The sequence below is a fragment of the Planococcus maritimus genome (genome assembly GCF_001592825.1).
GTDB classification, from domain to species: Bacteria; Bacillota; Bacilli; order Bacillales_A; family Planococcaceae; genus Planococcus; species Planococcus maritimus_C.
Genome location: NZ_LTZG01000032.1, coordinates 57672 through 173014, shown reverse-complemented (window position 1 = coordinate 173014; position 115343 = coordinate 57672). Strand labels below are relative to the sequence as shown.

Below are 115343 nucleotides of genomic sequence, written 5' to 3'. Positions count from 1 at the left end.
AGCAGGCTATTTGTCAGCCCCAAATCCAGCATGAGCGAATACAGCGGCACCATAATGACTTGTGCTGGCACCATCATGCCAAGCGTAAACACGCCGAACAAGACATTGCCAACCCAATTGTTCATGCGTGTAATGCCGAATGCGACCATGGCGGCGAGCAATAAGGTCAGCGAAACCGAAAACAAAGTGACGATGGTGCTATTGAGGAAATAGCCTGCCATGGTTTGTTCCTGAAAGATCGCAACGTAATTATCAAATTTAAAGCCGCCGTCCGGTAAGCCGAGCGGGTCGCGGAACGTTTCCTGAAGTGTTTTTACGGACGTCAACAAGACGACCACTAACGGAATCAGGATCAGCAGCGCATAAATGAGCAGTGAAAATTTCCTGAACAGCAAAGTTGCCGCCCCCTTTTTAATAAGATACGCGGTCTGAACGCAAGGCCTTGAATTGCAGATAGGTAATCAAGGCGATAATGACCATGAAAATGACGGAAATTGACGAAGCGTAACCGAATTGATAGCTCTTGAACGCGACATCGTAAATATAAGTCGCGATGATTTCAGTAGAGTTGTTCGGCCCGCCGCCGGTCATCGCAAACACCAAGTCGAATGCTTTAAATGATTGGATGGTCGTATAGGCGACGACGATGGTCGCAGAGGGTGCAAGCAACGGCCACGTAACGCTTCTAAACGCCTGCCATTTGCTGGCGCCTTCAATTTTTGCCACTTCGTATAATTCTTCGGGTATGGCTTGAAGCCCCGCAACGAAGATAATCAGCATTTGGCCTGCGTGGAACCAGATTTGCGTAATGGCGAGCGAGTAAATCGCGATATTGGCATTGCCGAGCCAGTTCTGTGCCAGGAAATCAAGACCAACGAGTTGGAGCACTTGATTCAAGATGCCCATCGACGGATCGTAGATGAACGCCCAGATAAACGCCACCGATACCGAAGACAAAATGGTTGGGAAAAAATAAAGCGCACGGAGAAACACATTCGTTTTCGTGTTCTTGATGACGATCAGCGCAAATGCAAGCGCCACGAGTGTCTGGAATACAACGACTGTCAGCATGAACTTCAAGTTATTGCCGATCGTTTTTTGGAAAATCGAATCGCCCGTAAACGCGCGGGTGTAGTTATCGATGCCGACAAATTGAAAGGCCGTGCTGAGGCCATCCCAGTCAGTAAATGAATAAAACAGGGCACTGAAGGTTGGATACAAAAAGAACAAGCTGTAAAGGACAAGCCCCGGAAGAAAGAACCAGTAAATGGATTTGGAGATTTTCATAAACTGGTTATTCCCTGTTTTCTTCTACGATTTGTTGGGCTGCTTCAGCCGCTGCCATTGGATCTTCGCCACCGAGAACGTTTTCAATGGAACTGAGGACCGCATCTTCAATTTGGGCGTTGGTGATCAAAAAGCGCGGCTGGAAGCGCGTATTGCGTTCGTCGATCCAATACGATGTGTTCTGCAGGGCTTCAGATTCGTATTCGACATCGTTGACAGTCAAGTGCTGCCCGGTTTCATTAGCGTATTTAGAAGCCACTTCCGGCTGGCTCAAATAGTCAATGAATGCTTTTGCTTGGTCTTTTTTCTCGGAATTGCTGTTGACGGCCAACATGAACGTAGCCGTATTGATGCCTTCGTAAGTGGCTTCGCTTTCTTCCACTGTAATCGGCGCAAGCAAATCGAGTTCAAGATCCGGGTTTAGGCTGAGCAAGGAATTCATATGGTAAGAACCGGTCGCAAGCATGGCGGCTTCTTCATTCGCGACCATCGCCATGGCGGAGTCCTGATTGGTGCCGAGCGCATCGTCTTGGATATAGCCTTTGTCCGCCAAAAGCTTAAAGTCTTCGAGTGTTTTGACCCACCATTCATTGGTCAGGGATTCCTCGCCGTTTTGGAGTTTCGCAAAAACCTCTTCATCCGGTGCATTGTTCATCATCATGCTGTTCATGAATTGGTTTGGCCCGATGTCAGCGCCGGGGAAGGCGATCGGCGTGATGTCATTTTCAAGCAAAGTATCGGCCATTTCCTGGAACTCAGTCCAGCTCTTCGGCACTTCAAGCCCCAGTTCATCGAACATGCCTTTGTTATAGACGGGCATATTGAAGACCAATTGATACGGAAGCGCGAACTGCGTACCGTCTTTTTGGCCGACAGAGATCAGGCTTTCGTCAAAATTTGAGACGAATTCTTCTCCGCTCAAGTCTTCAAAAAAGCCGGCGCTTTCGATGGATTCAAATTGCGCACCCGGGAATGACGTGAAGACATCTCCCGTCGATCCTTCCTGCAGCATGCGTTGTGCTGTCGCTTGGTACTGGTCGGATGGATAGATGTTCTGTTCTACGCGAATATCAGGATTCGCTTCTTCAAAATCCGCAATGATGTCATCGAGCACGGCTTTGTCTTCACCGCGCCAGTGCATAAAGCTGATTTGCGTCGCATCGCCGCTGTCAGAAGAAGAGTCGCTGCCGCTTTCGCCTGCACATGCGCCAAGTACGAAGCCGAGCCCTATTGTTCCTGTTGCCAGCCAAAGTTTGTTTTTCATGTTCTGATACCCCCTTCGATTTTAGAAACATCCTACTACTATTATTTATAACCCAAATCTCCAAATAAATACAGAATTATCTAAATTGAGCGTTTGCTTTCAGTTGACAGATGGGCTTGAATTCCATAAGATGGTCACAAGCTTTTAATTGCGCGGGACCATACAAGACTGCGGCAACAAAGCGCCACATAAAAAATCGTTGAATAAGAAAAGTAGTGCATGGATCGCTTCTGAAGAGAGCCGGTGGTAGCTGAGAACCGGTGTGGCACGTGCATGAATGGACTTATGAGTGGCCTGTCATAACCAGGCTCGTTCGCCCCGCGTTACTGGGGTCTAAGTGGAAGCTGAGAGCTTCAAGATGAGGTGGCACCGCGGTCGATCCGTCCTCTGTACGAAATGGTCTTATTTCGTGCAGGGGGCTTTTTGTATTGAATCGGCGGTGCCTAGAAAGAAGAGGAGTTGAGCCGAGATGAGAAAAGATGTACAGATCAAGAAAGTAGAAGGCGATAGCTTGACGCCAATCATGGTGTTCAATCGTTTAGAAGGCCCTTATAAATGCTTATTGGAAAGCTCGTTGAAAACAAGCGCAAGCGGCCGTTATTCATTTATTGCGGCAGATCCGTCGAAAGCATTTATCGGGCTGCAAGATCAATTGGAAGTGATCGATTATCGGAGTGGTGAGCGTTCGGTGGAACAAGGTCGCCCGCTCGAACGCATTAAAGAGTTGATGCCCAAAGACGACCGGGATATTGAAGGCTTGCCGTTTACTGGCGGTGCGATTGGCTATATCGGCTACGATGCGATTGCCGCTTATGAGCCGGTCGAGAGTGCCCGGAAAGACAGCTTGAACATGCCGGATATCCACTTGCAGCTGTACGAAACGATTGTCGTGTTTGATCACGTGCGCCATGAGGTCACGGTGATTTCATTTGAAGGCCGTGCAGACGCTGTTGTGGATCAGCTAGAGCGGGCAGTAAACATAGAGCCGGTTGATCAGCCGCAAACTTTGGATTTTCATTCCGGCACGACAGCTGAACGGTTCCGTGAGCAAGTAGAGCTGGCCAAACAGGAAATCCGCAAAGGCGAAGTGTTCCAACTGGTGTTGTCGCAGCGCTTGTCTGCCGATTACCGGGGGGATGCGTTCATTTTATATCGCAAACTCCGTAAACAAAACCCATCGCCTTATCAATTTTTCATCGATTTCGGAGACTATGCTGTTGTCGGAGCCTCGCCGGAGAGCCTATTGACGATCCGTGGCGGGGAAATGGTGACCAACCCGATCGCCGGCACGAGAAAGCGTGGCAAGACCGAAGCGGAAGATTTGGCGCTTGAGAATGAGTTGCTTGGAGATGAAAAAGAGCGGGCAGAGCACCAGATGCTCGTTGACCTGAGCCGCAACGATGTTGGCCGTGTCGCAAAAGTCGGCACGGTCGCGATTCCCAAATACATGGTTATTGAGAAATACCAGCACGTTATGCACATCGTTTCAGAAGTGACAGGTGAGCTAGAAGGGGCGATGCATCCGCTTGATGCGCTCGTTTCTTGCCTGCCAGCAGGGACAGTGTCCGGCGCCCCTAAAGTGCGTGCCTTGCAGCTGATCCAGCAGTTTGAAGAAGAGCGCCGCGGTGTTTACGGAGGCGCCGTCGGTTACCTTGGCTTTAATGGCAATTTGGACGTGGCGCTCGCTATCCGGACGTTCGTTGTCAAAGATGACACAGTCCACGTCCAAGCGGGAGCGGGCATCGTCTTTGATTCGGTACCGCAGGCAGAATATGAGGAAACGCTCCATAAAGCACGTTCGTTGACGGAGGTGTTCGGATGATTCTCTTAATCGATCACTACGATTCCTTCACTTACAATATCTATCAAGCGGTGGCGGCTCTCGGCGAAGAGGTGGAAGTTGTGCGTTATGGCCAATTGAGCTTGGATGACATCCGCAGTAAACAGCCTGAAGCAATTATTTTGTCTCCTGGCCCAGGTCATCCGAGAGACGTGCCTGAATCGCTCGAGTTGATCCGTGAGCTTTACCACGATGTGCCAATCCTTGGAATTTGCCTGGGTCAGCAATTGCTCGGGGAAGCATTTGGCGGCCGCGTGACAGAAGCGCCTGCTATTCGCCACGGCAAAGTCTCGGACGTTTCACATAGCGCAACGGACTTGTTCACTGGCATGGATGAACGGGTGCTTGTCATGCGCTATCATTCGCTGGCGATCGAAAAGGCATCCTTGCCTGAATGTTTTACCATACAGGCGGAAGCGTTGGATGATGGCACGATGATGGCGATTAAACATAAAGACTATCCGGTCTACGGCCTGCAGTTCCACCCGGAATCCATCGGCACGCCAGAAGGCACCAATATGATGGCGAGGTTCGTCGAATTGGCACGTGCGAGCCGCTTGCATACGCAGCAAGCCGACCATGAGTGAGACGATCAATACCATAAAAAAAGAAGCTGCCCGCTGATGCGGACAGCTTCTTTTCATTTATCCCCGAGCTATGGGCATCGTGCAGCAGCGGAAAGCGCCGCCGGATTTGATGATTTCCGAAAAGTCGGTTTCAATGACACGGAAACCACGATCGCGCAGCTGTTGATTGACCTTGGTGTTTTGCGGCTGGCTAACGATGCGGCGGTCTCCGATTGACAACACATTTGTGCCGAGCTTGAATTGCTCGTCAGATTCGACAGAGATCAGCGTATAGCGCTCACTCAGCATGTCGATGGATGCTTGTTCCAAGGCTTCCGGGAAAATGAGCGCTTCGGTCGGCGACAAAATATTGAAGACACAATCCAAGTGCAAATATTTCTCGTTGAGCTGGAGAGGGACGACACGGAAGCCGGGCATCTGCCGCTGGAATTCCTCGATCGCTTTTTCAGAGGTCCGGCTGCTAATGCCGATATACACCGTATCGCGGTCGACAAGCACATCACCGCCTTCGATGCGGTGTCCGGGCATATGCTTAAAGCGAATGCCTTGTTCCTCAAGCCATTGTTGCAGCACCTGTTCTTCACCTTGTCGGACATCGGCTGCCATTTCACTGATGAAGACCGTGTCGCCAATCGTAAAGCCAATGTCCCGGGTGAACACTTGCTCCGGGTATTCTTCGGAAGCCTCTAGAAAAGTCGTCTCAACACCTTCTTCAGCCAGCGCCTCCACAAAATTATCGTGTTGGCGAAGGGCTTTCGTAACGTCAATGTTTTCATCTTTATATTGCTTTTGCACATCATTAATAACATCTCTAATTTCCATGAAACGCGGCGGGCATAGGAGCACGTGGCGCAATGTATCGTATTCGCTGCGGCAATCGGCCGCTGGGACTGGCTTGGCGTGTGTAGACATAATAAGTTCCTCCAAAGAACGTGATTTTACACTACTATTCCTTTTTCACGGTCTCATAAAACCTGGGAAAAGATTTATTTGAGTCCGGTTAGTCGAAAATCTGAGCGCCAGTATAGGGGAGGGGAAGCCAGAAATAAAAAAACGGACGCTCTATTCGGAGCGCCCGTTTGTCTTAGTCGCGATAAAATACTTTATCGACGTTGTATTTCGCTTTTCCTGTATTGATCAGGTAAGTCTCATAAATTTCACGTTCCATTGGGTCTTCCACAATGGAAACCGCAATGCGATGAACTTCATCGCGATGGTTTTTCAATGGCGAGACATTGTCTTCGAAATGCTTTTTCACGCGCTGGCGCAGTTTACGGGCTTTGCCGACAAACAACAACTCGCCGCTGTGATTGAAGAACTGGATGATGCCGCCTTTATCGCGCGGGATTTCATGCAAATCAATAAACCCAAAAAGTGGTTTGATGACTGCTTCATCGCCTTGGATTTCTTGTTTGCGCTGAGTAATCGTAATGTCAGCTTTCGGTGCTTGAATATTAATCATGTTATCACGTCCTCTATTATCGTAAAGCTAGTCTACCATAGAAATGCCATGAACGCCATCTGCCCAAAGCTTACAGGCGGTCGAGTTCCTGAGCGATCTCAGCTTCGCCCTGTAGGATTTCGAAGACTTTTCCATAAGTATTTTTACGATCGACCACTTCAGCGAGTGTGCGTGCTACATCTGCACGTGGAATCGAACGGTTTTCGAAAGACTCAAAGTGTGCGACTGCTTCGATTTGGCCAGTTTTTTCATCGTCCGATAATGGCCCTGGGCGTACGATTGTATAATCGAGGCCGCTTTGTAAAAGAAGATCATCCGCTGTGCGCTTCGCCACGAGGTAAGGCTTCATTTCCTCGCCGCCTGCTTCCGGATTGTCGGAACCGACCGACCCGAGCTGGACAAAGCGTTTGACGCCTTTTTGCTTCGCGTAATCCGCTGCTTTGACAGAACCCCATAGGTCGATCGTCAAGGTTTTGTCAGCGCCTGTGTTCGGGCCTGATCCTGCTGCGAAAATGACTGCGTCGACATCGTCGAATGCATGGCTGAAATCTTTTTCCAAGTCACCAAGGACAATTTTTTTCGCGCCGCGTTTTTCCATCTCTTCGCGCTGCTCTTCTTTGCGGATCATCGCTACCGCGTCATGGCCTTTTTCGGTTAATTCTTCTACAAGATTGCGGCCTACTTGGCCATTTGCTCCTAGAACTAATACTTTCATCAAAATCCACTCCTAATTTTTTATGTCTGCTTGTTGTTTTCCCGTATCGACTGCATTTAAACGCCCAAGCTTTCCGCTATGCTATTCAAATGGCCGGATGAAAGCTAAAATAGAGCAATGGAGGTGCAATAATGGAAATCATTAATTACGAAGTCGAAAAATTGCAAGACCCAACCGGCATCCTGACAGGGGAGCGCTTTGAGTATACGATGGCGATCAAGGTAGACGAAGAAGACGAGCTGTACCGTTCGGGCGGTCTTGACCTGCGCTTGATCTTGGCTGTGGAAGATGGCATCGCGCGAATTGCCGATTATCATTTTATCGACAGCGAAAGTGAAAAACCGCTGGATTTTGCGTTAGACGAAGAAGAAGAACAGGAAGTGTTGGCGTTTTGTAAAGAGCGTCTCGCTGAATAAGTTCTAAGTATAAGAGCCCGAAAAAACCCCTCGCCCATTAAGGCGAGGGGTTTTGAGTTTACAGTTTCACTTCAATTTCAGCATCTTCACGCAGTTCCTCGACGCGTGCAAATGTAGCTTCCTGATCGTTTTGTTCTTGCAACGACTGTCGGATGGTCGGTTCCATCTCCTCAAAAGCCGGAGCCTCTTCTTCTGAGCTTTCAGCGAATTGGTCGTAAGCTGCCTGGACTTCTTCATCGGTCACTTCAGGTGCATCGATTTCGTTTTCCATATAGCTTTCGTAGACGAGCTGTTCACGCAATTGTTCTTCCATTTCTTCAAGAGTGAAGCCGGTCTCAGCAAGCGCTTCGTTCATGGCGTCTTCGTCTTCAAAATTGGCTTTCAATTCTTCCATGCGCTCCTCGACGACAGCTTCATCTGCTTCATGGCCTTTTTCTTTGGCATCTTGCAAGAGAACCGCGTTGCCGATGACGACAGACATTGCTTCATCTTCGATCAATTGAAGGTTCTCTTCAGTTGATGGGTCCTGTCCTTGGGAAAGCAAGGTGGATTCAAACTGACGAGCCACGCTATTGTAAACTTTTCCTTGAATTTCTTCGCCGTTGACAACGGCTACGACGGCATCTTCTTCAGGAAGTTCAAGTGCCGATTCAGCCGGTGCTGCGTCTTCGGTGCCTTCTTCAGTTTCTTCAGTCTGTTCGGTTTCTGGAGCCGCTGCTTCTTCGTTAGCGGCAGGTTCTTCATTATCAGAACATGCGCCGAGCACTATGGCGAGGGCGAATGGGGCAAAAACAAATGTCATTTTTTTAATCATGTGAAAACTCCTCTTTCGTCAGTCTCGTTAAAGTAAACCACATTTAGGTAAGGGTTTCAAATTGTAGGCCGTGCGCCTTTCAGGAAAGAGATTTTTCTGTAATAATAGAGACTATTATTTTTCTTTCACTAGAGTGGATATGCAGCAAATCGAGCTTTAATGGTATCATTATCGGTGGCAGTACATATTCATTCAGCATGATTAAAATTAGATGACGGAGGCGTACATAATGGCGAATTTGGAGAACATCAAAGCACGTAAAACCTTGGATCACATCCAGCCTTACTCACCAGGGAAGCCGATTTGGGAAGTACAGCAAGAATTAGGTTTGGAGCGCGTCATTAAATTGGCATCGAATGAAAATCCGCTTGGCCCGTCGAAACAGGCTGTCAAAGCCATCGAACAAGGCGTACTCGGCTTGAACCGCTACCCGGATGCTGATGCCAGTGACCTAAAAGCGGCGATCGCCAAAGAGCATGGTGTTGAAAAAACGCAAGTGATTCCGACAAATGGCGCGGATGAACTGATCACGCTCATCTCGGAAGCCTTCCTAGAACCAGGCGATGAAATCATCGTGCCGGATCCATCTTTCAGCGAATATGATTTTGGTGCGCATATTATGGGTGCCAAGGTCGTGAAAGTGCCATTTGCACAAGGCTTCGCATTTGATGTCGACGCCATGATCGCAGCAGTGACCGACAAAACGAAAATCATCTACATTTGCTCGCCCAACAACCCAACTGGGACTTATATGAAGAAACAGGATGTCCAAAAATTATTGGATGCTGTAGGCGATACATTGGTAGTCTTTGATGCTGCATATAGCCATTATGCAGACGCGGAAGATTACACAGATGGTACCGAATTCATCCGCCAAGGCTACCCGCTATTGACCTTGAAAACCTTCTCGAAAATCTACGGCATTGCCGGGGTGCGCGTTGGGTTCGGAATCGCGGCTGATTCAATCATCACGTCGATTCTGAAAGTGAAAGAGCCATTTAACGTTAATACCTTAGCGCAGCTCGCTGCGACAGCCGCAGTGTCAGACCATGAGCACGTGGCGCAATCGCGTGAAACTAATACCCGCGGGCTCGAGTATCTTTATGGAGCCTTTGAAGAACTGGGCCTCCCGTACACGAAGAGCATGGCGAACTTCGTATTGGTCAAATTAGGCGATGAAGGCGAAACACTATACCAAGACTTAATGAAAAAAGGCGTGATCGTCCGCCACGGCAAGGGTTGGGGCCTTCCGGAATACGTGAGAGTCTCAATCGGCACACAGGAAGAAAACGAATTTTTCGTACAGGCTTTACGTGAATTAATTCAAAAATAAATCGAGCGTCAGAAAGAATGAAATCAGAAACTGGTTGTCTGGGAGAGTCCCTGGCAATCGGTTTTTTTTAGCAGATATCTTGTTTAGCAAAAAAGTGAAGCGGGAAGAGGGAGGAAACGACAGTAGAAAAGGATGAACGCTATGCGATACGATTGTGCCATTATTGGCGGAGGACCTGCAGGCTTGAATGCCGCGTTGGTGCTCGGCCGTTCGAGAAAGAAAACCGTGTTATTTGATGACGATAATGGGCGCAATTTGGTAACCCGTGAAGCGCATGGCTTTATTACGAGGGACGGGGTTTGTCCGGAGGAACTCAAGCGGCTTGGACGCGAAGAAATCCGCAAATACGGAAGCGTCCAAACAGAAAACGAGCGTGTCGTCCAAATTAACCGAATTTCGGAAACGCATTATGAATTAACGACCGCTAGTGGAAAGGTTTTTCATAGCATTAAAATCATCATTGCGGCCGGTTTGAAAGAAGAGCTGCCGAACGTGCCGGATATTGAGAAGTTCTATGGCACGAGCCTATTCAGCTGCCCTTATTGCGATGGCTGGGAAATGCGCGACCAGCCGCTCGCCGTTATCGCCGATAAAAAAGTCTTCACGCTGGCGAAGGAAGTGTATACGTGGAGCCGTGATTTGGCGGTTTTCACGAACGGGGAAGGACGTCTGGAAGAAGAGCAGAAGCAAAAGCTGCTCGCCAAAGGCATCAAAGTTTACGAAGATCCGATTTCTGGTCTTGAAGGAGAGAACGGCCAGCTGCAAAGCGTCCGGCTCGAAGACGGCACCTTGATCGACCGCAGTGCCGGGTTCGTGACACCTTTATGGAGCCACGCCACGAATTTTGCCAAAGAGCTCGGCTGCAAGCAAACCGAGCATGGCGGCATTTTGACCGATGATTACGGGCGCACCAATGTCTGGAATGTCTATGCGGCAGGGGACGCTTCGCTGATCGTCCCGTCACAACTCGTTATTGCTGCGGGTGAAGGCAGCGCCGCAGCCATTGGGGTATGCGGGGATTTGATAAACGAATATTTCGATGAAATGTAGGCGGCGTATCAGTTGCATAGTCCGGCGCGGGTGCAGTAGACTTTAGAAAAACAGCCGGGAGGCGAACCGAATGGATCCGAAAAGCTCGCTGTCTTCCATTACGTACGTTGACACGGAACGCTCGATTGTAGCCGGCCAGATGAAAATCATCCACACCGAATACGAAATTCATTTATACGAAGATAAATTGATTGCCTCGACGAAAGAATTCAATTTGATGCACGTTTGGGACATTTCTTATAAAACGTTTTCTGATAATGCCAATCTATTGTATTTGCATACGCATCGCGGCGTCTTGACCTACAAAGTACCAAGAGACCCTGATCGTTTTGTGAGGACTTTCAAAAAACTCAAAAACGCTGATTATTGAGAAGCCGGAAGTTCGGGCTTCTTTTTTTTGAGTAGAATGGCAGGGAAGGGGAAATGGATACGGGAAACGAATCCGCTGACTAATGTAGCCTGAACACATAGTTTGAGAGAGATGCCGTGGAAGCCCCGTATGGAATTTGCGGGAAAGGTTTGTGTCTTTAATGATAATAATTATCGTTTGAAAATCGCCTGAAAACGCCTTAATTGATATGTATTCTCATTTAAAAATAGTTATTCTCAATTACTTGGTTCGGCTAAAAAGTTGTGCTATGATAGCTACATTATAATAATTATAAATAAGATAATGAAGATTTAGGAGGTGTGGGCATGAGCACCCAGTACAAACCAGCGCTCCATTTTCAGCATGTGGATTACCGCATCGGAGACACAGAAATTTTAAGCGATATTACCGGTTCATTTCCGCAAGGCCGCATCACGACTTTGGTAGGTCCTTCAGGGGCCGGGAAGTCGACTTTACTTAAATTGTGCAATAGCCTGATTTCCCCGGAAAATGGCGAAATTTTTGTCAAAGACAAAGCAATTGGCGATTACGATCCCGTGGAATTGCGCCGAATGGTGGGCATGGCACTGCAGAGCGCGCCGATGATCAACGGAACGGTCTATGAAAACTTGAATTTGCCTTTGGACTTGCAAGGGCAGCAATTAGCGAAAGAAGATGCCCTCGAGTTGCTTGAAGACGTGGGCTTAAAAGGTGACTTGCTGGACCGTAAAGTAAAAGAATTGTCAGGCGGGCAGCGCCAGAAAGTATCCATCGCAAGAACGCTTGTCAATAAGCCGGAGATTTTGTTGATGGATGAAATCACATCGTCGCTCGACCGCGCTTCTAAGCTTGAAGTGGAAGAGCTAATCAGCAAAATCAACCGTAAATACGGCACGACGATCATTTGGATCACCCACAACCTTCAGCAAGCGCTTGAAATCGGCGACTATACATGGGTCATGATGGATGGCCAGGTAGTGGAAACGGGCGAGAGCTCACTGCTTGAAGACCCTAAAAATGACCGTGTTGAAGAGTTCGTGAAAGGAGTGGTGTCATGAGTTATTGGACTTTATCACTAACACTCATTTTCGTCCTGATTCCGCTGCTTTTATCAAAAACCTTGAATTTAGGACTAGGTCGCGATATGACCGTTGCGACACTACGTTCCATCGTCCAGTTACTCGCTGTTGGATATGTCCTGAAGTTCGTCTTCGACTCTGAGAGCTTGCTCTACATCTTCCTGATGGTCGCGCTGATGATTGTGGCGGCAACCCATAACGCGCAGAAAAAAGGGGCGGCCATCCAAGGAATCATCTGGAAAATTGCGGTCACGCTGATTTTTGTGGAAGTATTGACGCAAGGCATTTTGATCGGCTTCAATATTACACCAGCTACGGCCCAATACATTATTCCAATCAGCGGTATGGTGATCGGTAACTCGATGGTGCTGTCGATTCTGTTCTTGAACCGTTTCACAGCGGAAGTCGAAGACCACCAAGACCAGACCGAATTGATCCTATCGCTTGGCGGAACGCCGAAACAAGCCATTCACCGCCAGTTGATCAATTCAATCAAGGCAAGCATGATCCCAACGATCGAAAGCCAAAAAACTGTTGGCCTCGTCCAGCTGCCCGGCATGATGAGCGGGCAGATCATCGCGGGAGCTGACCCGATTCAAGCGGTGCAGTTCCAGTTGCTGATCATGTTCCTATTGTTGACGACAGCATCTGTAACGAGTGTATTCCTCGGATATTTGTCTTACCCAACCTTATTCAACAAACGCATGCAATTATTAAAAGGCTGACGCATAGTCAGCCTTTTAATTTTGCCTCAATTTAGTTGGCGTTGCCAGGGTAGAAGCTGTCGATTTCAAAGCGGCCGGATCCTGGCAGGCTTTCGAGCAGGTCCGGACCAAACAAGGCAGCAGGCGTCCAGCTGCCACTTGCATAATCACCTGATAATAAGCGCTGTGTCACTTCGAGCGCTCCATATACGGTCAGGTCATAAACATTCGCAGTGCGGATCCGGCACGTTTTCACAACGCCATCTGCATTTTTGGCTTGCCCCCAAATATACGCGGCACTGCCGGCGCGTTCTTCTTTGTTTGGACCTTCTACACCTTGTTCGACCCATCTCAATAAAGGCTGCTTCACTTTTTCGGAAGACAGCAAAGGACTCGCCACGTTCATGAGACGTGCTGCATAAATAGCTGGTCTGGGTGTGGGAATCCATGCTGAGATATTTGGGATCCCTGTTGTGTAATAAGCGGTGGCTACGTCTCCCCAAGGAATCGCCATGGCGGATTTCTTTCCGCGCCCGAAATCGATCAGTCGCTGATGTTTACCAATCGCAGTATCCGTCAATTGGCCATCTTTACGGACGGTATTGCCGCCGCCCAGCCCTTCGACCATCGTTTTCATGGTGCCGGGGGAGATGCCAGAATCCGAATCAAAGCCAAGTGCAAGCTCGGTGGCGTCAGGCAAAGCCTGCTTTAGCTTTAAAGCGGTGCAGTCGGTCGGAATAACGTCGAAGCCTACGCCGGAGCATAAAATAATATTCTTTTGCAGCGCTTCTTCGTGCAAGGAATGGGTATGTTCGAACACGCTAATTTCCCCCGTGATATCGAGGTAATGAGCGCCGGCTTTTAGGCAAGCGCGAATCATCGGTTTGCTGGTCTTCTCAAAAGGCCCTGCGCAATGAAGCACAAGGTCGATCCCTGACAACTGCTCGGCTGTTTGGTCATTTAATTCAAAAATCCGGAATTCCAAGTCGAGTTCTTCGGCGAGCGGCTGTACTTTCTCCTTACTGCGCCCAGCCAATACGGGCCGCATTCCACGCCCAACAGCCTCTTGTGCAATTAATTTTCCTGTATAGCCTGTCGCTCCGTACAATAGCCAAGTTGTCATCATTTTAGGTCTCCTTGTCATTTGGCGTCTTTCTTGTGTTCTTCAATAAGCAGGAAATTCCTGTCTCTTTCTTGAAATTAATAAGAACAACTTACCAAATAAAAATAAGAACATACGTTTGATTTTGGCTGTGATTATCAGGTAGAATGAAAAAAACGAGCTGAAGGAGGAATTTTCAATGAAAAATATTCATTTGATTCCATACCGTGTTGAACAAGTGACGGCTGCGCCGCCGCGCATTCCGGAAGGCGTACAGATGATCCAAGCCCCTGAGGCGTGGGAAAGTGCCGAATATGGGGAAGGCAATGTGGTGGCCGTCTTGGATACCGGTTGCCAGAGCGACCACCCCGATCTGTCAACGCGGATTGTGGGCGGCCGTAATTTCACGCACGATGACGCTGGAGACCCTGAACAGTTCGAGGATTACAACGGACATGGCACCCATGTAGCCGGGACGATCGCCGCTTCGCTTGAAGACCAAGTGGGAGTGGTCGGTGTCGCACCGCTCGCCAATTTACTCGTCGTCAAAGTGCTCGATAAACAAGGTAGCGGCAGTTATGAAGGCATTATTGCGGGCATTCATTACGCCATCGATTGGCGCGGCCCGAACGGGGAAAAGACCACGATTATTTCGATGTCACTTGGTGGCCCGGAAGACCATCCGGAGTTATACGAAGCGGTCAAGCGGGCAGTGGATGCCGGGATCCCGGTTATTTGCGCAGCCGGCAATGAAGGCGACGATGCATACGATACGGATGAATTCGCTTATCCAGGGGCTTACGGCGAGGTCATTCAAGTGGGCGCTGTCGATTTCGACCGCCGCATCGCCCCGTTCAGCAATACCAATAACGAAATCGATCTGGTGGCGCCGGGCATCAACATCTATTCGACGTATCTGGAAGGGAAATACGCCAGCTTATCCGGTACTTCGATGGCGACGCCGCATGTGTCGGGAGCTTTGGCATTGATCCGCAATATTTCCGAGCGTGAGTTTGACCGGGAGCTGACCGAGGCAGAATTGTATGCCCAGCTTGTTCGGCGCACGATTCCTCTTGGCTACCCGAAGACGGCGGAAGGCAATGGCCTGCTGGCGCTCGATATTCTGAATAAATTCGAGCAATTGTTCAAGATTCTCAGCAATTCCTATGGCAATGGCTCTGGCCGTTAACAGCAAATATTCAAAAACCCTCAGACACAAAGTCTGAGGGTTTCTTGCATTTAATCCGTCACTAATTTATCCGTTTTCCGCTGCTCTTCAATCCACCATTCAATATGGTTTGTATCGAACAGGATCATGTCGCCATAAGGCCGCGCATGCGGAATGGTTCGTTCCGACAGGAGTTGCTGAATCTGCTCCTCTGTCATGGGGTAACTTCGCTGCTCTAAGTATTCAAGCAATTTCGGTATTCCCTGGATTTTCCCCATTTAATCACCTCCCACAAAATCTTCCTTGCAAAAGCAAAGAAAATTCAGTCCGAGTTATTAAATAGGCTGCTGAAAATACTATTCCCGTATTTTGAGTGTTCAATCCTAAAAAGCGAAAATTCACAGACGGGCGAAGTGGAACTGGGCAAACTCCTCCCGCTTATAGCGCGAATATGTTAGAATTTCCCCATATGTTAAAAACTATTGTAAGGCAGTAAAAGTGCTTTTAAGAAGAGAAGGTGCAAATAGATGAAGGTCGGAATAGATGCGGGCGGGACACTGATCAAAGTGGCCTATACCAATGAGGGCGAGGTCCAGTTTGCGAAACATCCAATTGCTGACATCGGTTTAGTAGCAGAGTGGATCAATGGGCTGCCGGTTAGTGAAGTGTGTGTGACTGGCGGAAAGTCAGGTGTGCTAGCGTCTTTGCTGGAACATCCGGTCCAAGAAATGGTGGAATTTGAAGCGACTCACTTAGGTGTTCAAGTCTTGCTCGAACGCATGGGACTTCCCCATGAAGCTTATTTAGTCACCAATGTCGGAACGGGCACGTCGATTCATTGCGTGCAGGACAATTCACAGGAACGTCTAGGCGGCACAGGCATTGGAGGCGGAACATTGATTGGCCTTAGCCATTTGTTGACAGGCATCACCAGCTTTGATGAAATCGTTGAACACGCCAAGCGTGGATCGCGCGAACGCATCGATTTGAAAGTGAAGCATATCTATGAAGGCAAAGAGCCGCCCATTTCAGGTGAGTTGACGGCCAGTAATTTTGGCCAGGACTTGTTTGCCATTTCCCATGAATTGTCGAAAGAGGAGTTGCTAGCGACAGTCATTGGCCTGGTCGGCGAAACAGTCAGTACGGTCAGTGTTCATGCAGCGCGCCAATGCCGCAGTTCGACGATTGTCTATATTGGCTCTTCCTTCAGCGACAATGTTTTGTTGAAAGAAGTCGTTACTAGCTACACCATACTGCGCGGCTCAACGCCGCTATTCCCGGACAATGGCGAATATTCCGGTGCTGTCGGGGCTTTATCAGTCTTAGAACAGAAAAAAGAGCATCAAAGCTGATGCTCTTTTTCTTGATTATTGATCGATGATTTCGAGCTTTTCGCGAACATCGGTACGTGCTTGTTTTTCCGGTACGTGTGCAGGATAGCCCATCATCATGGTCGCAACGATTTTCTCGCCGGGTTCGACTCCGATTGCCTCACGGAAGACGGGGTTGTAAATCCAGTCATTTGAGCGCCAAATCATGCCGATACCGCGCTGCCAAGCAGCCAATTGGAAGTTCTGGAGCATGGAACTCAGTGCTCCGTAGTCTTCGTCGAAACGTCGTTGGCGAGGGTCGACTGGCATAATGGCGACGAGGTGAAGCGGGATGTCACGGAAGTATTGAGCTTTCGTGAGCGCTTTTTGCGGGATATCGCCGTCCGGTGTTTTCATCGACTCGAGAAATGCCTGGACGAATTTTTCTTTTCCGGCACCGGCGTACAGCTGAAAGCGCCAAGGCTCGTTTACTTTATGATTAGGTGCCCATTTGGCGACATTGAGCAGTTCGATGATTTCTTCGACATCGACAGCGTCGGGTTTGAATTTTTTTATCGATCTTCTTTCCATGATCAATTGGTCAATTGGATTCAGCAAATTGAACCTCTCCTATCCTTTAAATGCCTTCGGTTAAATCCTACCATGAATGGCTAAAATCGTGTTGAAAATGACATATTGATGGGTGGGGGATAGTGCGGCTTCTTGATAAAATATATATAGACGATAAGCTGGATAAATTAATTTGAACATTTTCCTATCGAGGAAATGTGGAATTATATATACAAGCAAGGAGTGATTCGGATGAAGAAAGCCGTGGTCATCGGTGGAGGAATTACAGGCCTTTCCGCCATGCATTATTTGGAGCGGATGAAACAGCAGCACGGGCTCGAATTGGAACTCGAATTGATTGAAAAGGAAGAACAACTGGGCGGGAAGATCCGCACGGTGAAAAAAGACGGCTTTGCGATGGAAGTGGGGGCGGATTCGATCGTCGCACGCCACGCCAGTGTACTGCCGCTTATTGAAGAGCTCGGTCTCGAAGAACAGATGGTTTACAACGGCACCGGCATTTCTTATCTGTATACCGATAACCAATTGCACGCCATTCCCAAAAACACCGTATTCGGCATCCCGATGGACCGCGAAGCATTATTTAGCTCCACACTCGTGTCGCAACAAGGGAAAGAACGGGCGATGCAAGACTTTGAAACTGTCAACGACCGTTTTACCAAAGACAGTTCAATTGGGGAATTCCTAGAGACATTCCTCGGAAAAGAATTGTTGGACCAACAAATTGCGCCTGTCTTATCCGGCGTTTACTCAGGTTCATTGCGCGATCTCACCTTAGCATCGACTTTGCCTTATTTGATTGATTACAAAAATGACTACGGCAGTATCATCAAAGGATTCGAAGCGCATAAAGAGACGTTCCAAGGGGCGGCGAATAAAAAATTCATTTCCTTCGATGGCGGCATGGTAGCTTTGATCGACCGTCTCGAACAGCAAATGGAAACAGCGGTGATTCGCAAAGGAGTCGCGACAAATTCGCTGGACAAACAAGATGGCCGTTACAAAATAGGCTTTTCAGACGGGACATCGAGCGAGGCGGATTTTGTTATTTTGGCGATTCCCCACCAGCACGCCCAAGCCTTGGTGAAAGATGAGACGCTTGATGAGGAATTTGATCAATTGTTTAATTCGTCTTTGATCAGCGTTTATTTGGGTTATGATTTGCCAGATGATCAATTGCCGGCAGATGGTACCGGCTTTATCGTGTCAGAAGGCAGTGATTTAGCGTGTAATGCCTGCACATGGACGAGCCGTAAATGGCCGCATACCTCGGCACAGCATAAATTATTGGTACGCTTGTTTTATAAGAGCATCAATCCGGTATTCGCTGAATTGCAAAACGCGACGGATGAACAAATTGCCGAAAAAGCCAAGGCAGATATCCAGAAAAGTCTGGGCATCGAACAAACGCCTTCGGTCGTTGAAGTAACGCCGTGGAACGAGCTTATGCCAAATTACCATATGGGCCATAAAACGGCAGTCATGTCGCTTGAAGCGCGACTTTCCGGCGCTTACCCTGGCGTCTATCTGGCAGGCTCCTCCTATTACGGGGTCGGCATCGGCGCATGCATCCAAAACGGCAAAGACTTGGCCCAGCAAATCGTAACAGCGATCGAAGAGAAATAGACAAATAGGGATTTTTCTTCCCGAAACGCCAAAAAAGCTCCGGAAAAAATTCCGGAGCTTTTTTCATATTCATTATTATTTCATGGCGTTTAGGCGTTTGTAGCTGTCGAAATGCTTGCCCCAATAGCTGTCGTTGAGGCTCGTGATTTGGACGCGATCTCCGCCGGCATGGATAAAGCTATTGTTGCCGACATAAATGCCGACATGGGAAATTCCTGGACGGTACGTATTTTTAAAGAATACCAGATCTCCTGGCTGAGGAGAGCTGACCGTAAAGGAACTTGCGTAATAGCCGATTGTGTTCGTCCGCGGGATCGTGACTCCTGCACGGTTGTAGACATAGTATAAATACCCGCTGCAATCGAAGCCGCTCGAGGTTGCGCCGCCCCATGCATAAGGCACGCCAAGTTGTGTACGTGCGATAGAAAGGACTTGGTCTACTTTCGAAGAAGCCGGATTGGAAACTTGCACAGGTGAAGGAGCAGTAGTCGTGCCTCCTTGGATTTTCAATGTTTGGCCGACATGAATCGTCGAGTTACTCAAATTATTCCAGCTCATCAATTGGGTTACGGAGACGTTATAGTTTCTGGAAATTTTGCTGAGCGTGTCGCCTGAGACAACCCGGTATGTAGTCGTGTTAGTTTGTGCGGGTGGTGCGGCCGGAGCAGGTGTAGGCGATGCGACAACAACGGATGCTGTGCCGCTGACTTTGAGCTTCTGGCCGATATGGATCGTCGTGGTACTCAAATTGTTCAATTGCTGGATCTTTGACACGGATGTGGAATGCGCATTGGCAACTTTATAAAGAGTATCACCAGCTTTGACGGTGTAAGTGCTCGTCGAGGTGGCGGCTGGTGCAGCTGGCGCCGGAGTGCTGGCTGTGGATGGTGAAGTCAAGCGCAGGACCTGATTTGGATAGATAGAATCTGTGCTTAGGCGATTCCAAGTTTTTAAGTTGCTTACAGAAACGTGGTTGCTTGAAGCCACTTTCCACAAAGTATCACCCGGTTTGATTGTGTATGAACTTGCTTCTGTATCAGCAGCCCCTAGTGCCAAGGATAGGACTCCTGCCGTGATTGCCATGCCGATCAGCTTCTTCATGCTCATTCCCCTTTTAATGTTCGCAACGTAATTTGCGTACGCAATTTTCTTTAAGTGTATTCAGTTTCATAAGTATAGGCAATAAGTTTTATATTACATTTGTGTTACAAAACTCTAAAGTCTTAATTTAGAGTTTTATTTTGACTATAAAAATAATAATGGTAAAAATTTCTTTTAGTCTATTAGATGTGGCTCAAAACAAAATTGTACCTAAAACAATTGTTGAAATATTTATGCAAATCTGACATTATGAAAGTAGTTTGTTTGTGAATCACTATTCAGTAGAGGGAGGAAAAAATAATGTATGCGACACTCGGCAGTATATTTGATCATACGGTTTCCTTGCACCCGGAACGTGAAGCGTTTGTCGACTTAAGAAGAAATCGGCGCTGGACTTATGCTCAGTGGCAAGAGGATGTCTATCGCTTGGCGAATGCGCTGACGGCAGCTGGCGTTGCTAAAGGAGATCGTGTTTCTACGTATCTTTTCAATAACCAAGAGTTGGCGACTACATTATTTGCCTGCGCCAAAATCGGCGCGATTTTCAACCCGATTAATTTCCGGCTTAAGGCCGAAGAACTGGCCTTTATCCTAGAAGACGCCAAGCCTGAAGTGGTGTTGTTCGAAGAAGTGCTTGAGGGGGTTGTAGAAACGATTGCGCCGCAGTTTCCAGCCGTCCAGTTCTGGACGATCGATGGCAACACGCCATCCTTTGCCAAGAATTATCATGAACAAGTCGCGGAGGCCCCGGCAGAAGACCCAAGTGTTGAAGTAGATGAATCGGATACCTACGCCATTATGTATACGAGCGGAACGACAGGGCGGCCAAAAGGCGTTATTCACCGGCACCGGAGCATGGCCGAACAGAGTATGACGTGCATTGCGATGCTTAAGACGACAAAGAACGATATTGGTTTGGTCGCGGCGCCGATGTTTCATTGTGCGGAATTGCATTGCAATATCATCCCGCGTGTCCAGGCGGGGGCATCGAGTATCATCATGCACCAATTCGATCCGTTCCTGGCACTGGATACCATTGAACAAGAACAGGTTACGGTGATGTTTGCAGTGCCAACGATGTGGAGCATGATCGCTGAAATCGATGGTGCCCAGCAAAAAGTGAAGACACTAACGCGTGGTTTGTACGGCGCTGCTCCAATGGCACCGGTGCTCGTTAAACGCGTCAAGGCAGTTCTTGGCATAGAGTTGATTCAAGCTTATGGGCAGACAGAAATGGGCCCGGCCATCACCTTTTTGGCGGAAGAAGACCAATTGAAAAAAGCAGGATCTGCTGGGCAGCCTGCCTATAATCATGAAATCCGAGTCGTCCGGCCGAATGAAGACGGACCGTCGGAACCTGATGAAGTGCTTGCGCCGTTTGAAGTCGGTGAAATCATCGTACGCGGCCCGAGCATGATGGCGGGGTATTTCCAGCGGGAAGATGCGACAGAAAAAGCGCTTTATAAAGGCTGGTATCACTCGAGTGACCTTGGCTATTTAGATGAACAAGGCTATCTGTACGTGGCCGACCGCGTCGATGATATGATTATCAGTGGCGGGGAAAATATTTACCCGCGCGAAGTGGAAGATGCGCTCCATGGGCACGACAAAGTCCAGGATGTGGCAGTGCTTGGCATACCGGATGAGAAATGGGGCGAATCTGTACTTGCTTTTGTCGTCTCAAAAGATCACTCGCTCACGGAGCAGGAACTGGAAGCATACTGCGTCAATCACGAAAATCTCGCGCGCTACAAACGGCCGCGTTCGTACCGTTTCGTCGACGAATTGCCACGTAACGCAAGCGGCAAGATCCAGAAATTTTTATTGCGCGAACAATACAAACAATTGTCGTCTTAACAAGGCGGCAAGAAAAGAGGGCAAACATGGTAAAGATGAAGCCGGTGGAAGAGACCATCATGGGAGTGCTCGGGATCGAACTGACCGAGCAATCCGGGGAACGGATCGTCGCGACGATGCCTGTGCATGCGGCGACGCACCAGCCGTTCGGTTTACTGCATGGCGGGGCATCGGTCGTACTCGCGGAAACAGTGGCCAGTTTTGGCACCTGGCACGCGATTGACCAGGCCCGCGAAATCGCGGTCGGATTGGAGATCAATGCCAACCACATTCGCGGAAAACAAGACGGCGTTGTAACAGCGATTGGCACGCCGCTCCACAAAGGGCGCACGACGATGATTTGGGATATTAAAATCGTCGACGAAGAAGAACGCCTGATTTGCGTGTCGCGCTGCACGGTGGCGATTGTTAAAAAACCAAGCGAATGACGTGGAGGAGATTACTTGTTTGAGTTCTCAAAGAACGGGAATACGAGGGATAAGACATAAGGAGGGATCTACATGGCAAGAGACAAAAACAAAGAAAGACTGGAAGAAGAGCGCCGCGAGCAAGAGTTGCGTGAAGAACAACAGGCTTTTGCAGATAATGCCAGAAACCTCGACGAACAGAATCAACAAAAATAAGCCATACGCCAATCATAGCCTGCGCACCGATAAAACCGGTGGGCAGGCTTTTTTCACTATACGGCCAGGCGTGTTAATATGGTACATAATACTTTTTCAGAAAAGAGTGGTTTTCATGTTTGATAGCCTAGAGCAATTGATGGAAGAAAAAGGGATAGAGAGCAAACGTTCAATCGCATGGAAAAAAATCAGTGAAGCAGAACCCTTAGCGGAACAATTTCTGGCTGACCAGGCACGCAATGTCTATTGGCAGGAAGTCTCCAAGCACCAGCAATTGTCCGAAGGGTTTATCCGTCAATATAGCGGCTTTCTTTACTGGGATGAAGTCCTTATTCATCAGCAATTATCGGAGCGCTTTTTGGAAGAGTTTTCTACTTCGGAAAAATGGCAGGTTCAAGAAAATCAGTTGTCCGCTAAACAGCTGAAAGCTTTGAAAACGCATGGCCGTCCTTTTGATGAGCGGGAATATTGGCGGCTTGTCTCTACGAAACGCCTATCGCCGATGTTCATTGAGAAGCATCAGGACCGGTTGGATTGGCAACTGCTCAGCGATCGTCAGAAGTTGCCAATGAGCTTGATTGACCGCCATGCGGATAAAGTTGATTGGCTTGCAGTGACTCGCGGACAAAAGCTAACAGAACGGTTTATTGAAAAGCATCGAGGCCAAGTGGAGTGGGAGACGCTAACGTTCCACCAAGACCTATCGGAGCGGTTTATCAACCGGCATAGCGATAAGATGGCGGCCATTTCAGCGGAACAAACGCGTTCGGAAGCTTTTCTTTATATGCATCTCGATAAGATGGATCCGGAAACAGTATTGGCGTGCCAAGAGATTGGCCAAGCGGTGGAATACGAAAGCTTTAAAGTCTACAGCATTGCCCGAAACAGCCGGAAAAAATACATTGTGGAGTTTTTCCATTACGACGAACCGGAGACCCCGCGGTTTTTAAAGCTGGAAGATGAAGGACTTTATGATTTGTTGGAAGAGTATGAACTGCAAGACCGCATCGAAGCAGATTTTCCAGAACTCTTGGTCATTGAAGAAATGCGCTTTTGATGAAAACGCACCTGATTTTGGGTGCGTTTTTTTAGTTGGCGGCGCAATTCTCTTGCGGAGGGCTGGCTTGTGTTTTCCGGCATCCCGTTTATAATGGGAAGAAAAATTGAAAGTTGGGACTATGCATGGCGATGACCGATTTGACGATTGCAAAACAAGCGGCTATCCGGCCGATCCAAGAAATTGCACAGCGCGCTGGGATTGCGGAAGACGCTTTGGAATTATACGGGAAATACAAGGCGAAAATCGATGTGGATAAACTGCCGAAAACCAATGCTGACGGGAAAGTGGTGCTGGTAACAGCGATTAGCCCGACACCGGCAGGCGAAGGGAAATCAACGGTTACCGTCGGCTTGGCGGATGCATTGAAACAAAGCGGCGAGTCGGTCATGGTGGCGCTTCGCGAACCTTCTCTCGGGCCGGTCATGGGTGTCAAAGGCGGCGCGACAGGCGGCGGCTTTGCACAAGTGTTGCCGATGGAAGACATCAATCTTCATTTCACAGGCGATATTCACGCCATTACGACAGCGAACAACGCGCTCGCCGCATTGATCGACAACCATTTGCATCAGGGCAACACGCTCAAAATCGATCCGCGGCGCATCACTTGGAAGCGTGCGTTGGACATGAACGACCGGGCGCTGCGCCACGTGACGATCGGCCTCGGCGGCCCGGCGCAAGGCGTGCCGCGAGAAGACGGCTTTGATATCACAGTCGCATCAGAAATCATGGCGGTGCTATGCCTCGCTACGTCACGAGAAGATTTAAAGGAACGCTTGGCGCGCATGGTCATCGGCTATACCTATGACCGCGAGCCGGTAACGGTCAGGGATCTGGAAGCACAAGGCGCGCTTGCCTTATTATTGAAAGAAGCATTCAAACCGAATCTTGTACAGACAATTGAAGGGACGCCAGCGATCATTCACGGCGGCCCGTTTGCGAACATTGCCCATGGCTGCAATTCCTTGATGGCGACGAATACGGCTAGGAATCTGGCGGATGTTGTCGTCACGGAAGCAGGATTCGGAGCAGACCTCGGCGCTGAGAAATTCATGCACATCAAATCACGCAAAGGCGGCTTTCATCCGGATGCGGTCGTTATCGTTGCGACAGTGCGGGCGTTGAAAATGCACGGCGGCGTCGACAAAAAAGAGCTTGGCGCAGAAGATGCGGATGCGGTGCGCCGCGGCATCGTCAATTTAGCGAAGCATGTAGAGACGATCCGTCAATTTGGCATAGAGCCGGTCGTAGCGCTCAACCGTTTCAATGGCGATAGCGATACGGAACTCGCGCAAGTGATGGACTGGGCAAAAGCGGAACAAGTCGCGATTGCGCTGACGGAAGTATGGGCGAATGGCGGTGCCGGTGGGCTCGAACTTGCACAACTCGTTAAACGACAACTCGATACAGGCGCTGATTTCAAATACCTGTACACAGAAGAAGATGCCGTCGAAGAAAAACTGCGGACAATCGTGCAAAAAGTATACGGCGGCGCGGATGTCCAGTTGACGGATAAAGCACAGAAGCAATTGGCCGAACTGAAGAAATACGGCTGGGATGCGTTGCCGATCTGCATGGCGAAAACACAGTATTCCTTATCTGACCAGCCGAAACTGCTCGGGCGCCCTGAAGGCTTCACGGTGACGATCCGCGAACTGATCCCGAAGCTCGGGGCAGGATTCATCGTCTGCCTGACTGGAGATATCATGACCATGCCAGGCCTGCCAAAATCGCCTGCTGCACTCAATATGGATGTGGCGGAAGACGGCCAAGCGCTTGGTTTGTTCTAATGACAGTCAGAGTGCAAATTATTGATTACGTAGAGCAAGGCCAATCACTCTACATCCAATTGAAAGTGGCCGATGCGGAAACTGGAACGGCAGTGGAAGGTGAGGTCCGCTTTCTGGGGGAGTTGCTCTACGGAGAATTGGTCCACGAAAAGAAATCGCCGCTAACAGACGCGGCGCGCTTGCAAACCATTGCGTATTTAAAAACCCATTTCGGAAGATGAATTCCGGAGTGGGTTTTTCTTGTGAAATAATGACTGATTATTCAGTTAAATTATAGTCGGTTGCCACTCAGATGTGCTAAGGTGAGAGAAAGGCCTGGCCAGGGTGAATAATCGATTCAACAAGGAGCGTGTGCCATGAAACTGCAGTCTACACGAAATGGACGAAAAAGTTTATCGGTTGCGGCATATAACGGAGGGTTTGCGCTTGTGCGAGAGAGCCGTCTTGTAACATCAGATGGCCTGACAGAGGAAGTTCAATTTCTGGATGTTGCGGAACGTGTAGAGACGGACTCCATCGTCGTAAAAGGGCTTGAAATCCTTGAGCAGAATTATGACTATGATTTAGTCAGTAAAGGCAAGTTGTTGGAACGTTATATCGATCGCAACGTCCATGTGCGAAACAGCGAGACCGGGGAAGAACTGGAGATGCGGCTGCTCAGCGTGTCGGAATGCATCATCGGCGAGCGGACCGATACGAAAGAAATTGTCATCGACCCAGTCGGTGAGCTAATCCTTCCTGCTCTCTCTGAAGGCTTGTTGTTGAAGCCGGCGCTCGTCTGGAAAATAGCGCCAGTCGTCCTGGATCAAGAAATTCAAGTGTCGTATTTAACGAAGAGCCTGGAATGGCATGCCCACTACACGATGGAAATCAAAGAGCATGAATTTCGGTTTGATGGCTGGGTGAAAATCCTGAATCGCAGCGGTGCACATTATGAAAAAGCGAAACTCACGTTAGTGGCGGGGGAGGTCCAACGGGAAGAAGAGGTGAATAACGGCGATTCAATGATCGTCTATTCGCGCATGCATGAACCGAATAAGCCGGCGCAAGCTTTAACCGATCGCTTCGTTTATGCCGTGAGTCGCCCAGTCACCGTCATGAATGAACAACTTAAGCAATTGTCGCTGTTCTCGGCGCATGGAGCGGAGTTTAAAAGAATGTATCAAGTGTGTTCAGGCGATACGCATGCCGACATCAAACTGGAATTTTCCAATACCGTTGAAAACGGGTTAGGCATTCCTCTTCCTGCAGGACTCGTTAAAGTATATGAAACCGGAGAGTCGGAAGAAGCGCTTTTTGCAGGAGAAGACCGAATCGCGCATACGGCCCCTGGGAAAAACTTCTGCATCCATATTGGAAAAGCAGTGGACATCACGAGCAATAGTTATGAAAAATTGCGCGAAAAACAGGGTGTTCATGAGTACATCACTTATGTTTACAGAATCGAAAATGAAAAGAAGGAAAGCATCCGTTTACTGGTCGAACACGTTATTTTCGAGCCTATTTGGGAAATGGAATCGTCCAGCCACGATTATGAACGGAAAAACAGTTCAAAAGTGGAATTTGTCATCCGACTCCAGCCCGAGACCACGGTTGAATTGGAGTTCACATACAAAGTCGACAAAAGGCGAGAAGAGCGAGGCTATTAGAAAAAGGAGGAGACCTCATGGAAGTTGTATCAGTCAATGAGCGCATAAAGATAAGGAATCTTTCGGCAAGCATACTCGTGCCGGTCGTTGGCGGCTCAATTGTCGGGGCGCTTGCCAATAGAAGTACCCGCGAACAATACGATCGGCTAAAAAGGCCTTCATTCGCGCCGCCGGGGTGGGTGTTTCCGGTCGTCTGGACGGCGCTTTACAAAATGATGGGCCTCGCGAAATACCGTGCCCAGGAAATAGCCAAACCACAGGGCCGGGAGCGACAAGTGATGAACCCCTACGAACTTCAACTCGGCTTGAATTTCCTGTGGTCGTTTTTGTTCTTCAAGTGGGGGCTGCGCGGCACTGCGCTCATTGAAATGGCGGCGCTTCTCGGCACGATCATCTGGACAGCTTATGAATTTTACCAAATCGACAAATTGGCTGGTCGTTTGATGGTGCCTTATATCGTATGGGTGGCGTTTGCACTCGGCTTGAATTATTCTTTTTGGCAATTGAATAAATGAAGTTGTGAGTGCCGAAATCCCCAGCGATTCCGGCACTTTTGTCTATATTTTGACTTGGTTTTAAAAAAGTATTTCAAACACTGCAAACTGTTAAAAAATTATGATGCATAGTGGTAGAAAAACGACTACAATGAAGGAAGTTGACAACGTTCGAGGCATGGCCTTTTTGGGACTGTTGAAATCAACGCAGTTGAATGGTATCAGGAGGGAAATCAATGTTAAAAGATGTGTTTATCGGCTTGTCTCAAAACCGTCTCCTTACGGCTGCGGCCAAAAAGTACGGCTTGAAATTGGGTGCCCAAACCGTAGTGGCAGGAACCAATATCGAAGAGACCATTAAAAGTATCCGTAGTTTGAACGCGCAAGGCATTAGCGCGACAGTCGACAATTTGGGTGAATTCGTATTCGAGAAAGAAGCCGCGCTCGAAGCGAAAGAGAACATCATGGATATGATCGAAGCGATCCATAAGAATAAAGTCGATGCCCATATTTCCTTAAAACCGACACAGCTCGGCTTGGATATCGATTATGATTTCTGCCTGGAAAACTTAAAAGACATTGTCGCACTTGCCCATAATTATCATATGCACATCAATATCGATATGGAAGATTTCGGTCATGTCCAGCCTTCCTACGATCTTTTGAATACGCTTTCGAAAGACTACGATAATGTTGGGACCGTCATCCAAGCCTATTTTTTCCGTGCCATGGACGATTTACAGGAACATAAAGACTTCCGTCTGCGCATCGTCAAAGGCGCTTACAAAGAGCCCGCGGATGTAGCTTACCAGACACGTGAGGAAATCGATGAGAACTTCATCAAGCTGATTGAATATCATTTGCTGAACGGCAAATTCACGTCGATCGCAACACATGACCATCACATCATCAATCATGTCGAGGCTTTCATCAAAGAACATGATATTTCATACGATAAATTTGAATTCCAGATGCTTTACGGATTCCGCAAAGAACTGCAGCGGGAACTTGCCAATAAAGGCTATAACTTCTGCACATACGTGCCATTCGGCGATGACTGGTATGCCTATTTCATGAGACGCCTAGCAGAGCGCCCGCAAAACTTGAATTTGGTAGTCAAACAAGTTTTCACCAAAAAGAACAATATCGCTATTGGAGCTTTGGCAGGGGCATTTATCCTCGGCCGCGCGACCAAAAAACGCAAGTAAGAAAAAAGCGTCTCTTTAGGAGACGCTTTTTTTCAATCCCTCAAACCTGAAGGAGTGTAGGCATGTACAAAACCATCATTACCCCTCGTGTATCGGAAACAGATGCGGTCGGCCATATCAATAATACAACTTTACCGGTCTGGTTCGAGGCGGGGCGCAATCCGCTATTTGAACTGTTCACGCCGGACCATGATTTCGCCAAGTGGAAAATGGTCATCGTCAAAACAACACTCGAATTCACGGGCCAAGCGTTTTTCGGCAAAGACGCCGAAGTCCATACTTGGGTCGAACGTATGGGCAATAGCAGCCTCGAGTTGTATGAAGAATTGTATCAAGAAGGCCGCCTGTGCGCTAGGAACCGTGCCGTCTATGTAAACTTTAATTTGTCGCAGCAGCAAAGCGAACCGATTCCGGACCGGATCCGCGCCGAACTGAACAAGCATATGCGTGAGGTGGGCAAAAGCGACAACTGATTCTGAATAGTTTTTTAATTGATGCGACTCTTGAATGGCCATATGGGCATGCTATAATAAATGCATTCAAAAGAATATTCACTCATATAATAGCGGGAATATGGCCCGCAAGTTTCTACCGGTCCGCCGTAAACGGACTGACTATGGGAAGCAATGGAACGAAAAGAAACCGCCTATTTTTAGCGCGGCTTCCTTTTGCGTTTCCTTTCGGGAAAGCCCGGAGGACCTTGCTCCACTCATGGTTATGATTGGATGCGCGTCCTCCGGGCTTTTTTTCGGGGGATGCGGGAAAAGGAGCGGAAAACATGAAGCAATTAGAAGAGAAAATTTTAACGGACGGCCGGGTATTATCCGAAGCGGTCCTGAAAGTCGATTCATTTTTAAACCATCAGATTGACCCGGCCTTGATGAAGGCGATTGGGGAAGAATTTGCTTCCCGCTTTAAGGCGGCGGGCATTACAAAAATTTTGACGATCGAATCGTCTGGCATCGCGCCGGCGGTCATGGCGGGACTTTCGCTCGGCGTGCCGGTAGTATTTGCGAGAAAGCGCAAATCGCTGACCTTGATAGATGGATTATATACAGCCCCCGTCCACTCTTTTACCAAAAATGAAACGAACGATATCTCTGTGTCTCGTGATTTTCTAGGGAAAGACGATGTCGTGATGATCATTGACGATTTCCTAGCGAATGGACAAGCAGCACTGGGCTTGCTCGATATCGTCGAACAGGCTGGCGCTGAATGTGCAGGCATCGGCATCGTCATCGAAAAAGGCTTCCAGCCAGGGGGGAAATTACTGCGTGACAAAGGCATACGGGTTGAGACCTTGGCGAACATCAAATGGATGGAACCGGGCCACGTAGAATTTTACGGGGAGGTGCCGAACTGATGAAAAAAGCTTTCGGGGAAGCGGCACTCGGGCTGCAACACGTGTTGGCGATGTACGCGGGAGCGATTCTCGTGCCGTTGATTGTCGGGGCAGCACTTGGATTGACGTCTGAACAATTGACTTATCTAGTGTCGATCGATATTTTATTATGCGGGGTCGCAACGCTGCTGCAAGTATTCAACTCGCGTTATTTCGGCATCGGCTTGCCGGTAGTGCTCGGTTGTACCTTTACGGCAGTGGGTCCAATGATTGCCATTGGCGGCCAATATGGCATCTCGGCAATTTACGGGTCGATCCTCGTTTCGGGCTTGTTTGTCATTGCCGTTTCCGGCTTTTTCGGCAGCCTCGTACGCTTTTTCCCGCCAGTCGTCACGGGTTCAGTGGTCACCATTATCGGCATAACGCTCATCCCAGTCGCTATCAATAATATGGGTGGCGGGCAAGGCGCTGAGGATTTTGGTTCACTCTCGAATATTGCTTTGTCCTTCGGCACTTTGGCCTTCATCATTTTCATTTATAAGTTTTCGCGCGGCTTTATGCGTGCCGTATCGATTCTTCTTGGCTTGATTGGCGGAACAGTAGCAGCTTGGTTCATGGGGAAAGTTGATTTCAGCCCAATTGCAGAAGCATCTTACTTCCATATGGTGCAACCTTTTTATTTCGGCATGCCGACCTTTGAATGGTCTGCGATTCTTACGATGATTCTCGTAGCGCTCGTGTCGCTGGTGGAATCGACGGGAGTCTATTTCGCACTAAGCGATATTACGAAAAAAGAAATCAAAGAGAAAGACTTGGCGAAGGGCTACCGGTCAGAAGGTTTGGCCATTTTCCTTGGTGGGATATTCAATGCCTTTCCCTACACGGCTTACTCGCAAAATGTCGGCTTGATTCAAATGTCTGGTGTGAAATCGCGCAAAATTATCTTTATCGCGGCGATCATGTTAATTGTGCTCGGATTCGTTCCGAAAATCGGCGCTATGACTACAATCATTCCGACGCCCGTCCTTGGTGGTGCGATGATCGCGATGTTCGGCATGGTCATCGCGCAAGGCATCAAAATGCTGAGCGGCGTCATCTCGGAGTCGCAGGAAAATTCCATGATCGTCGCTTGTTCTGTTGGCCTCGGCCTGGGCGTAACCGTCGTTCCGGAATTGTTCGCGTTATTGCCGGCCGGTGTTCAGATCCTGACCAGCAACGGCATCGTTGCCGGAAGTTTGACGGCGATCGGATTGAATGTGGTCTTCCATATGCTGCCGTCACGCAAAAGAAAGCGCGAGGCGCAAGCTGTCCAATCCAGCCAAACGGTCACGCCCCATTAAGCAATAGAAAAGCTGTCCCACTGCTTTATGCGGTAGGACAGCTTTTATTTTTGCACTTGGCTTTCTTCAAGCAGGAACTCTAAGGTTTTCTGGAGAGTTTCCTGGCCATCGTTCGTATCCAAGGCGTATTGATATTCGTGCTTCAGGTTTTTATCAGTGCCACGGAAAAAGACCTCAGTGACATCGACACCTTTGAGGCGCAGACTGCCGGCCAGTGCTACCGATTGTGGCTCAAGCGGATCGGCGTCACCGGCTGATATGAAAACGTCCGGATAAGCAGATGTCACGTGCTGAATGGTAGACAGCTCGTGGATGCTGCCAAAAGTCTCGAAACTTTCGGCTCCCGTATAGGCGTTCAAGAAAAAGTCGATATTCGGGAAGCCCGACTCGCGGACGGTGGCCATATCGTATAATCCACAGAACAATAAGGCCCCGCGCAATTGCTCGGCAGTGACAGCCGGCGCCAAATCCATTGTCTCTGCAAGAGCTGGATTGGATTGCAGGGCTGCCAGCTGACTGGCAATTTGTGCGCCAGCAGAATCCCCGCCGATAAAGATCCTTTCCATATCCCCGCCATATTGTGCGGCAGTCCCGTTCAAGAAACTCAAAGCTTCATTCGCTTGGATAACGGGGCCTGGATACAATTGGGTTGGTGCCAAGGCGTAGTCGATATTGGCGACCAAATAGCCGGCGTTCGCGAGCGTCATGCCATAATCTTGCCGGCTGTCTTTCGATCCGCCGATAAAACCGCCGCCGTGAATCCATAGGATAACAGGTAAGGGGCCAGTGGCGTCTTTTGGATAATAGAAATCCAAAAAAGCATTATCGGATGCGTGGTAACGAACGTCTTTAACCACTTCCACGTGGGCAGCGATTTCCGCAATGTTTGGGGGCGGACTGTAAATAGCCGACCCGATGACCGGCGCCGCTGTCTCATCTTCTTTTAAATGGCTGGCGAGGACAAACCCCGCGCAGGCAAGAAAGGCCACTGTAAGAAGGGCGATTAGTTTCTTGGGAACTGGCTGTTTGCGTTTCATGGCGTTCATCCTCTGCACGGTAGAATACACCGAAATTTCAATCAAGCTTATTGCCATCCTACCATGTGCCGGGTGGCTCCTCAAAAGATTCACTGTCATGAAATTGAAATGGTTCTGTAAGGTTTTGGGGGTTCAGTGGTAGTCAAATCGGGTATCTAAGTGAGAGGCCGATAGGTCATTTTGGAATTGAAGGAGGGGATTTCATGTTCGGATTGAGCGATTTGATCGCATTGGTCATATCTGCATTCATCATCTTACCGGTCGTTGTTTTTATCCGGGAAGCAGGATATTTAATCGTCAGTGCCTTGCTTGGCGCAAAGAATCCGCGTTTAACAATCGGTTCAGGTCCTCGTGCCTTCAAAATTGGTATGTTTGACGTGAGGAAGTATTATCACTTATATAGTTGGTTTGCCTATGATGATTTAAAAAGGCAAAGTAAATTCGCATATATAATCCTCTACGCTGGCCCAATTTTGGCGAATGTCATTGTGGCGATTGTTGTCAATGCACTGGTCGCTAACGGCGTTTTGGATCAATACGAGACATTCTGGAACCGGTTTGTGTTCTACGGTTTCTATTTTGTGCTGTTTGATGCCGTTCCGATGAAAACGGCAAATGGCATGCCAAACAACGGCATGATCATCTACGAAATGCTGCGCTACGGCAAACGGACGGATTTCAACGACGAGCCGTTCTTGCCATCCACCTCGGAAGTGGAAGAGCAGTACGAGGAAGAGATGGAGAAAGTAGAAGAGCTGAAGGAGAACCAAAAAGACATCGTGGAAGATGACGAAGATTTCTCAGCAGAGCAGCAAGAAAAAGAACGCCGCGAGAAAGCAGACATTGAAGAAAGTAAGGAACAGGATATAGAAGATTTGAAAGAGGCTGAGAAGCTCACCAAAAAACAACAGCGAGAACGAAAAAACCAGATGCCGGATTGAACTTGAACGCATAGCATCCGCTTGATAGGATAAGGGTATCAAAAAGGAGAGAAGACAAATGGGCGAAAGAACAAAAGGCATTCATCATATTACAGCGATTGTTGGAGAAGCGCAGGAGAACACCGATTTTTACGCGGGAGTGCTCGGCATGCGTCTCGTCAAGAAGACGGTGAATTTCGACGACCCGGGTACTTACCATTTGTATTTCGGAAACGATCAGGGAGCACCTGGCACCATCATGACCTTTTTCCCGTGGGGCAAAGCTTATCAGGGGAAAGTCGGTGATGGCCAAGTCGGTGTCACGGCTTTTGCAGTCCCAGAAGGCGCATTGTCTTTCTGGCGCAATCGGCTTGAAAGTCATCGTGTAAGCTTTGAAGAACATGTCCGCTTTGGTGAGACTTATTTGAAATTTGCAGATCCCCATGGCCTTCAGCTGGAGTTGGTTGAACGTGAAATGGGCCAAACAAGTGGATGGACCGGCGGCGGGATTACCAAAGACAATGCGATCAAAGGGGTGGCCGGAGCTGTCTTATTCACCGCCAATGCAGCCAAAACCGAAGAGCTATTAGACAACGTAATTGGCTTTTCCCGTCAAGAAGAGCAAGGCGATTACGTTCGCTTAGTATCGGAGGGGACGCTTGGCAATACATTGGACATCAAGCAGACGCGAGTTGGTGCGGGTCAAATGGGTGTCGGCACGGTCCATCACATCGCCTTCCGGGCGGATGATGACGTGGATCAATTGGAATGGAAAAACCGCATCGAAGCATATGGACTTGGTGTCACGCCAGTACAGGACCGTAATTACTTCCGTTCCATTTATTTCCGTGAATATGGCGACCTGTTATTTGAAATGGCCACTGACCCACCCGGCTTTACGATTGACGAAAGCCCGGATGCACTCGGCACTGAGTTAAAATTGCCTGAGCAATACGAACAGTACCGGAAGCGCTTGTTGGCGGAATTGCCGCCAGTTTACGCGCGCCCGCTTAAATAATAAAAGCAGCCCGGGCATAGCCCCCGGGCTGCTTTTCGGTTTCAAGATGTTTTGGGAAGGGCGCCTTTTAAAACCAATTGAATGTTCTGTGGCCTTTCAGCAAGGCGTCTCATGAAATAGCCATACCAGTCTTGGCCGAACGGCACGTAAGATGTTACTTGGTAATCTTCCGACAGCTCTTTTAATAAATCCGTCCGGAAGCCGTAGAGCATCTGGAATTCGAAGCGGTCTTTTGGAATGTCTTGTTCGTTAATATAGTCAATTGCTGCGTTAATAATGTGATGATCATGTGTGGCGATCGATGTGAACACCGGTTGGTCGAGCCGCAGTTTGATCAGCTTGAGAAAATTGGCGTCGACTTCCTCTGCAGATTGGAACGCCACTTGTTCACTTTCCTGATAAGCGCCTTTGACCAGTCGCAGTCTGGTGTTTTGGAGTGCGTCCAAGTCTTGCTCGGAACGGAATAGATAGGCTTGTATAACCGTTCCTACGCTGTCGAACTCCTTTTTTAAAGTATGCAATATATCGAGTGTGGGTTGAAGATGTTCGTAGTTTTCCATATCCAAGTTCACGTAAATTCCGCGCTTCTCTGCTTCGGCCGCTATTTCACGGATGTTTTCTAAACAGAACTGGTTGTCGATATCGAGCCCAATCTGGGTCAATTTAACGGACAAATGTGCATCCACTCCAGCTGCTGTGATCGCTTCAGCTGTTTGAATAATTTCCTCTTTAGCCTGCGTGGCTTCTTTGCGGCTGGTGACAAATTCCCCGAGCCGGTCAATCGTGGCAGAGATCCCATCCTCGTTCAATGCGCGGACGGACGCCATCATATTCGGAATATCGGTTCCAGCAACGACCTTTGCGGCACCCAGCTGAAATCCCCATTTTTTGGCTCCGCTATTCAATAGCCGATTATTGGACAATGCGATAAAAAAACTCCTTGTGATTCCCATTACTAGCCCTCCAGTAAAATAAAATATCAATGGCAATCCAGCCTGGTGGAAACAGCGGATCTAAGCGTCAAATACCCCGGAAAATCAGCGAATGCTGAGTCTTTGTAAAAGGGGGTGTTCTTCGTGTGGCTAGAGCATATCATACAAATGACTGAAAATAAAAACAACTTTTAAAATTATTTTTTCTTATTCTTTGTCTTCCACTTATTGGCTATTGTAAACAAATTAGTTGAGAAAAATTTCAGAACAATGAAAATGTGGCCTTTCTCGGAAAAAGCAAGCCTCTATTCCCGCAGCGACAAAGCAAAACGTGTAAAATGGTCGGTATGTGTTTTAAACAATTTACCAACTACGGAAGGAGGGCTTGCAGATGAAGGCATTAGCGAAACAAGGATTTACTTTATCTGTACTGATATACGCCGTTCTTCATTTTCTTCATTATTTTCTTGCTGATCCGTGGACGGAGATCTTGTTGCCGATTGCTGGATTTTTCAGTTTGGCGTTTGCTTTCGGCGTACTTCCGCTTCGCAAACTGCAGCTTCAAACGTTTCTGACCATTACAGCGCTCGCGGTGTTGTGGTCGACGAGCGATGATTTTTGGCGAAATTTCCAGTTGGCGCTTGTCCAGATGGAAAGTCTCATTGCGCTTTTGTTGATCGTTCCGATGATCAGCTGGGTGCTCCGGGAAGAGCCATATATCGAGGAGATTATGAGCTTCGGCAATAAATGGCTGAACAAAAGCCAGACCTTTTATGGCGGGTTGATGGGCATGACGCAAATTATCTCGCATTTCCTATTGTTCGGGGTTGTGCCGATGATGTACAAGTTCATCGATTCTTTCCTAAAAGACCATAAAGACGAAGCGTGGGAAAATTATAAAGGCACGGCCATCCTTCGCGGCTTCGCGTTGTCGACGATGTGGGTCATCAGCATTCCAAGTTTTATCTTCGCGGTCGGCGCGATGGATGCGGTGTTGTGGAAGTCGATGCTGCTCGGGCTCGGCGCAGCCATTGCCGGCACTTTGCTGTCGGTTGCCTTTGCAACGGCCGATGAGAAACGCTACGGCAAAGACTTCTCGGCCGTGCTGACGAATGAAATCGATAAGGCGGTGGCGAACTCTCGCAACGCTGGCAAGTGGAACAAAGACGTCGCCGAATTTTGTTTTCTATTCATCTCGTTGTTCGGCACGATTTTCATCATTCACGAATGGACAGGTGCTGATTTTCTCGTCGTCATTCCGCTAGTTATTCTTGTCTGGACTTTCCTGTACTTCCTGATCAAAAAACGACCAGGGAATTATGCACGTGAAGCAGCGATTTATTATCGGGAAGGCGTCTCGAGGCAAGCCCAGCAGTTCAGTATCTTGCTTGCTGCCGGCTTGCTTATCTATGCGCTCAATCAATCTGCAGTCGGTGACTATGTCATCGGTGCGATGAATTATTTGACTGGCCATGTGCCATTTTTGAACTTGCTATTTCTGATTCCGTTTATCGTCATCTTCTTGGGATTCATCGGGCTTGGGCCGTTGCCGGTCATCGTTCTCGTAACAGGGGTATTGGAATCGGCCGTGCTGCCGTTTCCGCCTGAATTGGTCGTACTGGCAGTGACCTCGGGCAGTGTTATTTCGATCATCTTGTCACCCTTTGTTATGCCCGTGATCATCTTGAGCAGCGTGAACGGCTTGAGCGGCATCCGCAATGGCTTGCGCTTTAATTTAAAATTCGCGATTGCTTTCTATGTGATGATGCAAGTGTTCGTACAGGCCTTATTGTATTTCTGGAGTTGAAGAAATGCCCGAAGAACTTATTTGTTCTTCGGGCATTTTTGAATCTTCATTGAATATAAAGTCCTTTTGTCATATAATTTAGAAAATATAGAAAAGGGAGGCTGTCGAATGTCTGAGAATGCTGTCGATACTTTATTGGTCAACCGTTATGTCAACGGGGTGCTCGACCCTGATAAAGAAATGCTTGGCCCGGTGAAAGACGGCGGGCATATTATTGCCCATACGGCACCGGGATGCTGGGGCCCGATGATCACGCCGTGCATCCGGGGCGGCCATGAAGTGACGCAGCCGGTTCAAGTTGAAGGGGCAGAACCGGGAGATGCGATCGTCATCCGCATCAAGTCGGTGGAAGTGACATCGCTTGCGACGGCTTCTGGCAATGACAAGCCAATCGAAGGACGCTTCCTAGGCGATCCGTTTGTAGCTGTGAAGTGCCCGGGATGTGGAACCTTGTATCCCGAAACGATTATCCAAGGCGTCGGCAGCGGGGCAATTCGCTGTGCCAATTGCGGAGAAGATGTCAGCCCGTTCGAATTTACGCACGGTTACACCATGACGTTCAGCGACAAAGGCGATGTGGGCATTACGGTGTCGAAACAAGCGGCCGAAACCATTGCACAAGACGGCAAGGAATATATGAAAACGCCCGAGCATTCGGTGCAAAATCCCGTGGTCACCTTTGCGCCGCATGATTTGGTCGGCACGATCGCACGCATGCGCCCGTTTCTTGGCCAGCTAGGTACGACGCCTTCCCGACCAACACCCGATTCACATAATGCGGGCGATTTCGGCTCGTTTCTTGTTGGGGCACCCCATGAATACACGAGCACGCAAGAAGAACTTGAAACGCACCGGACAGATGGCCATATGGATATCAGTCGCGTGCGGGCTGGGGCAGTACTTGTATGCCCCGTCAAAGTGAAAGGTGGGGGTGTCTATTTGGGGGATATGCACGCTATGCAAGGCGACGGCGAAATTGCGGGGCATACTTCCGATGTATCGGGTATCAGCCATTTGCAAGTGCATGTGTTGAAAGGACTCGGAAATGCTGGGCCGATTCTGTTCCCGAATGTCGAGGATTTGCCTTATACCGCAAAACCATTCACGGAAGCTGAAAAAGCCTCCGCCCAAGAACTGGCTGAACGTTTTGGCGTGGAAAAACTGGAAGATTCATGGCCGATTTCCTTTGTCGGTTCGGGGCCGACTTTAAACGATGCGACAGAAAATGGCCTGCAACGCGCTGCAGATTTATTTGGCGTTACGGTGCCAGAAATCATGAACCGCGCCACGGTAACAGGATCAATCGAAATCGGCCGCCATCCAGGCGTCGTCACCGTGACGTTTTTGGCACCGGAAAGTTATTTGAAAGAAGCGGGATTATTCGACCTTGCGAAAGCGCAATATGGATAATAAAAAACCCGCCATTCAACTGTTGAATGGCGGGTTTTTGCACACCTATCACGGCTGGGGCGCGTGAATATCCCATGACATTTTTAATGAGTCAGCCAAATAATCAGCAGCGTCCATCGCTTCAAAATTATCGACTCGGAATTCGGAGTGGTTGGCTGCATAAATCGATTGACGCTCACGGAAAAGCTGTTCCATCTCCTGAAGGGTCTTATCTTTCAACAGCGGCCGTGTTTCAGTCAGGATGTGAATACGTTCTTTCCAGGAATCCCAGGAAATATCGAAGTACAAGACGGTGCAATTAGCTAGGCAATTACGGCGGTTTTCTTCTTGAAGAAACGCGCCTCCCCCAACAGAAATCACAAGCAGAGGTTGGCTGCCAAAAGCTTTGATCAATTCCCGTTCTTTGTCGCGAAATGCCTGTTCACCGTAAACGTTAAAAATTTCCGGGATCGGCATGCCGAATGCCTTTTCAATTTCTTCATCGATGTCGATGAAATCGCGGTAAAGGCGGCGGGCCAAAAGCTTGCCGACTGTCGTTTTTCCAGCTCCCATAAACCCTGTGCAGACGATGCTTTTCTCGCGGACGGACAAAGGAAAATTCAACGCAACCACTCTCTTTCTAATTAAAATATCTCATTCATTCCACCACTTTACCGCACTGAATGGATGAATTGAAGAGGAAAGTGAAAAATCTAGCGAAACTTTACATTGCAGGCAGATGAATGATTGGTGCGAGAGCGACGGCAAAACCAAAAGGAGGGATAGGATGAGCAGTACATACATAGTTAGTGGGTCTTATGCATCTGCCGAACAGGCAGGCATCACGCTTTGGGAATTAGAGCCTGTTACGGGGAAGTTGGCGAAAAAAGCTGAAATTCCTGGAGTGGAACGCCCTTCATTTCTCGCGGTTCATCCGAACGGCACGAGTTTTACAGCCGTCAGCGAAACTGGAGACGGGGAGGTCGTAGCCTATTGGCTAAACCCTCAAAAAGGCCTGATCCAAGAGCTGAATCGCCAGCCTGCTGGGGGCGACCATCCTGCCCACATTACGATCGATGAAGATGGGCAATGGGTGGTTTCCGTCACGTATTCCGGAGCGAATGTCACCGTTCATCCCTTACGGTCAGATGGCTCGATCGGTGAAATGGCCGATTCGAAACACCATGAAGGGAGCGGGGCAGATGCAGACCGGCAAGATGCCGCCCATCCGCATTCGGCGCTTCAACTGCCAGGGACGAATCGCTTTTTTGTTTCCGATCTCGGAACGGATGCAATTGTCCGCTACCGTCTCGATTTGCATTCCGGAAAACTGGAACAAGAAGCAGTGACCAAGACAGCACCCGGTGCAGGGCCGAGGCATCTAGCGGTTCATCCGTCCGAAGCCTATGTATACGGGGTCAATGAACTCAATTCGACGGTTTCGGTATATGCACTCGAAGGCCGTGACTTGAAAGAAAGGCAGAATATCTCGGCGTTGCCAAAACAGTTCACAGGAGACAATACGGCTGCTGAAATCGCTGTATCGACAGACGGACGATTCGTCTATGTGTCTAACCGGGGCCAAGACAGCATAGCGGTGTTCCGGGTCGCACAAGGCTTACTCGAAGCGGTAGGCCATGCGGATGCCGGCGGAGCGGGGCCAAGGCATTTTACGCTGGTGCCAAATAGCCCATGGATCGTCATCGCCCATGAAGGCTCGGGGACGATCGCCGTCAAGCGCATCGGCGAAGACGGCATGCCAGGCGAAACAGTCGATAGGGTCGAGACGGTTACGCCTGTCTGCGTGCGCTTGCTGAAATAGCAAAAGGCAGAGCCGCAGCCCTGCCGTGTCACCAATCGGTTTGTGTTTTTTCCATCAGCCCTAGCTCTTTCAATAGCCGGATGGCCGGGCTGTCCTGATTGCTTTGGAATGCTTTTTCTGTACATTCAGAATGCGGGGGGTAATTCAATTCCTGTGCTTGGCCGAGCGTCGATTCTTCCAGGAAATTCGTTGGGTCGGATTGTTCAAAACAAGACGGCGCAATAAACGTACGATGCGTATGTTCAAGCACAATACGGCTTTGTGCGGAAGGCTCATTTTCCTGAGGCATGAAAAACCAGACAGCCGCAGCAGCCAAGAGCACAAGTACGGCAGCTATGACCAGCGGCTTGCGTTTCATCCTTCCGCCTCCTCGACGAGGATCTCCGCATCGCGCACGATGTCTTCAACCGGCGGGTTCAGTCCATCATAGTCTTTCATAATGACGCCTTCGTGATTCACCAAGTAAAAAGAAGTGCCGTGGATTACTTGCGTATCATCTTGAGGCTTCTGGGCAATGGCTTTGAAGTTCTCGAGTGCAAAGTCAGCAATTTCCTCTTGGGAATAGCCGGTCAGTAAATGCCAGCTGGTCAAATCGACATCGTAGTTTTCCGCATATGATTTCAAGATTTCCGGTGTGTCGACAGTCGGGTCTACGCTGAATGACACGATCTCGACATCAAGTCCTTGCGCCTGAAGTTCTTCCTGGACGCCTTTCATATTCGCCATCATCGGTAGGCAGACCGTTGTGCAACTAGTGAAGACAAAATCGGCCAGCCAGACCTTTCCTTCGAGGTCGCTGGATCCGAAGTCTTCATCATTATGGTCGGTGAATGTGAATTCTTCTGTTTCCCAATTCAATGGGTTATCAATGCCTTGGCCGCAGGCAGTCAAAAACAACATGCCAATCAGCATAAAGCTCAGTAAATAGGTTTGGGCTCGCAATTATTTCGCGTCCTTTCTATGTTGAAGCTAGTCTTTCTTTAGCCTATTCCAAACCAGACCTGACGACAAGCCGTTTATCACGTAAAAATATGAAGACATTGCGACATTCTGATTAATTGTGGGATTTTTTGGGAACTATCAGCAACTTAACAAGGGCTTTACATTCCAACTGTAGAATAGAAACTAAACTTGGTTTCGGCCAAAAGGAGGCGCTACATGGAATTTTTGTTGAATACATGGACGACAGAACGGCTGCAAGCTTTTCATGAAGGGCAAATGGTTGATGGCTATCTGTATTTTGGGGCACATGCACTCGGGAAAGAAACCACCTTTTCGCTTTGGGCTCCTGAAATTGACGGCGCTGATGTCGTCTGTGTCGATCCCGAGACAGAACGCGTCTCCACTTATGCGCTAAAGCGGCATCCGCACGATTCAAGCATATGGGGGGCAAGCATCCCGGAAAACCTGGAAGGCCAGCTCTATGAATATGCGCTTCGGACACCGAATGGCGAAGTGTTGTGGAAATCAGATCCGTATGCTAGGCAAAGCGAGAAGCGCCCGTTCACCAAATCGATTGTTTCCGGTTCCAACGAATACACGTGGCCATTGGATGTACTCAAGCATAAGCAAACGATCAACGACCGGCATCTAGAACGCCCGATGGCTATTTACGAAGTGCATATCGGCACTTGGCGGCGCAAGGAAGACGGCGAGTTTTACACGTATCGCGAAATCGCCGACCAGCTGATCCCATATGTCATCGATATGGGCTTCACGCATATCGAGATCTTGCCGATCACCGAGCATCCGCTCGATGAATCTTGGGGCTACCAGACAACTGGGTATTTTTCACCGACTGGCCGCTATGGCACGGCAGATGAATTGAAGTATTTCGTTACAGCTTGCGCAGAACATGGACTGGGTTTGATTTTGGACTGGGTCCCGGGCCATTTTTGCGTGGACCAGCACGGGTTGGCGAACTTCAATGGCCAATTGCTTTACGAAGAAGAGCGGGAAGAACGCCGCATGAACCCGGATTGGGGAACCTTGAACTTTGATATCAATAAAGGCGAAGTGGTGAGCTTTATCTTGTCGAGTGCCCATTATTGGCTCGAAGAATTTAAGTTTGACGGTTACCGGATGGATGCGCTCGTCAATCTCTTGTTCATCCCGAACATAAAGGAACGACCGCATAACGAAGAAGGGGCGGAGTTTCTCAGGAAATTGACCGCTAGCTTGAAACGCCATTACCCGGAAAAATTGCTGATTGCCGAAGATGCCTGGCATTATCCGAAAGTGACGCATCCGGTCGAATTCGGCGGTGTTGGCTTTGATTACAAATGGAATTTCGGCTGGATGCACGACACGCTTGAGTATATGAAAACGCCGCCGGCAGAGCGCTCAAAAGCCCATGGAAAAATGAACTTCTCAATGGTGTATCAATACGAAGAGCGTTACCAGGTGATTTTCTCCCACGACACTGTAGCGGATGGCCGGAAATCCTTGCTCAACAAACTGCCGGGCACGAGGGAAGAACGCTTCCTTCAGTTGCGTTTGCTGTTTGGGTTTTGGATGGCGCATCCGGGTAAGAAACTATTGTTCATGGGACAGGAGTTCGGCCATTTCGAGGAATGGGAATTCCAACCGGAACTCGATTGGGCGTCGCTCGAAGATCCACAGCATAAGAGAATTCATGAATTCATGAAAGAATTGCTGGCGTTCTACCGAAGCGAAAAAGCGTTTTTTGAACTCGATGATGAGCGCGATGGCTTTTTGTGGCTCGATGCCGATAACCATGAACAAAGCGTAGCGAGCTTTATCCGCAGAGGGTTTTTGCCGGAAGACGAATGCCTTGTGCTATGCAATTTCTCTGAACACCGTTACGAAGAGTTTCAAGTCGGCGCACCGCAAAAAGGAATGTACGAAGAGATATTTTCCACCAATGCAGCACAGTTCGGCGGTTCTGCAGCAGAGTTGCAGCAGGCGATAGAAACACTTGATACCATGTGCGATGATCAGCCTTTTTCGTTACAGCTTGATTTGCCGGCGTTCACGGTGAGTATTTGGAAAAAAAGACAGGATGGGAGTGGTTTATTGTGAATGAAAAAGTAGTTGCGATGCTTCTCGCGGGCGGCCAAGGGAGCCGCTTGAAATCATTAACATATGATATTGCGAAACCAGCCATTCCTTATGGCGGGAAATACCGGATCATTGATTTTCCTCTATCCAATTGTACCAATTCCGGCATCACGACGGTCGGCGTCTTGACGCAGTATCAGCCGCATGCGCTTCACCGATACATCGGGCTTGGTACGCCTTGGGATTTGGATCGCCATAAAGGCGGGGTGACCATGCTGCCGCCGTATGCTGAAATCGATGGCATCAAATGGTATGCAGGCACAGCAAGCGCCATTTATCAGAACATCAATTACCTGACCAGCTGTGACCCGGATTATGTCTTGATTTTATCAGGAGACCATATTTACAAAATGGATTATGAAAAACTCGTAGAATACCATAAAGAAAAACAAGCCGATGTCACGGTTTCTGTTTTGGAAGTGCCGTGGGAAGAGGCAAGCCGCTTCGGTATCGTCAACACTGACGACGATATGCACATTGTAGAATTTGATGAAAAACCGGAAAAACCGAAAAGTAATCTCGCTTCTATGGGAGTTTATGTATTCGATTGGAAAAAGTTAGAGCATTACTTGGAAGAAGATAATAGCAATGAACAATCCAGCCATGATTTCGGGAAAGACATTTTGCCGAAAATGCTGGCAGAGCAAAAGAAAATGGTGGCCTACCCGTTCAAAGGATACTGGAAAGATGTTGGAACGGTCGACAGCTTATGGGAAGCGAATATGGATTTGCTCGACCCGTCAGAAGGGCTCGTTTTGCACGATCCTGCGTGGCGGATTTACTCATCGAACCCCCAATTGCCGCCACAAGTGATTACCGATACTGGTCGCGTGCAAGGTTCTATGGTCAACGAAGGCTGCGTCATTAGCGGAACAGTCAATCATTCGGTCATTTTCCAAAATGTCCTGGTTGAGCAGGAAGCGGTCGTAGAAGACAGTGTCATCATGAGCGGAACAAAAATCGGGCGTGGAGCCCAGTTGAGCCGCGTCATCGTTCCGCCAGATGTCACGGTTCCGGAAAATTATCAATTGCTTGAACCGGCAGCAGGCATCACGCTATTGACGCAAGACTTAATCGATTCATGGAAGGAGAGTGGACAGCAATGACTTTGATGGCTGCAGTGGACGCTTCTGTAAAAGTAGCAGGACTTCAAGACCTGACCATTCATCGATCGGTTTCTTCGATTCCGTTCGCGGGGAGATACCGCCTAATCGATTTCGCTTTATCGAATTTAGTGAATGCAGATATCAATTCAGTCGGCATTTTCGCTTCGCAACCCTTTGGTTCGCTCATTGATCACATTGGGGTTGGAAAAAGCTGGGATTTGGATCGGCGCAAAGAAGGCTTGTTCTTTCTCCCGACCACCCATCAAAACGGAGGCATCGCTACAGTTGGATCCTTCCGCGACTTTGAAGAAAATCTTCAGTTTTTTGAAAAAAGCCGCCAAACGCATGTCGTGGTAACAAGCAGTTTTGTTGCGGGGCAATTGGATTATAAAGAAATGCTCGCCAGTCATTTAGCGTCTGGCAATGACATTACGGAAGCCATCGGCGCAAGCGGCTCCTTAAAATCATACATTCTATCGCGCAGGTTGATTCTTGAATTGATTCACTCTTATCGGGAAAAGCGCATTCTCAGTGTCGAAGACTTAGTAAATTTGAAAAAAGCTCCGTATACATACGGAGTATATGAATACAAAGGATATTTCGCCATCATTGATTCGATTCAGCAGTATTTTAAAGAATCGCTTGGGCTATTGGACGAGAACAACCGCCGATTGCTATTTTTGCCTCAAGCTCCCATCTATACAAAAGTGAAAGACGAGCCGCCGACGCGTTACTTGGATGGATCAGACGTATCGAATTCGATGATGGCCAATGGCAGCACCATTATGGGCAATGTCAAGAATAGCATCATCAGCCGTGCAGTCACAATCGGCCGCAACGCAAATCTTGACAGCTGCATCATCATGCAAAAATGCACCATCGAAGAAAATTGCGAACTTGCTTATGTAGTTGCCGATAAAGACGTCTATATTGAAAAAGGTGTCAAGCTGACCGGCACAGCTGACCGGCCAATTGTCCTTCGAAAAGGCGAGCGGGTCACAAAGGAGGATGCCCAATGAAGATTGTCATGGCCGCTGCGGAATGCGCGCCTTTTGCGAAAGCGGGGGGGTTGGCCGATGTCATCGGCGCGCTGCCGCTGGAATTGGTCAAGCTTGGACACGAGGTACAAGTCATTATCCCGAAATACAGTTTGATTCACGAACGCTACCAGGAGCAGTTTCGTAAAATGGAAGTGCATTCTTTTGAATTTAAAGAAAAAACGGCAACTTACACCATGCATGAGCTTGTTAAACACGGTGTCCAGTTCTTATTCTTGGAAAACGATTCTTATTTTGAACGCGATAGCATCTACGGGCCAGACGATGCCGAGCGCTATGCTTTTTTCACCAGAGCGGTACTGGATTTCCTGGCGCGTTCCGAGACGGCACCGGATGTGGTCCACGTCCATGATTGGCATACGGCAGTATTGCCGTTCCTCTTGAAAGAAGATCCGCAATATCAGCAATTATCCAGCCGTGTGAAAACGATGCTGACGATTCACAATATCCAGTTCCAAGGGAATTTTTCGAAATCCGTATTCTTGGAGCAATACCGAATGGATGAAAGTTTTTATGACAACGGGCAAGTCGAATGGCACGGAAACTTCAATTCTCTGAAAACCGGTATCTTGTATGCCGATAAATTAACAACTGTCAGCCCGAATTACCGAGATGAGATTTTGACGGAGGCTTATGGGGAAGGCTTGCAACACTTGCTTGGCGAAAGAGAAACCGATTTACAAGGCATATTGAACGGCATCGACACCGACGCCTACGACCCGCAAGGTGATGAACACATCGCGCAGACTTTCAGTGCAGAAGATTTGCAGGGGAAACAGGCGAATAAGCGCGCCATCCAAAAACGCTGCGGACTGCCGGAACAGCCGGATGTTCCTTTGTTGACAATGATATCGCGTTTGTCGGGACAAAAAGGGATCGATGTGCTCGAACAAACCCTCCTTGAATTTCTAGAAGGCGACGTACAATTTGTGTTGCTCGGTTCAGGAGAAGCGCGTTTTGAAGAGTTTTTCCAGCGCCTGGAAGTGGACTATGCCGGAAAGGTCTCAGTCCATCTCGGGTTTGACGAGTCTTTTGCCCATCAATTATATGCAGGCGCGGATATTTTCCTGATGCCTTCGCATTTTGAACCGTGCGGCTTGAGCCAATTGATTTCCATGCGCTATGGGACGATCCCTGTAGCGAACCGGACGGGCGGTTTGCGCGATACGGTGGAAGAGTATGACGAAGTACAAACTACGGGAACAGGGTTCTTGAGCGATTTTAAAGCCGGCGTTCATTATGATGAAGCCTTGTCGCGCGCATTGTCGTTTTATCATCAGCCGGAACATTGGAAGGCGTTGATCCATAACGGCATGAAAAGAGATTCGTCCTGGTCGCGTTCGGCAAAAGACTACGAACAGTTATATGCGAGCTTAAACTGAAGGGTGTGTTGAAAATGTTTTACTCCAAAGAACAATTCAAAGAAGAATTCAACAGGCGATTGGCAGTGGAAAATGGGGATAAAACAGAAAGCACAGCCTATCATGTGTTAGGAAAAATGGTTTGTGAAGAAGTCATGATGGAATGGGATAAACAACAGATTGCCAATCAGAACAGCGGCGATAAGCAATTGTATTATCTATCGATTGAGTTCCTGCTGGGCCGTTTGCTTGGACAGAACCTGCACAATCTAGGCGCCTATAATCTGGTAGAAGAAGCGCTTGGGGAACTCGGCTATAAACTGGCTGAAATCGAAGAGCTCGAGCAAGAACCGGGACTAGGAAACGGCGGGCTAGGCCGTTTGGCGGCGTGTTTCTTGGATTCACTCGCTTCACTCGGCTTGCCTGGCCATGGCTGCGGAATCCGTTACCGCGGGGGGTTGTTCACCCAGCATTTTGTCAAAGGCTTCCAAGTGGAGACGCCGACGGATTGGATTAAGGAAGGACAAAGCCTCGAAGTGCGTCGTGATGACCTGGCGCTCGACATCCCGTTTTTTGGGGAAACTCATATGACTGTCGAGGAAGAAGGCGTCCGCACCGAACTGAAAAACGCAGTATGGGTCAAGGCTGTGCCGTACGATATGCCGATTGTGGGGGCACAGGGCGGCACGATTAATACGCTCAGGCTATGGCAGGCGGAAATGTCCGAACAGCCGCAGCCTGCTGAACTGGGGCATTTGATGAACGAACTCGAGACAGCGAAAATTTCTGACCGGCTGTACCCAGATGATGCGCTCGATAGCGGCAAATTACTGCGTTTGAAACAACAATACTTTTTATGCAGCGCCTCCATTCGCACCATCCTGGCGACACGTAATTTTGATATTGAGGAATTGCCTGAAAAAGTAGCCATCCAGATCAACGATACGCATCCGGCTTTATCGGTGCCAGAGTTGATGCGGATATTGATGGACGACTATGAGCTGGAGTGGGATAAGGCATGGTCGCTGACAACGCGAACCATTTCTTACACGAACCATACGATTTTGGAAGAAGCGATGGAAAAATGGGAGAGCCGGCTGCTGCGACAGCTCTTGCCGCGCGTCTACCAAATCATCGAAGAAATCGACCGGCGCTTCAGAATGGAATGGGAATCGAAAGAACTGGACGAACAGGCCGTCCACAAACTGTCAATCATCGATGAAGGCGTCGTGAAGATGGCCGTCTTGGCGGTCGTGGGCAGCTATAAAGTGAACGGAGTGGCAAAACTCCATACTGAAATTCTCAAAAAACGGGAAATGAAAGAACTGAATGAATACTTCCCGCATAAATTCCACAACAAGACCAATGGCATTACCCATCGCCGCTGGTTGCTGGGGGCCAATCCGGAATTGAGTACACTCATTACGGAAAACATTGGGCCGGAATGGATTCAGCAGCCTGCCCAATTGAGTGAACTCGGTTATTTGGCGGACAGCCGGCCGTTTCTGGAATCTTTTCAAGCCATTAAAAAGCTGAAAAAAGAGCAGCTGATCCATCACCTCGAAAGAGCGCATAATACCATCGTTGACCCCGATTCGATTTTTGATATCCACATCAAACGAATCCACGGTTATAAACGCCAGCTGATGAACATCCTGCATGTCCAGCAATTATACAAGCGCATCAAAAGCGATTCGAACTACCGGCCGTATCCACGGACTTTCTTGTTCGGCGGGAAATCCGCGCCTAGCTATCATTTCGCTAAACAAGTCATTAAGCTGATCAACACGGTTGCCGAACGCGTCAATAACGATCCAATTGCAAGGCGCCACATCCACGTCGTTTTCGTCGAAGACTATAATGTCGGCCATGCGCAGTACATGATTCCAGCAGCAGATATCAGCGAACAGATCTCCACTGCCTCAAAAGAAGCATCAGGAACCGGCAACATGAAATTCATGATGAACGGGGCACTGACACTCGGCACGTATGACGGGGCAAATGTCGAGATTTTCGATGCTGTAGGGGAAGAAAATGCTTTTGTCTTTGGCATGAGTTCAGAGGAAGTTATGCGCTTTGAGCATGATGGCAGCTATGACCCGAAAGACATTATCGACCGGGATCCGCTAATCCGTGAAGCAATTGAAGAGCTGTCGAGCGGAGAATGGTCAGACGGCCCGCATCATGCCGATTTTATCGTGCGCCAATTGACAGAAGGGGGAGACCCGTTTTTTGTCTTGAAAGACTTGGCCGATTACGCACGAACGCATGAGCGTGTACTGGCAGCATATGAGCACCCCGTTGAATGGGCGGGCATGTGCGTGAGGAATATCGCCGCTTCCGGCATTTTCTCAAGCGACCGGACCATCCAGCAATATTCGGAGGATGTATGGGGGCTATCAAAAGTTCCGACTAACTGAAACAGGCGGGAGGCATAGTCATGGGACAAGCAAGTTTTGACAATACTGATTTGATTGATTATAAAGCGAGCGGTGCTCTAGAAGGCAAAGTGGCGATCGTCACTGGTGCGAGCAGCGGGATCGGCCAAGCGGTCGCAATTGCCTATGCAAAAGAAGGCGCGTGTGTCGTCATTGGTTATCTCGATGACGAAGAAGGCGCAGACAAAACCTTGAGTATCATCCAATCTTACGGCGGCGAGGCACGGGCTCTTGCTGGCGACCTTGGCCAGTCCGAGAATTGCGATGCGCTCGTGAAGTATGCGCTTGAGGAGTTTGGTGCGGTGGATATTGTCGTCAACAATGCAGGATTTCAATACCCGCAAACTTCGCCGCTCGATATCAGTGATGAACAAATGCTGAAAACTTTCGAGATCAAAGCTTTCGCCATGTTTTACTTGGTACGTGCGGCTTTGCCGCATTTGAAAAAGGGATCACGTATCATCAATACCGCTTCCATCAATGCTTACCGGGGCCATTCCGATTTGATTGATTATTCCGGAGCTAACGGGGCGATGGTGGCGATGACCCGTTCTTTGGCCAGACGTCTCGTCCGGGAAGAAATTGCGGTTAATGGCATTGCGCCAGGCCCGATTTGGACGCCGCTCATCCCAAAAACTTTCGGCGATTTAAACCCGGACGTTGGCAGTGATTTTGGAGAAGATGTGCCGGCAGGGCGGCCGGGGCAGCCATACGAACTCGTAAAAGCTTACGTGTTCTTGGCGGATCCCCAGAATTCCTATATGACCGGGCAATTTCTGCATATGAACGGCGGCGACTATATGTCGACTTGAAAGCACGGGTCCCCCCGTGCTTTTTTGTGTGGAATTTCCGCGTTTTTTGAGGCTGTGGTAAAATTCGGGTAAGAGGTGGAAAACATGAAAAAGATATTGTGGCTCACTGTTTTGTTGATGGGGCTGACGGGCTGTGTGCCGCTCGGTGAACCGGCTAACCCGAAACCACAAGATCCAGTGCAGCCGGAACAGGGCGCCGATATCGATGCAATGAGCGGGCTTACCGTCCATTACATCGATGTCGGTCAAGGTTCTGCTGCATATTTGGAATGGGACGGCTATTCCATGCTGATCGATGCTGGAGATTGGAATGCGAGTGACACGCTGGCGTATTTGGATCAGCTGGAAGTGGAAACGATCGATATCGTTGTTGGAACCCACCCAGACGCTGACCATATTGGCCAATTGGCGCGAGTTATCGAGAATTACGAAGTTGGGGAAGTGTGGATGTCAGGAAATCCGAGTTCTTCCAATACGTTTATTCGAACACTAGAAGCAGTAGAAGAAGCGGAAATTCCATATGAAGAGCCGCGTCGTGGCGATGAATACGAGATCGGTTCGTTGAACATCATCGTGCTTCATCCAGAACAACTGAGCGGCGACACGAATGGTGATTCACTATCGTTTCATATCCGTTACGGAGAGACCGCGTTCATTTTTACAGGGGATGCGGATATCCAGGCAGAACGGGAAATGGTCGAGAGCGGCTTGCCGCTTGAAGCAGATGTCTTGTTGATGGGCCATCACGGCTCGAATACATCGACAAGCCGTGAATTTTTGCAGGCTGTCGCACCTGATGTGGCCATTTACAGTGCCGGACTTGATAATCCTTATGGCCATCCGTATGCAGAAGTGCTGGCAACTGTAGAAAATGAAGGAGCGGACGTCTATGGTACCGACGTCAATGGCACCATCATCGTTGAAACGGACGGCCACGAATACAGCGTCGAGACAGAACGGGAAGGCGTCGCTAAAGAAGGCGGCAATCGGTGTATAGACATCAACGGGGCGTCTACTGCAGAACTCTCGGAGCTGCGTGGTATCGGGGAAACGCTAGCGAAAGAAATTGTCGATGAGCGGCCTTTTGACACGCTGGATGAACTCACGCGCGTTAATGGCATCGGGGCAGGAAAGCTCGCTGGATTGAAAGAACAAGGATTAGCTTGTATAGGGGAGTGAGCAGATGAGAGGGGTATTGGATCGTTTTGAAGATGGCGGTGTGGCCGTCATTATCGCAGAACAAGCCGGACGCGAATTCCGTGTGCCGCTTCGCTATTTGCCGGAAGGCAGCAGGCAGGGCATGTGGTTTACGCTGAGTATCGAAGCGGGACAAGTTGTAGACATCGAAGCGGATCTTAGGCAGACAGCTGAACGTACCGATAAAGCCGAACAGCTGATGGCGCGATTGCGCAGGAAAAGCACAGGAAGCCGGTTTAAGCGCAAATGAAAAGCGTAGGGAGATTGCTCTCCCTACGCTTTTTTGGTCAGTTTATGCTGAAGCGATTTCGGTCAGTTCTAGGTGATAGTCTGCGACTTTATTGCCTTCATAAAGATTGGTGGTGTCGGTAAAGTAATTGGAGATAGCAGCGTCGAATTCCTGGCCGTTCGCCGGTAAGTTCACACGGAAATTCATCTCATAAAGCAAGACGGCAATGTCGTGATAAGCGTCGCTTGTCACTTTGAAGTCGCAGGAAATCTGTCTACGGCCATCCTTCAGGTGTTGCAGTTCAAGCCGCTCTGTTTCAATTTGGCGTCCATTCAATTGAATAATTTCACTCATGGTCTATTCCTCCGTTTCGTTTGTAGCAAGTTTACGGGCATCCTGATGCGCCTATTTTAACAATACCGCAACGTTACCACGAAAAAACACCAAAGCACATTTATGTGCTTTGGTGTGGGATGTTTTCAGTACGGACCACTTCTTTTTTTGCTTTCCGGAGATTATTGTAAATCAATGCGCCGACTAAGAACAATCCAAGGTACCCGACAACCGGGTAGAACCAGCTGACAAGTTCTGTGAACCCGACAAAGCTGAGGATGTAAGCGACGACTCCGACGATAATGACGAACAGGCGGAATTTCGCGGTTCCCATTTCGACAAACCGTGCGGAAAACGAAAACAACATGCTAACGCCCGTGTTGTAGATCATGCCGAATAAGATGACGGACATGAACACGCCGAGTACAGGCGATAAGTCGTCTGCAATTTGCAGCATCGGCATTTCGGCGGTGCCGACCACATCGACTTTGGAGAAAATAGCCAAATGGCTTAAGATAATCAAGACACCAAGCCCCAGTCCGCCGATTAATCCACCGCGTGCGGCAATTTTTTCATTTTTTTCGGTTCCGCCCATGACGATCGCCATCGACGCGCCGACCGCGATGTTGAAGGATACGTAGTTGATAGCCGACAGCCACCAATTGGCGACTGCAGACTCTTGCTCCTTGGCGATGGATTCAAGCGCTGAAAACGAACTGTCCATAGTGATCAAACTATAGGCAGCTAATGCGATTACCGAAAGAATTAAGAATGGCGTGATGCTGCCGATGATGTTGATGACTTTTTGAACGTTCAGCATGATCGTCAAAATGATCAAGACTGCCATGACGGTGCTGCCAAGAGTAGCCGACCAGCCGAATTGCTGGGAGAAAATCGAACCGGCCCCGGCGATCATAACGACTCCGACACCAAATAAGGTCAAGATGATGATCCAATCGACAATGGTACCAATCAACCGGCCGCTAATGCCGAAAATCGCTTCTTTATGGGAAGTGGTGCGCATGCGGCTGCCGAGACGCGTTAAGCTCATGCCGAGATAGGCAAACAGGACGGTAGCGATTAAGGCTGCTACAGTACCCATGATGCCAAAACTAGTGAAATATTGGAGAATTTCCTGGCCGGAAGCGAAACCGGCACCGACAATGATCCCGATAAAGGCGCTCCCCATTTTGATACTTTTAAACATCTTTCTCCCCCTCATTAAGCGTGCAAATTTACTTATTTGAAAATTAACCTTTTTCAAATATAGCAAAATTAAAGCGTTTTCACAAATCACACTTAAAAAACAAGAGTATTTTACTAGTATTTATAGAAGGTTTATATACCTAAATAGTATTCATAACATAATATTAGTCAGAAATCTCTATTTAAAATTGGCACAAAAAACCCCTCGCAGCTACCCGCTGCGAGGGGTTGATGATCAATGATCTTTATTGGCGACAATGACCAATTTCCCGGTATCGAGCACTTCTTCGTACTCATCCGCTTCTTCCTTAGTGAGGCCGGCTGCATGCAGTTTCGCGCGCAGTTCATCGCCTCGTGAAGAAGTCATGTTTTTCATGCTGTCGAGGAAACCTTGTTCTTTCATGCCGACTGCTTCTGTGTCGAGTGCTTTTGTGATGTCTTTTGTCCGTTTTGGGTCATGGGCGAAAATGTAGATATCGTCATGGGTGAACCCTTGCGACTCAAGTTTTTCGATTTCTGCTTTTGCCTGTACTGCGTTTTCAACTGATAATTTAATTACCAAAACGAATCCCTCCAGTATTTTCTTCTTACTTCCTATATACCACATGGAAAAACTCTTAAACTATGTGAAATGCGCTGAAATGATATACTGGAGAAAAACTGGAAGGGTGAGGAGCATGAAGATTACACCAATTGGGATTTGGGGCGGCTACCCAAATAAAAACGAAGCCACTTGCGCTTATCTGATCGAACAAAACGGCTATCGTTGCCTTCTTGACTGCGGCAGTGGGGTGGTCGCGGCGGTCCAGAATTACACAGAGTTGAAAGATATCGATGCCGTCATTATCAGTCATTATCATCCGGACCATGTGGCGGATATTGGCGTCTTGCAGCATGCTGCGATGGTCGGCATGCAATTGAAAGAATGGAACGTGCCCTTGCCGATCTATGCGCATGACCGAGACGCGCAAGGCTTCGCTCAGTTGTCGTATAAAGGCGTGACGGAAGGGCGGGCGATTCATGTAGATGACAGCTTAGCGTTGGGTCCGTTTCAAGTGACATTCTGTGAAACGGATCATCCGGTTTACTGCCTGGCAATGCGTTTTACAAATGGAGAACAATCAGCAGTCTTTACGGCGGATACGGCGTGGAAAGACGAACTCGTGCCATTCGCTGAATCAGCGGATCTGCTTGTTGCAGAGTCGAACCTGTACGAAAAATACCTCGGCATCATCCAAGGGCATATGAGTGGCAGCCAAGCTGGAAAACTCGCAGCACAATCTTCAGCCAAGCAGCTCTTGTTGACTCATTTGCCGCAGTACGGGGAGTTATCCGAAATTCTCGAGGAAGCGAAAAAAACCTATAGCGGCAATGTCGCATTCGCTGAAATCGGCAAAAGCTATCAATTATAGCTAAGGCAGATAGTTTGAGTTTGAAGGAATTTCCTCCTATCCTTATATCATCCGATTGGATGAAAGGAAGTTGACAGATGACACAACAAACACAAGAGCTTGCGGTTTCCATCCTGGACCTTGTACCAGTACGCCAAGGCTATCCGATGGGGCAAGCATTCGAAGATATGAAAAACCTCGCACGCCATGCCGAGCAGTTCGGCTATAAACGGTTCTGGTTGTCCGAGCATCACAATACACCAACGCTCGCAAGTTCTGCGACGTCAATTCTCATTGCCAAAGTGCTTGAAGCGACACAAACAATCGAAGTCGGTTCCGGTGGCATCATGCTGCCGAACCATACGCCGCTCGTCGTCGCCGAACAATTCGGCACACTCGAAACGATGCATCCGGGACGCGTCAACTTAGGACTTGGCCGCGCGCCGGGCACCGATATGCAAACCGCTCGTGCTCTTCGCCGGACGACACAGGAAACTGCGTTTCAATTTCCTGAAGATGTCGAAGAATTGCAGCGCTATTTAGGTCCGCTTGAAGCGCAGGAATCCGTGAAAGCTTATCCGGGCGTCGACACGGAAGTTCCGTTATTCATCCTTGGCTCGAGTACCTCAAGTGCGGTGCTCGCGGCAAAACTTGGCTTGCCATATGCGTTTGCGGCACATTTCGCACCTCAACAGCTGGAGTCGGCAGTGGCCATCTACCGCAGTCGCTTCGAGCCTTCTGAATCATTGGCCGAGCCGTATGTTATTGCTTGCGTCAATGTGGTCGGCGCCGACAGTGCAGAAGAAGCGGAGCGGCTTTCGACATCGAGTGACCAGTTTTACTTGAACGTTGTCCGCGGCACGAAAAATCCATTGATGCCGCCTGTCGAGACGATGGATGGCCGTTGGAGCTATGCAGAAGAAGCGATGGTCAGATCGATGGGACGCTATACCTTCAAAGGGAATGCTGAGCAATTGGGCGAACAAATCGGCCGCTTTGCCGGCTCACTGGCGATTGATGAATTGATGGCTGTCTCCTATATCTACGACCAAGACAAGCGAGTGCGTTCATACGAAATCCTGAAAGATGCGGTATCGCACGCTGTCCGATTGCCATGAAATGTTCACCTTACAAGCGTCAATAACCGCTTCACTTCATGTATAATACAATGGAAACTTGAAGTTTAAAGGTGGTAGTCATTTATGGATTTTCTCTATTTTCCTGAAGATAAATCAGAATATATTCCGGGAATCATCTCGGTCGTCATCATTTTCATCTTGTCGATCCTGATCGTCCGTTTGTTGACGAAAGCGTCGCGCAAGCAAGTCAAGAAGTTGAATGAGCAAGGATACCCGGTGATTTATGACCGCGGCGAGATGCAGAAAGATTCCGATGAATCAGCACCGACAAAACAACAAGCAAATCCGGATGCATCGGAGGAGCCACAACATACAAATGGCTCGCCAACGAAAAAGCCCTGACGTTTCAGGGCCTTTTTCTATTTTGTAGGACGTGTATACTGGAACAATACTTTAAATGAAAAGAGTTGCCTCATGACAAAAAATTTAGCGGGCGGCTTTCAATGGGCGATTTTCCTGATCGCATCCTCCATTGCAGCCCCCATCGCCATCGCAAACATTTTCGGCATGGACACAGCCGATACTGCGCTATTCTTACAGCGCACCATTTTCGTCCTCGGCATCGCCTGCCTGATCCAGGCCTTCGTCGGTCACCGCTTACCCATCAATGAAGGGCCAGCCGGATTGTGGTGGGGCGTGTTTATCGTCTATGCTGGCCTTGTCGGCGTGTTGTATTCAACCGCTGAGGAATCCTTGCAAGTGCTGCAAAGCGGCTTGTTCTATAGCGGTATTTTATTTATTGTTTTTGCCGTGACAGGCATAGTGGACAAGCTAAAACAGTTTTTCACTCCAACCGTCACCTTTATCTATTTGCTGTTGCTGGTATTGCAAATCAGTGAATCGATCATGAAAGGCTTGTTCGGCATTTCATCGGAAGGGGAGTTAATGGACGTTAAGGTACTGCTGGCAGCAGTTGCCGTCATTTTGATTACGTTCTATTTCATGTTCCATCGCTCCGCGTTCATCAGCCGTTATTCCGTGCTCTTGTCCATCGCTTTTGGTTGGCTATTGTTTTGGGCAATCGGCAAAGCGCCAAGTATTCCAAAGGCTGAGGGGGCATTGTTGACGTTCCCGGAAATGTTGGTCTTTGGCCCGCTCGTCTTTGACGGTGGGATGCTTGTCACGACCTTATTCCTGACTGTCTTGCTCATCGCCAATATGATGGCTTCGGTCCGCGTTATGGAAAGCTTGCTGAAAAACGCCTTTTCCATCCAAGCAGAAGACCGCATGAAACAGGCATCGGTCGCTTCAGGATTGAACCATTTGCTCGCGGGGCTGTTTTCTTCTGTTGGCCCTGTGCCGATTTCTGGCGCTGCCGGATTCGTTAGTGCGACCAGAACACCAGGCATCCGCCCGTTCATCTTCGGTGGGGTTATTGTGGCCGGCATCAGTTTGTTTCCACAATTAATGGCCGTGCTCGCCTCTTTGCCGGCACCGGTCGCGTATGCTGTCATTTTTGCGATTTTCTCTAAAATGGTCGAGATGGCGTTTAACGAATTGGAAGAAGAGCCTAACCGCAAGCGATCTTATAAAGTGGCCGCATTTGGACTTATGACAGGTGTGGGCTTAATGTTCATCCCGACAGAAAGTATGGCTGGCTTGCCATCCGCTGTTGCTGCCATTTTATCGAATGGCTTGATTTCAGGGACCATTATCGCCATTATTCTCGAACAATTAATGATGCGCGTCGTACGGGTAAAATAAAAACAGGCGGCATAAAGGAGTTTCCTTTATGCCGCCTATTTTTTATACTTTTTGTTGTTCGATTTCTTCAGTTAAACGTTCCATTTCGTCGATCAATTCACCGATATAAGCGATGGTGTCGCGCAGTGGCTGTTCGGTCGTGATGTCGACCCCTGCCATTTTGGATAATTCCACAGGGGTTTTTGTGCCGCCTGCGTTCAAGACATCGATCCATTCGTCGACGGCGGGCTGGCCTTCTGACAAGATCCGCTTTGATACTTGCGTGGAGATCGTCAGCCCAGCGCTATAAGTATATGGATAAAGCCCCATGTAATAATGCGGCTGGCGCATCCACGTCAATTCCGCACCTTCTGTGACTTCCACATCGTCGCCCCAGAATTCTTCGAGCACGCCGCGTTTCAGCGCATTGAGCACGCCGGCATTGACGTTTTCTCCTGCATCAACTTTTTTATACACTTCGCGCTGATAAGCTGCTTCGAGCAAATGAGTGACAAAGTTATGGTAATAAGTTCTGGCGACGATCGATGAAATGACCCAGCGTTTGAATTTCGGGTCTTCGGAATTCTTCAGCAAATGATTGGCTACCAGCATTTCGTTCATTGTCGAAGGCGCCTCGATAAAGTACAGAGACGGGCGGGCGTTAAAGAGATTTCGTTCACGGTTGGCGTGATAGAAATGCCCCGCGTGGCCCAGTTCGTGCGCTAGCACAAACACTTCGTTCATGCGGCCGGTCCAGGAAATAAGGATATATGGATGGTCGCCGTAAGGGCTTGCACAAAATGCGCCTGTCGATTTGCCTTTATTTTGGGCAAAATCGATCCAGCGTTCATTGTACGAGCGTTCCACCATATCCAAATAATCGGTTCCCATAATGCCGAGCGCTTCGTTAATGTATTGTTTGGATTCCTCGACCGTAATTTCCGGATCGTATTCCGGGTCCAGGGAAATCTTCAAATCGGCAAAGGTCATTTTATCCAAGCCATGCGTTTTTTGCAGCAAACGTGCGTATTTGCGCATATGCGGCGCGAGTTCCGTTTGAATCAAATCGATTTGACGGTCGTAAAGCGTCCGGTCGACTTCTTGATTAGATAGCAGATATTCGAAGATATCGCTATAACCGCGCAAATCGGCTGTCGTTTTTTCAGTCTGCAATTGCATGTCATATGTTTTCGCGGTCGTGTGCTGATAATCGCGCAGCTTATCGGAAAACGCCTTGAATGCGGCGCGCCGCAGTTCGGTATCGGTTTCCGCTTCCCAATCGCCTTCGAATGACACATAGCTAAGGGGATGGGATTTGCCGCCAGCTTCGAAATCAGGAAAGTCCATGTCGACCATTTTGGTTGTATTGTACAGTTCGTACGGCGCCTGGAAAACCGAGGAGTAGGAAGCCAATGCTTTCTCGGCTGCCGGATGCAGTTGATGCGGTTTTTTGCGCAGCAATTTCTTCAGGTAGCCTTCGAATTCCTGCGATTCTGACATGGCTTGTTTCAAGGCTTGTTCGGGTAGTTCCAATAATTCACTCGTGACAAAAGCGAGCCGGCTGCTAATTTTAGCTGAAAATGCGCTGAATTTCCCGGCGCGCATCTGGGCTGCCGCATCGGTTTGGTCGGTGCTGTAGGAGAGGCTGGCATAAGTGCCCGGTGCTACCAATTTCTCAGCAATCTCAAGATACGCTTCAAGGGCTTGGAGGGCTGACTCGGCGTCAGTGATACGGTTTTGGAATTTCTCGGCATAGGCGGCCGTTTCTTGGTCAAGATCCTCTAAGGCGCTGTCGAATGCTTCGGGGCTGGCCATAAGACTCTCTAAATTCCATGTTTCTTCTATTAATACTTCTGAACGTGTCGGTAAACTTTTAACCAATGATTTTCTCTCCCTTTGTATTCCGGATGTCGAACTAATTCTAAGTATAAGGTCCAAACCTAGAAAAGTAAAAAAGTTTTAAAATTAATGAGAAAATTACGAAAAATAGGTTTAAGCCTGAAATGACGGGGTATTCACTTAGTACAAGGCGGAATCACCATCAGAAGACACGAGCGGTTTTTACCGGAATCGCCTTTTGATGAGAATATGCACAGCCTTGGCGGAAGATTTGCTTTACTGGCGATATAGCTCTTGTCGGGAACCAGATGAAAATGGTTCAGCCTAAAGAAGTTTCGTTTTAACAGTAACAGGTAGGTTTTTTGTGTAAGTGCAACTGAACGCCTGGCTGCAAAGTCTATTGATCACTGAGAAGTATATGTGAAAAATCCAAAGACGGCCAGCGCCATTAAACTGCATAGGCGGGAGTTTTGTTTACATCGCCAACATGTACGTTTGTAGAAGAATCGAATTGAATAGAATTTTCCGCGTGCGAAAATCCTCCAGGGACGAAACGGAGGATAAGGTAAGGAAAAGCATGATCCGAGTTTATCGGGTCATGCTTTTTCTATGTCTGCACTTTTTCTGGCATTCAATTGGCAGGCATCTCCCAAACCGATGTGGAATAGAGCAGAGGAAGACTTTTGCAAAGGGAGTGGGAGAGATTGAGTCAAACAGTTGTACATGCAATTCAAGATGAATACGGAAAAGAGTTCGCCTGGTGTTACGGATGTGGTCGTTTGAATGAACATGGGCTGCATCTCCGGACGGGATGGAACGGAGAAGAAACTATCACTTTCTATGAACCGCGAAAAGAGCATACGGCAATACCAGGTTTTGTCTACGGCGGCTTATTGGCATCGCTGGTAGATTGCCACGGAACGGGTTCGGCGTCGCTCGCCCTTCACCGAAAAAATGGCCATGAGCCTGGCAGCGGGGAAGAGCCGCCGCGCTTTGTAACAGGGTCTTTGCATGTCGATTACTTGAAGCCGACGCCTCAAGGGAAAACCTTGAAGGCGATAGGGAAAGTTGAAGAAATCCATCCTAAAAAATTTAAAGTGAATGTGGAAGTATTTGCAGGAGAAGTAAAAGTCGCAAATGGCGAAGTAGTGGCGGTGCTGATGCCGTCGACTTTCACTTCGTAGACTGGGCGCCGGAGCAATCCGGCGCTTTTTTGTGGCTGTGGGTCTTTAAAACCTATAAGGCTTGTAGGGATTAGGGGGATGCGGTATGCTCAATGTATTCAAAGCTCTATTCCTGAGGAGGAACCCGAATGACGGAGAAAGTGTATGTGATTCATGAAAATGAAGAATGGACGGTGCATTTATTGCGGCGCTTAGAAGAGCTCGAGGTGCCGTATGAAAACTGGTTTACCAATACCGGATCGGTCGATTTGACGAAAGAACCGCCTCATGGTGTGTTCTATAATCGCATGAGCGCATCTTCTCATACGAGAGGGCACCGCTTTGCGCCTGAAATGGCTGAAGCGACCATCGCCTGGCTCGAACGCCACGGCCGGCGTGTCGTCAATGGCAGCCGTGCATTACGGCTCGAAGTCAGCAAAGTGAACCAGTATATGGCGCTTGAGGCAGCCGGCATCCAGACGCCGAAAACGATAGCTGTCAGTGGAAAAGAGCAGCTTTTGGCTGCGGCATCCGCTTTCGATGGCGAGTCGTTCATCACAAAGCATAACCGTGCCGGCAAGGGACTAGGCGTCGGCTTGTTTCATTCGCTAGAAGCATTGGAGGAATATGTGCATGGTGATGAGTTCGATGAATCGGTGGACGGCATCACTTTATTGCAACAATACATCCAAGCGCCTGAACCATTTATCACGCGCTGTGAATTTGTCGGCGGAAAGTTCGTCTACGCAGTCCGTGTGGATACATCGGAAGGCTTCGAATTATGCCCAGCCGATGCGTGCCGTCTTGAAGACATTTCATGCCCGGCAGACGGGGCAACAGAGACACGCCCAAAATTTCAAGTCGTCGAAGGCTTCGATGATCCGATCATCGCCAAATACGAACGCTTTCTTAAGGACAACGGCATCGAAGTGGCAGGCATTGAATTTATCCGAAATGCCGAGGGCGAGCTGTTTACTTACGACGTCAACACCAATACGAACTACAATGCCGATGCAGAAGCCGAAATGGGCACTTATGGCATGCTGGAACTGGCAAAGTATCTAGAACGGCAACGGCAAGCCGTTACCACTGTCACAAAATAAAAGAAGAACAGTATAAAAGAACGGCCAAATATCCGGCCGTTCTTTTTGTCGGTCTTATGGGCTAGACGTTTACCTCCCGCCATTCAAGGGAACGGTTGAAAAAAGGGTTTTATTTGCGGAAGGGGGGGAACTCGCGATGGATAAGGAAACTCAGGACGTGGAAGAGCGGACGCCTTCGGAAGTAGAAGATGTGGCGGACGTGGACAGCAAGGAATTAAAAACGGCGTCGAAATTCGATGGCATCTACAGCCGCGTCTCTTCAAACCGTATTGAAAACTTGCGCACGACCCATATCGAAAACAGGGCCAAAGAACTGGCGCGCAAAGGACGCCACTAAGCTACTCCTCGCGCGGCAATTTCTCCATGGCGCTTGCGACTTCAAAGGCCAAATCGTCATTGCCGAATGATTGAAGTACTTCAAGCAAGACGTCGCCGCCGATGTCGTATTCGAAGGCTTCGGTTTCTTCCATTGCGGTTTTCAGCAACTGGTTTTCAGCCTGTGCCGGATAGGCCGCTGTATAAAGCGCAAGCGGATCGACTTTGTGATTGACGCACCATTGCACAAATACACGGACCATCGTTTCTTCGTCTTGCTGGTATTTCTTGATGATGAAATCTTCACGGCTTTCGTATTCCATGCGAGTCACTCCTTTTACAGAATCTTGGGATGTTTTCACAATAGCAGATAAATCAATCGGTTGCATGGACTTCCTGCATGGTTTGCTCTAAAATGGTCCATAGCACTGATAGTATCGGAGGGGAAACAATGAAATTACTTCAAGTTAGAAAAGGACAATTTGTCTACTACAACAACGAATTGCATAAAGTTTATTCCGTCAAGCCACTCGCTAAAAAATCGGTTTTGATGTTCCGCGTCAAGGACATGGAACAAGTGGCAAGCCGCGCTGATGAAGTGTCGCTTTACAAGCCGAAACATATGGATTCGTTCATGTTTTTCGGAGAGCGTTATACTTTGCGTGAAGACGTATCCGCTGAAGAAGGCGGCTACATCCTGATCGCTAAGCCGGACCCAGATTATATGGACCATTATTCCTTGAACGAGTTCGAGAAAATCGAATCAGTTGAAGGCAAGAACGTTATCACGAGCAGACAAAATACGGTCAAATCAAGAGAGTTTTTCGTGATGGTGCCAGGCGAAGAGCAAGGCAGCAACGATATCGCTTATTACGATAAAGGGAAAGTATCGGAAGAGCAGCTTCAGCAAGACGCCCAGCTGGCGGAAGACTTGCGCGACAGAAGCTCGATCCGTCCATCGATCGGTGACGTTTACTTGAACCTGGACAACACAGGAACGGCAATGGTTGTCGCAATTATGGGAGAAGAAGTGACGCTTGGCACAGGCGATAAGCTCACATTCCACGACTTGCATAAAGCGGACAACTGGAGCTATCTCTACAACGTAGCAGACGGCGATTTCCGTTAATAAAACCCGCTTCTCGAAAAAAGACAACTTCATAGTTGTCTTTTTTATTTTGCCTATTCTTTTATTTCACCAGCACATCCTGAAATTCTTCGGTGTCGTCGATGACTTTTTTGGCGTATGGACATTGAGGATCTATTGATTTGCCTTCGTTTCGTGCATGTTCTACCATTTTACCGACCAATTCTTTGCCCATGCCTTGCCCACTAATTTCTGGGGATACTTCAGTATGGTCAACGGTCAGCACATCGCCGTTTTCGACATAGCTGATAAACCCGGCTTCTTCAGAGCCGTCGAACATGGCAATCCGGTTGTCTTGATGTTGAAAGTCCATTCCAATTTCCTCCTTTTTGAAAAAGCATTTTACTCAAAAGGTATTCCCGTTCTGTTCAATAATATGCACAGCGGGTATAAAAGAAAAAAGGAGGGATGGCATGGAGACCAGTTCAAAAGAACAACAGGCGGTCAATCAAATAGAAGAAATCTTTGGCGAGCATGAAGGCTATCGGCGTGCACATGCCAGAGGCGCCGGATATAGAGGGTTATTCGAAGGAAGCGGGGAAGCGGCGGCATTGACCGATGCTGCGCATTTTCAAAATGCCAAGGTGCCCGTGCTTGTGCGCTTTTCCCATTTCTCGCCAGATCCCACGTGGGCGGATGCCATGTCGCCGGTCAAAGGCCTGGCGGTTCAATTCCAGCTAGGGCCGGAAGACGTAACGAATATTGTGTCGGTGACATCCCCAGTGTTCTTTACCCGTTCGCCGGAACGCTTCGTCGAGATGCTTAGGGTATCTCGCTCATTTCAAAAAGGGCGACCGAAGTTGGCAGAGCTGGCAGAGTTGCTGACGGATTTTCCGGAAGTGAGGGCGATGTTCTCAAGCATGAAAAAAATGACGGTGCCTGAAAGTTTCGCGACGGGCGTTTATCATTCCATCCATGCCTTTTATTTTGAAAAGGCAGGCAACAAACAAGCCGTCAAATATGTATTCGAGCCGGATGCAGGGGAAGACCGGCGAGCCTTGAAGGATATGAAGGATTTGCCTTTTGGCTATTATGAAGGGGAATTGGCTGAACGTACCTCGCGCAGCCCTGTGTCTTTTCGGTTGTATGCCGTCATCGGTGAAGCGGGCGACCCGACAGATGACCCGACGCGCGATTGGCCAAAAGAGCGTGAACGCGTTTTTCTTGGACGATTGATCATCGACGCGCCTGCTGCTGAAGCCGAACAGGCTCTATACGATCCAACCGTCATGACAAAAGGGGTAATTTGTTCGGAAGACCCGATCCTGAGGTTTCGCCGAGAAGCTTACCGCACTTCCTACGAGAGACGCACAACAGAACAGCAAAAAAGCGGCCCATCAACTTGAGGGCCGCCTTTTTTATGGTTCTTCTAGACAGCCAAAAGCGTAAAAAAACCCGCCTAATATGGCGGGGAGAAGATTATTTTTTGCGCTGCATCAATTGATGTTCCGTATTCAAGGCTTTGAACAGTGCAATGACCATCAGGATCATGACAAACGAGAACGGCAAAGCCGCGATAATGATGGTGTTTTGGACAGCCGTCAAGCCACCGACAGAAAGCAAGATCGCGGCGACGAGTGACTGGGCGATACCCCAAAGAATTTTGATCTGGTTGCTTGGAAGCAGCGAGCCTTTGGTCGATTGCATGCCGAGGACGAATGTCGCCGAGTCAGCGGATGTGATGAAGAACGTGCTGACAAGCAAAATGGCGATAATCGACATAACGATGCCAAGCGGCAATTGGCTGAAGGTCGCAAACAAAGTTTGTTCGGTTGGGAAAGCGGTCAAGTCGATGCCGCTTTTTTGGATATCGATGGCAGTGGTACCGAACGCACCGAACCATAAAGAACCGAAGATCGTCGGAGCCAGGACGACACCAATTAGAAATTCGCGGATCGTCCGGCCTTTAGAGACACGGGCGATGAACATGCTGACAAATGGTGCCCAGGAAATCCACCATGCCCAGTAAAAGATTGTCCAGCCGTCGAGCCAGCTGCGGTTTTCTGCATCAAGCGGCGCAGATTGGAAACTTAGGCTGATCAGGTTTTGAACATAAGCTCCGAAGGTTTCTGTAAACAAGTTCAAAATCAAGATGGTTGGCCCCAGAATGAGGATCAATATCAGCAAGGCGATGGCCAGAACCATATTGGTATTGGACAAATACTTAATTCCTTTGTTCAAGCCCGACCATGCCGAAATGATGAACAATAGCGTGACGACACCGATGATGACCATCTGCACCCAATATTCCTGAGGAGCGCCGAAGAGGTAAGCAAGTCCACCGTTAATTTGAGCAGCACCGAAGCCGAGCGAGGTGGCGACGCCGAAAACAGTGGCAAATACAGCCAGTACGTCGACCAATGTGCCAAGCGGGCCATTCATGCGGTCGCCGAACAAAGGTCTCAAAGTCGTCGAAATCAAAGCCGGCTGTCCTTTACGGAATTGGAAAAATGCCAGGGACAGGGCGACCATGCCGTACATGGCCCAGACGTGAATGCCCCAATGGTAATAAGTGCGCTGCAAAGATTCCTTGAACGCTTCATCAGTGCCAGGTTCAGCTGTTGCTGGCTGGATGGCGAAATGCGATAGTGGTTCGGAAGCGCCGTAGAAGACGAGACCGATGCCCATGCCGGCTGAAAACAGCATAGCGAGCCAGGTGAACGTGGAAAATTCCGGACGGTCCGAGTCGCGGCCGAGACGGATTTTGCCGTAAGGGCTCACCACGATGACGATGACGAAGATTAAGAGAAGCGCCATGATCATCAAGTAATACCAGCCGAAAGCTGCATTGATGTAAGTGCGGATCGTGCCGGTTGCTTGTTCGAAAGCTTCCGGTGCGATAACCCCGAAACTGACAGTTAAAATGACGAGTGCGAATGCGATATAGAAAACTTTGGTTGCTTTATTCATGATTCCTCCTATGATGTTTTTTTAGCATAACTATTAAAGGTATACGAATGCCGCAGAATAGTCAAATGCTTAGCTGATATTAAAAAGCTGCTGCTTAAGATAAAAAATATCAGGATCATAGAAAAATGCTCCGCCTATTCTGCGCGGAGCATCTATTCACCAGCCGTTCCATTCGTTTTGCTGTTCTTCTTCGGCCACAATACGCAAATCGTCGGCGGAGATGAGCAAGATTTCATACTCCTGCTTGTCGGCATAGCGCTCGGCTTCTTGCTTGATGAATTTGGGCGAGCCTTCTGTTTCCTCGTCGTAAATTAGCAGGATGCCGTCGGAATTCCTAAGGAAGAACTTGTTTTTCTCGATAAACTGCCAGGGCGCTTCATAAGGCTTATTCGTCAAGCTGCGGTGGAAGTCGGCTTGGGATAATAGGAATTCGTATTTTTCCTGTTTCGCTTCATTCCAATTTTTCTCCTGGTCTTCAAATGGGGTGAGAATGGCGAAATGCAGCTGTGGAAATTCTTCCTGTAAATCGATGACCACTTCGGCGGCCCAAGTTTCGACGCCAAGCTGACCGCTTAAAATCACCCATTCGAGACCTTCGTCGACTAGTGTGCGCAAGCGGTTTTCGAGCGCTTTCTTGATAAAGCGGACGCCTTCGTGCTTGTCGTCAAATATGCCAAGCTCATGCGGTTTATAGCCGGTGATAACTAAGCGTTTGAGCATATTGTCTCCTCCTTTAGATAAATCGGTGTTATCAGTTTAACGCATTTTCTTCCATTATGGAGAAAACGCGTTTTTTCTTGTCGTTGTCATGAACCGGGAATTCTCCAGCGAAACGGACGATGACCCGCGTATTTCCTGATTGCTGAATGCTAATGAAACCTAATCAACGTGAGTCAATTTGACCCGGGACCTGAGTCAATCGGTCCGGGGTTTTTGGATAGGAAGGCAATTGCAAATTATGGATGAAAACGGTAACATGAAGTTCAAGTATTCTGAACATACAGACTAGCGTGCATATAAGCGGAGGGGGAACTGATATGTCAGTGATGGATTTATTCGATTTAACAGGCAAGACGGCTATCGTAACGGGAGGCGGTCGAGGTCTTGGAGCGCAAATTGCGGAAGGTTTCGCAGAAGCGGGCGCGAACGTGGTTCTGTGTTCGCGCAAAGTGGAAGCGTGCGAGGAAGTGGCAGATAAACTTAAGGCGAAGGGCGTGAAAACCTTGGCGCTGGCATGTGACGTCACCAATCCGCAAGATGTCAAAAACGTCGTTGAAAAAACGCTGGAGGCTTTCGGAACGATCGATATTCTCGTGAATAATTCCGGAGCTTCGTGGGGAGCCTCAGTGTCCGAGATGCCGCTGGAAGCATGGAATAAGGTGATGGCGGTCAATGTTACTGGCACGTTCCTCATGAGCCAGGCGGTGGGAGAAGTGATGATTCAAAAAAACAGCGGCAAGATTATTAATATCGCATCCGTCGCAGGACTCGGAGGAATCGATCCGAAGCTGATGGATGCCATCGGCTACAACACGAGCAAAGGAGCAGTTATCACATTCACAAAAGATTTGGCGGCGAAATGGGGGAGTCATCATATCAACGTCAACGCCATCGCACCTGGATTTTTCCCGACGAAAATGTCGAAAGACGTCATGAAACACGGCGAGGAAGGCTTGCTGGCGAGAACGCCGTTAAATCGTTTTGGGACAGACGAAGACTTGAAAGGCGCTGCGTTATTCCTGGCAGCAAAAGCATCGGATTATGTCACGGGCGACGTCATCATGATCGACGGTGGCATGCACGCCATGTAAACGAAGCAGAGCGCGGTTCACATTTGAACAATAAAGGGGACGGAGACGATGAAAGCTGGAACGAATGCATACCGGGGCGCTGATTTTTTAAAGAAAGCCGCGGGTCCAATCTTTACACCTGAACAGTTTACCGATGAACACAAAATGATCGCGAAAACAGCAAAGCAATTTCTGGAGAAAGAAGTGCATCCGAACAACGAGCGCTTGGAAAGCCAGGATTTCGAACTCGTCCAGGAGCTTTTCCGCAAAGCGGGAGAACTTGGACTGCTTGCACATAGCATCCCGGAAGCATACGGCGGGCTCGGCCTCGATAAAATCAGCAAAGGATTGGTCGGTGAATCGCTCGGCCCAGCCGGCGGATACGGCGTGGCACATTCTAACCATACGTGTATCGCCACTTTGCCGATTACGTATTTCGGCACGCCGGAACAAAAGGCGTATTATTTGCCGAAACTCGCAAGCGGCGAATTTATCGGGGCGTATTGCCTGACAGAACCAGGAGCGGGGTCGGATGCCTTGGCTGCCCAAACGACAGCGGTGCTGAATGAGCAAGGAACGCATTATAAGTTGAATGGGACCAAAATGTACATCACCAATGCCGCTTTTTCCGATACCTTCATTACATATGCAAAAGTCGATGGCAAAGCGTTCACGGCATTTATCGTTGAAAAAAACCATCCCGGCTTATCGCTTGGGCCGGAAGAAAAGAAAATGGGCATCAAAGGCTCATCGACACGCCCCGTCATATTCGAAGATTGTGAAGTGCCAATTGAAAATGTGCTCGGCGAAGTAGGAAAAGGCCATCTTGTAGCGTTGAATGTTTTGAATCTCGGCCGTTTTAACTTGGGATCTGCCTGCATGGGCGCTGCTAAATTTAGCTTATCGCTGGCGCTTGGCTACACACAGGAGCGCCAGCAATTTGGGCGCGCCATCTCCGCGTTTGCGGCGACGAAAGAAAAAGTTACATCGATGGCTGTACGCATTTTTGCGTTGGAATCGCTGCAATACCGGACTGCCGGTTACTTAGAAGATGCGCTCGGGGGATTGTATGATTCACAGGATCACGGATTGATTGCCAAACGAATGATGGAATATGCCACCGAATGTGCCATCTGCAAAGTATATGGTTCCGAGACATTGGATGTTGTTGCGGATGAAAGCTTGCAGTTGTTCGGCGGCTACGGCTATATCCAGGAATACAAAATCGAGCAAATATATAGGGATTCACGCATCAACCGTATTTTTGAAGGAACAAACGAAGTGAATCGCCTGCTCATCCCTGGAAATGCATTAAAAGCTGCGGCAAAAGGCGCCTTTGATTTGGAAGCTGCAGCCACTCAAGCCGTTGATGAAATGCAGACGCCAGAAGTGCCCTATATCGGGACGCTTGCGCGCGAAACGGAAGCGGTGCGGGCGATACGCCGCGTCTTCCTCAGTACGCTTGGTCTTGCCGCTAACTCCTATGGTGCTGCAATTGGAGAGCAGCAAGAAGCACTTTTGAAACTTGCGGATCTAGCCATTGCTTTATACGCCGCTGAATCGGCGGTCGCACGAGCACAACAAATGCTTGAAGAAGACGAGGCCAAAGCGCAGCACAAAGTGGAAATGGCGCAAGTATTCATTGACGATGCGTTGCTCGAGGTCGAAATGATCGCACGTAAGCTCATTCAAGGTCTTACAGAAGGAGAAGAGTTGGCACGCTTTACCCAAATGGTGACCGCAGAACTTAGCCGCCTGCAGCGCGGCGGCACGACGGCAGCGAAACGCCAAGTAGCCGAAACGATTTATCAGGCAGGGCAGTACATCAGTTAAGGGGGAAAAGATATGAAAGTAGTGAAATTTGAAGAGTACGGCGGACCGGAAGTGCTTCAGTATACAGAATCAGAGCAACCAAAACCAAAAGCCCATGAAGTGTTGATCGAAGTGAAGGCAGTAGGCGTCAATTATGCGGATACGGCAAGGCGTGAAGGGAAATATGTCGTCCCGACCGAATTGCCTTATATCCCGGGTTCTGAAGCAGCGGGGATAGTCGTGGAAACAGGATCTGAGGTCACGCGTTTCAAAGCAGGCGACCGCGTCGTTGCCTTGATCGAATCAGCTGCATATGCCGAATATGCCGCCATTCCTGAACAGGTGCTGACGCCGGTGCCAGAAGGTGTCAGCTTTGAAGAAGCCGTCGCCTTGCCGCTGCAAGGATTGAGCGCTTACCATATTTTAAAAACAATGGGGCGTTTGGAGCCGGGAGAAACAGTGTTGATCCACGCTGCTGCAGGAGGCGTCGGCACAATTGCCGTGCAGCTCGCAAAACTATTCGGGGCCGGCAAAATCATTGCGACAGCGAGCACGGAAGAAAAATTATTCCATGCCGAGAAAATGGGCGCGACTCATTTGGTGAATTACAGTGAAGAAGGCTGGATACAGCGCGTTAAAGAAATCACCGAAGGCAAGGGCGTTGATGTCGCACTTGAGATGGTTGGCGGCAGTGTCTTCAATGAAACCCTGAAAACCTTGGCGCCATTCGGACGCTTGGTTATTTTTGGCGCGGCAAGTGGGGAGCAAGCCGTTTTCGCTCCCGGCCAATTGATGAAGCGAAATCAGTCGGTTATCGGTTTTTTCCTGCCCCAGATTATGCGCAATCAGGAACTATTCCAAAAAAGCTTCCAGGAACTGCTCGAATACATGAACAATGGCCAATTAAAATTGACGATCGGCGGGGCTTATCCGCTCGAACAAGCGGCGGATGTGCATAAATTGCTGCAAAGCCGCAAAACAATCGGCAAGCTGGTGCTGAAGCCATGAATGAAGTCGAACAAACCGAATCCCAAGCGGTGCTGGACAAACTCGGATTGATCGTCGTAAGACATCCCTTGCCGTTCAGGTTAAATCACGTCAATTGCTTTATGGCAAAAGGCGAGGAAACTTGGACGATCATCGATGCTGGATTGAACAATGAAGTGTCGAGAGCGTTATGGGACAAGGTGATCGGCGATAAACCAGTAGGACAGATGTTTTTGACGCATTATCATCCCGATCATTTCGGCTATGCGGGCGGCTTGCAGCAAAAGACCGGTGCGCAGTTATCGATGAGCAAGATTGATGCCGATGCTGGAATGAGGTCTTGGAAGGAAGCGTTTTTGGAAACGTTGCCAGGCTATTACAAGGCAGCGGGGATCCCGCAGGAAGCAGCACAGGAAATGGTCGACAATACACGGGCTTTTCAACCGCTTGTTACCCCGTTTCCCAAAGTAGGCCATTATTTCGAAGAAGGGGAAAAAGTCCATATCGGGCGCCTGGAATATGAAGTATTGTTTGTGCCAGGACATTCGGATGGCATGGTGTCTTTTTATCAACGCGAGCACAATGTGCTATTGTCAGCGGATCATATCTTGTCGCGCATTTCGCCGAATATTTCCTATTGGTTCCACGGAGATCCCAATCCGCTTCAAACCTATATGAATTCATTAGAGAAAATCCGCAAGCTCGATGTGGACTGGGTGATCCCATCGCATGGCGAGCCGTTTCAAGGCGCCAACAAACGCATCGATGAATTGCTGGCCCATCATGAAGAGCGCCTGGATGCGACTTGGCAAATGCTGGAGCGGCCATTGACCATCTTTGAAGTGCGCGAGCGCCTATTCGACCGGGCGCTGACGGTTCACGAAATGCGCTTTGCGGTTGGGGAAACCTTGGCCCATCTTGAATATTTACGGGCAGATGGCAGATGCGAACGAACGATGGCAGCGGATCGCTGGGTCTATCAACAAACTTAAAAAGGACGTGTCACAATGAGAATGTTAATGGTAGGAGCAGGCGGCATCGGGGGTTATTTCGGTGCGCGTTTACTGGAAAAAGGAGAAGACGTCACGTTTTTAGTCAGGGAGGGACGCAAGCAAAAAATCGAAGCAGAAGGCTTGCGCGTCAATAGCCGACACGGAGATCTCCACCTCCAGCCGGCTCTATTAACGAAAACGATGCAAGCCGAGCCGTTCGACCTTGTTCTTCTATCGACCAAAGCGTACCAGCTTGAACAAGCGATCGAAGACATCCGGCCATTTGTCGGGGAGCAGACGATGATTTTGCCGCTGTTGAATGGCATCGCGCATATTGAACAACTCGTCTCTGCATTCGGGGAAGAAGCGGTGCTCGGCGGCTTATGCTTTATCGAAACGACCATCGGGGAAGACGGGTCGATTGTCCAGACGAGCCCGATTCACCAATTGGTCTACGGGGAACGGGGCGGCAAGCGGACACAGCGCATCGAGCAGCTCAAAACGCATTTTGATGGCACGCAAGCGGAATTTGTATTGAGCGACAATATCGACCAGGATATGTGGCATAAATACATGTTCATCACGGCAATGTCTGGCATCACTTCGCTGATGGAATCGCCAATCGGCCCAATCCGTAAGCTTTCATCAGGGCAATCGGCGATCCGGTCGCTACTCGACGAACTCGAAGCGGTGATGACTGCGATCGATGCGCCCATCAAAACAGGCATCTCTTCCATTCAGTTCGACAAAATGAACAGCATGGACGATAGCATGAAATCGTCGATGCAGCGAGATATGGAAAAAGGCCAAGGCATCGAAGCGGATCATCTGCAAGGGCATCTCATCGACAAAGCACAGCAAGTCGAAATCCCAGTACCTGTGCTGGAGACGGTGTATACGAAACTGAAATTGTATGAGGCGAATAGATAAAAAAAGAATATTTACATTATTAGGTCAATAACCTATTGTTAAACAAGATATACGGGATTTTCAAAAACCAAAGGGAGTTGGGGAATGTGAATGCAATTGCTTTAGCTGCTATCGGGTTATTTATATTCGTTCTCGGATACCGCTTTTATTCCAAGTACATAGCAGAAAAGATTTTCAAGCTGGACCCGAATTATGTCACGCCGGCTCACCGTTACAAAGATGGTGTCGACTTTGTCCCGACCAATAAGTTCGTCCTATGGGGGCATCATTTTACATCCGTTGCAGGAGCTGCGCCGATTCTAGGCCCGGCCATCGCTGTTTATTGGGGCTGGCTTCCGGCCGTCCTGTGGGTCGTTTTCGGTACGGTTTTTGCAGCAGGTGTTCATGATTTCGGGACATTGGCACTGTCAGTCCGCAACAAAGGACAGTCTGTTGGAACGCTTGCTCACCGTTTAATCGGCCAGCGCGGAAAGATTTTGTTCTTATTCATCATCTTGATCCTCGTGCTTATGGTCAATGCGGTATTCGCCTGGGTCATTGCGAATTTGTTCATCTCGTACCCGGCAAGCGTCATCCCGGTATTCATCCAGATCCCACTCGCTGTTTGGATCGGCTATGCGGCTTACAAACGCAATATGAAAATGTTGATCCCTTCTTTGATAGCGCTTGCAATCATGTATGGGACCGCAATCGTTTCCAGCCAAGTGGACTTTTTGCAAATCGACCTTGTCCGCTATATGGGCGGGGAAGAAGGCGCTGGGCTGTTCGGTCTTGGGGCGATTTCCAGCGCATTTTTCATCTGGATTGTCGTATTGATGATTTATGTCTATATCGCTTCGACTTTGCCGGTATGGAAACTTCTCCAGCCACGTGATTTCATCAACTCCCACCAATTGATTGTCGGCTTGGCGATTTTGTATCTAGGCTTATTGTTCACCCAGCCTGACATTACAGCGCCAGTGACGAACCCGGGGGCTGACGTTTCCTGGTTCCCGCTGCTCTTCATCACCATAGCGTGTGGCGCGATTTCCGGTTTTCACGGCCTTGTTTCATCAGGGACTTCATCGAAGCAGCTGGATAAAGAAACCGACGCCCGCTTTGTCGGATACTTGGGAGCGGTCGGTGAAGGCGTGCTCGCATTGATCTCGATCATCGCCGTCATCACGCTGTTCCCAGACCGTGCGGCATTCAGTGCTTCTTACAGCAGCTTTGCCGACGCAAGCGGCGCCGGTCTCGGAAACTTTATCGAAGGGGCGACAGCTCTTGCTTCCGGATTGATGATTCCGGGATCGGTCGCTTCGACCATCGTGTCGATCATCGTCGTTTCTTTCGCTGCTACGACACTTGATACATCGGTGCGCCTCATGCGTTACATCATTTCGGAACTCGGTGTCGAATACAACGTGCCACAGCTCGAGAAAAAGCATGTTGCGACTTCGATTGCGGTGCTTTCAAGCATGGCGCTCGTTATTTTGCCGGAAGGGCCGAACGGGTTCGGTTCAGGCGGTTACTTGCTATGGCCGCTGTTCGGAACATCCAACCAGTTGCTAGCCGGCATCAGCTTGCTGTTGATTTCGATCTGGCTGCGCAAGCTCGGAAGAAATTACATGATTACCATTATTCCAATGGTGTTCTTGATGTTCATGACATTATGGGCGATGTTCCAGCAAGTGTTCTTGCAATGGGCTTGGTACAACGAAGGATCGAATACCTTGCTGTTCGTCTTCGGCGCCATTATTTTCGTCTTTACCTTGTGGATCATCTTGACCGCTGCACAGGCGCTCATGAGCAAATCAAATCCTGGATTTCCGGATGAAGATTTGAAATAATGAATTAACAGAAAGTTTTATGAAATTTACTGCTAATGCAACGTTTATTGCTCATAGTAGGAAATGCCAAGGGATCATCTCGATGATCCCTTGTACTTTTTTCAGGAAGAGGTGTCACTATGCCGATCGGCGACAAACTGAAAAAACTAATCGACTGGTACGAGGCTGTCTTAGAACATCCGCACCGAACGGAAATTGCCCGTGAGCTTCGCAGTGAAGACGATCTCTTCTTGTTAATGTTGTACTCGGAAATGCTTGGCATCCCGAATCCCGCCTATTATTACACGCTCGAGCTTTATCCGTATATGATTGAAGAATTTCACGATTGGCATTTACGCATGGGCATGGAAAAATCGCCGCTGTCTGGAATTCGCTGCTGTTAATTTTCAAGGAAACGAGGGAACCTCATGGACGTCTTATCGAAAAGCATCATTTTCGTCGGGGGCAAAGGCGGCGTTGGCAAATCGACATCGGCTGCCGCCATTGCGTGGCAATCCGCCCAAGCGGGATACAAGACGCTTCTTGTCTCCACAGATCCGGCGCACAATGTCGGGGACATCTTCAACGAACAAATCGGCGGCCGTACAAAAGAAATCGCCGACAATCTATACGCATTGGAAATCGACCCTGAAATCGAGACGGACAAGTACATCAAAGGCGTCAAAAACAACATCCGCGGTACGGTCCACACCAGTATGATGGAAGAAGTGAACCGCCAGCTCGACACGGCAAAAGCTTCTCCTGGTGCAGATGAGGCGGCACTGTTTGACAAATTGATCCACATCATCCTCGAGGAGCGCCAGCATTTCGATAAGTTGGTGTTCGACACGGCACCCACCGGCCATACGATTCGATTATTGTCGCTGCCGGAATTGATGGGGGTGTGGATCGAGGGCTTGCTTGATAAACGCCGCAAGACCAATGAAAACTACACGGCGTTATTAAATGACGGCGAACCGAGAGAAGACCCAATTTATGAGGTCTTGCGTGAACGCCAGGAGCGCTTTTCAAAAGCGCGTGAGATTTTACTTGATGCTAAGCAAACCGGTTTTGTGTTCGTCTTGAATCCGGAGCGGTTGCCGATTTTAGAGACGAAAAAAGCCTTGGAGCTATTGGATAAATACCATCTTCATGTAAAAACCTTGATCATCAACAAAGTGCTTCCGGAACAAGTGGAAGGGGCGTTTTTCCAGGAGCGCAAAAAGCACGAAACGAAGTATATGGACATGATCAAAGAAACATTCCCGAAACAGCAGCTATTGTACATCCCGCTGTTTTCGCAGGACATCATCAGCAAGCGGCAGCTTGAACAATTCAGCCAACATTTTCAGGAGGGTGACTCAATTTGAAAGCATTTGTGATGGAAGCAGGACACTATAAACTAAAAGATATGCCGGAACCAACGGCGCGGCAAGGAGAAGTCGTCGTAAAAATTCGTGACGCCGGCATCAACCGCCGCGACCTTGGTTTGTTGAAACGGTACGGAGACAACCCGGAAGCATTGATCATCGGGTCCGACGGGGCAGGCGTGGTCGAGTCGATTGGCGAAAGCGTGAGGGGTTTTGAAGTAGGAGATGAAGTCATCATCAATCCAGGACTGCGCTGGGAACACAATAGCGATGCACCGCCGGAAGGGTTCGATATTCTGGGCATGCCGGACCACGGGACCTTCGCGGAAAAAATCGCGATTTCCGCCGAACAGCTGGAGAAAAAACCAAAGCACTTGTCATGGCCGGAAGCAGGAGGGCTTGCCTTGCCCGCTTTGACCGGCTACCGCGCATTGTTCACGAAAGGCCAATTAAAAAAAGGCGATACCTTATTCATTCCCGGTGCAGGAAGCGGAGTGGCGACTTTCTTGATCCAATTTGCGAAAAATATCGGCGCTACGGTCATCGTCACTTCGAGAAGTGAAGACAAACTCGCGCATGCAAAAGAAATCGGGGCCGACATCGCCATCCCGACCGACAGCGATTGGGTGAAAGAACTAGAAGGACAAACAGTAGACCTCGTGATCGATAGCGTCGGCGGGGCCACGTTCAACCGCTCACTCGAGGTATTGAAAAAAGGCGGGTGCATCGTTATTTTCGGCGCCACGACAGCCGACACGGTCGATTTTAATCTGCGTAGCTTTTTCTACGGTCAATATCAATTATTCGGCTCAACGATGGGCAGCCGCGAGGAATTGCGCGACATGGTCCAGCATATCGAACAATACGATACCCATCCTGTTGTCGACCGCGTGTTCTCACTGGACGAAGCACACGAGGCGTTCGACTATTTGGCGCAAGGCAAGCAATTCGGCAAAGTGATTTTGCGGGTTTCCGAGTAAAATAATGAAACCTTCCACAAGTTCAGGCGTATACTAGAGTAAGAAAGTAATTTGGGAGGTCATGTAAATGGAGAAAATCGGGTTAAAAGTACTCGTCCACGCCAGTGCGTTTTTTGCCCCGTTTCTTGTCCCTGTCCTTGTCTTTTTCGTCGCTATGTTGGTCACAGACGATCAAGAGCTGAAGAAATTGTCGATCCAAGCCTTGCTGTTCCAATTGGTCATGGGCGCCTTGATATTCGCCTCGACCTTGCTAACAGCAGTATTGATCGGTTTCCCGCTCTTGCTATTGTTCGGCGCTATCGGGATCATCGTGCCGATCATGGCGATCATCAAAGCTTTGCAAAACGAGCCATACGATTACCCAATCGTCGGTTCATGGTACCAATAATGGAATAAGCCAGCATCACAAAACCCGCCGAGAATTTTTCTCGGCGGGTTTTTGTATGGAATCATATATGAAGATTGATGTATACAGAGGTGGGTAGAAAAGCTTCTGCTTTTCGACTGCGCTTCAGGGGCACGCTTTCCGGAGGGCTCGCATTGAGCCGCTTCGTCGCTACGCTCCTGCAGGGTCTCAATTGTCTCGCTAATCCTCCCGGAGTCGGCCCCTTTCACTCCGTCTCTAGTTTTAAAGTAGGGAAGAGTTTCTTCAGTTTACTCGAAATGAAGTTTGGAAATGCATCATGTTTTGTAACTCAAATCACTTTTACTAAGGAGAGGCTAATTGGTTCCGCTTTTAACTTAAACACCAGTGTGCCCGATATTACATTTTAGGAAGCGATCCCCCACAAGCCGGCAACTGGGTACAGAAGCTGAGCGATTTAAACAGTCCACATACAACGAAATCTCAAAGCCGCCGAGCGCCAAGGGTGAGCCGACGCCGTAAGACAGGCATTCTTCCTGGCTTACGGCAAGAGGCCAACCCAAAGCGCGGCGGCGACTAACACACCGAAGCTCAACCGAAATGCCAAAACTCTTACGTAAGCAAACCCTCGCTATCTTATTTCAACCATCACCCGGGAAGCGATTTCCCCACTAGCCGGCAACTGGGTACAGAAGCTGAGCGATTTAAACAGTCCACATATAACGAAATCTCAAAGTCGCCGAGCGCCAAGGGTGAGCCGACGCCTTAAGACAAGTGTTCTTCTTGGCTTAAGGCAAGAGGCCAACCCAAAGCCCGGCGGCGACTAACACGCCGAAGCTCAACCAAAATGCCAAAACTCTTCCGCAAGCAAACCCTCGCTATCTCATTTCACTATCACCCGGGAAGCGATTCCCCACTAGCCGGCAACTGGGTACAGAAGTGAACTCACCTAAACACATCCGACGCTATCAAGTCCAACTAAACGAGACTGCCAAGCGATTTAGGTTTTCCATCATTCCAATATTCAAATTCACCAACAAAAAAATGCAACGGCTCGGCCGCTGCACTTTTCGCTATTCGAAAATATAAGACAAAGCCTTGATCGCCTGGTCGCAAGTTTCAACCGTGGCGTTGGCTTTTTGGGACAGCTCTTTTAATGGATGGTGTAATTTCTCAGGGCGGATGACGATGAGCGGCTTATGGCTTGCCAAAGCAGCACTTGCATCCATCGCGGTGTTCCATTGCTTGTATTGCTCGCCGAAGAGGGCGATGACGAGGTCTGATTTTTCCATCAACACGCTTGTGCGCAAATTATTGAAGCTGGACGCGGCGGCGTCTTTGAAAATGGCGCTTGGCTGTTCGCCGAGGATTTCTTCGCCAATATTGTCGGAGCGGTCGTGGTCTTCCATCGGCCCGACGAAATCGACTGGCAAATTCAGCGCCAAGGATTTCTTTTTGATTTCTTCACGCCATGAACTGTGGATTTCCCCTGCAAGGTAAACGGTTAATCTCATGAGTCTCATCCTCCATTTTCCATTTCCTTTTAGTGTAGCACAAAGAAAGGAAAGCCGGAAAAAGGTTCAGACAATTTGGCGTTCTTTCGTACGGACAGGCATGCACGAAAGCACATGGCTGATTTTAAAATGGCGTTTTTCGCGGCGCAAAAAACAATAAGCTTGGAATGAATCGCCGCTGACTTTCAGGATCTTGACGCGCCGCTTGCTGATGGTGCCATCGTTTGCGATGTACATCATGTCGATCAATTGCTGGTATTTGAATGCCTTTAATAGCTGTGCTTTCATGATAACCCTCCTCGGATAAGAACGTTTGTTCTCATTATATACCGAACGAGTGAGTGAAACAAGTGAAATGAATCGTGTATAATGGAACGAACGTATATTCTTTTATATAGAAGAAAGGGGATTTTTTCATGAAATTCATCCACACCGCTGACTGGCATCTCGGGAAACTGGTGCAGGGCGTACATATGACAGAAGACCAGCGATTTGTGCTGGCACAATTGATCGAAGCCATCGAACAAGAGCGCCCCGATGCGCTTGTGATCGCCGGTGATTTATACGACCGTGCCGTGCCGCCGACAGAAGCGGTCCGTTTGCTTGATGACACGCTGGCAACTATTGTTTTGGACATGGGAGTGCCGGTCATCGCTGTTGCAGGAAACCATGACAGCCCCAGCCGCTTGGATTTTGGAAGCCGTGCATTGAAGAGCAACGGCCTCCATATCGCAGGGCCCATCCGCCGCGAATTCGAGCCGGTCGTTCTGAACGATAGCGCGGGAGAAGTCCATTTCCACCTGGTTCCATACACCGATCCATCCAGAGTGCGCCATGTGTTGGAAGATCCAGACATCAAGACGCATGACGATGCGATGAAAGCGATCACGGGGCGCATCTCCGAAGGGCTAGATCCATTGGCGCGCCATGTTTTCGTCGGCCATGCATTCGTGACGCCGCGCGGGGAACAGGAAGACAATACAAGTGATTCCGAACGGCCGCTTGCCATCGGCGGTGCTGAACACGTCAGCGCGCAGCATTTCAAGCCGTTTCATTACACGGCGCTTGGCCATTTGCACAAAGCGCATTATGTATTGAACGAGACGATCCGCTATTCGGGGTCGCCGATGAAATATTCGATATCGGAAGAGCATCATCAAAAAGGATTCCTTATCGTCGAATTAGCGGCAGACGGTTCCGCCAGTGTGGAAAAGCGCTTGTTCGATGCCAAGCGCGATATGCGTTCTGTCGAAGGGACCATCTCAGAAATCACAGCGCATGAAAGAAGCGAAGATTATGTTTTCGTTACTTTGCTCGACGAAACGCCTGTTTTATACCCGATGGAAAAAGTGCGGTCGGTGTATCCGAATGCGATGCACGTACAGCGCAAAACCTTTGCAAAAGAAGCGAGTGAGTCGACCATTGGCAAGCGCCGGAAAATGGACCCGATGCAATTATTCAATGCTTTCTATGAAGAAGTAAAAGGGGATGCGCCTTCTGAGGAGACTGCAGAACTATTCGGCGAAGTGTTGCAGGAGTTTTTGCACGCCGACTCTGAGCGGGAAGAGGTGAAATCATGAGACCGGTCAAATTAAAACTGACAGCATTCGGCCCGTACCGTGATAGCGAAGAAATCAATTTCGAAGATTTAGCAGGCAACCGCCTCTTCGTCATTTCCGGCAGCACGGGTTCTGGCAAGACCAGCATTTTTGATGGCATTTGCTTTGCGCTTTACGGCTCGGCAAGCGGGACCGATAGAAGCGAACCGAAAAACCTGCGCAGCGATTTCGCCAAGGATTCAGTCCATACTTCAGCTGAGTTGACCTTTGAAGTTCACGGCACCACTTACCGTATCTTGCGCCAAATGAGCCACGTGAAACAAGGCAATAAAAGTGCGACCGGTGAGCGCTATGAATTTTTCGAGATTACCCCCACAGGCGAAAAGCCGTGTGTCGAGCGGCAAATCGTCTCGGAGCTCAATCGCCGCATTGAAGAGATTCTGGGACTGACTTTTTCACAGTTCAACCAAATCGTCATGCTGCCGCAAGGGGAGTTCCGTAAGCTCTTGACGTCTGAAACGGACAATAAAGAAGCAATCTTACGGAAAATTTTCCGCACCGAGCCATACCGCTTGGTTGCCGAGCGTCTTAAGCAGAAAAAGGACGAAGCGCAGGAACGCTTTAAAGCGCAGCAAATGCGTTACAAAGAGCAAGTGCAGGCCATTGCGGGTTCTTTGCCCCAACGTGATTCAGCGCTGTTCGAGGTGTTCGCGCAAGCTGACTTCCAGCGTAGCCAATTGCTCACAGGGCTGGAAGGGGAAATCAGCCATTACCGGTCAGAGAGCGCAAACTTGCAAGAGCGCTACCGGCAATCCTACGATTTTCACAATCGAAAAATGGCCGAGTTCCATGAAGCAAAAGGCTGGAACGAGCGCTTCGATGAATTGGAATTAAAACAGCGCCATTTGCAGGAGTTGGACCAACAAGCTCCTGCGGTCAAAGAATGGGAATTGAAAATCACAGCAGCTGACCAGGCGGGCATGATCACTGGCTTGGAAGAGCAGGTAATGGAACTTGCGGCCAATGAGCACCAAAAACGCGAAGAACTGCTTCGTGCTGAAACAGTTGAACAGCGAGCGCAGGAAAAAAAGCGGCAGGCACAACAAGTAAAAGATACAGAAGAGAGCCGCCAAGAAGAACGGCAAGCTGCGCAGCAAGCACTGATCCGATTGCAAGATATGGAGTCTGGTGTAGCGGAACTCGAACAGCAACGCTTAACGGTCCAACAATTTGAGCGGGCAGCGATTCAGGCAAAGACCGTTCTACAGCAAACAGATGAACAAGCAGCAACGCTTGAAGCACAAGTATCGAAAACAAGGTCACTGATTCAGCAATTGGAAGAAAAACTTGAGCATGCCGATAGCAAACGTGACCAAAAAGATCGCTTGGCGGAGCAGCAACGCGTCGTGTCAGAGTATCTTCGCTTGGAGCAAAAACTCGAAAGTTTGTCACAACAAGCGCTTGTAGACAAAGCCAAGTTTGAACAAGCGCAACAAGCTTACCAATCGATGGAGCATGATTGGTTCGCCAATCAGGCGGCCCTACTGGCATCGACTCTGCATGACGGGCAAGCGTGCCCGGTTTGTGGAAGCTTTGACCATCCGGCGAAACAGCAAGATGGTTCTGCCGCCGTCAACCAGGAAGCGATGGAGCAGGCCAAACAAGAATTGTCGCAACAAGAGCAGAAATTCCGTAAAACGGAAGCGGAAGAGGCCGCAGCTTTAGAACAGGCGGCGACAAAACGTGAAGAACTGGGGGCACTGTCAATCGCTGCAGAACAAGCGGGGGCGCAACTAGAGGCGATACAGGCGCAGCAACAATTGCTCAATGAAGAGCTTGCCCGCCTGCAGTCTGATAAAGAACAGCTGCGCCAGCAGAAAATGCACAGCCAGGAACTAGAAGAGAAGCTTTCGACATTAAAGAAACAGCAGATAGAAGTGCAGCAGAGCGCACAAGAGAAACGTTCGGCTTACGAATCGAGCGATGCGGTATTTCGCAGCAAGCTTGAGGCGATTCCAGAATCGCTCCGTGAACCCGGCTCTCTTCAAGTGGAAATCGCCAAAGCACAGCAAACAAAAGACCGCTTAGAAACTGCTTGGCAACAAGCGCAGGAAGCCTTGCAAATAGCCGAGCGGCAAGTATCAGAAGCGGTCGTGTCACTTCGCCATAGCAAGCAATCCGTACAAGAAGTACAGGAAAAGAGTAAGCATGCCGAAAGCCGTTTCGAGGAAGCGTTGGCGAAATCCGCCTTTGTCTCAAAATTCGCTTATGAGCAAGCCAAGCTTGACGCCGCTCGCTACGAGGAATTGAAAAAGAAAATTGAGCAGTACAAACAAGACCGCCACACGACCGAACGTCAAATGGCAGAGCTTGAAAATCTACTCAATGGCCGTGAACGCATCGACGTATCGAATGCGGAACAGGCACTTGATGAGTTGAAGGCTGATTACGAACGGGCGCTTTCCGAATTCAATACGTCCAAAGAATACAGCAAAAAAGCGCAAGCGTTCTTTGAGGAAGTGTCCGAAGCGTCCGCAAAAGAAGCGGCAGCAGAGGCGGAATTCGTCCGCATCGTCGACCTTTACGATACGATTCGTGGACAGAACGATTTGAAGCTGTCTTTTGAGCGTTATTTACAGATTGAGTATTTGGAACAAATCCTAGAAGCGGCCAATGAACGGCTCAAGCATTTATCAAACGGGCAATTCCATTTGACGAGAAGCGACCGGCAGGAAGCGCGCGGGAAACAAAGCGGGCTCGGCCTTGATGTGTATGATGCCTATACCGGCCAGGCGCGCGACGTCAAAACGATGTCCGGAGGCGAGAAGTTCAACGCCTCCCTATGTCTCGCGCTCGGAATGGCCGATGTCATCCAGAGCTTTGAAGGCAATGTGTCGATCGAGACGATGTTTATCGACGAAGGCTTCGGTTCACTGGATGAAGAGTCGCTGAATAAAGCCATTGAGACCTTGGTGGACTTGCAAAAGTCGGGTCGGATGATCGGCGTCATTTCCCACGTGCAAGAATTGAAAGCAGCGATACCGGCAATTTTGGAAGTGGAAAAGACGAAAGAAGGCATTAGCCGGACCCGTTTCCAATTGAAATGACCAGCAGCGTTTACAATATAAGCGGAACGTGAATCATAAGAGCAAAGCTTGTTTTGGAAAAGGGGGTTTGACCATGAAGAACTTCAGTTTCAATGCCAGATTGATTTATTTCGGAGCGATTACATTGTTCAGCCTTGGGTTCTTTTTCCTTCAGCTGTCATCCGTCATGGACGGCGGCACCGGCCTCGGCTCAATCATCCTTCTTATTTTATGGGGAGTGATGGCCGCATTTGGCATTGGCGGCATTATCGCGAGCTTCGCTATCAGAAAACGCAGCAATCAATAACATAGAAGCCGCAGAATGGGTATGGATTCTGCGGCTTCTATTATTTGGGGATGTCTATTTCTTTCTTTTTCTGGTGCATATTTGTGCATCTGGAGAAGGTAAATTTGCTTTTCGATTGTTGCATCTTATAAGATGAGAAGGACAAGCTAGAAAAAGGAGCGGCATATCTTATGGGAGAAATTAGCAGAGAACTACATGATTTCATTCTGAAAAATAAAACCTCCATGGTGGAAGAGTGGCTAGCTACTCGCGGCAATCATGCGAATACCGTTTACTCCGCCAGTGCATCTGAAGAAACGATCGAGAAGCTGAAAAAAGAATCACTCGGCTTTATTGAAGCGGTAACGGCGATTTTTATCCACGATAAAGAAGAATCCCTTGCTTATGTAGAAGATTGGTCCTCAACCATCGCAAAAGAACGTGCCCAGCAATCCGTACCTCTGTACGAAGTGATGGAGCACCTTGGCCAATTGCGCAAAATCTATTGGAATTATGTCCGTAAGTTTTTCGAGAAAGTCGAAAAAGCGGGCAGCCGGGATGCCCTGCGCTGGAGTGAGATGTTGAATGATGTGTTCGACTTCATTGTTGAAAGTTTCGCGCGCCATCATCATGAGGCCCATCAGCGCTTGTTGGCGAGCCAGCAGGAAGTCATCGATGAGTTGAGCAGCCCGGTCATTCCGATCCGCAACGGGGTTGGGATTTTGCCACTGGTCGGCGGCATCGATACTTATCGTGCCAAAGTGATTTTGGAGACGGCGTTAGAAGAAAGCGCTAAGCAAAAACTGACGATCTTATACATCGACTTGTCTGCAGTTCCGATCGTCGACACGATGGTAGCCCATCAATTGTTCCAGCTGATGGACTCACTGAGAATCATCGGCGTGGAATCTGTGTTATCGGGAATTCGCCCTGAAATTGCACAGACCGCGGTCACGCTCGGTATCGATTTCAAAAATATTAAGGTCTATGCTAACCTCATGCAGGCGCTCGACGCGCTTGAATAAAAAAAGAGCCGTTCTCCACGGAGAACGGCTCTTTTTCAGAGTGTTGAAGAAGGCTGTAATCCTCTATTAATGAAAAAAGTGTAACACTATTCAACAATGAAAAATCAATGAACTCACTAAGTATTTGGAGAAGCGGTCGCTCGACTCCGGTGGATCAGCGAGACGACCGAGACCCCGCAAGGCGCAAAGCGACTGAGGAGGCTTGGGCGCGAGCCCACGGAAAGCGAGCGATAAGCTTCGGAAAATACGGATATTTAACTTTCTCGGCAAACTGAAGAGCCGTTCTCATTAGAGAGCGGCTCTTTTTGCATTACAACACATATAAGTAAACAGCTAGGAAATGGCAAGTGCTTCCGAGCAAGATGAAAATATGGAAAATTTCGTGGAAGCCTAGATAACGGGAAGAAAGGAAATCAGGCTTGAGCCAATAGATGACGCCGCCGATTGTGTACAAAAGACCTCCGGCAATGAGCAACCACAATCCAGCAGCGGACATGCTTGCGGCTAGCGGAGCCGCTGCAAAGACGATGATCCATCCCATGAGAATATAGATGGCGGTCGACAGCCAGCGAGGCGAATGGAACCAGATCATCTTGAAGAGGATGCCGCTAATACCGAGCAAGGCCACAATAGCGAAAATTGACCAGCCAAGTGTACCTTCAAGCGCAATCAAGCAAAACGGTGCGTAGGAACCGGCAATCAGTAAGAAAATCATGGAATGATCCAATTTGCGGAAAAAGGCGATAACCTCAGGGCGTGCTTTGACGGAATGGTAGACTGTCGAAGCAGTATACAGCAGAATCAAGCTGATGCCGAATATGACCACCGCTGTCACATGTGCCGCAGGTGCCTGTGAATAGGCGGCTTTGATGGCCATCGCGAGCAAAGCGGAAAACGACAAAAGAGCTCCGACCAAATGGGATAAAGCGTTGAAAGGTTCTCGGATAAATGCGGTCATGTATACATACCTCCTGATACGTAGTTATTGAAACTACATATAATCATATACAGATTAATTTTCCCGGTCAAGTTTGTCGGCTTTTCCATCATAGGGTAAAATGAAGTAACAGAAGTTGAGGTGAAGCGAATGGAAAGCATCGATCGGCTCATTAGCCAATTGGCTCTCGACAGCCAAATCCGTCCAAGCGATATTCCGAAAATCGATCTATACGTGGATCAAGTCATTCAATTATTCGAAACGGCCTTCCACGAGACGAAAAGATATCCGGACGACAAAATATTGACGAAAACGATGATCAATAATTATGCCAAAGGCAAGCTGTTTTATCCGGTGCAGCAAAAAAAATACACACCCGACCACATCATGCTCATCAGCTTGATTTATCAGATGAAAAGCACATTGTCCATTAACGACGTGAAAAAAGTGCTGGAAAAAGTGAATGAACAAGCACAAGCGCGGGAACTGGATCTATCCGCATTTTACGAAACGTACCTTGGGCTTCAGCAGGGCAATCACGCTGTCTTTAAAGAAGAACTGGAGCGGCAGGCAGAAGCCGTCGCGAACACCCAAAGCGATGAAGGCGGCGAGCTGTCAAAAGTGCTGTTCATCGCATCGCTTGTCCACAAGAGCAATCTGTACCGGAGAGCGGCCGAAAAATTATCTGATGAACTGGTGAGGGAGGAAGCCGATGGCAAAAATTCTTATTGATGCAGATGGCTGTCCGGTAGTCGATCTGACGATTGCACTGGCCAAGCGTTTCGAGTGGTCGGTACTACTGATATGCGACACGTCTCATGAAATGCATCGTGACGGGGCGGAGACGCTGACGGTATCGAAGGGAGCGGACGCAGTCGATTTTGTTTTGGTGAACCGTGTAAAACCTGACGATATTGTCGTCACGCAGGATTATGGGCTTGCTGCGATGGTGCTTGCAAAACGCGGAGTGCCGATCGATCAGAATGGGCGCATCTATGATGAAAATAATATTGAGCAATTGCTTCACGGGCGCCATGTTGCTAAGAAAATCCGTCAAAGTGGCAGGCGTGTGAAAGGTCCGAAAAAGCGCCAGCAGGCGGATAGCGATCAATTTCGCGCCAGTTTGATCGGCCTCTTGCAAACCGGGAAAGATCCGCTATGATGCGGGTCTTTTTTTATATTCTGCACATCGAGCCCATTGCCGCGAGTAATTTTTAGATGATAGGGAATATAAAAGGATATGACTGGATGGGGAGGAATACGCCATGAATAAAATAGCCATTATCGTGACAAATCACCAGGCACTGGGAAATCGCGGCAAAAAAACCGGCTTGTGGCTGCGGGAACTGACAGATTTCTACCACGAAGTGAAAGACGAATTTGAAGTGGACATCATCAGCCCGAAAGCCGAAAAAGTACCGATCGCCCCGAGAAGCCTGCCAGCGGCTGTGATCAATAGCCGGACGCGGCATTATTATTTAGACAAAAAGATTCAGCGCCAACTGGATCAACCGCTGACGCCGGATCAGGTAAAAGCGGCCGACTATGCCGCCATTTACTTTACCGGCGGACACGGGACGATGTGGGATTTCCCGGACAATAAGGAATTGCAGCGGATGACGGCGAATATTTACGAAAAAGGCGGCGTAGTGGGAGCCGTTTGCCACGGACCCAGCGGCTTATTGAACGTTCGCCTGTCCGATGGCAGCCCGTTATTAGCCGGACATTTGGCTACCGGCTTTTCGGATTTGGAAGAAAAGCTCCTTGGCCTCTATAAGGACATTCCGTTTTCTTTGCAGCATGAAATGAAAGAGCGGGGGGCACATGTTCAAATCGCTCAGCTTCCGCTCGAGTCTTGCGTCATTGAATCAGGGCGTTTGATTACTGGACAAAATCCGGCTTCTGCAGCTGGTGTCGGTGAGAAGATGCGGGAACAGCTAAACGATATAGAGCGTTATGCGTAACTCGCCGCTAAAAACAGTATAAGAAAATTTAGGGCGAAAAAATTTCAGGCTGCTTAATAGTCGAAATTCGGGGTATACAGAGGAAGAGCAATAGAAAGACGCATTATTTTGGAGGGATTCTGATGAAAAAATCAACGATGAATACAGTAGTAGGCAGTGCGCTTGCAGCGGCTGCAGGAATTTTCGTCTATAAAGCTTATCAAGAAAAAAATACAGTCCAGGTACAAGAAGACATCGATATGCACAACAGCAAGGAAATCGATGAACGCGAAAGTGTCTACGCGATCGAAGATTCAAGTGAACAAGGACTCTCGCAATTGGATTCAGCTTACCGTGAAGAGTGGCAAGCGAACGGATTTCCGCAAACCCAGAAAGAATTACGCGAACTCGAAGAAGACAAATAAATTACTGAACGAGCGAAGGCAGAAAGTCATCTGCTTTCGCTTTTTCTTCGTGTATGATTTGAGTGTGGAACTAAATTTGAAAGGAGTGTCAGTACATGTGGATCCGAAAGCCATTTTTTGAATACACCGCCGGCATCTTATTGCTTGCCCTTACTTTATACGTACTTAGCAAATTGGATTATATTTGGGAACCGATCCGCATCGTCATTGCGACGCTATTTGCGCCGATTGTTATTGCCGGGATTTTATACTACCTGCTTCGCCCCTTAGTGCGGGTGCTTGCCCGCCACATGCCGAAAATCGCAGGGATCGGAATTGTTTTTGCAGCTATTGCGCTGGCCTTAGGAAGCCTTATCTATTTTTTCGGGCCGACCTTGATTGAACAAGGCAAAAGCTTGATGGATTTAGCTCCTGAAAAAGTGGAGGAGGTCAGTTCGGAATCAACCAATTTGCTGGAAGGATTTGAGTTTGGCGGCATTTCCGGGCAGGAGATCAGCGACCGGATTTACGGCTATGTCCAAAACCTTTCGAGTAATTTGTTTGAGAATGTCATGGGTATTCTCAGTATGTTGGTGAGCGCAGCCATCGTCTTGGTCGTGGTGCCATTTATTTTGTTTTTCCTATTGAAAGATGATGAAAAATTCATCCCTTATTCCGTGAAACGGCTTCCGGAGGATCATAAGCCGGAAGGGAGGAAATTGCTGAAAGATTTGGATGAAACTTTATCCACCTTCGTAGTAGGGCAGGCCATCGTTGCGGCGGTAATCGGCGTCTTGATGTACATTGGCTATTTGATCATCGGACTTGAATACGCGTTTACCTTGGCTGTGTTCGCAATGTTTTTGGTAGTCGTCCCGTTTCTCGGGCCAATCATCGGGATTATCCCAGCGATATTAGTGGCGCTGTTGAACGAAGGCTTGTTTATGGCATTTAAAGTCGTGCTTGTGCTGTTAGTAGTCCAGCAGCTCGAAGGCAATCTCGTCACGCCAAATGTTATGGGCAATCGTCTCCACGTACATCCCTTGACGATTATTTTGTTATTGATGGTGGCAGGTTCCTTATACGGATTTATCGGAATCTTGATTGCGATTCCGACCTACGCAGTCTTAAAGACGCTCACGCATAATTTCCGCTTGTTTTACCGGCTCCATAAAAAACGCGCCATCAGCCATTAAGGCTAGTCATTAAGGCGCAAGTACACATCCTCCTTCCTAGTAAATTTCATTCGAAAGGTTCTGAATTTGAGAATAATGTGATATATTAGTCAGTAGAATGACCAATATAGAACAGAGGGGGATGTGTATTAATGAAAAAATGGACTTTATTAGCATTATTATCGGCAGTTCTCATGGTACTTGCCGCGTGCGGCGATTCGGAAGAAGAAGCTGGCGGTGGCGAATCCGGTGAAGGGGAATCCTACCGCGTTGGCATCGATACGACTTATCCACCATTTGAATTTGAAGAGGCGGGAGAATACACAGGAATCGATATTGATTTGATCAATGCGATTGCGGAAAACCAAGGTTTTGAAATTGACTTCAACCCAATGGATTTCGGGGGCATCATTCCAGCGCTGCAAGCCGATCAATTGGATGTAGCAATTGCGGGCATGAGTATTACGGATGAGCGCAAAGAAATTGTGGATTTCTCGGATCCGTATTTCGATGCTGGCCTTTCTCTGGTTGTAGCGGAAGACAATAGCGACATTACTTCACTCGAAGACTTAGAAGGCAAGACGGTTGCTGTCAAGAGTGGAACCACTGGCGCTCAATTCGCGCGTGACAACGAAGCGGAATATGGCTACGAAATTTCCCAGTTCGAAGACAGCCCATCGATGTTCCAGGAAGTATCAAACGGCAATGCCGACGTGCTTCTTGAAGATTACCCTGTTATCGCTTATGCCATCGCAGAAAGCGAACTTGCTTTGAAAACGGTTGGCGAACGCTTGACGGGCGACCAATACGGCATCGCTGTTCTAAAAGGCGAAAATGCGGAACTGCTTGAGAAAATCAATGCAGGTTTGCAGGAGTTGCGCGACAGCGGCGAATATGACGAAATCTTAAACAAATACATCGCAGAATAACATCATGTAGCGCGCATTCGCGCGCTGCATTTTTTTATGCAAGGGGGAACTGAGGGTGCAGACAATCATCAATGCTTTTCCGTATTTAATGGAAGGCCTGCAAGTCACACTATACATTTTCAGCATTGCCATCGTTCTGGGCTTCTTGATCGGCCTAGTTGTCGCTTTGCTGCGCTTGGCACCGTTCAAAATCTTGAACTGGATCGCCAAAATCTTTGTGGATGCAATCCGGGGGACGCCGTTTATCGTCCAGTTGTTCTTCATTTACTTCGGTTTGAACTCACTTGGGTTCTTTTCGCTCGACAATACGACAGCGGGGATCGTGACCGTCGCGATCAATGCCGGTGCGTACTTCTCGGAAATTATCCGGGCGGGGATTCAGTCGATCGACAAAGGGCAAACCGAAGCGGCCCGTTCGCTTGGGCTAGGCTCGACGCAAACGATGCGCTACATCATTTTGCCTCAGGCGTTCCGCCGCATGCTCCCGACCATTACCAACCAGGCGATCATTTCCTTGAAGGATACTTCGCTTTTATCGGTTATCGGGGTAGCGGATCTGACGCAGGAAGGGCGCATCCAGGCAAGTGCCACATTCGATGCGTTTAACGTGTATTTGATCCTCGGCATCATTTACTTTATCGTCATTTACTTGCTCTCGATGCTCGCGAGCTTTGTGGAAAGGAAGTTTGTATTGCGATGAGTATGATCAGAGTCGAAAACCTCAAAAAATCATTCGGAGATTTGGAAGTAATCAAAGACATAAGTACCGTGGTCGAAGAGAAAGAGGTCATTTGCGTCATCGGCCCTTCCGGATCCGGCAAAAGTACGTTTCTTCGTTGCTTAAACCGTTTGGAAGACATTAGTGGAGGCCATGTTTATATTGAAGGGACAGACATCACCAATCCGAAAGTGGACATTAACAAAGTGCGCCAAGACGTGGGTATGGTGTTCCAGCAATTTAACTTGTTCCCGCATAAAACGGTTCTTCAGAACGTGACGCTAGCACCGATCAAATTGAAAAAAGGCGATCAGAAAGCAGCCGAGAAGAAAGCTTATGAGTTGCTGGAGAAAGTCGGATTGGGCGAAAAAGCGAAAGCTTATCCAGGCGAATTATCCGGTGGCCAGAAACAGCGTGTGGCGATTGCGCGCGCGCTCGCGATGGATCCGAAAATCATGTTGTTCGATGAGCCGACTTCGGCGCTCGACCCGGAAATGGTCGGGGATGTGCTGGATGTCATGAAGCAATTGGCGAGAGAAGGTATGACCATGGTTGTGGTAACCCACGAAATGGGCTTTGCGGCAGAGATGGGCGATCGCGTGCTGTTCATCGATGGCGGCTATATTGTGGAAGAGAATGTGCCGAAGGAATTGTTCGGGAATCCGCAGCACGAGCGGACGAAAGCGTTCTTGAGTAAAGTGTTGTGATGATAGATGGGAGAGCGTGCCTTTTGGGCGCGCTTTTTTAATTTGTTCGAAAGTTGGAATTAGATAGCGAGGGTTTTCGGGCGGAATTATTCCTGAGGGTTGGATCGAGCTTCCTTTTGGCAGTCGCCACCGTGCTTTGGGATGGCCTCTAGCCATAAGCCAGGAAGAGCATCTGTCTTATGGCATCGGCTCACCCTTGACGCTTGGTGGCTTGGAGATCCCGTTGATTAGGGTGTGTTTAGACGGAACTGCTTCTGTACCCAGTTGCCGGCTAGTGGGGGAATCACTTCCCGGGTGATAGTTGTAATAAGATAGTGAGGGTTTGTGTGTGGAATCGTTCCAGCGTTTTCTTTGAGTTTGATCTGAATAGTCGCCGCCGTGCTTTGGGATGGCCTTTTGCCATAAGCCAAGAAGAGCACTTGTCTTATGGCGTCGGCTCACCCTTGGCGCTTGGCGGCTTGGAGATTTCGTTGGATATTAACTGTTTTAATTGGTCTGCTTCTATAGATAGTTGCTGGCTAGTGGGGGAATCGCTTCTCAGGATGCGGCCTCTGACTAATAAATGTTTGAACCGAATATCTTGTTGGAAGAGGAAGACTGAAAATCGTGTTTTCTTTGTTCCGAATGAGACGAGCTACAAAATATGACGCATCCTAACACTTTCTATCAAGTGGATAGAGGAAGTGCGCTTCCCTTCTAAAACTAGAGACGAAGTGGAAGGGGGGCTGACGCCTGTGGGACCGCGCGGGCTGGCGAGACAAACGTGGCGCGCTCTTTGCGGCACGTTGGCTCAACACCCGCCCCACGGCAAGCAGCCCCCCTGAAACGAAGTCGAAAAGCGGAAGATTTTCTAATCTTTAATCTTTAATCTTTAATTATCGAACCCCTTAAATTCCAGCAAAACAAAAAAACGTGCCGCAGGGGCACGTTTTTTTACGAGGGATTATTCAGCGTCAAAGACGTGGACTTTCTCCATTTTGTCGCCGTTTTTCATAGCTTTTGCAGTTTCAAGGCCTTTTGTTACTTGACCGAAAACTGTGTGGACGCCATCAAGATGCGGCTGTGAATCGTGAACGATAAAGAACTGGCTTGATCCAGTGTCTTTGCCGGCGTGAGCCATAGAAAGGCTGCCTGGTTGGTGTTTATGCGGGTTGCCTTCTGTTTCGCATTTGATGGTCTTGCCGCTGCCGCCCATGCCAGTTCCGGTCGGGTCTCCGCCTTGGGAAACGAAACCCGGAATAACGCGGTGGAAAACAACGCCGTTATAGAATCCAGAGTTTGCAAGCTCCTCGAAGTTTGCAACTGTGTTCGGTGCTTCATTCGGGAAAAGGTCGAATTCGATTACTTCGCCGTTTTCCATGTGCATGTGGCCTTTTTTCGCCATATCTAACATCTCCTTTTCATTTGGTTCATTCCTTAGTATATCGGCTTTTGGTGCCACTGCCTACTGAAAAGGGGATTATAGCGCCTTCAGGAATCCACCATCGACAACGATTGATTGCCCGGTGACATAGGAATTGGCAGCGGAAGCCAAAAAGACGACGGTGCGGGCGAATTCAGCGGGCTCGCCTAGACGGCCTCGAGGAATTTGCGCTTCGGTATGTTTCAGCACTTCTTCTGGAGAAAGGCCTTGTCTGGCCGCGGTTGCTTGAGTCAATTCGGCAACACGATCGGTTGAAATTTTTCCGGGGCCCACGGTGTTGACCAAAATATTATCTCCTGCCACTTCCCGAGAAAGTGTTTTTGCAAAGCCGACCATGCCGGCGCGCATCGTATTTGATAAAATCAAGCCGTCAATCACTTCCTTTGTGGAAGAAGAGGAGATGTTGATGATGCGCCCGAATTGTTGCTCTTTCATATAAGGAAGCACTTCGCGGCACGTGCGGATATAACTCAATAAATTTTGATCGAATGCGGAATACCAGTCGTTATCACTCATATCGTTGAATCCGCCAGCTTTTGGGCCACCTGTGTTATTGACCAGCACATCGATGCGCCCGAATTGTTCAGCAACTTTGTGGAATAATTGCTGGATGTCGTCAGCTTGCGACATATCGCATGTAAATGCGTGAACCTGTTCGTTACTGCTTTCTGTGCGAATTTCTTTAGCAGCTGCATTGGCCGATTCTTGGCGTCGGCTTGAGAGGACGACGATTGCCCCTTCTTTGGCGAACTCTAAAGCGCATGCTTTGCCGAGTCCTTTACTGGAAGCCATGACGACTACTACTTTTTCTTTTAATCCAAGATCCACATTTATCATCCTTTCCATTTGGTTCCTTGTTTCAGTTTACGATAGAATAAAAGGGATGGAAATGCTGGTTTCGGATTTCCGCCATAAGTCCAATGGCGGAGACCCTATATAGATGTGGTAGGATGGATATATTGATTAGATTAGGAGTGTTGGAAATGGAAGAACGTGAAATCTTCGATATTACAATCATCGGCGGCGGCCCGACCGGCTTGTTCGCTTCGTTTTACGGTGGCATGCGCAAAATGAAAGTGAAAGTGTTGGATAGCCTTCCGCAGCTTGGTGGGCAATTGATGGAATTATACCCGGACAAATTCATTTATGATATCGGGGGTTTCCCGAAAGTGCTGGCGAAAGATTTGGTGGATAACCTTGTCGAGCAAGCGAAATACGGCGACCCTGAAATTTGCCTAGAAGAAACGGTCGCGTCAGTTGAACGCGAAGACGAACATTTTGCCATTACAACAGATAAAGGGACGCATTACTCGAAAGCGATCCTGTTGACGGCTGGCGTCGGGGCTTTCCACCCGCGTAAATTGGCAGTAGATGGTGCTGAACAATTCGAAGGCAAAACTTTGCATTACGGTGTAAGAGACTTAACCTTGTTTAGCGATAAAAAAGTCGTAGTTCTCGGCGGAGGCGACTCTGCAGTTGACTGGGCGATGATGCTTGAGAATGTGGCGTCGCAAGTAACTTTGAGCCATCGCCGTGAGAAAATGACGGCGCATGAAGCAAATATCGATACGATGATGCAGTCGACCGTGGAAGTGAAGAAGCCTTTCAACGTCAAGGAACTGGTTGGCGAGAACGGTGAAATCCGTGAGCTTGTGCTGGAAGACAAAGAAGGAAACGAAGAACGCCTTGAAGTCGACCATGTTGTCGTCAACTACGGCAACATCACATCCCTTGGACCGATCAAAGAGTGGGGCCTCGAGATGGAGAAGAACTCGGTTATCGTCAATTCCAAAATGGAAACGAATATACCGGGTATCTACGCAGCAGGTGACATTGCCACCTATGAAGGAAAAGTGAAATTGATCGCGGTCGGCTTCGGCGAAGCACCAACCGCCATCAACAATGCAAAATCTTACTTGGATCCGAAATCCAGAGTGCAGCCTTTGCATAGCACAAGCGTATTCAAATAATAAATGAGAAATGCCCGGCAAGCGATGCAGCTTGCCGGGCATTTTTTTATTGTCACATTGAATTTTTTTGGCGCTTTACAGCTACCGGGTCTTGGCTAGCCGCTTTTAAGAACGCGGCTCCCATCAGCAAAACCACAACCGAGAACGGCAAGGCGGCGATAATCAATGAGTTTTGCAAACCTTGTGTACCGCCGCTGTAGACGACGATGGCCGCAACGGCTGACTGGATCAAGCCCCAAGTGATTTTCACCAAATTTGGGGGATTCAATAACCCGCCGGTGGTCTGCATGCCGAGAACGAATGTGGCGGAGTCGGCAGAAGTGATGAAGAAAATCGCGACGACGAATAGCGTCAGGATAGACATGACGGTGCCAAGTGGATAATGTTGCAGCACGCCAAATGTGGCTGTTTCCAAACTATAATCGGAAATCGCATCGATGCCTTTTTGCTGGAGGTCCAAAGCTGAGACCCCAAATACGGCAAAGAAAATAAAGCAGACGAGAGACGGGACAACGAGGACACCGAGCATGAATTCCCGAACTGTGCGCCCTCGTGAAATACGGGCAATGAAAATGCCGACAAATGGCGCCCAAGATATCCACCAAGCCCAGTAAAAGACAGTCCAGCCATCTACCCAGGCGCGGCGGTCACTATTCAATGGCTCTACATTAAAACTCATTGATAAAAAGTTGGAAAAATAGCCGCCAAGTGAATCGGTAAACATGTTCATGATGTAGAGAGTTGGGCCGACAATAAGCAGCATGCCAAGAAGAATGAAGGCCAGCACCATATTGATATTACTTAAATACTTGATGCCCCGGCCGATTCCAGACCAAGCAGAAATGATAAATAACAAGGTAGCGACGGCAAGGATCAATAATTGAAAGGCGAACGTATTCGGTGTACCGAACAGGAAAGACAATCCTTCATTGATTTGCGCAGAGCCAAAGCCGAGTGTAGAAGCGACACCGATAACCGTTGCAAAGACGGCGAGCGTATCAATCAGCTTGCCGAGCCAGCCGCTCATGCGTTTTTGGCCAAACAGTGGAATGAGTGTCGCACTGATCAGTCCCGGGGAACCGTTATGGAATTTCGCGTAGGCAAGCGACAATGCTACTAGGCCGTAAATCGCCCAAGCATGGATGCCCCAATGGAAAAACGAGAATTGCATCGCTTCCCTCACGGCTTCGTTAGAACCGAGTTCAGACCGCGGTGCGCTGATAAAAGCATGTGAAATTGGCTCGGCAGTTGTCCAAAACACGAGCCCCATGCCCATTCCAGCGGAAAATAACATCGCGAACCAAGAAATAAGGCTGAATTCCGGATCATCGCCAGCTTTGCCGAGCTTGATGTCGGCAAACCTGGAAAAAATCAAATAAAGGCAAAAAACAAGAATAATGAAGACTGATGCCAAGTAATACCAACCAAATGTGGACGAGATCCACGAAGTGAGCGAGCCGGTCTGCGCTTGAAAGTTTTCAGGGCCGACAACTCCCCAAGTAACCATGGCTAGGCAGATAGCGAGCGAAATCCAAAAGACCATTGTGACATTTTTCAAATAAGTTCCTCCTAAAATAAAACTGTGCTGCAGTGGATATGTAATGCTGTAATTATTTATTCCCCCAACAAAAGCCGATTAATCCATCCTATCGCTATTAATAAAAGAAAAAAGGCGAAAAATCATCTCATTTAAGCTTTTAAAAGAGAATATTCTGATTTATTACAGTCTGTCATATTTAAAAGATTGACGTAATGTAATTGTTAAATTTCATCTGTCGTTCTGTCATCTTCCTGCAATGCGTACATGTTAAGCTGTGTCTTGTGTTAGTGAAAAGGAGGAATTTCAATTATGAAAAAGCAAATCGTTACACTAACGGCAATTGCGGCATTAAGTGTAGGCGCGGCGACAACAGCAAGCGCTAATTCATCGTATACAGTCCAATCAGGTGATACTCTTTGGGGCATCTCACAAGAAAAAAATGTTTCAGTACAAAACCTTAAAAACTGGAATGACTTGTCATCTGACTTGATCTTCCCGAACGACACGCTTTCTGTCGAAGGTAAAGAACAGGCATCTACGAAATCAACGAACTCATCATCAACCTATACAGTTAAAAGCGGTGACACATTGTTCAAAATCGCTTCCGCTCACGGAATTTCATTGGATCAATTGATGAGCTGGAATAACATTTCTGGCCACTTGATCTACCCTGGACAAGAATTCGCAGTAAAAGGTGCAGCAGCTAAAGCAACTGCTCCAGCTAAACAAGAAGCACCAAAATCAACTCAAGCAGCACCAACACCTGCAAGTGCACCAGCAGCGGCTACACCAGCAGCAGCTTCTACACAATCAGGTAAAGAAATGACAGTATCTGCAACAGCATACACTGCTTACTGTGCAGGATGTTCAGGTATCACGCGTACTGGCATTGACTTGCGTTCGAACCCGAACCAAAAAGTCATAGCCGTTGATCCATCCGTCATCCCACTCGGTTCAAAAGTTTGGGTTGAAGGCTACGGAACAGCTATCGCTGGCGATACTGGCGGAGCAATCAAAGGAAACAAAATCGATGTCTTCATCCCAACACAAAGCGAAGCTTTGAAATGGGGACGCAAAAACATCACAATCAAAATTCTAGACTAATATCTTCATAAGCTACAAAGCCGAGGTGACCATTCCCTCGGCCTTTTTTTATGTCATCCTTTGCTCCTAGGTAAAGGGTTTTTTTGTATTAAATTCGCATTTTTTTAGTGAATAATCGGAAAAGTGTTGAAAAGAGAGTTAAGAGGCCTATAATGTGGGTATAGTTATTGAGTATTTATAATTTTTATACTTATTAAAAGGAGGCGCATGAGATGGCAGAGAAGAAAAATGTTTCGAGACGCGATTTCCTGAAAACGTCGGGGATTGCGGCAGGCGCTCTCGTCGGTGGAGGAATCATTGGTGGAGTAATCGGTGCAAATACACGTCAGGATACGGCATCCACAAGCGGTGGAGAAGCTGGACACAGTGGCGGCGGTGGAACAACCGAAGCGGTGCGCGGCTTGCAATTTTTCAAAAATCAACAGGAGTTTGCCGTATTGCAACAAGCAACTGAGCGAATTTTCCCAGAGGATGATCTAGGGCCAGGCGCAATCGGTCTTGGAGTGCCATTCTTTATCGACCATCAACTTGCCGGAAGTTATGGCGAGAACTCAAAAGAATACATGCAGGCTCCGTTTGAAGAAGGCGAAGCCACTCAAGGCTATCAAAGCCGTTTAAAACGCAATGAATTGTTCAGGCAAGGCTTGCAAAAAATGCAGCAAGAAGCGCAAAGCCGTTTTGAAGCAAATTTTGTCGACCTTGAAGGCGAACAGATGGACGAAATCCTGACCGCTTTCCAAGATGATGAAGTGGACATGCAAGGGGCCAACGCTCAATTCTTTTTCCGCCTGCTTCGACAGGCAACATTGAATGGCGCGTATGCCGATCCAATCTACGGAGGAAACCAAAACATGGAGGCTTGGCGCATGAAAGGATTCCCTGGACACCAGGCAGCTTACATCAACGACATCGAAAGTGAAGAATTTGCGGAAATCGAGCCGCACTCAGTAGGAGATATGCTGAGCTAACATAAAAAGGGGGAGTACGTATGGCAACAACACTGGATAAAGTGGATGTAGTGACGGTCGGCGTCGGCTGGACTGGCGGCATTATCGCTGCGGAATGTGCGAAAGAAGGACTAAAAGTCATGGGGCTTGAACGCGGGAAAGAGCGGTCGACCGAAGATTATTCAATGGTCCACGATGAATACCGCTACGCAATTCGTTATGAATTGATGCAGGATTTATCAAAAGAAACGATTACATTCCGCAACTCTAGAAACCAGAAGGCCTTGCCGATGCGGCAATTGGGCTCTTTCCTTCTAGGAGAAGGCCTGGGTGGCGCAGGGACGCACTGGAATGGGCAAACTTGGCGCTTTTTGCCATACGATTTTGAAATCAAATCCATGACGGATGCCAAATATGGCGCGAATAAATTGTCTTCAGAGTATACTTTGCAAGACTGGGGCATCACTTATGACGAACTGGAGCCATACTTCGACAAATTCGAAAAAACAGCCGGCATTTCGGGTGAAGACAAAAACCCATTCTGGGGCAAGCGTTCTTCGGATTACCCGACGCCAGCCATGAAAAAAACACCATTGCTCTCCAAATTCGAAACAGCGACCAGCAATCTCGGCTATACACCGTTCATGATGCCTTCCGCTAACTTGTCGGAAGCTTATGAAAATCCGGATGGCCAACAAATTGGTGCTTGCCAATATTGCGGATTCTGTGAGCGTTTCGGCTGTGAATACGGGGCGAAGACGTCACCTGAAATCACCGTTGTACCCGCTGCGCGTGAAACGGGGAATTACGACATCCGCTTCAACTCAAACGTAGTGGAAGTGATGAAAGAAGGCGATCGTGTAACGGGCGTCCGCTTTATTGACACGGTAACCTTCGAGGAATTTATCCAACCGGCTGAAGTGGTTGTACTGACAAGCTACGTCATGAATAACGCCAAGCTCCTAATGGTTTCGGAAATCGGCCAAATGTACGATCCTGAAACCGGTCAAGGGTCACTCGGGAAAAACTACGCCTACCAGATTCTCCCGGGAGCTTCTGGCTTCTTCGAGGACCAGATGAATGTCTTTATGGGAGCTGGCGCACTCGGTATGACTATTGATGATTTCAATGGCGACGCTTTCGACCATAGCGACCTTGACTTCATTCACGGCGGCAGTATTTCCATGACGCAGACCGGGGCTCGCCCGATTGCAACCAACCCGCTGCCACCGGATACACCGGCATGGGGTGCAGAGTTCAAGAAAGCATCCATCGAGAACTATACCCGTACTTTGTCGGTCGGATCACAAGGAGCATCGATCCCGCATCGTGACAATTATCTAACGCTTGATGGCACCTATAAGGATATTTATGGAATGCCTCTATTGCAATTGACGTATAATTTTACTGACCAAGACCGTGCATTGCACAAATACATTACGGAAAGAACTACGGAAATCATGCAGGAAATGGGAGCGAAAACGGTTGTCGGCAGATCGCCGATTTCCGATTACGACATCGTTCCTTACCAGACCACCCACAATACGGGCGGTACGATTATGGGCGGAGATCCGGCCACGAGCGTCGTGAACAATTATCTGCAGCATTGGGACATGGAAAACCTGTTTGTCGTAGGCGCAGGGAACTTTGCGCACAATGGCGGCTATAACCCGACCGGTACTGTAGGGGCATTGGCCTATCGCTGTGCAGAAGGCGTCATTAAATATAGCAAAGATGGCGGTTCTTTAGTCTAATTCGTGAGGAGGAAAAGATATGGGTGGAATAGCTTCAATCGGTGTACCCGGCTTGATCATCATTTTGGTCATCGTGCTGATCATTTTCGGGCCTAAAAAATTGCCGGAAATCGGTGGAGCCGTTGGCAAAACTTTCGCGGAGTTCAAGCGTTCGACGAAAGGGCTAATGGACGACGATGAGGAAGACGACAAAGATAAGAAAGACAAAAAAGAAACAACTGAAACGAATAAAACCGAAAGTTTGTGAAGGTGGTTAAATGGATCCGTACGGAGAAAACAAGCTGATTAGTCCCTTGCACAAAAAAAAGGCGAGCAAAGATCCGGCGGGACAGGAGCAGCAGAAAGCCGACTCCGAAACGGAACATGAAACCGTCGAGGTGTCGAAAAAGCCGAATTCAAGCGGAGGAGGGCAGAAACCTCCTGAAGAACCCGAAGACCGGATAGAGACCCTGGTCGATCATTTAGGGGATTTGCGAAAACAATTGATCAAAAGCGCTATTGTTTTCTTATTTTTCCTGCTGCTCGTCTTTTCCACATTGAATTTCTGGTTCCCATATGTGGTAAAAGGCAACGAGTTGGTGATTCTTGGGCCTCTTGAAGTCGTGAAATTCTATACATCGATTTCGGCCACCATGGCGCTTGGTTTGTCACTGCCGTTTTTGGTCCATTTTATCTGGCAGTTTGTTAAACCAGGGCTAGAAGAAACTGAAGCTAAATTTCTTGGCGTGTATTCGCCGGTTATGCTGCTCTTGTTTTTATTCGGCGTCGCTTTCGGCTACTTCGTCGTCAACCCGTTAAGCTATCAATTCCTGATTGGCCTAGGGGCTGCGAATTTTGATGTGATGATTTCGGCAAACGAATATGTCCATTTCTTGATCATGACCACGATTCCACTAGGGCTATTGTTTGAAATGCCTATCTTGGCTTTGTTTTTATCATCGATTGGCGTTTTGACGTCTATTTCGATGAAAAAAGTCCGAAAATGGTCCTATCTTGGCTTGGCGATTGTTTCTGCCTTGATCACGCCGCCGGATTTTCTCAGCCAGTTACTGGTATTGGTTCCGATGGCCGGGCTTTACGAAGCCAGCATCTATATTGTGAAGAAAATGGAAGCACGTAACGAGCGCATGGAAGATACGACTGTCTAATGGAAAGAAAAAGGGCTGCCCAAAACGTTATGATACGATTTGGTCCAGCCCTTTTCCTGTAATGCTTACTTTTAAAGGAGGAAGCGGATATGCCAATGGAGATCAGAGAAATCGAAGACTTGCGTGAAGTGGATGCGATGGGCCTTGTGGAAGAAAGTGAAGCGGAAGGATATCGTTTCCTGAGGAGACTCGTCGACCAATACGAAGACGGCAGCAATCGCTTTGACGAGCAAGGGGAAGTATTGTATGGCGTGTTTGATCCCCATGGGAAATTAGTCGCCATCGGTGGATTAAATCGGGATCCTTACTCCACAAAAGAAGGGATTGGCAGGCTGAGACGTCTTTATATCGCGGACGCCGCAAGAAGAGAAGGACTCGGGACAAAGTTATTGCAAGCGATCATCGACTTTGCCAAAGGGCAATTCAGTGAGCTGGTGGTACGGACGGATTCCGCTTCAGCAGATGCTTTTTACCGGAAAAATGGCTTTTCGGCGGATGTCGGTTTGCCGGACGTTACGCACCGGCTCGTATTGGAGCAACACGCGACAAACAAATAGGCAGAGCTTGCAATTTTTAGGTTTTGACAGCATTCTTCAGTCATTGATGGGTGAAAAGTCCGTTTGCTGAATCATCTTTTCTTGTACAATGGGAGTCAAGGGGCTGCCATGTCAGAGAAGGTGATTTTTTTAATTGGACAAGAGGAGGAAGGCGATGCGTAAAGTAATTGTCACGGCTTATGATAAAAGATGGTCAGCAGCGTTTGAAGAAGCCGCTGCGGAAATCCGGAAGATACTCGGATCCGGTTGCCTAGATATACAGCACATCGGCAGCACCGCAGTGCCGGGACTTGCCGCTAAGCCAGTGATTGATGTGCTCGTGGCCATTGCGGATATTGAAACTATAGACCGCTTTGAAGAGAGTTTCCGAAAGCTTGGATACCACGCAAAAGGGGAGAATGGGCTGCCGGGCAGACGGTATTTTGAACGTGGCGGCGATGAACGCACGCATCACGTTCATTGCTACGAACAAGACAATCCGGAAATCGCTCGCCATCTCGCTTTTCGGGATTTCTTGAAGGTCAACCCGCAAACTGCTGCAGCTTATGGGCAGTTGAAGATGGAGTTAGCGACACAATACCCGTTGGACATTGAACGATACATAAAAGGAAAACAAATGATGGTCGAGGAAATTGAGAAAAAAGCGATGGGAGCGATTTGATGGAAATGGCAAATTGGAAAGGCGCAGCTGGCGTCTGTGTAAATGAGCGTGACGAAATTTTATTGGTGCTAATGAAAGCGCCGGAAGAAGACAGCAAATGGTCGGTTCCGGCAAGCGGCATAGAAGCTGGCGAAACACTCGAACAATGTTGTGAACGGGAATTCGGGGACGTAACGGGACTGACGGTCAAAGTAGGAGAACTCTTGAAAACGCGCGATGGCAATTACGAAGAGGCTGCCGTGTCTTTTGATTTGCATTATTTCCAGGTCGTTGTAACAGGCGGTGAATTGGTGATTCCAAAAGATGATTTTTGGATTGAGGACATTGCTTGGAAATCATTGGAAGACATCGAAAGATTGGAACTGGCTTATCCAGATGATTTGGAGCTTTTCAAAAAACTAGTAGGCGCACGGCCTTAGCAGGATTCAAAAATTAGGCCTGGGGTAAAGTAGAGAAAACGAAGCTTTTGGGAGGGCGATGGCATGGACAAAGAACGGAAAGGGCAAGAAGGCGAGAAACTGCTGCCGGATATGGAACCGGGCCGTCATCAGCCGCGAGAGAAAGAAATGAACCCGATGCCGGACAGGGAGTTGGAATATGAAGAAAACTCCAATGAAAAGTACCGCGACCGGACCCCCGACAATCATAACGATGACTAGTGCCAATGGCCGCTTGCAATAGAGCGGCATTTTTTGTGTGGCCGGTGAATGGAATATCGTTTGAAGGCGATTCGTCAGGAAGATAGGGGGAGGCATATGACGAGACATCAATTTAAAAATGCAGTATGGCAAGAAGAAAACGTGCTGGAAGCAGCGGATTTCCGCCAATTGCTTACAGAAAATCCGCGGCTGCAGCAATGGATCGATCAATCGAATAAATTGACCGTCAATCTACTTCATGCCGACACTTCTCAGCTCGGCAAGGAAATTTTATGGGGTTCATTGATTTACAAGCAAAGCCGCCTGGCCCGGGATGCCCAGGACGTCTTTCACTTTTATGTATCGGCAGAGCTATTGGTGACGAGCACGCTGGATTTCGAAGAAGACTCAGATATGCCAAGGCATTTGATGATCCAACAGATGGACACTGCAGAATCGCCAATCGAAGTGATGATGATTTTACTTGGAGGCATGGTGGGTTCGGTATTGCATAAAATCGACCGTTTTGAGGAGCGGCTCCATCACTTGCTATGGAATATCAAAGAACATAACAACCGCAAAACCTTGGAAAGCATCGAAGAAGTTCGCCATGAAATTTTATTATGGAAGCATTTGATCATGGGGTTTCGTGAAATTATCATGGCAGTAGAGGAAACCTTTGGTGAAAACGTCTGTGACCGAAGAGAATACAAGCGGACGTCCAAACGCATCGATCGCTGTGTCATGCTTGTGGAATCCTACGAAGACGAAATTAACAATATGGTCGATATGGAAAATGTCGTCGCTAATTACCGGGGCAATGAAATCGTCAAGACACTCACCGTTTTGACCACTTTGTTTACACCGGTCATGGCGTGGGGCGCTTTATGGGGGATGAATTTCCAGGTCATGCCAGAGCTCGATTGGAGTTTTGGGTATGTGGCAGCTATATTGGTTATTGTCGCCTCTACGTTCTTATTGTATTTGTATTTCAAGCAAAAAGGTTGGACAGGCGATATTCTTCGGTCTGCCGTTAGCAAGGATAAACGAAAACAAAGGCAGGACTGATGCCAGTCCTGCCTTTGTCAGGTTTTCGGGAAAGTGAAAAGTCGTATTTTCCGAAGCTTATCGCTCGCTTTCCGTGGGGCGGGTATCGAGCCTCCTCGTCACTTCGTTCCTGTGGGGTCTCTCAAACCCGCTAGGTCCCACAGGAAAGATAAGGTCGACCTACGGGAGACATTATCTTTGCGAAAGTAATGCGCAGCATTATCGAGCAGAAGGTTTTAAGAGCGAACGCTTCTACAAATACTTAGAGAGTTCGTTAATTTTTCATTGTGGAATAGTCTCACGCTCTTTTCATTAATAGAGGATAATAGATTTTTTCTCATTTAGGTTTATCTTTTTTCAATTCTTCGAGCAGTTCGGTGTAGCGATGCAAGTCGCGGTCATCGTATTTGCCGATATAATTGATCAACATCTCCTCCACATCCCGCCGTTGCCGCTCAGCTGCGATGAGTTTTTCTTTCATCGACTGCTGTTTCCACAGGATGGTATCTTCCACGTCTTCCATTTTATTGAGCATATCGATTTCTGCGAGCAGTACCAATGCGGCATTCTTTTTTTCTTCGTACTTCTTCAATGCCTTGTCAATTTTCCGCGTATCATTCTCGTAAGTCATATTGGAATAGATCGACATATGCAAGCCCTCCTCTGCCGTTTGTGCTTTTAGATTAACAGATATTAGAATATTCTGTCTATAATAAGGGGCAAAAAAGATGGCGCAAGCCTTTCTTCGCAATGGTTCACGAAGGGCTTTCCGCCGTCTTTGCAGGCTCTATCCAATTTTGGGACCAGCGCTCGATTTCCTTCATGACCGGCTGCAGCGAGGCGCCTTTTTCAGTCAGGGAATATTCGATCCGAACAGGAGTCTCGGGATAGACGGTACGTTCGACCAAACCGTCATTTTCCAAATTTTTCAGCCGTTCAGAAAGGAGGCGACCACTGATTCCGATTTCTTCAGTTAATTGGCCGAAGCGCTTAGGCTCATCCATCAATTGGTGGATGATTAACCCTGTCCAGCGTTGTCCTAATAAGGAGATAGCTGCTTCAAACCGTGGGCAAATTTCCGAGCTTTTCATGTTCACCGCTCCTTTTTCTTCATAATAGCATATCTGTATGGGAATGAAAAAACAGATGACTTGACGTAACTTTGTTATTAAAATAAAATAGGTTACAAATAGTAAGTAGTTGGGGGGATTGTAATGAATTTTCATCAAAAGCCTGTAAGTTATGTAGAGAGTTTGACTTTGAAAGTAATAGATTTACCGGGAATGAGCCGTTTTTACGCAGAGGTGTTAGGGTTTGAAACGATTGAAGAAACAGGTTGTGAAACCATTCTTGGCGTAAACGGGGAAGCGATCTTGACTCTCCAATATGCACCGGAGTTCAAGGCAAAAGCAAGGCGCTTTTCGGGACTGTATCATTTTGCGGTGCTACTGCCTAACCGAAAAGAACTCGGCAAAATATTGCTGCATCTCCATGAGCAGAAAATTCCAGTCGGTTCTTCGGATCATCAAGTGAGCGAAGCTTTGTATCTGTCGGATCCTGAAGGCAATGGCATCGAAATTTACCGCGACCGCGAACCTGATGAATGGCAATGGCGCGGAGACCAAGTGCATATGACGGTCGATCCACTCGATGTACAGGAAGTTGTACAAGCTTCAAATGACGAGAAGTGGAGCGGCATGCCGGCGGGTACGGTGCTGGGGCATATCCATCTTCATGTCTCAGACCTGCAAGCTGCGCACGACTTTTATACCGGCGCGATCGGCTTCGATGCAGTCGCGAAGCTCGGCAATCAAGCATTATTCGTCTCGGACGGTGACTACCATCACCATATTGGCTTGAATATTTGGAACGGCATAGGCATTCCTGCTTTGCCGGATCAAACGGCCGGGCTTGCGCATTATGTTATCCGTGTCGCAGATGAAGCAGCGCAACAAGCTATGCGTGAACGTTTAGAAACCTACGGCGCTGAGGTTCAAATGGATGACGAAGTATTGAAAACGGTTGACCCATCCGGCAACCGTATCCGCATTTTAACTGCATAAGAAAATCCCCGGGACTTGTGTCTCGGGGATTTTTGCATTAGGGTGCTGGGCACGAAGCGGATGCATCCGCATATAATAAGTTTTGTCTAGAGCGCCCAGGCGCGATAGCTTGCTGGACAGTACTTGTTTGTTCGGGCATTAGATGATCTCTTGTTTCTGTATAAGCCTGGAGTCGCTCCTGGTTTTGCCAGTCTTCAAAAGGTTCATTGTAAATACCCAACAGGATTGTTCCGCACAATACGGCAATCAAGGTGACGCCAAGTAACGAAAGGAAGCCTTTCATGATCGAATCCCGCCTTCTCATAGATGCTGATATTAAGAACGTGAACCGTCCGAAAAGGTTCCCGGTTGAAGAAATATGAAAGACTGGGATACTGATAAGTAAGAGCATCAAGAGGAGGGAGAAGATGATTTCATTGAAAACCGATATTTGTGGATTGCTCGGAATCGACTACCCGATTATCCAGGCAGGAATGGCAGGCGGCCCAACTACTGCCGAATTGGTCGCAGAAGTTTCCGCAGCGGGTGGTTTGGGAACGCTCGGCGCAGCTTATCTGACTCCCGACAAGCTGAGGCAGGACCTTGAGGACATACGCCAGAAAACGGATAAGCCCTTTGCCGTTAATTTATTTGCACCCGTCCCGCAAGATGACTTTTCACGCCTTGATGAAGTGACACAAGCGTTGCAGCCAATCTATCAGGAGCTTGCCATTGATCAGCCATCTGCTGAATATCGCTCTCCTGATTACGGAGAGGAACTGTTCCGCATTTGCCTCGAACTGAACGTTCCGATCATCAGCACAGCATTCGGTTCATTACCGCCTAGTCATCTGGCTTGTGCCAAGAGGCGAGGCATCAAAATCATAACGATGGTGACGACTGTTAGTGAAGCGTTGGCAGCTGAGGAAGCTGGGGCTGACGCCATCGTCGCTCAGGGCAGTGAAGCAGGAGGCCACCGCGGCAGCTTTTCATTTGATCGCCATCCGTTGGGGGCGCAGGTCGGCTTGATGGCATTGCTTCCGCAAGTCGCGGATGCCGTGAATGTGCCGGTCATTGCAGCTGGCGGAATCACTGATGGCCGAGGGCTTGTGGCATCGCTTGCACTCGGCGCACAAGCCGTACAAATCGGGACACGCTTTGTCGGATCAAAAGAGTCGGGTGCGCACAAAGCTTACAAACAAGCGATTTTTGACAGCGACGAGGAAAGCACCGTCGTGACCAAAAGTTTTTCAGGTCGGCCGGCACGCGGCATCAATAATCGTTTTATCGAACAATTCGAAGCATCGGGAACCAAACCGCTGCCATTTCCGTCCCACAATACAGTAACGAAAGAAATCCGTGGAGCTGCGGCAAAAGCCGGAAATCCGCAATTTATGTCGTTGTGGGCGGGGCAGGCAACGAGGGGGCTGACGCAGGAAGAAAGTGCAGCGGAAATCGTCTCTTCTATCATGGAACAAGCACGTGCCTTCCTCCGGTGATTCGGCTCGAGTTTCCTGTTTCTGCGTGCTATACTGATGAAAGTGATTTTGAAATGAGGAGATTGAACGGATGGAATGGAAAAATATATACCGCGGTATTTTAATGGGCATCAGTGATTTAATCCCGGGGGTCAGCGGAGGAACGATTGCCTTTATCTTAGGCATTTACGACCGTTTGCTTGAATCGATTAGCGGCTTTTTCAGCCGGGAATGGAAAAAACAGCTAGGCTTTCTTGTGCCGCTTGGCATCGGGATTATCATCACACTATTATTGTTCAGCCGCTTTATCGAATTTTTATTGGAAAATCATTACGAAGCGACGCAATTTTTCTTCATGGGGCTAATACTTGGGGTCTTGCCATATATTATGAAGCAAGCCGAAGTCAAAAAGAATTTCACGGCACGCCATTTGGTCATCTTATTGGTGATCGGGGCAGCGCTCGCTTCTATGGCATTTATCCAGACGGATGAAAACATCGCACCGATTACGGATTTGAGCTTGCCGACGTTCTTCCTGCTGTTTTTCTCGGGTTGGCTCGCGAGCATGGCAATGCTATTGCCGGGCATCAGCGGTTCGTTCATCCTGTTATTGATCGGTGTTTATTCAACGGCTATCAATGCCTTGTCGACACTGAACTTGCCGATTGTCTTGACCATCGGGGCAGGTGTCATGGTCGGGTTTGTCGTCTCCAGTAAAGTGATCAGCTATTTGCTGGAACATTTTACGTATGTGACATATGCGGCGATCATCGGCTTGATCCTTGGATCGCTGTTCGTTGTATTCCCTGGGTTTGCGGCCGATACGGCGACTTTGGTGACCAGCCTGATCACGTTCGTAGTGGGTCTCGTGTTTACCTTATGGTTTAGTTCGCCTAAGAAAACCGATATTACCAGCGAACAAAATGTAGAAGCATAATCGAAGAAATGACAAAGCGGACAGCGAAAAGAACTTCTTTTCCTGTCCGCTTTTAGTATTTATTTAAGGAAAAAAGTAAAAAAGGCTTTTTGCTTTGCGGAATTCACGTTTGCGATTAAACTAAAATGAAGAGAAAGAGGTGATGCATGTGCGGAAATTGTTTGGCCTCCTGTTGCTCCTGCTATTGTTATTTTTCACCCGCCCGGTATGGGAAGGGCCTGCCGAGAAATATGTCGACCTGAGCTTTTTGGACGCGGTGGATGAAATGATCGAAAATGTAACAGCTGACGCAGATGTTTCCAAAGCGCTCGATGAAGCCAAATATTTCACGACGCGCATCAGCCATCAGCTGCAGACCATGGTGACGGAATCTTCGGCCACCCTGCCCGAAGTGGTCGCGAAGCCAGAGCTTTCTGATACGGATTCCATGGTGGCGGTGCACAATGTCACGCTTGGGATGAGCAAGGATCAAGCACAGCAAAAACTCGGCTTGCCGATGCGATTGATGGAAAATGAATACGGAACCGATTGGCATAGCTATCATCAGGATTATCAGAACTATGTGTTGCTGTCCTACGATGGAAACGGGGAAGTCAATGGCATGTTCACCAATCAGGATCTCATCTCTTCTACGGAAGGCTTTTCGATGGATTCGACCAAAGCGCAAGTGCGCGAGCTGTTCGGGACACCGCTGACGAGCCTGCAAAAAGGGCGTGTGCAGTATATTCTCGACTCGCGCGATGAGTATGACTTATTTGAAACGGCGGATTCCTATACAACGGTTTTTTATGATATTCACGAAGGGGATACGGTGACGGCAGTCCAGGTCATCGATAAGGATTTAGAAGAGCAGCGCAGTGAAATTTATGCGGAGCCTTCCCCGGAAGTGAAAGAAGGCTATGAATTTCTATTGTTTGAATTGACCAACTCAGCGAGAATTCAGCGTGAATTGCCGCTTTTGAAATGGGATGCTGAGACAATGGAGACGGCGCGCGACCACAGCCAGGAAATGGCGGAAGAGCGTTATTTCAGCCATACGAACCCGGCTGGCCAATCTCCTTTTGACCGCATGAAAGAAGACGGCATCACGTTCTTTATCGCCGGTGAAAACTTGGCCTACGGGCAGTATAGCGCTATCTTTGCCCATGAAGGGCTCATGAATTCCATGGGGCACCGGGAAAACATCGTCAAGCCGGACTTTGGTTACCTCGGTGTTGGGGTCGCATTCAACTCGGACAAACAGCCATATTTTACGGCAAACTTTTTTAATCGATAAAAAAAGGGGCTGTCCCAAAAGGTCACGAAAAGTGACTTTTAGGGGCAGCCCCTTTGCGTCTTCTAAAGAACGGGCTGATGTCCATTTCGACGGACGCTTTCCGCGGGCACGGCCTTAGCCGCTTCCCTCGCTTCGCTCAGTCCAGGGTCTTCGGCTCGCGCTGCTCCCGCTGGAGTCGCCGTCTCCATTCCCATCAGCCGGCTACTTTTAGGTTCCTCACCGATAAATGAAAAACAGACGGAGAAAAAGAATTTCTTTTTCTCCGTCTGTTTTATTTTAGAGACTTATGGGACAGCCCCATTTTTGATTAGTTCAATAAGAACCAAGCGAGCACGACGAGCGGCCCGACGATAAAGCAGTAGATCGCAAAATACTTTAGCTGGCCTTTTGCCATGATGTTCATGAACCATTTCAGCGAGAAGTACGAAGCAACGAGTGAGCCGACAAACGCCATGATATATGGCACAGCCATCGTAGACAAGTTGTCATCATTGATGATATCCGTGATGCTCAGTACCGCCCCGCCCAAGCTGATTGGGATGAACAATAGAAAAGAAAAGCGCAACGCCGTTTCTTGGTTAATGCCACGTGCCATAGCGGCAACTATCGTGGCGCCACTGCGGCTAATGCCAGGGATCAACGCAACAGCTTGTGCCCCACCGATGATAAAGGCATCTTTCATCGTCATATTGCCGTCTTTGCGCTGTCCGCGCATATTGCGGATCAGCCACAAGGCAAGGCCGGTGACTACGAGCGTGATGCCGACGGTGACGACGGTCGACAAATAGGAATCGATTGTGTCCTGGAATAAGACACCGATGATGCCTGCCGGGATGGTCGCAACGACCAAATAAACGACGAACATGAAATCGCGCCGGGTTTCCGGCGTTTTTTCTTTGAAGAATTTCAAGCCATTGATGACCAGCCGTTTAATATCTTCCCGGTAAATGATCAAGACAGCGAGCAAGGACGCGCTATTGACGAGCAACGCAAACGTCGAGTTGCTGCCTTCGATTTCCACATCGAGAAAATACTGCGCAATCAGCAAATGGCCGCTTGACGAAATCGGTATGGGTTCGGTGAGCCCTTGGAATAGACCGAGCAGCAAAAATTTGATTGTAAGCCATAATTGTTCCATCTGTATGTATCCTCCAAATTCTATTCATTGTCATATCCACAGTCATAAGACGTGTACGAGTTAAAAAAGTTCACGCTACACAAAAACATATAATACCATATAAACGTGATAAACTGGGTATAGATATCGAAGAAAGGAAGTGTAATAGGTGACAAATAAATTATGGTTCCAGGCGGGAGTCGGCATTATCCTGACACTGGTCATCATTCGCCTGTTCATCGAAGTTCAGGGGATTTTTGATCCCTTGTTCATCATTGCAGGAACGATTTTTGTGCCCTTGCTCCTTGGGGGGGTCTTGTTCTATTTAACGCGTCCGCTGCTGTATTTTTTGGAGAACCGCAAATTCCCGAAATGGGCCGCCATCTTAACTATCGTGTTTTTGATTATTTTGGTCTTTTATCTATTATTTGCAATGGTTGGGCCGAAGGTGACAGATCAAGTCAATTCACTTGTCGACAACGCCCCAGAAATTATCAATGATGTGGAAGAGTACTCGCAATATTTACTCGCCCAGCGCGACCGCTTGCCGGATTCATTAGAAGAGCAAATCAATGATATGAGCGGCCAGATCGGCGACCGCATCGGTGATATCGGCGGCTGGATCGTGTCATTCCTTACAGGCTTTATCTCGGGCGTCATCACGCTTGTACTTGTGCCGTTCTTCCTGATTTACTTATTGATCGACCACCGCAAATTCGTGCCGTTCATTTCCGGCTTCTTCAGCGGGCAGCGCAAGCTTTGGGTGATTAAGACATTGAAAGACATCGACCACACCTTGCGTTCGTATATCCAAGGGCAGCTATTCGTCAGCTTTTTGGTCGGAGTAATGCTGTTGATCGGCTATTTAATCATCGGTTTGGATTACGCGCTGTTACTGGCTTTGATCGGCATGGCGACAAACGTCATCCCGTTCCTCGGGCCATATATCGCCGTCATTCCGGCGATATTGATCGCATTGGTGCAAGATCCGATCATGGCAGTGTATGTCGCCATCATCATGCTGGTTGCCCAACAGATTGAGAGCAATTTCATCACTCCGAACGTCATGGGTAATGCACTCGATGTCCACCCGTTGACCGTCATTACCCTGATTCTCGCAGCTGGGAACATCGCGGGCATTTGGGGAATCATCTTGGCGATTCCGTTCTATGCGGTCGTGAAGACGATCATCAAAAACATTTATGCAAGGCGGCAAGAGATTCGTTCGACCGCCACAAGAGAAGTATAAGAGAAACCCTGCAGTCGAGGCTGCGGGGTTTTAATATGGGCAATTACTTGACGGTCAATAGTTTACCCCCTAAACTATCAGTAGTTGAGGGGGTAAACTATTTATGGATATGCGCATTAAAGAAGCGGTTGAATTGTTTCAGGAAGTCTTATTTTACGGGACGGAGCGGGTCATCCGTTCGGTAGACAATCCGTTATGGGAGGAGTTTTCCCCTGAGCAGATGCAGTCGCTGAAATTGATCGGCAAAGAAGGCCAAATCACATCAGCCAGACTAGCGGTCTTGCAAGGCGTCCATAAAAGCGCCGTCTCGAACCGCACGAAAAAATTATTGCAAAAAGAGTTGATCCAAGTGGTTCAGACCGCAGACCGGCGGGAAAAGTTGCTGGAATTGACTGCTGCCGGAAGGGCGGTATTAGAAGAGTCGGATAAGATACTCGCAGAATATGTAGAAAACTTGATGTCCGAACAAGTGGATGATCAGGAAATTGAACAATTCCTGAAGATTTTCAGGAAACTGAGCGCAATCATGAAAACGGATGGAGTGTAAGGAATGCAGACGATATTGAAATGGAAATGGCCGATCATGATCGGGCTGATTGTATTGACGGCAGCCTTGTTTTTGGTGGCGCCGAACTTAACGGAACAAGCGGAAGAAGCAGGCTCATTCCAGTTATCTGAACAAGCGGATTCACAGCGTGCAGCAACGATTTTGGAGTCAGCTGATGTCTCGGGGCAGACGATTTCCTTGGTGATTGAGCTGGAATCGGAACTAAACGAAGCCAGCGAACAGCAAATCGCAGATATGAGAGAGGAGATTGAAGCGCTCGGTGATCCGGTTTCGACGGTATTGGATCCGTTTGAAAATGAAGAACTGGAAGCCCAATTGGTCGCAGAAGATCGCCAGACGGTCTTGCTTCCGGTATCGATCGAAGGAACGGACGAAGAAGCGGCAGCACTCGCCGATGACATTCGGGAAACGATCGTGCCAGAAGATTTAACGGTCTACTTGACGGGCGAGGCGATTATCAATCAAGACGTCAACACCAGTGCCCAGGAAGGCCTGAAGAAAACGGAAATCATCACGGTGATTTTGATTTTCGGCTTATTGCTGGCGGTATTCCGTTCGTTTATCACGCCGATTATCCCGCTTGTGGCCGTAGGGCTCAGCTATCTATTAAGCCAATCGCTCGTGGCCTTTTTCATCGATTGGTTCGGCTTTCCGGTGTCGAATTATACACAGATTTTCTTAGTAGCGATTCTGTTCGGCCTCGGGACCGATTATTGTATCTTGCTGCTCAGCCGTTACAAAGAAGAGCTGACAGAAGGTAAAGAAGTACAAGAAGCGATTTTGAACACGTACCGGACAGCAGGGAAGACCTTATTCATTAGCGGGTTCTCCGGCTTTATAGCATTTGCGGCCATCGGCTTTGCGGAATTCCCGATTTTCAAATCGGCCGTCGCCGTCGCGGTCGGCATCGCGATATTACTGGTCGTGTTGTTTACCGTCATGCCATTCTTTATGGCGGTGTTGAAAGATAAATTGTTCTGGCCAAGCAAAGGTTCGGCTTCCCATAAAGATAGCAAATTGTGGATTTGGATCGGTAAATTGTCCGTCAACCGTCCGCTTTGGTCGATGCTATTGGTGGCAGTGATCACAATTCCTTTGCTGTTCTCCTATAATAACGACCTGTCGTTCAATACAGTGGATGAAATCAGTTCGGATTACGAATCAGTAAAAGGCCTTGACGCCATTGAAGACGCATTCGGAGCAGGCAATACGATGCCGGTACAAGTCGTCATCAAAGGCGAAGAGAGCTTGACGGCAGAAGAAACCCTTCCGTATCTCGATGCTTTGGCGCAAGATATGGAAAAAGTAGAAGGCGTCGACATGGTCCGCGCCATCACGCGCCCTACTGGTTCAGTCATCGATGAATTTTTCGTCGACCATCAGCTGGGCCTCATCGCAGAAGGGCTTGTAGAAGCGAACACAGGCATCGGCGAAGTCCAGTCAGGGCTTGGTGAAATCGAGACCAACCTGGAAACAATCAGCGGCCAGGCGGGAGGCGACGGTCTCCGGGAGGCAGCTGCAGGTCTTTCGCAAGTGAATGGCCAGCTAGAACAAATCTCAGGCGGGCTCCAGCAAAGTGGCAATATCGAGCAAACCGTTGGGGCACTTACCCAAGTGAACGCCGGGCTATCAGAAATCGAACAAGGACTGAACGGCGCTGCCGGCCAGTATGATGAATTGGCAAGTGGTCTCGGTGAGCTTGCTCAAGGTGTGGGTGCTTCAGCGGATGGCCTTTCGGAAATCACTGAAGGCCTGACGGAAATTGCCGATACGCTCACGGGCATCAGCGATAGCGAAGCGGTGCGTGGCACAGGCATCTATCTGCCTGAAGGCACTTTGGAACAAGAAGAATTCGAACCGCTGCTCGATCAGTATGCCTTTGCGGACGGCGAGGGCATGGTAATGGAAGTCGTACTTGAAGAAGACCCGTATTCTCCGGAAGCGATCGACATTGTCGCGAGTTTGAAAGAAGCAGCCGAGAGAAGCATCAACGGCACGCCTCTTGAAGACGTAGACATCGCTTACGGCGGAGTGCCAAGCATTAATAGCGATTTAAAGGATATCTCAGAGAGTGACTTTACGCGGACGGTCAGCATCATGCTTGCCAGCTTATTTGTAGTCTTGGCAGTGCTGCTGCGTTCGTTCATCATGCCGCTGTTTATGATCGGCTCATTATTATTGACTTACTACAGTTCAATTGCGATCACTGAGTTGATCTTCGTCGGATGGCTTGGCTATGACGGCATCACATGGGCCGTTCCGTTCTTCGGCTTTGTCATGCTCGTCTCACTCGGCATCGATTACTCGATCTTCCTGCTCGACCGCTACCGGGAAGAAGCCTTGACGGCTGCAGACTTCTCGAAAGCCATGCACCGGTCGATGGCGAAAATGGGGACGGTCATCATCACAGCCGCCATTTTGCTCGCCGGAACATTCGGCGCTATGCTGCCATCGGGCGTATTGAGCCTGATGCAGATCGCAACCATCGTCATCACGGGCTTGCTGCTTTACGGCTTAATTGTCTTGCCGCTGCTGGTCCCAGCGATTACCGTTTCGTTTGCAGGCGGTGCTTGGTGGCCATTCGGATTGAAAAAGAAAAAATAAGTCTGAAGCACTGCTTTATAATTATCTTGAAATGTCCGGAGAAAAAGAAGTCCTTTTTCTTCGGATATTTTATTTGTCTGTTCGTGTTCGTTCACTCTCTTAAATTCAGAACATGGGATGGAGACGGCGAATGAATGAATGAAGTGGAACTGAGTTCATTTATTTGCGATGCTTGAGCATAGCGAAAGTTGAGCAATGCCAGCTACATGACCCACATCCTATGAGCTAGAGCGCGTCCGTCGAAATGGACATCACTCATTTCTTATGGCGGCCCTTTTTCTATTATTTCGCAAACGGCGAAGCCTGCCTATGCGTGTTATACTGAAAGCAGAAATCCAAAGAAGAAATGGGG

At 48.6% G+C, this 115343-nt stretch carries 119 protein-coding genes, 1 riboswitch and 1 other annotated feature (1 of these 121 only partly in view); of the genes, 85 read left to right on the top strand and 34 right to left on the bottom strand.

Annotated features, from left to right (window positions below):
- The 3 genes in view from AY633_RS13145 to AY633_RS13135 are tightly spaced (at most 16 nt apart) and all read right to left on the bottom strand, a layout consistent with a single transcriptional unit that may run on beyond the window.
- A protein-coding gene (locus tag AY633_RS13145) for a carbohydrate ABC transporter permease (protein ID WP_068488748.1) crosses the window boundary here: on the bottom strand, positions 1-395 show its beginning. The gene continues 415 nt to the left of window position 1, outside the view; 395 of the gene's 810 nt are visible here — the first part of the coding sequence; it begins with the start codon at positions 393-395; the stop codon falls past the left edge of the window.
- A gap of 16 nt (positions 396-411) precedes the next feature.
- Positions 412-1287 (bottom strand): carbohydrate ABC transporter permease, encoded by an 876-nt coding sequence (locus AY633_RS13140; protein WP_068488747.1) that lies wholly within the window; start codon positions 1285-1287, stop codon positions 412-414.
- Positions 1288-1294: 7 nt separating this feature from the next.
- Positions 1295-2551 carry an ABC transporter substrate-binding protein gene (locus AY633_RS13135; protein ID WP_068488746.1) on the bottom strand — a complete coding sequence of 419 codons (1257 nt, stop codon included), beginning with the start codon at positions 2549-2551 and terminating at the stop codon, positions 1295-1297.
- Between the two features lie 190 nt (positions 2552-2741).
- Positions 2742-2942: a binding site (T-box leader), on the top strand.
- Between the two features lie 78 nt (positions 2943-3020).
- On the opposite strand from AY633_RS13135, the gene trpE reads away from it, so the two are divergent.
- Positions 3021-4373, top strand: coding sequence for an anthranilate synthase component I (trpE, locus tag AY633_RS13130; RefSeq protein ID WP_068488745.1), 1353 nt, complete (start codon positions 3021-3023; stop codon positions 4371-4373).
- Positions 4370-4978 (top strand): anthranilate synthase component II, encoded by a 609-nt coding sequence (locus tag AY633_RS13125; protein ID WP_068488744.1) that lies wholly within the window; start codon positions 4370-4372, stop codon positions 4976-4978. Before trpE ends, AY633_RS13125 begins: the two co-directional genes overlap by 4 nt.
- Positions 4979-5035: 57 nt before the next feature.
- Here the strand turns inward: AY633_RS13125 and AY633_RS13120 are convergent, their stop codons facing one another.
- The 3 genes from AY633_RS13120 to AY633_RS13110 form a co-directional block, all read right to left on the bottom strand.
- Entirely contained in the window at positions 5036-5890 is an 855-nt protein-coding gene (locus AY633_RS13120; RefSeq protein WP_068488743.1) for a dimethylarginine dimethylaminohydrolase family protein, read from the bottom strand.
- Positions 5891-6062: 172 nt separating this feature from the next.
- Entirely contained in the window at positions 6063-6440 is a 378-nt protein-coding gene (locus AY633_RS13115) for a nucleotide excision repair endonuclease (RefSeq protein WP_068459970.1), read from the bottom strand.
- 70 nt (positions 6441-6510) lie between these two features.
- Positions 6511-7155, bottom strand: coding sequence for an SDR family oxidoreductase (locus tag AY633_RS13110; protein WP_068488742.1), 645 nt, complete (start codon positions 7153-7155; stop codon positions 6511-6513).
- 131 nt (positions 7156-7286) lie between these two features.
- Between AY633_RS13110 and AY633_RS13105 the strand changes: the two genes are divergently transcribed.
- Positions 7287-7571, top strand: coding sequence for a DUF6509 family protein (locus tag AY633_RS13105; protein WP_068488741.1), 285 nt, complete (start codon positions 7287-7289; stop codon positions 7569-7571).
- Between the two features lie 58 nt (positions 7572-7629).
- On the opposite strand, the gene AY633_RS13100 is transcribed toward AY633_RS13105, so the two are convergent.
- Positions 7630-8385 carry a SurA N-terminal domain-containing protein gene (locus AY633_RS13100; protein WP_068488740.1) on the bottom strand — a complete coding sequence of 252 codons (756 nt, stop codon included), beginning with the start codon at positions 8383-8385 and terminating at the stop codon, positions 7630-7632.
- A gap of 229 nt (positions 8386-8614) precedes the next feature.
- Here AY633_RS13100 and hisC point away from each other — a divergent pair, with 229 nt between their 5' ends.
- The 5 genes from hisC to AY633_RS13075 all read left to right on the top strand — a co-directional run bounded on the left by hisC (position 8615) and on the right by AY633_RS13075 (position 12942).
- Positions 8615-9718, top strand: a complete 1104-nt coding sequence (gene hisC, locus AY633_RS13095; protein WP_068488739.1) for a histidinol-phosphate transaminase — start codon at positions 8615-8617, stop codon at positions 9716-9718.
- Between the two features lie 141 nt (positions 9719-9859).
- A complete protein-coding gene (locus AY633_RS13090) occupies positions 9860-10768 on the top strand; it encodes an NAD(P)/FAD-dependent oxidoreductase (protein ID WP_068488738.1) in 909 nt (302 codons plus the stop codon).
- A gap of 70 nt (positions 10769-10838) precedes the next feature.
- Positions 10839-11138 carry a hypothetical protein gene (locus AY633_RS13085; protein ID WP_068488737.1) on the top strand — a complete coding sequence of 100 codons (300 nt, stop codon included), beginning with the start codon at positions 10839-10841 and terminating at the stop codon, positions 11136-11138.
- 326 nt (positions 11139-11464) lie between these two features.
- A complete protein-coding gene (locus AY633_RS13080) occupies positions 11465-12196 on the top strand; it encodes an ABC transporter ATP-binding protein (RefSeq protein WP_068488736.1) in 732 nt (243 codons plus the stop codon).
- Positions 12193-12942, top strand: a complete 750-nt coding sequence (locus AY633_RS13075) for an ABC transporter permease (protein WP_068488735.1) — start codon at positions 12193-12195, stop codon at positions 12940-12942. The genes AY633_RS13080 and AY633_RS13075 overlap by 4 nt, the downstream gene beginning before the upstream one ends.
- Before the next feature lie 31 nt (positions 12943-12973).
- On the opposite strand, the gene AY633_RS13070 is transcribed toward AY633_RS13075, so the two are convergent.
- The gene (locus AY633_RS13070) at positions 12974-14047 is read right to left on the bottom strand and encodes a saccharopine dehydrogenase family protein (protein ID WP_313903518.1); all 1074 of its coding nucleotides are present in this window, start codon (positions 14045-14047) and stop codon (positions 12974-12976) included.
- 175 nt (positions 14048-14222) lie between these two features.
- Between AY633_RS13070 and AY633_RS13065 the strand changes: the two genes are divergently transcribed.
- Entirely contained in the window at positions 14223-15212 is a 990-nt protein-coding gene (locus tag AY633_RS13065; protein ID WP_068488733.1) for a S8 family peptidase, read from the top strand.
- A gap of 50 nt (positions 15213-15262) precedes the next feature.
- On the opposite strand, the gene AY633_RS13060 is transcribed toward AY633_RS13065, so the two are convergent.
- Entirely contained in the window at positions 15263-15469 is a 207-nt protein-coding gene (locus tag AY633_RS13060; RefSeq protein ID WP_068488732.1) for a hypothetical protein, read from the bottom strand.
- A gap of 249 nt (positions 15470-15718) precedes the next feature.
- On the opposite strand from AY633_RS13060, the gene coaW reads away from it, so the two are divergent.
- Positions 15719-16543, top strand: a complete 825-nt coding sequence (gene coaW, locus AY633_RS13055) for a type II pantothenate kinase (RefSeq protein ID WP_068488731.1) — start codon at positions 15719-15721, stop codon at positions 16541-16543.
- 15 nt (positions 16544-16558) lie between these two features.
- Here the strand turns inward: coaW and AY633_RS13050 are convergent, their stop codons facing one another.
- Positions 16559-17119: a nitroreductase family protein gene (locus tag AY633_RS13050; protein ID WP_313903517.1), complete on the bottom strand. Its 561-nt coding sequence runs from the start codon at positions 17117-17119 to the stop codon at positions 16559-16561.
- Between the two features lie 204 nt (positions 17120-17323).
- On the opposite strand from AY633_RS13050, the gene AY633_RS13045 reads away from it, so the two are divergent.
- Positions 17324-18718: a protoporphyrinogen oxidase gene (locus AY633_RS13045; protein WP_068488730.1), complete on the top strand. Its 1395-nt coding sequence runs from the start codon at positions 17324-17326 to the stop codon at positions 18716-18718.
- 75 nt (positions 18719-18793) lie between these two features.
- On the opposite strand, the gene AY633_RS13040 is transcribed toward AY633_RS13045, so the two are convergent.
- Positions 18794-19819, bottom strand: coding sequence for a C40 family peptidase (locus AY633_RS13040; protein WP_068488729.1), 1026 nt, complete (start codon positions 19817-19819; stop codon positions 18794-18796).
- A gap of 300 nt (positions 19820-20119) precedes the next feature.
- Here AY633_RS13040 and AY633_RS13035 point away from each other — a divergent pair, with 300 nt between their 5' ends.
- The 12 genes from AY633_RS13035 (at position 20120) to AY633_RS12985 (ending at position 31179) form a co-directional block, all read left to right on the top strand.
- Entirely contained in the window at positions 20120-21676 is a 1557-nt protein-coding gene (locus tag AY633_RS13035) for a fatty acid--CoA ligase (RefSeq protein ID WP_068488728.1), read from the top strand.
- Between the two features lie 26 nt (positions 21677-21702).
- Entirely contained in the window at positions 21703-22104 is a 402-nt protein-coding gene (locus AY633_RS13030) for a hotdog fold thioesterase (RefSeq protein ID WP_068488727.1), read from the top strand.
- A 72-nt stretch (positions 22105-22176) separates the two neighbouring features.
- On the top strand, positions 22177-22299 hold the full coding sequence (locus tag AY633_RS16830) for a hypothetical protein (RefSeq protein WP_260804577.1): 123 nt from the start codon (positions 22177-22179) through the stop codon (positions 22297-22299).
- A gap of 115 nt (positions 22300-22414) precedes the next feature.
- Complete coding sequence (locus AY633_RS13025; protein WP_069577361.1) at positions 22415-23356, top strand: hypothetical protein; 942 nt, start codon at positions 22415-22417, stop codon at positions 23354-23356.
- A 125-nt stretch (positions 23357-23481) separates the two neighbouring features.
- A complete protein-coding gene (locus AY633_RS13020; RefSeq protein WP_068488726.1) occupies positions 23482-25146 on the top strand; it encodes a formate--tetrahydrofolate ligase in 1665 nt (554 codons plus the stop codon).
- A complete protein-coding gene (locus AY633_RS13015; protein ID WP_068488725.1) occupies positions 25146-25367 on the top strand; it encodes a hypothetical protein in 222 nt (73 codons plus the stop codon). Before AY633_RS13020 ends, AY633_RS13015 begins: the two co-directional genes overlap by 1 nt.
- A gap of 135 nt (positions 25368-25502) precedes the next feature.
- Positions 25503-26795: a DUF4139 domain-containing protein gene (locus tag AY633_RS13010; RefSeq protein ID WP_068488724.1), complete on the top strand. Its 1293-nt coding sequence runs from the start codon at positions 25503-25505 to the stop codon at positions 26793-26795.
- Between the two features lie 17 nt (positions 26796-26812).
- Positions 26813-27310, top strand: coding sequence for a TspO/MBR family protein (locus AY633_RS13005; protein WP_068488723.1), 498 nt, complete (start codon positions 26813-26815; stop codon positions 27308-27310).
- Between the two features lie 215 nt (positions 27311-27525).
- Positions 27526-28497 (top strand): proline dehydrogenase family protein, encoded by a 972-nt coding sequence (locus AY633_RS13000; RefSeq protein WP_068460009.1) that lies wholly within the window; start codon positions 27526-27528, stop codon positions 28495-28497.
- 62 nt (positions 28498-28559) lie between these two features.
- A complete protein-coding gene (locus tag AY633_RS12995) occupies positions 28560-28970 on the top strand; it encodes an acyl-CoA thioesterase (protein ID WP_068488722.1) in 411 nt (136 codons plus the stop codon).
- A gap of 62 nt (positions 28971-29032) precedes the next feature.
- A riboswitch (purine riboswitch) is annotated at positions 29033-29134 on the top strand.
- A gap of 141 nt (positions 29135-29275) precedes the next feature.
- Positions 29276-29860: a xanthine phosphoribosyltransferase gene (locus tag AY633_RS12990; protein ID WP_068488721.1), complete on the top strand. Its 585-nt coding sequence runs from the start codon at positions 29276-29278 to the stop codon at positions 29858-29860.
- Positions 29860-31179 (top strand): nucleobase:cation symporter-2 family protein, encoded by a 1320-nt coding sequence (locus AY633_RS12985; protein ID WP_068488720.1) that lies wholly within the window; start codon positions 29860-29862, stop codon positions 31177-31179. Before AY633_RS12990 ends, AY633_RS12985 begins: the two co-directional genes overlap by 1 nt.
- Before the next feature lie 44 nt (positions 31180-31223).
- Here the strand turns inward: AY633_RS12985 and AY633_RS12980 are convergent, their stop codons facing one another.
- Positions 31224-32216 (bottom strand): alpha/beta hydrolase, encoded by a 993-nt coding sequence (locus AY633_RS12980; protein WP_253183188.1) that lies wholly within the window; start codon positions 32214-32216, stop codon positions 31224-31226.
- Between the two features lie 203 nt (positions 32217-32419).
- On the opposite strand from AY633_RS12980, the gene AY633_RS12975 reads away from it, so the two are divergent.
- The gene (locus tag AY633_RS12975) at positions 32420-33157 is read left to right on the top strand and encodes a hypothetical protein (RefSeq protein ID WP_068488719.1); all 738 of its coding nucleotides are present in this window, start codon (positions 32420-32422) and stop codon (positions 33155-33157) included.
- Between the two features lie 58 nt (positions 33158-33215).
- Positions 33216-34154 carry a ring-cleaving dioxygenase gene (locus AY633_RS12970; protein ID WP_068488718.1) on the top strand — a complete coding sequence of 313 codons (939 nt, stop codon included), beginning with the start codon at positions 33216-33218 and terminating at the stop codon, positions 34152-34154.
- A gap of 41 nt (positions 34155-34195) precedes the next feature.
- Here the strand turns inward: AY633_RS12970 and AY633_RS12965 are convergent, their stop codons facing one another.
- Positions 34196-35107 carry a proline dehydrogenase family protein gene (locus AY633_RS12965; protein WP_068488717.1) on the bottom strand — a complete coding sequence of 304 codons (912 nt, stop codon included), beginning with the start codon at positions 35105-35107 and terminating at the stop codon, positions 34196-34198.
- 370 nt (positions 35108-35477) lie between these two features.
- On the opposite strand from AY633_RS12965, the gene AY633_RS12960 reads away from it, so the two are divergent.
- Positions 35478-36893 (top strand): hypothetical protein, encoded by a 1416-nt coding sequence (locus AY633_RS12960; RefSeq protein ID WP_068488716.1) that lies wholly within the window; start codon positions 35478-35480, stop codon positions 36891-36893.
- 108 nt (positions 36894-37001) lie between these two features.
- Positions 37002-38303: an acetamidase/formamidase family protein gene (locus AY633_RS12955; protein ID WP_068488715.1), complete on the top strand. Its 1302-nt coding sequence runs from the start codon at positions 37002-37004 to the stop codon at positions 38301-38303.
- A gap of 48 nt (positions 38304-38351) precedes the next feature.
- Here AY633_RS12955 and AY633_RS12950 read toward each other — a convergent pair whose 3' ends face one another.
- The gene (locus tag AY633_RS12950; protein ID WP_068488847.1) at positions 38352-38855 is read right to left on the bottom strand and encodes a shikimate kinase; all 504 of its coding nucleotides are present in this window, start codon (positions 38853-38855) and stop codon (positions 38352-38354) included.
- Between the two features lie 214 nt (positions 38856-39069).
- On the opposite strand from AY633_RS12950, the gene AY633_RS12945 reads away from it, so the two are divergent.
- Complete coding sequence (locus tag AY633_RS12945) at positions 39070-40104, top strand: lactonase family protein (RefSeq protein WP_068488714.1); 1035 nt, start codon at positions 39070-39072, stop codon at positions 40102-40104.
- Positions 40105-40132: 28 nt separating this feature from the next.
- Here AY633_RS12945 and AY633_RS12940 read toward each other — a convergent pair whose 3' ends face one another.
- Entirely contained in the window at positions 40133-40462 is a 330-nt protein-coding gene (locus AY633_RS12940; RefSeq protein WP_068488713.1) for a hypothetical protein, read from the bottom strand.
- Positions 40459-41016: an SCO family protein gene (locus AY633_RS12935; RefSeq protein WP_068488846.1), complete on the bottom strand. Its 558-nt coding sequence runs from the start codon at positions 41014-41016 to the stop codon at positions 40459-40461. The genes AY633_RS12940 and AY633_RS12935 overlap by 4 nt, the downstream gene beginning before the upstream one ends.
- Before the next feature lie 246 nt (positions 41017-41262).
- Here AY633_RS12935 and glgB point away from each other — a divergent pair, with 246 nt between their 5' ends.
- From glgB to AY633_RS12895, 8 genes are all read left to right on the top strand, one after another.
- Positions 41263-43146, top strand: a complete 1884-nt coding sequence (gene glgB, locus AY633_RS12930) for a 1,4-alpha-glucan branching protein GlgB (RefSeq protein ID WP_068488712.1) — start codon at positions 41263-41265, stop codon at positions 43144-43146.
- Entirely contained in the window at positions 43140-44291 is a 1152-nt protein-coding gene (locus AY633_RS12925; RefSeq protein ID WP_141705930.1) for a glucose-1-phosphate adenylyltransferase, read from the top strand. Before glgB ends, AY633_RS12925 begins: the two co-directional genes overlap by 7 nt.
- The gene (locus tag AY633_RS12920; protein WP_068488710.1) at positions 44288-45310 is read left to right on the top strand and encodes a GlgC family sugar phosphate nucleotidyltransferase; all 1023 of its coding nucleotides are present in this window, start codon (positions 44288-44290) and stop codon (positions 45308-45310) included. The genes AY633_RS12925 and AY633_RS12920 overlap by 4 nt, the downstream gene beginning before the upstream one ends.
- Positions 45307-46731 (top strand): glycogen synthase, encoded by a 1425-nt coding sequence (locus tag AY633_RS12915; RefSeq protein WP_068488709.1) that lies wholly within the window; start codon positions 45307-45309, stop codon positions 46729-46731. Before AY633_RS12920 ends, AY633_RS12915 begins: the two co-directional genes overlap by 4 nt.
- Before the next feature lie 14 nt (positions 46732-46745).
- Positions 46746-49130, top strand: coding sequence for a glycogen/starch/alpha-glucan phosphorylase (locus AY633_RS12910; protein WP_068488708.1), 2385 nt, complete (start codon positions 46746-46748; stop codon positions 49128-49130).
- 20 nt (positions 49131-49150) lie between these two features.
- On the top strand, positions 49151-49960 hold the full coding sequence (locus AY633_RS12905; RefSeq protein ID WP_068488707.1) for an SDR family oxidoreductase: 810 nt from the start codon (positions 49151-49153) through the stop codon (positions 49958-49960).
- An 84-nt stretch (positions 49961-50044) separates the two neighbouring features.
- Positions 50045-51139 carry an MBL fold metallo-hydrolase gene (locus tag AY633_RS12900; protein ID WP_068488706.1) on the top strand — a complete coding sequence of 365 codons (1095 nt, stop codon included), beginning with the start codon at positions 50045-50047 and terminating at the stop codon, positions 51137-51139.
- A gap of 4 nt (positions 51140-51143) precedes the next feature.
- Positions 51144-51407: a DUF3006 domain-containing protein gene (locus tag AY633_RS12895; RefSeq protein WP_068488705.1), complete on the top strand. Its 264-nt coding sequence runs from the start codon at positions 51144-51146 to the stop codon at positions 51405-51407.
- 42 nt (positions 51408-51449) lie between these two features.
- On the opposite strand, the gene AY633_RS12890 is transcribed toward AY633_RS12895, so the two are convergent.
- The 3 genes from AY633_RS12890 to AY633_RS12880 all read right to left on the bottom strand — a co-directional run bounded on the left by AY633_RS12890 (position 51450) and on the right by AY633_RS12880 (position 53487).
- Positions 51450-51740, bottom strand: coding sequence for a DUF3219 family protein (locus AY633_RS12890; protein WP_068488704.1), 291 nt, complete (start codon positions 51738-51740; stop codon positions 51450-51452).
- A 100-nt stretch (positions 51741-51840) separates the two neighbouring features.
- Complete coding sequence (locus AY633_RS12885) at positions 51841-52926, bottom strand: YkvI family membrane protein (protein ID WP_068488703.1); 1086 nt, start codon at positions 52924-52926, stop codon at positions 51841-51843.
- Between the two features lie 234 nt (positions 52927-53160).
- Positions 53161-53487, bottom strand: coding sequence for a general stress protein (locus AY633_RS12880; RefSeq protein ID WP_068460052.1), 327 nt, complete (start codon positions 53485-53487; stop codon positions 53161-53163).
- Between the two features lie 115 nt (positions 53488-53602).
- On the opposite strand from AY633_RS12880, the gene AY633_RS12875 reads away from it, so the two are divergent.
- From AY633_RS12875 to AY633_RS12860, 4 genes are all read left to right on the top strand, one after another.
- Positions 53603-54337, top strand: coding sequence for an MBL fold metallo-hydrolase (locus AY633_RS12875; RefSeq protein ID WP_068488702.1), 735 nt, complete (start codon positions 53603-53605; stop codon positions 54335-54337).
- 77 nt (positions 54338-54414) lie between these two features.
- On the top strand, positions 54415-55434 hold the full coding sequence (locus AY633_RS12870; protein ID WP_068488701.1) for an LLM class flavin-dependent oxidoreductase: 1020 nt from the start codon (positions 54415-54417) through the stop codon (positions 55432-55434).
- 84 nt (positions 55435-55518) lie between these two features.
- Positions 55519-55797 (top strand): hypothetical protein, encoded by a 279-nt coding sequence (locus AY633_RS12865; protein WP_068488700.1) that lies wholly within the window; start codon positions 55519-55521, stop codon positions 55795-55797.
- Positions 55798-55869: 72 nt separating this feature from the next.
- A complete protein-coding gene (locus tag AY633_RS12860) occupies positions 55870-57159 on the top strand; it encodes a purine/pyrimidine permease (RefSeq protein WP_068488699.1) in 1290 nt (429 codons plus the stop codon).
- 42 nt (positions 57160-57201) lie between these two features.
- Here the strand turns inward: AY633_RS12860 and pepF are convergent, their stop codons facing one another.
- Complete coding sequence (gene pepF / locus AY633_RS12855; protein ID WP_068488698.1) at positions 57202-59019, bottom strand: oligoendopeptidase F; 1818 nt, start codon at positions 59017-59019, stop codon at positions 57202-57204.
- A gap of 662 nt (positions 59020-59681) precedes the next feature.
- Here pepF and AY633_RS12850 point away from each other — a divergent pair.
- From AY633_RS12850 to AY633_RS12840, 3 genes are all read left to right on the top strand, one after another.
- The gene (locus AY633_RS12850; protein ID WP_068488697.1) at positions 59682-60161 is read left to right on the top strand and encodes a PaaI family thioesterase; all 480 of its coding nucleotides are present in this window, start codon (positions 59682-59684) and stop codon (positions 60159-60161) included.
- A 128-nt stretch (positions 60162-60289) separates the two neighbouring features.
- Positions 60290-61243 carry an ATP-grasp domain-containing protein gene (locus tag AY633_RS12845; RefSeq protein ID WP_068488696.1) on the top strand — a complete coding sequence of 318 codons (954 nt, stop codon included), beginning with the start codon at positions 60290-60292 and terminating at the stop codon, positions 61241-61243.
- 136 nt (positions 61244-61379) lie between these two features.
- Positions 61380-61580 carry a hypothetical protein gene (locus AY633_RS12840; protein WP_068488695.1) on the top strand — a complete coding sequence of 67 codons (201 nt, stop codon included), beginning with the start codon at positions 61380-61382 and terminating at the stop codon, positions 61578-61580.
- Between the two features lies 1 nt (position 61581).
- Here AY633_RS12840 and AY633_RS12835 read toward each other — a convergent pair whose 3' ends face one another.
- Positions 61582-61881 (bottom strand): hypothetical protein, encoded by a 300-nt coding sequence (locus AY633_RS12835; protein WP_068488845.1) that lies wholly within the window; start codon positions 61879-61881, stop codon positions 61582-61584.
- A 128-nt stretch (positions 61882-62009) separates the two neighbouring features.
- Between AY633_RS12835 and AY633_RS12830 the strand changes: the two genes are divergently transcribed.
- Positions 62010-62687, top strand: coding sequence for a hypothetical protein (locus AY633_RS12830; RefSeq protein ID WP_068488694.1), 678 nt, complete (start codon positions 62010-62012; stop codon positions 62685-62687).
- 61 nt (positions 62688-62748) lie between these two features.
- Here AY633_RS12830 and AY633_RS12825 read toward each other — a convergent pair whose 3' ends face one another.
- Positions 62749-63024, bottom strand: coding sequence for a GNAT family N-acetyltransferase (locus AY633_RS12825; RefSeq protein ID WP_257785575.1), 276 nt, complete (start codon positions 63022-63024; stop codon positions 62749-62751).
- Positions 63025-63118: 94 nt separating this feature from the next.
- Between AY633_RS12825 and AY633_RS12820 the strand changes: the two genes are divergently transcribed.
- A complete protein-coding gene (locus AY633_RS12820; RefSeq protein WP_068488693.1) occupies positions 63119-64051 on the top strand; it encodes a catalase family peroxidase in 933 nt (310 codons plus the stop codon).
- Between the two features lie 73 nt (positions 64052-64124).
- Here the strand turns inward: AY633_RS12820 and AY633_RS12815 are convergent, their stop codons facing one another.
- Both AY633_RS12815 and AY633_RS12810 read right to left on the bottom strand, forming a co-directional pair.
- Positions 64125-65615, bottom strand: coding sequence for a glycine betaine uptake BCCT transporter (locus tag AY633_RS12815; protein ID WP_068488692.1), 1491 nt, complete (start codon positions 65613-65615; stop codon positions 64125-64127).
- Positions 65616-65771: 156 nt separating this feature from the next.
- Positions 65772-66335 (bottom strand): SLOG family protein, encoded by a 564-nt coding sequence (locus tag AY633_RS12810; protein ID WP_068488691.1) that lies wholly within the window; start codon positions 66333-66335, stop codon positions 65772-65774.
- A gap of 317 nt (positions 66336-66652) precedes the next feature.
- Here AY633_RS12810 and AY633_RS12805 point away from each other — a divergent pair, with 317 nt between their 5' ends.
- The 10 genes from AY633_RS12805 to AY633_RS12760 all read left to right on the top strand — a co-directional run bounded on the left by AY633_RS12805 (position 66653) and on the right by AY633_RS12760 (position 76672).
- Positions 66653-67426 carry an SDR family oxidoreductase gene (locus AY633_RS12805; protein WP_068488690.1) on the top strand — a complete coding sequence of 258 codons (774 nt, stop codon included), beginning with the start codon at positions 66653-66655 and terminating at the stop codon, positions 67424-67426.
- Positions 67427-67474: 48 nt separating this feature from the next.
- Positions 67475-69238: an acyl-CoA dehydrogenase family protein gene (locus tag AY633_RS12800; RefSeq protein WP_068488689.1), complete on the top strand. Its 1764-nt coding sequence runs from the start codon at positions 67475-67477 to the stop codon at positions 69236-69238.
- 12 nt (positions 69239-69250) lie between these two features.
- The gene (locus AY633_RS12795; RefSeq protein WP_068488688.1) at positions 69251-70225 is read left to right on the top strand and encodes a quinone oxidoreductase family protein; all 975 of its coding nucleotides are present in this window, start codon (positions 69251-69253) and stop codon (positions 70223-70225) included.
- A complete protein-coding gene (locus AY633_RS12790; protein ID WP_068488687.1) occupies positions 70222-71196 on the top strand; it encodes an MBL fold metallo-hydrolase in 975 nt (324 codons plus the stop codon). Before AY633_RS12795 ends, AY633_RS12790 begins: the two co-directional genes overlap by 4 nt.
- A gap of 15 nt (positions 71197-71211) precedes the next feature.
- A complete protein-coding gene (locus tag AY633_RS12785; RefSeq protein WP_068488686.1) occupies positions 71212-72126 on the top strand; it encodes a ketopantoate reductase family protein in 915 nt (304 codons plus the stop codon).
- 86 nt (positions 72127-72212) lie between these two features.
- Positions 72213-73955 carry a carbon starvation CstA family protein gene (locus AY633_RS12780; RefSeq protein ID WP_068488685.1) on the top strand — a complete coding sequence of 581 codons (1743 nt, stop codon included), beginning with the start codon at positions 72213-72215 and terminating at the stop codon, positions 73953-73955.
- Positions 73956-74074: 119 nt separating this feature from the next.
- Complete coding sequence (locus AY633_RS12775) at positions 74075-74338, top strand: cory-CC-star protein (protein WP_068460090.1); 264 nt, start codon at positions 74075-74077, stop codon at positions 74336-74338.
- 24 nt (positions 74339-74362) lie between these two features.
- Positions 74363-75304 carry an ArsA family ATPase gene (locus AY633_RS12770; protein WP_068488684.1) on the top strand — a complete coding sequence of 314 codons (942 nt, stop codon included), beginning with the start codon at positions 74363-74365 and terminating at the stop codon, positions 75302-75304.
- Positions 75301-76284: a zinc-binding dehydrogenase gene (locus tag AY633_RS12765; RefSeq protein ID WP_068488683.1), complete on the top strand. Its 984-nt coding sequence runs from the start codon at positions 75301-75303 to the stop codon at positions 76282-76284. Before AY633_RS12770 ends, AY633_RS12765 begins: the two co-directional genes overlap by 4 nt.
- A 67-nt stretch (positions 76285-76351) precedes the next feature.
- The gene (locus AY633_RS12760; RefSeq protein WP_068488682.1) at positions 76352-76672 is read left to right on the top strand and encodes a DUF4870 domain-containing protein; all 321 of its coding nucleotides are present in this window, start codon (positions 76352-76354) and stop codon (positions 76670-76672) included.
- Positions 76673-77721: 1049 nt separating this feature from the next.
- On the opposite strand, the gene AY633_RS12750 is transcribed toward AY633_RS12760, so the two are convergent.
- Both AY633_RS12750 and AY633_RS12745 read right to left on the bottom strand, forming a co-directional pair.
- Complete coding sequence (locus AY633_RS12750) at positions 77722-78162, bottom strand: YtoQ family protein (RefSeq protein ID WP_068488680.1); 441 nt, start codon at positions 78160-78162, stop codon at positions 77722-77724.
- A gap of 66 nt (positions 78163-78228) precedes the next feature.
- Positions 78229-78450: a transcriptional regulator gene (locus AY633_RS12745; protein ID WP_068488679.1), complete on the bottom strand. Its 222-nt coding sequence runs from the start codon at positions 78448-78450 to the stop codon at positions 78229-78231.
- Positions 78451-78578: 128 nt separating this feature from the next.
- On the opposite strand from AY633_RS12745, the gene AY633_RS12740 reads away from it, so the two are divergent.
- From AY633_RS12740 to AY633_RS12725, 4 genes are all read left to right on the top strand, one after another.
- The gene (locus AY633_RS12740; protein WP_068488678.1) at positions 78579-79742 is read left to right on the top strand and encodes an exonuclease SbcCD subunit D; all 1164 of its coding nucleotides are present in this window, start codon (positions 78579-78581) and stop codon (positions 79740-79742) included.
- Positions 79739-82828 carry an AAA family ATPase gene (locus AY633_RS12735; RefSeq protein ID WP_068488677.1) on the top strand — a complete coding sequence of 1030 codons (3090 nt, stop codon included), beginning with the start codon at positions 79739-79741 and terminating at the stop codon, positions 82826-82828. Before AY633_RS12740 ends, AY633_RS12735 begins: the two co-directional genes overlap by 4 nt.
- A 73-nt stretch (positions 82829-82901) precedes the next feature.
- A complete protein-coding gene (locus tag AY633_RS12730) occupies positions 82902-83114 on the top strand; it encodes a hypothetical protein (protein ID WP_068488676.1) in 213 nt (70 codons plus the stop codon).
- Positions 83115-83284: 170 nt separating this feature from the next.
- Positions 83285-84118 carry an STAS domain-containing protein gene (locus AY633_RS12725; RefSeq protein WP_068488675.1) on the top strand — a complete coding sequence of 278 codons (834 nt, stop codon included), beginning with the start codon at positions 83285-83287 and terminating at the stop codon, positions 84116-84118.
- A 310-nt stretch (positions 84119-84428) separates the two neighbouring features.
- Here AY633_RS12725 and trhA read toward each other — a convergent pair whose 3' ends face one another.
- Positions 84429-85076: a PAQR family membrane homeostasis protein TrhA gene (gene trhA, locus AY633_RS12720; protein ID WP_068488674.1), complete on the bottom strand. Its 648-nt coding sequence runs from the start codon at positions 85074-85076 to the stop codon at positions 84429-84431.
- Between the two features lie 129 nt (positions 85077-85205).
- Here trhA and AY633_RS12715 point away from each other — a divergent pair, with 129 nt between their 5' ends.
- The 8 genes from AY633_RS12715 to AY633_RS12680 all read left to right on the top strand — a co-directional run bounded on the left by AY633_RS12715 (position 85206) and on the right by AY633_RS12680 (position 90931).
- On the top strand, positions 85206-85787 hold the full coding sequence (locus AY633_RS12715; protein WP_068488673.1) for a DUF1836 domain-containing protein: 582 nt from the start codon (positions 85206-85208) through the stop codon (positions 85785-85787).
- A complete protein-coding gene (locus tag AY633_RS12710; RefSeq protein ID WP_068488672.1) occupies positions 85768-86217 on the top strand; it encodes a YaiI/YqxD family protein in 450 nt (149 codons plus the stop codon). The genes AY633_RS12715 and AY633_RS12710 overlap by 20 nt, the downstream gene beginning before the upstream one ends.
- Positions 86218-86320: 103 nt before the next feature.
- Entirely contained in the window at positions 86321-87019 is a 699-nt protein-coding gene (locus AY633_RS12705; protein WP_068488671.1) for a type 1 glutamine amidotransferase domain-containing protein, read from the top strand.
- Between the two features lie 122 nt (positions 87020-87141).
- Positions 87142-87423, top strand: a complete 282-nt coding sequence (locus AY633_RS12700) for a hypothetical protein (RefSeq protein ID WP_068488670.1) — start codon at positions 87142-87144, stop codon at positions 87421-87423.
- Between the two features lie 95 nt (positions 87424-87518).
- A complete protein-coding gene (locus AY633_RS12695) occupies positions 87519-88598 on the top strand; it encodes an AI-2E family transporter (RefSeq protein ID WP_068488669.1) in 1080 nt (359 codons plus the stop codon).
- A gap of 131 nt (positions 88599-88729) precedes the next feature.
- Positions 88730-89506, top strand: coding sequence for a transporter substrate-binding domain-containing protein (locus AY633_RS12690; RefSeq protein WP_068488668.1), 777 nt, complete (start codon positions 88730-88732; stop codon positions 89504-89506).
- Between the two features lie 55 nt (positions 89507-89561).
- Complete coding sequence (locus AY633_RS12685; RefSeq protein ID WP_068488667.1) at positions 89562-90206, top strand: amino acid ABC transporter permease; 645 nt, start codon at positions 89562-89564, stop codon at positions 90204-90206.
- The gene (locus AY633_RS12680) at positions 90203-90931 is read left to right on the top strand and encodes an amino acid ABC transporter ATP-binding protein (RefSeq protein ID WP_068488666.1); all 729 of its coding nucleotides are present in this window, start codon (positions 90203-90205) and stop codon (positions 90929-90931) included. The genes AY633_RS12685 and AY633_RS12680 overlap by 4 nt, the downstream gene beginning before the upstream one ends.
- Before the next feature lie 943 nt (positions 90932-91874).
- Here the strand turns inward: AY633_RS12680 and AY633_RS12675 are convergent.
- A complete protein-coding gene (locus tag AY633_RS12675) occupies positions 91875-92315 on the bottom strand; it encodes a peptidylprolyl isomerase (RefSeq protein WP_058381931.1) in 441 nt (146 codons plus the stop codon).
- 75 nt (positions 92316-92390) lie between these two features.
- On the bottom strand, positions 92391-93182 hold the full coding sequence (locus tag AY633_RS12670; protein WP_068488665.1) for an SDR family oxidoreductase: 792 nt from the start codon (positions 93180-93182) through the stop codon (positions 92391-92393).
- Between the two features lie 155 nt (positions 93183-93337).
- On the opposite strand from AY633_RS12670, the gene AY633_RS12665 reads away from it, so the two are divergent.
- Positions 93338-94324 carry an NAD(P)/FAD-dependent oxidoreductase gene (locus AY633_RS12665; RefSeq protein WP_068460129.1) on the top strand — a complete coding sequence of 329 codons (987 nt, stop codon included), beginning with the start codon at positions 93338-93340 and terminating at the stop codon, positions 94322-94324.
- 52 nt (positions 94325-94376) lie between these two features.
- Here the strand turns inward: AY633_RS12665 and AY633_RS12660 are convergent, their stop codons facing one another.
- Positions 94377-95882 (bottom strand): BCCT family transporter, encoded by a 1506-nt coding sequence (locus tag AY633_RS12660; protein ID WP_068488664.1) that lies wholly within the window; start codon positions 95880-95882, stop codon positions 94377-94379.
- A 291-nt stretch (positions 95883-96173) separates the two neighbouring features.
- Here AY633_RS12660 and AY633_RS12655 point away from each other — a divergent pair, with 291 nt between their 5' ends.
- The 10 genes from AY633_RS12655 to AY633_RS12615 all read left to right on the top strand — a co-directional run bounded on the left by AY633_RS12655 (position 96174) and on the right by AY633_RS12615 (position 103741).
- On the top strand, positions 96174-96968 hold the full coding sequence (locus AY633_RS12655) for a LysM peptidoglycan-binding domain-containing protein (RefSeq protein ID WP_068488663.1): 795 nt from the start codon (positions 96174-96176) through the stop codon (positions 96966-96968).
- 212 nt (positions 96969-97180) lie between these two features.
- Positions 97181-97936, top strand: coding sequence for a gluconate 2-dehydrogenase subunit 3 family protein (locus tag AY633_RS12650; RefSeq protein ID WP_068488662.1), 756 nt, complete (start codon positions 97181-97183; stop codon positions 97934-97936).
- Between the two features lie 20 nt (positions 97937-97956).
- A complete protein-coding gene (locus AY633_RS12645) occupies positions 97957-99669 on the top strand; it encodes a GMC family oxidoreductase (RefSeq protein WP_068488661.1) in 1713 nt (570 codons plus the stop codon).
- Positions 99670-99688: 19 nt separating this feature from the next.
- Positions 99689-99916: a twin-arginine translocase TatA/TatE family subunit gene (gene tatA, locus AY633_RS12640; RefSeq protein WP_068460140.1), complete on the top strand. Its 228-nt coding sequence runs from the start codon at positions 99689-99691 to the stop codon at positions 99914-99916.
- 10 nt (positions 99917-99926) lie between these two features.
- Complete coding sequence (gene tatC, locus AY633_RS12635) at positions 99927-100817, top strand: twin-arginine translocase subunit TatC (RefSeq protein ID WP_068488660.1); 891 nt, start codon at positions 99927-99929, stop codon at positions 100815-100817.
- 89 nt (positions 100818-100906) lie between these two features.
- Positions 100907-101374 (top strand): GNAT family N-acetyltransferase, encoded by a 468-nt coding sequence (locus AY633_RS12630; RefSeq protein ID WP_068488659.1) that lies wholly within the window; start codon positions 100907-100909, stop codon positions 101372-101374.
- Positions 101375-101528: 154 nt separating this feature from the next.
- A complete protein-coding gene (locus AY633_RS12625; protein WP_068488658.1) occupies positions 101529-102035 on the top strand; it encodes a GrpB family protein in 507 nt (168 codons plus the stop codon).
- On the top strand, positions 102035-102454 hold the full coding sequence (locus AY633_RS12620) for an NUDIX hydrolase (protein WP_068488657.1): 420 nt from the start codon (positions 102035-102037) through the stop codon (positions 102452-102454). Before AY633_RS12625 ends, AY633_RS12620 begins: the two co-directional genes overlap by 1 nt.
- A 63-nt stretch (positions 102455-102517) precedes the next feature.
- A complete protein-coding gene (locus AY633_RS16655; protein ID WP_171900949.1) occupies positions 102518-102694 on the top strand; it encodes a hypothetical protein in 177 nt (58 codons plus the stop codon).
- Positions 102695-102790: 96 nt separating this feature from the next.
- A complete protein-coding gene (locus tag AY633_RS12615) occupies positions 102791-103741 on the top strand; it encodes a magnesium transporter CorA family protein (RefSeq protein WP_068488656.1) in 951 nt (316 codons plus the stop codon).
- A 316-nt stretch (positions 103742-104057) separates the two neighbouring features.
- On the opposite strand, the gene AY633_RS12610 is transcribed toward AY633_RS12615, so the two are convergent.
- Entirely contained in the window at positions 104058-104369 is a 312-nt protein-coding gene (locus AY633_RS12610; protein ID WP_068460150.1) for a hypothetical protein, read from the bottom strand.
- Positions 104370-104475: 106 nt separating this feature from the next.
- Entirely contained in the window at positions 104476-104811 is a 336-nt protein-coding gene (locus AY633_RS12605; RefSeq protein ID WP_068488655.1) for a winged helix-turn-helix transcriptional regulator, read from the bottom strand.
- Between the two features lie 123 nt (positions 104812-104934).
- Between AY633_RS12605 and AY633_RS12600 the strand changes: the two genes are divergently transcribed.
- A complete protein-coding gene (locus AY633_RS12600; protein ID WP_068488654.1) occupies positions 104935-105783 on the top strand; it encodes a VOC family protein in 849 nt (282 codons plus the stop codon).
- A gap of 37 nt (positions 105784-105820) precedes the next feature.
- On the opposite strand, the gene AY633_RS12595 is transcribed toward AY633_RS12600, so the two are convergent.
- Positions 105821-106066 (bottom strand): hypothetical protein, encoded by a 246-nt coding sequence (locus tag AY633_RS12595; RefSeq protein ID WP_068488653.1) that lies wholly within the window; start codon positions 106064-106066, stop codon positions 105821-105823.
- A gap of 124 nt (positions 106067-106190) precedes the next feature.
- Between AY633_RS12595 and AY633_RS12590 the strand changes: the two genes are divergently transcribed.
- The 3 genes from AY633_RS12590 (at position 106191) to AY633_RS12580 (ending at position 109453) form a co-directional block, all read left to right on the top strand.
- Complete coding sequence (locus AY633_RS12590; RefSeq protein ID WP_068488652.1) at positions 106191-107261, top strand: NAD(P)H-dependent flavin oxidoreductase; 1071 nt, start codon at positions 106191-106193, stop codon at positions 107259-107261.
- 70 nt (positions 107262-107331) lie between these two features.
- Positions 107332-108177: a DUF368 domain-containing protein gene (locus tag AY633_RS12585; RefSeq protein WP_068488651.1), complete on the top strand. Its 846-nt coding sequence runs from the start codon at positions 107332-107334 to the stop codon at positions 108175-108177.
- 148 nt (positions 108178-108325) lie between these two features.
- Positions 108326-109453, top strand: coding sequence for a CAP domain-containing protein (locus tag AY633_RS12580; RefSeq protein WP_068488844.1), 1128 nt, complete (start codon positions 108326-108328; stop codon positions 109451-109453).
- A 307-nt stretch (positions 109454-109760) separates the two neighbouring features.
- Here the strand turns inward: AY633_RS12580 and AY633_RS12575 are convergent, their stop codons facing one another.
- Positions 109761-110591: an undecaprenyl-diphosphate phosphatase gene (locus AY633_RS12575; RefSeq protein WP_068488650.1), complete on the bottom strand. Its 831-nt coding sequence runs from the start codon at positions 110589-110591 to the stop codon at positions 109761-109763.
- Between the two features lie 148 nt (positions 110592-110739).
- On the opposite strand from AY633_RS12575, the gene AY633_RS12570 reads away from it, so the two are divergent.
- The 3 genes from AY633_RS12570 to AY633_RS12560 all read left to right on the top strand — a co-directional run bounded on the left by AY633_RS12570 (position 110740) and on the right by AY633_RS12560 (position 114991).
- Complete coding sequence (locus AY633_RS12570; RefSeq protein WP_068488649.1) at positions 110740-111819, top strand: AI-2E family transporter; 1080 nt, start codon at positions 110740-110742, stop codon at positions 111817-111819.
- 103 nt (positions 111820-111922) lie between these two features.
- Positions 111923-112366 (top strand): MarR family winged helix-turn-helix transcriptional regulator, encoded by a 444-nt coding sequence (locus AY633_RS12565; protein ID WP_068488648.1) that lies wholly within the window; start codon positions 111923-111925, stop codon positions 112364-112366.
- A 3-nt stretch (positions 112367-112369) separates the two neighbouring features.
- Entirely contained in the window at positions 112370-114991 is a 2622-nt protein-coding gene (locus AY633_RS12560) for an MMPL family transporter (protein ID WP_068488647.1), read from the top strand.
- Positions 114992-115343: the final 352 nt, after the last annotated feature.

Coding starts and splice junctions, on each gene's coding strand:
- AY633_RS13140 (WP_068488747.1), bottom strand. CDS start 1,287: ATGAAAATCTCCAAATCCATTTACTGGTTCTTTCTTCCGGGGCTTGTC.
- AY633_RS13135 (WP_068488746.1), bottom strand. CDS start 2,551: ATGAAAAACAAACTTTGGCTGGCAACAGGAACAATAGGGCTCGGCTTC.
- trpE (WP_068488745.1), top strand. CDS start 3,021: ATGAGAAAAGATGTACAGATCAAGAAAGTAGAAGGCGATAGCTTGACG.
- AY633_RS13125 (WP_068488744.1), top strand. CDS start 4,370: ATGATTCTCTTAATCGATCACTACGATTCCTTCACTTACAATATCTAT.
- AY633_RS13120 (WP_068488743.1), bottom strand. CDS start 5,890: ATGTCTACACACGCCAAGCCAGTCCCAGCGGCCGATTGCCGCAGCGAA.
- AY633_RS13115 (WP_068459970.1), bottom strand. CDS start 6,440: ATGATTAATATTCAAGCACCGAAAGCTGACATTACGATTACTCAGCGC.
- AY633_RS13110 (WP_068488742.1), bottom strand. CDS start 7,155: ATGAAAGTATTAGTTCTAGGAGCAAATGGCCAAGTAGGCCGCAATCTT.
- AY633_RS13105 (WP_068488741.1), top strand. CDS start 7,287: ATGGAAATCATTAATTACGAAGTCGAAAAATTGCAAGACCCAACCGGC.
- AY633_RS13100 (WP_068488740.1), bottom strand. CDS start 8,385: ATGATTAAAAAAATGACATTTGTTTTTGCCCCATTCGCCCTCGCCATA.
- hisC (WP_068488739.1), top strand. CDS start 8,615: ATGGCGAATTTGGAGAACATCAAAGCACGTAAAACCTTGGATCACATC.
- AY633_RS13090 (WP_068488738.1), top strand. CDS start 9,860: ATGCGATACGATTGTGCCATTATTGGCGGAGGACCTGCAGGCTTGAAT.
- AY633_RS13085 (WP_068488737.1), top strand. CDS start 10,839: ATGGATCCGAAAAGCTCGCTGTCTTCCATTACGTACGTTGACACGGAA.
- AY633_RS13080 (WP_068488736.1), top strand. CDS start 11,465: ATGAGCACCCAGTACAAACCAGCGCTCCATTTTCAGCATGTGGATTAC.
- AY633_RS13075 (WP_068488735.1), top strand. CDS start 12,193: ATGAGTTATTGGACTTTATCACTAACACTCATTTTCGTCCTGATTCCG.
- AY633_RS13070 (WP_313903518.1), bottom strand. CDS start 14,047: ATGATGACAACTTGGCTATTGTACGGAGCGACAGGCTATACAGGAAAA.
- AY633_RS13065 (WP_068488733.1), top strand. CDS start 14,223: ATGAAAAATATTCATTTGATTCCATACCGTGTTGAACAAGTGACGGCT.
- AY633_RS13060 (WP_068488732.1), bottom strand. CDS start 15,469: ATGGGGAAAATCCAGGGAATACCGAAATTGCTTGAATACTTAGAGCAG.
- coaW (WP_068488731.1), top strand. CDS start 15,719: ATGAAGGTCGGAATAGATGCGGGCGGGACACTGATCAAAGTGGCCTAT.
- AY633_RS13045 (WP_068488730.1), top strand. CDS start 17,324: ATGAAGAAAGCCGTGGTCATCGGTGGAGGAATTACAGGCCTTTCCGCC.
- AY633_RS13040 (WP_068488729.1), bottom strand. CDS start 19,819: ATGAAGAAGCTGATCGGCATGGCAATCACGGCAGGAGTCCTATCCTTG.
- AY633_RS13035 (WP_068488728.1), top strand. CDS start 20,120: ATGTATGCGACACTCGGCAGTATATTTGATCATACGGTTTCCTTGCAC.
- AY633_RS13030 (WP_068488727.1), top strand. CDS start 21,703: ATGGTAAAGATGAAGCCGGTGGAAGAGACCATCATGGGAGTGCTCGGG.
- AY633_RS16830 (WP_260804577.1), top strand. CDS start 22,177: ATGGCAAGAGACAAAAACAAAGAAAGACTGGAAGAAGAGCGCCGCGAG.
- AY633_RS13025 (WP_069577361.1), top strand. CDS start 22,415: ATGTTTGATAGCCTAGAGCAATTGATGGAAGAAAAAGGGATAGAGAGC.
- AY633_RS13020 (WP_068488726.1), top strand. CDS start 23,482: ATGGCGATGACCGATTTGACGATTGCAAAACAAGCGGCTATCCGGCCG.
- AY633_RS13015 (WP_068488725.1), top strand. CDS start 25,146: ATGACAGTCAGAGTGCAAATTATTGATTACGTAGAGCAAGGCCAATCA.
- AY633_RS13010 (WP_068488724.1), top strand. CDS start 25,503: ATGAAACTGCAGTCTACACGAAATGGACGAAAAAGTTTATCGGTTGCG.
- AY633_RS13005 (WP_068488723.1), top strand. CDS start 26,813: ATGGAAGTTGTATCAGTCAATGAGCGCATAAAGATAAGGAATCTTTCG.
- AY633_RS13000 (WP_068460009.1), top strand. CDS start 27,526: ATGTTAAAAGATGTGTTTATCGGCTTGTCTCAAAACCGTCTCCTTACG.
- AY633_RS12995 (WP_068488722.1), top strand. CDS start 28,560: ATGTACAAAACCATCATTACCCCTCGTGTATCGGAAACAGATGCGGTC.
- AY633_RS12990 (WP_068488721.1), top strand. CDS start 29,276: ATGAAGCAATTAGAAGAGAAAATTTTAACGGACGGCCGGGTATTATCC.
- AY633_RS12985 (WP_068488720.1), top strand. CDS start 29,860: ATGAAAAAAGCTTTCGGGGAAGCGGCACTCGGGCTGCAACACGTGTTG.
- AY633_RS12980 (WP_253183188.1), bottom strand. CDS start 32,216: ATGAAACGCAAACAGCCAGTTCCCAAGAAACTAATCGCCCTTCTTACA.
- AY633_RS12975 (WP_068488719.1), top strand. CDS start 32,420: ATGTTCGGATTGAGCGATTTGATCGCATTGGTCATATCTGCATTCATC.
- AY633_RS12970 (WP_068488718.1), top strand. CDS start 33,216: ATGGGCGAAAGAACAAAAGGCATTCATCATATTACAGCGATTGTTGGA.
- AY633_RS12965 (WP_068488717.1), bottom strand. CDS start 35,107: ATGGGAATCACAAGGAGTTTTTTTATCGCATTGTCCAATAATCGGCTA.
- AY633_RS12960 (WP_068488716.1), top strand. CDS start 35,478: ATGAAGGCATTAGCGAAACAAGGATTTACTTTATCTGTACTGATATAC.
- AY633_RS12955 (WP_068488715.1), top strand. CDS start 37,002: ATGTCTGAGAATGCTGTCGATACTTTATTGGTCAACCGTTATGTCAAC.
- AY633_RS12950 (WP_068488847.1), bottom strand. CDS start 38,855: ATGGGAGCTGGAAAAACGACAGTCGGCAAGCTTTTGGCCCGCCGCCTT.
- AY633_RS12945 (WP_068488714.1), top strand. CDS start 39,070: ATGAGCAGTACATACATAGTTAGTGGGTCTTATGCATCTGCCGAACAG.
- AY633_RS12940 (WP_068488713.1), bottom strand. CDS start 40,462: ATGAAACGCAAGCCGCTGGTCATAGCTGCCGTACTTGTGCTCTTGGCT.
- AY633_RS12935 (WP_068488846.1), bottom strand. CDS start 41,016: ATGCTGATTGGCATGTTGTTTTTGACTGCCTGCGGCCAAGGCATTGAT.
- glgB (WP_068488712.1), top strand. CDS start 41,263: ATGGAATTTTTGTTGAATACATGGACGACAGAACGGCTGCAAGCTTTT.
- AY633_RS12920 (WP_068488710.1), top strand. CDS start 44,288: ATGACTTTGATGGCTGCAGTGGACGCTTCTGTAAAAGTAGCAGGACTT.
- AY633_RS12915 (WP_068488709.1), top strand. CDS start 45,307: ATGAAGATTGTCATGGCCGCTGCGGAATGCGCGCCTTTTGCGAAAGCG.
- AY633_RS12910 (WP_068488708.1), top strand. CDS start 46,746: ATGTTTTACTCCAAAGAACAATTCAAAGAAGAATTCAACAGGCGATTG.
- AY633_RS12905 (WP_068488707.1), top strand. CDS start 49,151: ATGGGACAAGCAAGTTTTGACAATACTGATTTGATTGATTATAAAGCG.
- AY633_RS12900 (WP_068488706.1), top strand. CDS start 50,045: ATGAAAAAGATATTGTGGCTCACTGTTTTGTTGATGGGGCTGACGGGC.
- AY633_RS12895 (WP_068488705.1), top strand. CDS start 51,144: ATGAGAGGGGTATTGGATCGTTTTGAAGATGGCGGTGTGGCCGTCATT.
- AY633_RS12890 (WP_068488704.1), bottom strand. CDS start 51,740: ATGAGTGAAATTATTCAATTGAATGGACGCCAAATTGAAACAGAGCGG.
- AY633_RS12885 (WP_068488703.1), bottom strand. CDS start 52,926: ATGTTTAAAAGTATCAAAATGGGGAGCGCCTTTATCGGGATCATTGTC.
- AY633_RS12875 (WP_068488702.1), top strand. CDS start 53,603: ATGAAGATTACACCAATTGGGATTTGGGGCGGCTACCCAAATAAAAAC.
- AY633_RS12870 (WP_068488701.1), top strand. CDS start 54,415: ATGACACAACAAACACAAGAGCTTGCGGTTTCCATCCTGGACCTTGTA.
- AY633_RS12865 (WP_068488700.1), top strand. CDS start 55,519: ATGGATTTTCTCTATTTTCCTGAAGATAAATCAGAATATATTCCGGGA.
- AY633_RS12860 (WP_068488699.1), top strand. CDS start 55,870: ATGACAAAAAATTTAGCGGGCGGCTTTCAATGGGCGATTTTCCTGATC.
- AY633_RS12845 (WP_068488696.1), top strand. CDS start 60,290: ATGACGGAGAAAGTGTATGTGATTCATGAAAATGAAGAATGGACGGTG.
- AY633_RS12840 (WP_068488695.1), top strand. CDS start 61,380: ATGGATAAGGAAACTCAGGACGTGGAAGAGCGGACGCCTTCGGAAGTA.
- AY633_RS12835 (WP_068488845.1), bottom strand. CDS start 61,881: ATGGAATACGAAAGCCGTGAAGATTTCATCATCAAGAAATACCAGCAA.
- AY633_RS12830 (WP_068488694.1), top strand. CDS start 62,010: ATGAAATTACTTCAAGTTAGAAAAGGACAATTTGTCTACTACAACAAC.
- AY633_RS12820 (WP_068488693.1), top strand. CDS start 63,119: ATGGAGACCAGTTCAAAAGAACAACAGGCGGTCAATCAAATAGAAGAA.
- AY633_RS12815 (WP_068488692.1), bottom strand. CDS start 65,615: ATGAATAAAGCAACCAAAGTTTTCTATATCGCATTCGCACTCGTCATT.
- AY633_RS12810 (WP_068488691.1), bottom strand. CDS start 66,335: ATGCTCAAACGCTTAGTTATCACCGGCTATAAACCGCATGAGCTTGGC.
- AY633_RS12805 (WP_068488690.1), top strand. CDS start 66,653: ATGTCAGTGATGGATTTATTCGATTTAACAGGCAAGACGGCTATCGTA.
- AY633_RS12800 (WP_068488689.1), top strand. CDS start 67,475: ATGAAAGCTGGAACGAATGCATACCGGGGCGCTGATTTTTTAAAGAAA.
- AY633_RS12795 (WP_068488688.1), top strand. CDS start 69,251: ATGAAAGTAGTGAAATTTGAAGAGTACGGCGGACCGGAAGTGCTTCAG.
- AY633_RS12790 (WP_068488687.1), top strand. CDS start 70,222: ATGAATGAAGTCGAACAAACCGAATCCCAAGCGGTGCTGGACAAACTC.
- AY633_RS12785 (WP_068488686.1), top strand. CDS start 71,212: ATGAGAATGTTAATGGTAGGAGCAGGCGGCATCGGGGGTTATTTCGGT.
- AY633_RS12775 (WP_068460090.1), top strand. CDS start 74,075: ATGCCGATCGGCGACAAACTGAAAAAACTAATCGACTGGTACGAGGCT.
- AY633_RS12770 (WP_068488684.1), top strand. CDS start 74,363: ATGGACGTCTTATCGAAAAGCATCATTTTCGTCGGGGGCAAAGGCGGC.
- AY633_RS12760 (WP_068488682.1), top strand. CDS start 76,352: ATGGAGAAAATCGGGTTAAAAGTACTCGTCCACGCCAGTGCGTTTTTT.
- AY633_RS12750 (WP_068488680.1), bottom strand. CDS start 78,162: ATGAGATTAACCGTTTACCTTGCAGGGGAAATCCACAGTTCATGGCGT.
- AY633_RS12745 (WP_068488679.1), bottom strand. CDS start 78,450: ATGAAAGCACAGCTATTAAAGGCATTCAAATACCAGCAATTGATCGAC.
- AY633_RS12740 (WP_068488678.1), top strand. CDS start 78,579: ATGAAATTCATCCACACCGCTGACTGGCATCTCGGGAAACTGGTGCAG.
- AY633_RS12735 (WP_068488677.1), top strand. CDS start 79,739: ATGAGACCGGTCAAATTAAAACTGACAGCATTCGGCCCGTACCGTGAT.
- AY633_RS12730 (WP_068488676.1), top strand. CDS start 82,902: ATGAAGAACTTCAGTTTCAATGCCAGATTGATTTATTTCGGAGCGATT.
- AY633_RS12725 (WP_068488675.1), top strand. CDS start 83,285: ATGGGAGAAATTAGCAGAGAACTACATGATTTCATTCTGAAAAATAAA.
- trhA (WP_068488674.1), bottom strand. CDS start 85,076: ATGACCGCATTTATCCGAGAACCTTTCAACGCTTTATCCCATTTGGTC.
- AY633_RS12715 (WP_068488673.1), top strand. CDS start 85,206: ATGGAAAGCATCGATCGGCTCATTAGCCAATTGGCTCTCGACAGCCAA.
- AY633_RS12710 (WP_068488672.1), top strand. CDS start 85,768: ATGGCAAAAATTCTTATTGATGCAGATGGCTGTCCGGTAGTCGATCTG.
- AY633_RS12705 (WP_068488671.1), top strand. CDS start 86,321: ATGAATAAAATAGCCATTATCGTGACAAATCACCAGGCACTGGGAAAT.
- AY633_RS12700 (WP_068488670.1), top strand. CDS start 87,142: ATGAAAAAATCAACGATGAATACAGTAGTAGGCAGTGCGCTTGCAGCG.
- AY633_RS12695 (WP_068488669.1), top strand. CDS start 87,519: ATGTGGATCCGAAAGCCATTTTTTGAATACACCGCCGGCATCTTATTG.
- AY633_RS12690 (WP_068488668.1), top strand. CDS start 88,730: ATGAAAAAATGGACTTTATTAGCATTATTATCGGCAGTTCTCATGGTA.
- AY633_RS12680 (WP_068488666.1), top strand. CDS start 90,203: ATGAGTATGATCAGAGTCGAAAACCTCAAAAAATCATTCGGAGATTTG.
- AY633_RS12675 (WP_058381931.1), bottom strand. CDS start 92,315: ATGGCGAAAAAAGGCCACATGCACATGGAAAACGGCGAAGTAATCGAA.
- AY633_RS12665 (WP_068460129.1), top strand. CDS start 93,338: ATGGAAGAACGTGAAATCTTCGATATTACAATCATCGGCGGCGGCCCG.
- AY633_RS12655 (WP_068488663.1), top strand. CDS start 96,174: ATGAAAAAGCAAATCGTTACACTAACGGCAATTGCGGCATTAAGTGTA.
- AY633_RS12650 (WP_068488662.1), top strand. CDS start 97,181: ATGGCAGAGAAGAAAAATGTTTCGAGACGCGATTTCCTGAAAACGTCG.
- AY633_RS12645 (WP_068488661.1), top strand. CDS start 97,957: ATGGCAACAACACTGGATAAAGTGGATGTAGTGACGGTCGGCGTCGGC.
- tatA (WP_068460140.1), top strand. CDS start 99,689: ATGGGTGGAATAGCTTCAATCGGTGTACCCGGCTTGATCATCATTTTG.
- tatC (WP_068488660.1), top strand. CDS start 99,927: ATGGATCCGTACGGAGAAAACAAGCTGATTAGTCCCTTGCACAAAAAA.
- AY633_RS12630 (WP_068488659.1), top strand. CDS start 100,907: ATGCCAATGGAGATCAGAGAAATCGAAGACTTGCGTGAAGTGGATGCG.
- AY633_RS12625 (WP_068488658.1), top strand. CDS start 101,529: ATGCGTAAAGTAATTGTCACGGCTTATGATAAAAGATGGTCAGCAGCG.
- AY633_RS12620 (WP_068488657.1), top strand. CDS start 102,035: ATGGAAATGGCAAATTGGAAAGGCGCAGCTGGCGTCTGTGTAAATGAG.
- AY633_RS16655 (WP_171900949.1), top strand. CDS start 102,518: ATGGACAAAGAACGGAAAGGGCAAGAAGGCGAGAAACTGCTGCCGGAT.
- AY633_RS12615 (WP_068488656.1), top strand. CDS start 102,791: ATGACGAGACATCAATTTAAAAATGCAGTATGGCAAGAAGAAAACGTG.
- AY633_RS12610 (WP_068460150.1), bottom strand. CDS start 104,369: ATGTCGATCTATTCCAATATGACTTACGAGAATGATACGCGGAAAATT.
- AY633_RS12605 (WP_068488655.1), bottom strand. CDS start 104,811: ATGAAAAGCTCGGAAATTTGCCCACGGTTTGAAGCAGCTATCTCCTTA.
- AY633_RS12600 (WP_068488654.1), top strand. CDS start 104,935: ATGAATTTTCATCAAAAGCCTGTAAGTTATGTAGAGAGTTTGACTTTG.
- AY633_RS12595 (WP_068488653.1), bottom strand. CDS start 106,066: ATGAAAGGCTTCCTTTCGTTACTTGGCGTCACCTTGATTGCCGTATTG.
- AY633_RS12590 (WP_068488652.1), top strand. CDS start 106,191: ATGATTTCATTGAAAACCGATATTTGTGGATTGCTCGGAATCGACTAC.
- AY633_RS12585 (WP_068488651.1), top strand. CDS start 107,332: ATGGAATGGAAAAATATATACCGCGGTATTTTAATGGGCATCAGTGAT.
- AY633_RS12575 (WP_068488650.1), bottom strand. CDS start 110,591: ATGGAACAATTATGGCTTACAATCAAATTTTTGCTGCTCGGTCTATTC.
- AY633_RS12565 (WP_068488648.1), top strand. CDS start 111,923: ATGGATATGCGCATTAAAGAAGCGGTTGAATTGTTTCAGGAAGTCTTA.
- AY633_RS12560 (WP_068488647.1), top strand. CDS start 112,370: ATGCAGACGATATTGAAATGGAAATGGCCGATCATGATCGGGCTGATT.